This window comes from Halomonas sp. HMF6819 (assembly GCF_044335525.1).
Taxonomy (GTDB): Bacteria; Pseudomonadota; Gammaproteobacteria; order Pseudomonadales; family Halomonadaceae; genus Vreelandella.
This window is the reverse complement of record NZ_JBIQVY010000005.1, coordinates 1-112,517: the sequence shown is the minus strand read 5'-3', so window position 1 is coordinate 112,517 and position 112,517 is coordinate 1. Positions and strand designations below refer to the sequence as shown.

Here is a 112,517-nt window from a genome sequence, read left to right as displayed (position 1 = left end):
CGTTTTTCTGTGCACGGGTGAAAACGCCTCCATTCCCGGTGGCGATATCGACGGTGTTAAGACCGAAAGCTTCAAGGGTCCGCACCCGGCGGGGCTGGTCGGCACGCACATTCACTACCTGTCGCCGGTCGCGCTGCATAAGAGCGTGTGGCACATCGGCTATCAGGACGTGATCGCTTTCGGCAAGCTGTTTTCTGAAGGCAAGCTCGATGTTAGCCGGATCGTCGCCGTAGGCGGCCCGCGCTCTGAAAAGCCGCGTCTGGTTCGTACGCGCATCGGCGCGAACCTTGACGAGCTTTTCGAAGGCGAGGTAATCGAGCCGCACGGCACGCGGATCATTTCCGGCTCCGTCTTCTCGGGCTTTGCCGCCGAAGGCAAGCTGACCTATCTCGGCCGCTTTCACAATCAGGTGAGTCTACTCGAAGAGGGTAACAAGCGTACCTTCATGGGATGGCTTTCGCCCGGCACGAACCGCCACTCGGTCATGGGCATTTATCTGTCCAAGTTCAAGGGGCTCAACAACTTCGCGCCGACCACCTCCACCAATGGCTCCGAGCGGGCGATGGTGCCGGTGGGCAACTACGAGCGGGTTATGCCGTTGGACGTGATGCCGACCCAGCTTCTGCGGTCGCTGATCGTGGGTGACATCGAATCTGCCATGGACCTTGGGTGCCTGGAGCTCGACGAGGAAGACCTCGCGCTTTGCACTTACGCGTGTCCCGGCAAGTACGAGTATGGCCCTATCCTGCGTGACAACCTCACCATGATCGAGAAAGAGGCCTGATATGGGTATTCGACAGACACTCGACACGCTCGAGCCGCACTTCCACAAGGGCGGCAAATACGAGAAGTTCTACCCGCTTTATGAAGCGGTCGACACCATTTTCTATTCGCCGCCGAGCGTGGCCAAGACCACCGCTCATATCCGCGACGGTATCGATCTCAAGCGAATCATGATCACCGTTTGGATGTGTACGTTCCCGGCCATGTTCTTTGGCATGTGGAACGCCGGCTGGCAGGCCAACGTGGCCATCGATGCAGGCTACGCTTCCATGGGCGGCTGGCGCGAAGCGATCATGATGGCGGTGGCCGGCGGCCACGATCCGGGCAGTTTCTGGGCGAACTTCGTCCTCGGCGCGACCTACTTCCTGCCGATTTATCTGGTGACCTTCGCCGTAGGCGGGTTCTGGGAAGTGCTGTTCGCGATCAAGCGCGGCCACGAGGTGAACGAAGGCTTCTTCGTGACCTCAGTGCTCTACGCCTTGATTTTGCCGGCCACCATCCCGCTTTGGCAGGTGGCGCTGGGTATCACCTTCGGCGTCGTCATCGGTAAGGAGATCTTCGGCGGTACGGGCAAGAACTTCCTCAACCCGGCGCTAACAGGACGGGCGTTTTTGTACTTCGCCTACCCGGCGCAGATCTCTGGCGACAGCGTTTGGGTCGCCGCCGACGGCTATACCGGTGCGACCGCGCTCTCCATGGCGTATCAGGACGGCATGGATACGCTGGCCAACACCTTCAGCTGGACGGACGCCTTCCTTGGCTTCATTCCGGGGTCGGTGGGTGAGGTATCGACGCTGGCGATCCTGATCGGTGCAGCGGTGCTGCTCTGGACCAAGATCGCGAACTGGCGAATCATGCTCGGGGTGTTCCTCGGTATGGTGATCACCAGCACGCTGTTCAACCTGATCGGCTCCGACTCCAACCCGATGTTCGCGATGCCCTGGTACTGGCATCTGGTCATCGGCGGCTTCGCTTTCGGCATGGTGTTCATGGCGACCGATCCGGTATCGGCTTCGATGACCAACCAGGGCCGCCTGGTCTTTGGTGCATTGATTGGTGTGATGACGGTATTGATCCGCGTGGTGAACCCGGCCTTTCCGGAAGGCATCATGCTGGCGATCCTGTTTTCTAACCTGTTCGCACCCTTGATCGATTACTTCTTCGTCCAGGCCAATGTCAAACGGCGCAAGAAGCGCGTCGGTGCACCGGCCGAGGAGACTGCCTAATGGCACAAGGTAATAACTCCATCAAGAAAATTCTGATCGTAGCGTTTTCGCTATGTATCGTCTGTTCGGTGATCGTGTCGACGGCCGCGGTGGCGCTTCGCCCCACCCAGCAGCTCAACCAGGAGCTCGACCGTAAAACCAACATCCTCAACGTGGCCAAGCTTTACGAGCCGGGGATGGATGTCGAAGAGGCGTTCAACGAGCAGATCACCGGGCGCGTCGTCGAGCTCGAAACCGGTGAGTACACCGATAAGTATGACGCCGACGAGTACGACGGTTTCGAAGCCTCGCGCGATCCGGCCACTGGCCGCACGCTCTCTGGTGATCGTGACATCGCCGGTCTTTCGCGGGTCGAAAACTATTCGACCGTCTATCTTGTAGGTGATCCCGACAGCCCTGAGCAGATCGTGCTGCCGATTCGCGGCCAGGGCCTGTGGGGCCGTATGCGCGGCTTTTTGTCCGTGGAAGGCGACGGCAACACCATCGTGAGTATCACCTACTACGAGCACAGCGAAACGCCCGGGCTCGGCGCGGAAGTGAACAACCCGCGCTGGCAGGCCCAGTGGGAAGGTAAAAAGATCTATAACGACGAGGGTGACCTGTCGCCGGAGATCCACCTGACCAAGGGCGGCGCCAGCAGCGAGTACGAAGTGGATGCGCTGTCCGGCGCCACGCTGACCAGTAACGGCGTGACGAACATGCTGCAATTCTGGCTCAGCGAAGAGGGCTTTGGCCCGTATCTGGCGCGTTTTCGTGAAAACGCCGAGCCGGATGACGCCGAAGACACCGACACCAACTTCAACGACGTTGAGGGGGCTTGATCATGGCGGATGTAAATGCAAAGGGCGTGTTGACCGCGCCCATATTCCAGAACAACCCCATCGCACTGCAAATTCTGGGGATCTGCTCGGCGCTGGCGGTCACCACCAGCATGAGCGTATCGCTGGTCATGGCGTTGGCGGTTATCTTCGTTACCTCGCTTTCGAATCTGTTCGTCTCGCTGATTCGTAATCACATCCCCTCCGCGATCCGGATCATCGTGCAGATGACGATCATCGCCTCGCTGGTCATCGTGGTCGATCAGATCCTCAAAGCCTACGCCTACGAGATGTCCAAGCAGCTCTCGGTGTTCGTTGGTCTGATCATCACCAACTGCATCGTGATGGGCCGCGCCGAAGGCTTCGCCATGTCCAACACGCCGGGCATGTCGTTTCTCGACGGTATTGGTAACGGCTTGGGTTACGGCTTCGTACTGATGGTCGTGGGTTTCTTCCGCGAGCTTCTGGGTGCAGGCAGCGTATTCGGTTTCACGGTTTTGCCGACCGTGCAAGATGGGGGCTGGTATATCGGTAACGGCCTGCTGCTACTGCCGCCGTCCGCGTTCTTCATCATCGGACTTTTGATCTGGGTACTGCGCTCGATCAACCCGGAGCAGGTCGAGGAGAACGAATTCAAGATGAAGGAAAACACCAAGCCGAAGGAGGCCGTGTAACATGGAACACTATCTAAGCCTTTTCGTCGCTTCGGTGTTCGTCGAAAACATGGCACTCGCTTTCTTTTTGGGCATGTGTACGTTTTTGGCGGTTTCGAAGAAGGTCTCCTCGGCCATTGGTCTGGGTATTGCGGTCATCGTCGTACTGACCGTCACCGTGCCGGTGAACAATCTGGTCTACACGTACCTGCTTCAGGAAGGCGCGCTGACCTGGACCGGTATTAGCGGTGCCGAGAACATCGACCTGTCGTTTTTGGGTCTGCTCTCTTATATCGGCGTCATCGCCGCACTGGTTCAGATCATGGAGATGTTTCTGGACAAGTACGTGCCGTCGCTCTACAACGCGCTGGGCGTTTTCCTGCCGCTGATTACCGTAAACTGCGCCATCCTCGGTGGCGTACTGTTCATGGTCGAGCGTAATTACAACTTCGGTGAGGCCGTGGTGTATGGCTTCGGCGCCGGTACCGGCTGGGCGTTGGCGATCGCCGCGCTGGCGGGTATCCGCGAAAAGCTGAAGTACAGCGACGTTCCTGGTGGCCTGCAGGGTCTGGGTATTACGTTCATCACCGTTGGCTTGATGTCCTTGGGCTTCATGTCCTTCTCGGGCATTCAGCTTTAATCGGCCGGTGACCTCGGCGGCGCCTCGTCGCCGAGGTCACCCTCAGCAATAGGAAACCGACATGGTTGATACATCCATCATCTTGCTCGGTGTTGTCATGTTCACGGTCATCGTCATCAGCTTGACGGCGATCATTCTGGCAGCGCGCAGCAAGCTCGTGAGTAGCGGGGACGTGACGATTGAAGTCAACGACGACCCCGAGAACACCCTGAAGACCCAGGCCGGCGGCAAGCTTTTGAACACCCTGGCGGCCAACGGTATTTTCCTCTCCTCCGCCTGTGGCGGCGGCGGCTCCTGCGCGCAGTGTAAATGCCGCGTGGAAGAGGGCGGTGGCTCGATTCTGCCGACCGAAGAGTCGCACTTCACCATGCGTGAGAAGAAGGAAGGCTGGCGTTTGTCCTGCCAGGTACCGGTCAAGCAGGACATGAAGATCGAAGTACCCGAGGAAGTGTTCGGCGTCAAGAAGTGGGAGTGCGAAGTAACCGCGAACCCCAACGTTGCGACCTTCATCAAGGAGCTGAACCTGAAGCTTCCCGAAGGCGAAGAAGTGGCCTTCCGCGCCGGTGGCTACGTGCAGCTGGTGGCCCCTCCTTACGATATCAAGTTCTCGGATTTCGATATCGAAGAGGAGTATCGCGGCGACTGGGAGCAGTTCAACCTGTTCGACGTTCGTCACAAAAACAACGAAGAGGTCATCCGAGCCTACTCGATGGCGAACTACCCCGAAGAGAAAGGGCTTCTCAAGTTCAACATCCGTATCGCGACGCCGCCGCCCAAATCGGACCACCCGCCGGGCTTGATGTCGACCTACGTCTTCAGCTTGAAAGAGGGCGACAAGGTGGAAGTCATGGGGCCGTTTGGTGAGTTCTTTGCCAAGGATACCGACGCCGAGATGATTTTCATCGGCGGCGGTGCCGGCATGGCGCCGATGCGCAGCCATATCTTCGATCAGCTGAAGCGTTTGAAGACCGATCGTAAAATCTCGTTCTGGTACGGCGCGCGCTCCTGGCGCGAAACGTTCTACAACGAGGAGTACGATCAGCTGGCCGAGGAGTTCCCGAACTTCGAATGGCACCTGGCGCTTTCCGACCCGCTGCCTGAAGATAACTGGGAAGGGGCGACGGGCTTCATTCATAACGTGCTCTACGAAGAGTACCTGAAGGATCACCCGGCGCCGGAGGACTGCGAGTACTACATGTGCGGTCCGCCCATGATGAACGCCTCCGTTATCAAGCTTTTGCTCGATATGGGCGTTGAGCCAGAAAACATCATGTTGGACGACTTCGGCGGTTAAAAAAGTCTAGGTACGCAGAGCGGGGCTGGCCATGGGCCGGCCCCGCTCTTTTTATAGCGCCTGCCTGCCCGTTTCGATGAGCCTGGTTCAAAGCAGGTGTCAGGTAAAAGGCCTACCGCCTGATCATACCCCGCATTTACGGTATAATGAGGCCGTACACCTTGAGTAACGACGAACTAAAGCCCTCGAGGCACTTTTGCTTATCGCAACTGTCTCGAGAGCAGGTAACGTCCCAGGAGGTTTCAATGGCTATTTGGCTACTGGTATTTGGTTTCATGGCGTTGATCATGACCGCGATGGCGGTTGGCGTGTTGGTTGGGCGCAAGCCCATTGCAGGCTCCTGCGGTGGCTTGAATCAGATCGGCATGAAGGACGGCTGCGATATTTGCGGCGGAAAGGACAAGGTTTGCGAGGAAGAGAACCGCAAGCGCGGTAGCTTACGTCGTGCAAGCGACGAGAGCCGTGGCGCGGATCTTGGCTACGACGCTACGCGGCGCTAAGCGATACGCAAGAGATATGATCGCACACGTGTTAGCGTGCGCGACAATGGGATCCAGGAGACGCAGACGGTATGGCGGTTCACAATTACGATGTCGTGGTGATCGGGACGGGCCCCGCAGGCGAGAGCGCGGCCATCAACGCGGCAAAGAACGATCAGCGCGTGGCCATTATCGAGAAGCAGCCCCAGGTTGGCGGAAACTGCACCCACTGGGGGACCATCCCCTCCAAGGCGCTGCGCCACCAGGTCAAGCAGATCATGGCGTTCAATACCAACCGCATGTTTCGCGACATCGGCGAGCCGCGCATGTTCTCCTACCCGCGCGTCATGGAGCGCTCCCGCGATACCATCGATAAACAGGTCGAAATGCGTACCACCTTTTACGCGCGCAACCGCATCGACCTGATTCACGGCACCGCGCGCTTCAAGGATGAGCACACGCTCATCGTGCGCGACCGACAGGAAGGCGTCGAGGAGCTGGTGGCGAAGAAGTTCGTGATCGCGACCGGCTCGCGCCCGTATCGGCCGGGTGACATCGATTTCAGCCATCCGCGCATCTACTGCTCCGACACTATTCTTGCCATGGCGCACACGCCGCGCACCATGGTGATTTTCGGCGCCGGCGTCATTGGCTGCGAGTACGCGTCGATCTTCTCCGGGCTCGGTATCAAGGTCGACCTGATCAACAGTCGCGATAGTTTGCTGTCGTTTTTGGACGACGAGATCAGCGATGCGCTGTCGTACCATCTGCGAAAGCACGGCGTGCTGATTCGTCATAACGAGGAGTACGACCGGGTTGAGCCCGATGAGTCCGGCGTCGTAGTGTACCTGAAATCCGGCAAGAAGATTCGCGCCGACGCGTTCTTGTGGGCCAACGGGCGCACCGGTAACACCGACTCGCTGGGCCTCGAGAATATCGGGCTACAACCCAACGGCCGCGGCCAGCTCAGTGTGGACGACCACTACCGCACCGAGCTTCCGCATATTCACGCCGCCGGGGATGTAATCGGCTGGCCGAGTCTGGCCAGTGCCGCCTACGATCAGGGCCTGAACTCGAGTAACGAGCTGCTCGACAAGGATTACCGCTTCGTCACCGATATACCGACAGGAATTTATACCATCCCTGAAATCAGCTCCTTTGGCCCCAACGAACGTGAGCTGACCGAGGCGAAGGTGCCCTACGAAGTGGGCAAGGCGTTTTTCAAGGACACCGCCCGGGCGCAGATTACCGGCGATACCGTCGGCATGCTCAAGATTTTGTTCCATCAGGATACGCTGGAGATTCTTGGCATTCACTGCTTCGGTGACCAGGCCTCGGAAATTCTTCATATCGGTCAGGCGATCATGCAACAGGACGGCGATGCGAATACGCTGCGCTACTTCGTCAGTACGACCTTTAACTACCCGACCATGGCTGAAGCCTACCGGGTGGCGGCGCAAAACGGATTGAATCGGGTGTTTTGATTAAACGCCTGTCATCGAAAAAGGGCCCGCTGGGCCCTTTTTCGTTTTGGTGAGTGGCGACGTCAGTCGTTCAACAGCTCGCTGGCCCGCGCCTGCCAAGGGCCCTCCAGCCGCGCGGCGCGGCGCAGCGCCGCTTGTGAGGCCTGGTTTTGGTTATCGAGCGCCATCAGTAGACCGAGATTTAGCCACGCCGCGCCCAGTTCCGGGTCGGCGCGAGTTGCGGCATCGAAAGCGTGGCGGGCGCTGCCCGATTCGCCTTCGGCGTAAAAGGCGTTGCCCAGCGCGAACCAAGCCAAACCACTTTCAGGATGGCGCTCGACCAACGCCTGCCAGCTGGGAAGCGCCGCACCCGCGCCATTGAGCGCCTCGAACGCGCTGATGGCGTCCAGCGCGCCGCGCGCCGAGACATCGACGGGCAGCTCTCCCGGCGCCTTGACCACGAATCCCCAGCGCTCGCTGCGCGCCCAGGTCGCGTCGAAACGGCTGAAAGCGAGCGAATGACGCTCGAGTTCACCGCTTCGCAGAAGCATCCGCTCATTGGACAGGTCATAGCCGATCGCGACCGCGTAGTGCCACAGCGGGTAAACAGGAAGCGCCAGGTTCTGCATCACCACTACCGGCTCATCCGCGTCCAGGTGGCGCAGTAGCGCATCCAGGGTCGGGCGTATCACATAGGGGATCAAGTCGTGACGGCGAACGCTGGCGAGCATTTCCGGCTGCAGGCTGCCTTCGCGGCCAGGCAAATACACCTCGCGAATCAGTGTCTCCATGCGTATGTCAACGCCTTGGTGGTTGAGCACCATGGCCAGACTCGCCGGGCCGCACTGGTATTCGCTCTGGGCGAAGAAGGGCACATCGACAAGCTCGATGCGGGGCGTGATGTTTTGATACGTACTTTCGAGCAGCACCGGGCTTCTCGCGCAGCCGGCAAGCCAGAGGGCGAGTACAAAAACGCCCGCAGTGCGGGCGTAGAAAGCAAGACGTTGCATTGGAGGCCTAGCGCGTGAACGGATAGACGTCGGTGAGGCCGAGAATATCGGTGATCAACAGGATGATGAACACGGCAAACAGCGCGCCGACCACGCCGCTGGCGCCGGCAGGCAGCTCGTCCAGACGCTGAGCCATCTCTTTGGCTTCGCTGTCGCTGAGCGCGGCCACGCGGGCCTGAACCTCGACCGGGTCGACGCCCTGGCTTACAAGAGCCTGCTGGACATCGGCGCGGGCGAGCACGTCGCTAATACGCTGACGCTCGGCGCCGGCCTGGTCGCTGGCGAGCACCGACTGCGTGGAGATCAGGGCGCGGTCTGAGGCGTCGACAGAGGCCATGACCGGAAGGCTGGTGACAACCAGCGCCAGAATCAGCAGGGCAGACAGCGTAGCACGCAGGGTTTTCATGGTCTTCGATCCTTTAACAGTAGCGTTGAGCGCTTTTTTTAATGATGTTCGGTGAGAAAGCGTCACGCGCAGGCGGCGGACTAAACCCCAATGCGGTAGGTCCACGGGGTTTCGGCGAGTATACCTTTCGCGCCGCCCATCGTCATCGCCAAATCGTGAAGGCCTGGCCAAAGCGGCACGCCACTGGCACCCTTGACTGCAAGATCCAGCCGTTGGGCCATCAGCAGAAGCTTGTGCAGACGTTTCATCGGCAGGCGGCCGATCGCCTTTTGATAGGCTGGGCGGCGCTTGTCGAAAATCATCGGCTTTTGCGTTTTGCAGGCGTGCTCGAAACTTTGTCCCTGATCCAAGTGCTGGTGCAGTGATAAAAGCGTTCGAAGCTCACGGGTCAGTGCCCAAAGCACGATCGGCGCTTCTACGCCTTCACTTTTGAGCCCGGTAACGATACGGGAGACGCGCTGAGGCTCGCCCTTGAGGCAGGCGTCGGCCAGGTTGAAGACATCGAAGCGGGCGCTATCCTCGACGCCCACGGCGATGCTATCTACATTGAGCCGCGTATTCGGCGGATGAATCAGCGCGAGCTTTTGAAGCTCCTGGTCGGCGGCGAGCAGGTTACCCTCGGTGCGCTCGCCAAGAAGGCGCGCAGCGTCCAAATCGATCTGCACGCCGTGAAGCCCGGCGCGGTCACGCAGCCAATAGCCAAGCCGGGAGGCGTCCACCGGCCACACCGGCACGAACAGGCCATGCTTGTCGAGCGCCTTGAACCAGGCACTTTTTTGCTGTTTGGCGTCGAGCTTGCCCATGCTGATCAACAGGATATCGTCGCTTTGCTCCATCAGCTCGGCGTACTGGGCGAGCGCCTTCGCGCCCTCCTGGCCGAGCTTCTGGTGGCCAAGGCGCAGCTCCAAAAGCTTGCTGGTGGCGAACAGCGACAGGTTGCTGGCGGTTTCGAGAAGCCGCCCCCAGGCAAAGTTGGGCTCGACATCGAGCACTTCGCGCTCTTCGATACCGGCGGCGCGCGCGGCTTGGCGCACCGCGTCGCAAGCGTCACGGTGCTGAAGCGGCTCGTCGCCGGCGACGATCACCGCCCGAGGCAATTTTTTGGCGAGCTGGCCGCCAAGCTGGTCGGCAAAGACCTTCAAGGCGTCGCCTCGAGCGTCGCCAGGCGCTCGACGATGCGCTGGGCAAGCTGACGCGATAGCGTTTGTTTCGCCTCGTCCAGCAGCAATTCGCGGTTCAAAAGATCGTCCTCGTTGATGCGAAGGCGCGTGGCCGTCGAAACGCTATCGTTGTTGAGCGCGTAGGCGCCGTTTTCACGCCGCTGCACCGAAAGCGTCACGCGCATGGTCAGCTCGTGGTCGCGGTTGGCGCGGCCTTCGCTTCCCAGCGCCCGGTTCTCGACCACCGGCGTGCCCAGGGTGACCCGCCAGGGGGCGTCGCGGGCCACGTCGGTACCCTGACGAATGAGCAGGGTTTCGAGATTGCGGGCAAGCGACGTGGACGTATCGCCTTCGAGGCTTAGCGGCGGCAGGCTGGTCAATGTGCCTTCACGGCGTAACCGAAAGCCGCAGCCTGCCAGTAGCGCCGCCGACGCGGCGACGCCCCCCAAAGCGAGTAAACGTCGGCGCGTATAAAGTGTGCTCATCCGCCCACCACGATGTTGACCAGCTTACCCGGAACCACGATGACTTTGCGCACCGTTTGGCCCTCGAGGTGGCGCTGTACGTTGTCATTCTCCATCGCCAGACGCTCGATGGAGGCTTTATCCGCATCCGCCGGTACCTCGAGGCGGGCGCGCAATTTGCCGTTGACCTGCACCACGAGCTCGAGACTGTCGCGGGTCAACGCCGCTTCGTCCACCGCGGGCCAGGTCGCCTCGATCGCCGGCTCCTGGTGGCCCAGCGCCTGCCAGAGCGTATGGCACAGGTGCGGGGTGATCGGTGCGAGAATCAGCACGCAGGCCTCAAGCGCTTCGCGCGTCACGGCTAAGCCTTGGCCTGCGGTTGCATCGAACTTGCCGACGGCGTTGGAAAGCTCCATCACCGCGGCGATGGCGGTGTTGAAGGTGGTGCGCCGGCCGATGTCGTCGCTCGCCTTTTTGATCGTCTCGTGGGTCTTGCGTCGCAGGGCTTTCTCGTCGTCATTGAGCGCGCCCTTATCGAGCGGCTGGGGCTCGCCGGCCTCCAGGTGCTCGCTGACCTGGCGCCAGATGCGCTTCAAAAAGCGGTGCGCGCCTTCGACGCCGGAGTCGGACCACTCGAGTGACTGCTCTGGCGGGGCGGCGAACATCATGAACAGACGCACCGTGTCGGCGCCGAAGCGGTCGATCATCGACTGCGGGTCGACGCCGTTGTTTTTCGACTTGGACATCTTCTCGATGCCGCCCATCTCGACCGGCTCGCCGTCGCTCATCAGCACCGCGCTGATCGGGCGGCCCTTGTCGTCGCGCGTCACCTCGACGTCCGCCGGGTTGAACCACTGTTTGCCGCCGTTATCGAGCGTGCGGTAGTAGGTCTCGGCGATCACCATGCCTTGGGTCAGAAGCTGCTGGAACGGCTCGTCGGAGTTGACCAAACCGAAATCGCGCATCAGTTTGTGGAAGAAACGCGCGTAAAGCAGGTGCAAAATCGCGTGTTCGATGCCGCCAATGTAGAGATCCACCGGCAGCCAGTAGTTGGCGCGCTCGTCGAGCATCGCCTCGTGGTTATCGGCACAGGCGAAGCGGGCGAAGTACCAGGAGGACTCCATGAAGGTGTCGAAGGTGTCGGTTTCCCGCGTCCAGCCGTCGCCCAGGTCATAAAATTCCGGCATTTTCTTGAGCGGCGAGCCCGAGGCGTCGACGGTGACCTCCATGGGAAGCTCGACGGGTAGCTCATCGTCGGTAAGCGCCACGGTCTGGCCTTCGGGGCCGTACTTGACCGGAATCGGCGCGCCCCAGTAGCGCTGGCGGGCCACACCCCAGTCGCGAATACGAAAGTTGGTTTTGGTCTCGCCGCGGCCAAGTTCAGCAAGCTTGCCGGCGATGGCGTCAAAAGCGGCCTCGAATTCGAGGCCGTCGAACTCGCCGGAGTTGATCAGCGTACCGTGCTCGACAAAGGCTTGCTGGCTCAGATCCGGGGTTTTGCCGTTCTCATCGGCAATGACCGGCTTGATCTCGACTCCGTATTTGGTGGCGAACTCCCAGTCGCGCTGGTCGTGGGCGGGTACGGCCATGACCGCGCCGGTACCGAACTCCATGAGCACGAAGTTGGCAACGAAAACTGGTACGCGCTCGCCGGTGATCGGGTGTACGGCCTGGTGGCCGGTGGCCATGCCGAGCTTCTCTTTGGTCGCCATTTCGGCTTCCGAGGTGCCGCCTTTGGCGCACTCCTCGCAAAACGCCGCAAGCTCCGCGTTGTTTGCGGCGGCCGTTTTGGCAAGCGAGTGGCCGGCGGCAACTGCCACGTAGGTCACGCCCATCAGCGTGTCCGGGCGGGTGGTGTAAACCGACAGCGGCTCACACGCCTCGCCGCCCTGGGCTTCGATATCGAAGCTAAGCTCGACGCCCCTGGACTTGCCGATCCAGTTGCGCTGCATGGTCTTGACCTGCTCGGGCCATTCGACCTTGTCCAGATCTGCCAGCAGTTCGTCGGCGTAGTCGGTGATCTTCAAAAACCACAGCGGAATTTCCTTACGCTCGACGAGCGCCCCGGAGCGCCAGCCGCGGCCTTCGATCACCTGCTCATTGGCCAGCACCGTTTGATCCACCGGGTCCCAGTTGACCGTGGACATCTTCTTGTAGACCAAGCCCTTTTCGATCAGCTTGCCAAAGAACCACTGCTCCCAGCGGTAGTAGCTCGAGTCGCAGGTGGCGAATTCGCGGCTCCAGTCGTAGGCAAACCCAAGCGCCTTGAGCTGGGTGCGCATATAATCGATATTCTGGTAGGTCCATTCACCCGGCGGTACCTGGTTTTGAATGGCGGCGTTTTCTGCCGGCATGCCGAAGGCGTCCCAGCCCATGGGCTGCATGACGTTTTTGCCCTGCATCCGATGAAAGCGCGAGACCACATCGCCAATGGTGTAGTTGCGCACATGGCCCATGTGGAGCTTACCGCTAGGGTAGGGGAACATGGAAAGGCAGTAGAACTTTTCGCGATTGGCGTCTTCTACCGCCTTGAAGCACTGGTTCTTGTCCCAGTACTGCTGGGCGTCACGTTCGATCTCGCGAGGGCTATAATGTGCATCCATCGGTTTTTTCAATGCCTTGGCGTAGTTCGCCCGACTCGGGCGCGGTATGAATGAGAATGACGGCTGTCAGATCAGTAGTGCCGATTGTATCCTATGCTGGTGTAACCTTGAACGGTTAGCCGGCGATAGCGGCCAGGCAGTCGAGCGCGGTATTTAAAGCGGTACCAAGAAAGGAGAACATCCATGGAACGAGATAACGACCACCGTTTACGCGAAGGCTATGAGCGTCTTTTAGAGCGCATGAAAAATGGCGCGGGCGAATTAACCTGGACGAACCTGCAAAAAGATCTGGACGACGCCGTCGCTTTCGAAGCCGAGTTTGAGGAGTACACCAAGGACGAGTTGGCGCTGTTGCGCGCTTGGGTCGAGCGCGACTTGAAAGACATGCGCAACTACATGGCGGACTCCGGCAAGCAGGTGGCTCAGTGGCTGGGGATCGACGTCGATACCCTATCGCGGCGAGTGGTGGAGTCGCTTCTATCCATCGCCGATCGCAGCGTGGTCGAGCGCGAGCGCTTCGAGGATGACCTGGAAGCCGCCCGGGCGGACTACTGCGAAGGCGAAATGGCCGCGCCCGGGCTCATGGCCTGCGTGCACTGTGACACCCAAGTGATGCTCGAGCGCGTCTCGCGTATCGAACCTTGCCACCAGTGCGGCCACCGCTACTTCTACCGTTTCCCCACGAAAATCGTCGAAACCTGATACTCGGCTCGAAAAGCCTGGTTCAGTGTCCTGACGCTCCAATGCCTGCGATCGCCGCAAGCGAAAGCAGGCTCATGACCGCCGCGTACGTCAGGTTATCGCGCATCATCTGATAGCCGCTGACCCCGTAACGCCCCTGAAGTGACAGATTGATGCCGGAAAGCGGCCCGACACTGGTGCCTACCGCCCAGCCGCTGAGCGCCACGAAGGCGAACAGCGTCTGCTCGTTGGCGTCGAGATTCAATACCGAGGCCAGTATCGAGACGCCGATGATCGGGTGAAGCCCGATCAGTGCGCTTATCGTAATGGCAGCGAAACTGACCATCGCCTGAACGATCCCGAAGTGCTGGAAAAGCGTCCAGTCCTCACCCGCCGCTGCGCTGACCAGCGTCGAAAGCCCAATGGTCAAAAGCCCCGCCGCCAGAAATAGTGAAAGCTCGCCGCGCATCGCGGGCAAGCGATTGAAAGCGTGCTGGCGAATCCGCTTGGCCGTGAATACCGGCCCTTCGCGTAGATTCGCCACCACCGCCACGGCGGGAATCAGAAAGGTAATAATGCTGACGATCGAAAGCGCCGGCGTTAGCACGAAGTGAAACAGCATGACGCCCAAGGCCATGCCCAGCGGCATGAACAGGCTTTTCGGCGACAGCGAGAACCCATCGACCTCGCGCAAATCGAAGCGCCGATTAAGCTCGATGGTAGTGATTGCCCCGGAGAGCATCGCAATCGGAAAGCCCACCAGCGCGATCTGGCTATACTCGACCCCCGGTGCCAAGGCGATCACCACGCCCATCGAGGCGAAAAACGGCGACCAGAGTGCAGCGCTCGATAGACCGCGGTTCAGCGCCAGAAACTGAGGCGCGGTGAGCGGCGCACGCCGCGCGATCCGGTCGCCCACCATGAAAATCGTTGAGAGATTCAAAATCGTACCGAGAAAATGCACCCCAAGCCAGGTGCGCAGTACGCCGCCGCTGCCGGTGAGCCGCTTGCCCGCCGCGGGCCGGTTGCCCTGGCGCCCCACCAGCGAAATAAAGCTCACGCCGATCAGCATCGCGACCACGAATACGTTGCCTTCGAGCACGTGCGGCCAATCAATGGGCGCGTCGTACACCAGGTGGGCGACCAAAAGCATCGAAGCGCCCGCCGCGATCAGCACGCCCGCCTGAATCCGCGAGCGGCGTGGAATATCGTTCCATAGCAGCACCACCGCCGCCCACAGCAGGTAGCTCACCAGCGGATGGGTATCGATCCAGGGCGTGAAGCCGGCGATTTGCGCCGCCAAACCCGAAAGCGCCAGCGTTCCTGCCAAGCGCCGCCGCGCGGTGGTTCTGTCCATGAAGACTCCTTTAAAACGTGACTCGCAGGCTAATCAAATCGGTCTGTAAAGACCAGCGCGGTCTGCCGCTTGGCAAAAAGGTGGCGCCCGCGTTTAACGGCTATCCTTTGATTATCGTTAAGAAACTTGCGTACCATCGAGTGTCGGTAACGGCTGGCTGTTTTAACAGCAATTTTTCAATAACAACGAAGGGAGAGTCTCATGGAAACATTGTCAGAGCATCAGGGCCGCTGCGTTTGCGGCGCCGTTAGCATCACCGCCTGTCCGGAAAGCCTGAACGTCGACGTATGCCACTGCGCTACGTGCCGTCAGTGGAGCGGGGGGCCGCTGATGGTGGCAAGCTGCGGTACCCACGTCGATTTCAAAGGGGAAGAGCGGATCTCGACGTTCGCTTCTTCCGAGTGGGCGCAGCGCGGCTTCTGCAACGGCTGCGGTACGCACCTGTTCTTTCGCCTCAATGAGTCCGGCGAGTATCTGGTTCCGGTTGGGCTTTTACAGGAGGGCGCCGCATGGCGGCTCAAAAGCCAGGTCTTCATCGACCAGAAGCCGGCGTTCTACTCGTTTTGTGAACGAACTCACGACCTGACCGGCGAGGAGCTTTTTGCCAAACACGCCTGAGGCAGGCGTAAAGATGCAAGATCTGGCCTCGTTTCAGGATGGTTTTTCTCGGGGCCGGGAAGCTCCATTAATGAGGACGTTCTTGTGAACACGTCTCGCCCGCACCGTTTGAGCTCAGCTCAACGAATAGCCGGCGCGATCATTGCGCTGGTGGGGCTGATCACGCTTTTACTGGGTCTGCTGATGGGCTATGCGCTTATCGGTGAGCTGGGCAAGCCGCTTTCGGACGGGGCGCTGAACCTTGCCATCTTCTTCGCCCTGTTAACCGGGCTGGGCACGATCGCGCTGGCCGCCGGCTGGGGGCTGGCGCGAGGAAAGCGCCAGAGGCCTCGCGAGGTGTGGGTGCCCTGGCAGGCGCTGATACTTGCCGGGGTGCTGATCACGGCCGCGATGCTCGCCTTTATGGGCCACGCCCTTTGGCACGGCAGCCCAATGGGGGGAGCCGCGGCCAAAGGGGTTAGCATGCTGACGGGGCTGGGGCTTGCGTTTTTGGCGTCCGGTTATTATCGGCGCAAAAAGCGCGGACGTAACCTGTTTCGTTAACTCACTGTCTGGAGGGGGCGCCTGGGTAAAGCGCTTGAAAGCGGTACGTTCTCCGGATCAACGGAGCGTTGGCACTGGCCTTAAAGAAAAACGCTCGAGCGATGCAAGTCGACCCGGGCGTTTTACGTAGTACTTTTTTGAAAACGATTAGCGAACCGCTTCCTTCTCCGGCTGAAAGATCGTGCCCAGGTCGGTCGAGAAGGGCGCTGCGTACTCATTCTCGATTAACTGGGTAGCGGCGGCGCGTTCGGCGCGGCGCAGAAGGTTTTTGTAGAGGTAGCGGTTGTACATCGCCCAGAAGTGAAAGGTCAAAAACGTGACGATGAAGCCCACCGCCAGCAGCTTAAGCATCGTCGAGCTGTAGAGCTGTTCGATGATGGCGTCCTCGACGGTGTAGAACGTATGCAGCCTTGAAAGCACCACCAGCCACAAGCCGAGCGTTGCCAGCGCCATCACGGTATCGCGCGTGCGATACTGCCAGCATTTTTGGCAAGGGTTATCGATGATCACGGGCATCAGCTTGTTGCTCATTGAAGGGCTCTCCTCTGTCGGGGCTTTGCCAGGTGGCTAGCCGTCCTTTTTGGCGCGTCATCGCTTTGGGGAAGGCGATGATCACGGTGACCAGGTTGAGGATCCAGTACGCGAAGGGGTACCAGATGCTCCAGTAAACGCATTTGAGAATGTCGCGGTCGTAGCGGCTATCGATGTAAAAACTCACCGAAAACTGAATGAAGCTGATGAAGATCAGGATGCTGCTGAAGTAGGAGAGCACGCTGCCGGTTACCGGCCATTCACCCGGCGTCAGCGCCTTGCTGACCAGCCACGCCACGATCAGCGCAAGCACCGAGTAGCACCACACGACGCTGACGATGTACTCGAGCATCAAAATCCAGAAGCGGCGGTTCTTCCAGCGCATGGTCTGGGTGAAGTAGCGCAGAAACACTTCGCCACCGCCCTGGGCCCAGCGCAGGCGCTGCTTGAAAAGCCCGCGCAGGGTTTCCGGCATCAGCACCCAGCACATCGCACGTGGCTCGTAGCGTACCTGGCCGCCGTCGAGCTGAAGGCGCCAGCTCACGTCGATGTCTTCGGTGATCATATCGGTGCTCCAGCCGCCGATCTTCTCGATCGCCTGGCGGCGAAACGCGCAGATAACGCCAGAGATGGTGAACACCATGCCGTAGATGCGCTGGGCGCGCTTGATCAAGCCGATGATCGCCGAGAACTCGCCGGTTTGAATCTTGCCGATTGCCGTCGAGCGGGTTCTCACCCGGGGGTTGCCGGTGACGCCGCTCACCCGAGGGCTTGCGACGAAGTGGCTGACCATGAAGCCAACGGCGTCGTAATCGAGAATCGCGTCGCCATCGATACCCACGATGATGTCGCCGCTGGCGTGAGCCAGTCCGTTGTTCATGGCGCTGGCCTTGCCCTGGTTGGGCTGATCCAGCACCGTCAGTTTGGGGTAGCGCGCGGCGAGCGCCTGCAGGCGAGCCAGCGTATCGTCGCGGCTACCGTCGTTGATCGCCACGACGTCCATGTTCGGGTAGTTCTGCTTGAACAGGTGCTGCACCGTCTCGTCGACGTTCAAGCCCTCGTTATAGCAGGGCAGCAGTACCGTCACCGCCGGCGCTGTTGGGTCGAACTGAAATGGGGTTGTCTTTGGCTGCTTGCGCTCCCAGTGCAGGTAGAAATAAACGCCGCCGCATATCCAGATGGTGGCCATGACGCTTGGATAGCCAAGCGTAAACGTCGCTAAAAGGTCGAGTAGGTTCATGGCAGTTTTCTAAAGCGTTGGCCCTGGGAAAAGTACGGTCTAATCACGTCGATGTTGGGATGGTTCTCATGGAAATCGTCGGGGTAGTAGCCGATGTGCTGGATACCTTCCTCTCGTAGAATGCGGATCCACTCGGCGATCTCTTCACTCGGGATCGGTGTCTGGGTACGCCAATCCTGGGTTTGAAGCTCGAACACCAGCTGCTGGGCGCTAACGCTTGCAAGCGATCGCCGTGCAAGCTCTCTTAGCCAGCCGTCAGGGTCGTCGTCCGCCTCTTCCATGTAGGGCATCGCCATGACCGCCACGTAGTCGTAGGCGCGAGCGAAGCCCTCGGGGCTTTGCGAAAACCACTGCTGGCTTTCCGGGTTCATGATCGTGGTCGCGTAAATGTTGCGCGAGCTGGTGAACGCCTTGTTGTCCGACTGGCGGTAGTAGTTGGCCGAGTTAAAAAGCTCTTGGGTGAAGTCCGCCAGGTACTGCTCCTTGAAGTCGGTCCAGCGGGTTATCAAAGCGTCCTGCTGGAGCGCGTCGATATCACCGGGCAAGCCGGCGTTTTGATAGGCGCTAAGCGCTGCCGGGCTTGCGTCTTCGTGGTCGGTCAGGAAAGCGTCGTCATGGAAGAGCACGCCATCGAACTTGGTCATGCGCCCCAAGTCCTGGTAGATCTCGTTGATGATGCGACGGTTGTCGGCATCGAAAGGGGTAAGCCTGCGGTAGTGCTCCGGCGCCTCGCCCCCGGTACGGTCGTTGAGAACGTAGCGATGGTCGTCACCGAGATCGAAGGAGAGTACCGGCATCCAGGCGTACACTTTCACACCGGCGCGTTTTTTAAGCTGCCAGGCCACGCGGTTGAACAGATCTGCACGTACCGGCAGGTGACGGTTGGGAAAGTAAAGCTCGTTGGCGACGCCGTCACCGTCCGGGTCGGCGAACGCCTGGAGGTAAACCGTGGTGATACCGTAGCTGTAGATACGCTGAATCAAGCGATCCAGGTTTTGCTCCTGCTGAACCGGGTCCGGATCAAAAACATAGTCGAGATCCACGTGAACGATGCGCAGGGACTCTTTCTCCCACACGTTGTTGGCGAGAATCTCACCCAGGGTTTCCAGGCTGGTCTCCTGATCGATCAGGTAGCGGTGAATGCTTGCAAGCGACTCGCCGGAGCGGTTGGGCGAGCTCAAAAGGCTGAAGGTGTAGCGCATGCCCACCTCGGCGGCCAGATCGAGAGCCGCCTGGCTGTAGGCGCCGTAGGGCCAGACCATCATGCGCGGCTCGCGCCCCAAGTGCTCTTCGAACTGCTCGCGGGTGCGGGCCATGTCGTTGCGAATGCGCGCGGTATAGGCGGCTTCGCTTTCGTATCCGGTCTGACGGTTCCAGATCGTGGTGACCGCCGCACCCTGTTCGTTCCCCTGGGGGTTACCGATCACGCCCTGGTGAAGATCGAAAGTGTGCGAGGCGATCTCGACCAGCGGCGACTCGTCGAGCTCGCGCACCTGGTCCCAACTCAAAAAGCGGCTGCGGGGCAGGGTGATACTGCCGTAGGGCACCTGGCCGCCGGCGGGCACGTCGAGCCAGCTGCCCACCACGGCCTGCACGGCGGGGAAGTCGTAGAGTTTCAACAGCGGAAAGACGATGTCGTAAAAGCTTGAGTAACCGTCATCGAAAGTGAGCAACACCGCCTTATCTGGCAGCGGTGCGCCGCCGTTACGGGCGTCGAGGATCTGCTGAAAGCTGACCGGCTGATAGCCTTCGGCATCGATCAAGTTGAAGTGCTCGACCAGCCGGGCGCGGGTGATGGTCTGGGGGTAGATCGGCAGATTCGGCGTGACCTGACGGTCGACCACGTCGTGATAGCTGATGACGACGAAGTCGTCAGGGGTGCGTTCGGCGTGAGCCTGAACGCTCAACAAGAGCAACACCAGTCCGGTAATGAGCGTGCGCCAGTGCATTACAAGAATCTCCAGATAAAGCCAGCGGTGAAGGTGTTGTCGTATTCCGGAATGCCGTCATACACCGCGCGCTCGCGGGTGATGCCGTATTCAAGACTGAAGCTCGGTGCGAGCTCGAAACGATGGCCGTAGCCAATCGACCAGGTGTTCTCGTCGTCGAACGCTTTTTGCCAGTAGCGTCCGGCGCCGAGCGATAGCGTTTGAATGAAGCTTTGGCGGTAGTCCAGCGGGATTTCATAGTTAACCGACAAGACGCCGGCCAGATTCGCGTCACGCTCAGGGTTGAAGTAGCTCGCCTCGACCTCGTCGTTGGCCGACGCCGCGATTTGGGCCTCGCCGTTCACCTGCCAGCGGTCCAGGTGATAAAGCGTCTCGCGCCAGTAGCCGTAGGCCGAGCGGCGCAGGTTGCCGTCATCGAAATCCACCGCCGAGACGCCAAGCGCTCCAGCGCCACGCTCGTCACGGTAAAGCGCGATTTCGCCGCGGTAGCGGTCGGCGCTAACGCCGTCGTTGAGGGCACGAAGCGGGGTATCGATGGTGTTGTGCTCCGCCGCGACGGTGGCCGTCACGTGATCGCTAACGGCGTATCTGAGCTCGGCCTGGGCCAGGAAGTCATTGCCCAGCTGAGCGCCGTGGCCTGCCGACAGCACGACCGTTGCCGGGTGCAAATTGAGCTCGTAGCCTCCAACGGTGGTGGCCGCACGCAGATCCTGGTCGTCGAACTCGCCGTACTGATTGGTTTGAGTGATGAACGGGCGCGACCCTTGAGCATTGCGCGGGCCGTCCAGGCGCACTTCAGAGCGCCACTCTTTGGAGGCCTGGGTGCTCACGCCTTCGCCGCTACTACGAGTAAACGTGGCGCTTAGCTGCGGGGCACGGGCTTCGCGCCACTCGCGGGCCAGCTCATCGCGGGACGGGCTGGGGCGGGCCTGGGCCACCTCACGGGCGATTGCATCTGTCGTGCCGGCCCACTGGCCGCGCTGAAGCCGTGCCAGCAGCACGCCGTGCTCGGCCTGATAGCGCTGATCCGGCGCAAGCATGGGCTCGGCACTTTGGTAAGTGGCCTCGGCCTGGCGCGGCAAGCCTCGAATACGCTCGAGATCGCCTTGGGTGATCGTCAGGTAGGGGTCGCCAGGCGCCTGGTCCTGATAGGCCGCCAGCCGCTCGCTTGCCTCCCCCATCTGACCGCGCCAGGCGGTCAACAGCACGTCAAGCAGCAGCACCTTCTGGTAGTTGGCATTGGGAAGTTGTGTCGTGCGGGTAAAGTCCCAGCGATACTCCGGCTCTTGAGTCAGCCAGCTTTGTAACAGCCGGTCGGCTTCCTTGAAGCGCTGCGCATCGGTGTAGCTAAAGAAAAGGCCTTCGTTGAGCGGGTCGTCCGGGTTGATCGCCATTGCCGGCGAGCGCGCGATAAGCCCACGATAAAGCGCGGTGGCCTCATCGGGACGTCCCAGACCGCCTAGCGCCTGCGCGCGGGCGCGCAGCACATAGTCGGGCAGGGTGCCGTTTTGGAGCTCAAGGCGTTTGGATAGCGCTTCGGCTTCACTAAAATGTCGAAGCTCGGCAAGCGCTACTACCTTGTCGTACTCGGCCAGCGTCTTGAGCTGATCGGGAAGCTCGGCGTTAGCAAGCACGGTTTCGAGCTGCGTGAGTCCGCTTGCGGTACGTGACGGCGTGTCGGTATGAATCCCCAAGCGAATGTCGGTGACCGCTTCGTAGTAGGCCAGCCAAAGCCGGTCGCTGGCACTGAAGACGTCCGGATTCTGACTCATCAGATCGCGGGCCGCGCTACTCGCTCCCAAACCTACCGCCAATCGGTAAATCGCCTGCAGCTCGCTTGTATTGTTCGGGTCGCGCTCGATCAGCGACTGGCGAGCGGCGAGCTCCTGGGTGGCGTTTTGCGTGCGCGAGGCAAGATAGCCGCGCGCCTCCAGCCCTTGTGCCGTCGTACCCGCGACCTGCTCGTAGTTCTCGAGGTTGATTTGGGCTTGGGTGTAGCGCTCCAGGTCGGTATTGACCAGCGCTTGGCCCAGATACCCTTGCCCGTTTTGCGGGTCGCGCCGCGCCAGCGTCTGATAGAATGCCAGCGCCTGCTCATAGGCCTGCACACGCCGCGCCGCGCCGCCAAGGTTTTCGAGTTCATTGGGTCGGTACTGCTCCAAAGAGCAGCCGGCGCAAACGGCCAGCGCCTCGTCGAAGCGTTCGGCGCGCAGTAGAAGCGCGATCAAATCGGCGCGCACCCACTCATCGCCGGTCTGTCGATAGAGGGTTTCGAGGCCGCTGATCGAGGAGGTTAGATTGCCCTCCCGTGCGTCAAGAACCAGTGCTTCACGGGTGAGATCCGTGGTGCTTTGGGCATGAGCCGCTCCCGCCATCAGGCTTGCGAGCAGGCCAATGGGCCAAAAGCGGCGAAGAGGGCTTTGCATGGGGGTATCCTGCACAGGCTAAAGTGATCACATTTGTGTAAGCAAATGTAACTTTTAGTGTATAGGAGTTTACAAACAGTGAAATAAGAAAAAAAGATGAACGGCGTGATGGGTGGTGTCGTACTTATCTAAGTTTAATCTAATGCTTTTGCAAGAATGCATTGTGTTTATAGAGTACGAAGGTTTTTCATTTCTTTTTTCGATAGTTTGTTATCAGGGCTTCGATCATTTGTCTCGCCGCATTGGAGAGCGTTCGGTCGGTATGGACCAAATAGCCCAGAGGACGCTCGATAAGCGGCGTTTGGACGTTTAGTTCTACGAGACTGTCGTCGAGCATTTTTTCTGGCAGTACGCTCCATCCAAGACCGACACTGCACATCATTTTGAGCGTCTCTAGATAGTTAGTCGCCATTCCAACGGACAGCGTAAGACCCGCGCCGATAAAGCGCGTTTCGATCAGCGTATGGGTGAAGGTTTTGAGCCCGGGCATGACGCAGGTAAAGGTGCTGAGCGTGTCGAGGGTGAGCGGTGTTTTCTGGCGCGCAAGCGGATGATCCGGCGCGCAGACGAAGCAAAGTCTGTCACGCCAGAGTTCGACGGTTTCGAGACGTTCAATCGGTGTCGGTGCCAGAGTGACCACGGCGATTTCGAGCGTGCCATCGATGACGCCCTGGTAGGCGAGCTCCGAGTCCTGAAAGCGAAGGTCCAGCGCCACGTCCGGGTGGCACTCGGTGTAGTGCTTCAAAATCGGCGGCAGACGATGAAGCCCGATGTGGTGGCTCGTGCCGAGCGTCAGCGTCCCGCCGACCTGCCCGGAAAGATTGGCCAGCGCCCGGCGACTATCCTCGACCGATTGCATGATATGCAGCGCGCGAGGGCGCAGCAGACGGCCCGCCTCGGTCAGCGAGATGCGCCGGCCGATGCGATCGAAAAGCCGCGCGCCCACTTGAGTCTCGAGCGTGGCGATGCGCTTGCTAATGGCCGGCTGGGTCAGATGCAGCTGCTCGGCGGCCCGCGAAAAGCTCTGTGTATCGGCCACTGCGATAAAGGCCTGCAGACTTTGAGTATCCATGGCGTTCTCACTCGCTGAGCTACTATTCCGATATGGAATCCATCGCATAAATAACATGAATTGCTTTTATGCGCGAGGCGTATGACACTGGCGCTATTCATAACGATCAATGCCATAACGGCCTAAGCCATAACGCCCGAAGAGGCGGCTTGAAAGAGCACCGGACCGAACCAGCAGGGCACCGCCCGGGAGAGCAACATGTCAGATCAACACGCCACGTCAGGTCAAACCCTTTACGACAAACTCTGGAACCAGCATCTGGTCAAGCAGCGCGATGACGGTACCGCGCTCATTTACATCGACCGCCAGCTACTCCATGAAGTGACCTCGCCCCAGGCCTTCGAAGGCCTGCGCTTGGCCAAGCGCCGTCCCTGGCGATTGGACGCCAACTTGGCAACGCCGGATCACAACGTGCCGACCACGCTCAAGGAGCGCGCCGCCGGCAACAGCGGCATCGAGGACCCGGTGTCGCTGATCCAGGTACAGACACTCGACGACAACTGCGGCGAGTACGGCATCGAAGAGTTCAAGATCAACGATCCGCGCCAGGGCATCGTCCACGTGGTGGGCCCGGAGCAGGGCGCCACGCTTCCCGGCATGACCGTGGTATGCGGCGACTCCCATACCGCGACCCACGGCGCTTTCGCCGCGCTCGCCCACGGCATCGGCACCTCGGAAGTCGAGCACGTGCTGGCGACCCAGTGTCTGCTGGCGCAAAAAATGAAGAACATGCAGGTGCGCGTGGAAGGCGAGCTTGGCCTTGGCGTGACCGCCAAGGACGTGGTGCTGGCGATCATCGGTGAGATCGGCACCGCCGGCGGCACCGGCTACGCCATCGAGTTCGCCGGCAGCGCCATTGGTTCGCTGTCGATGGAAGGGCGCATGACGGTTTGCAACATGGCGATCGAAGCCGGCGCCCGGGTGGGCCTTATCGGCGTCGACGACACCACCATCGATTATCTGGCCAAGCGCCCCTTCGCCCCGACAGAAGCGCAGTGGGAAGCCGCGGTCGCCGACTGGCGCGCGCTGGTTTCCGACGCCGATGCCGAATTCGACAAGGTCGTCACCCTCAAGGCCGAAGAGATCGAGCCTCAGGTGAGCTGGGGTACGAGCCCTGAAATGGTGACCGGGATTTCAGGCCAGGTGCCGGACCCGCTGGCCGCCGGCGATGAGACGCTCAAACGCAGCCACACCCGGGCGCTTGAGTACATGGGCCTGCAGGCCAACCAGAAGATCACCGATATCAAGCTCGACAAGGTGTTCATTGGCTCCTGCACCAACTCGCGCATCGAGGATCTGCGTGAAGCCGCGAAGGTCGCCAAAGGCAAAAAAGTGGCGGACTCGATCAAGCTCGCCATGGTGGTACCGGGCTCGGGGCTCGTTAAACGCCAGGCGGAAGCCGAAGGCCTCGACAGGATCTTTATCGACGCGGGCTTCGAGTGGCGCGAACCCGGCTGCTCGATGTGTCTGGCAATGAACGCCGATAAGCTCGGCGCCGGCGAGCACTGCGCCTCGACCTCCAACCGTAACTTCGAGGGTCGCCAGGGCTACGGCGGGCGCACGCATCTGGTGAGCCCGGCCATGGCCGCCGCCGCTGCGATCGCCGGCCACTTCGTCGACGTGCGCACGCTTCCCGCCAACGACGCCAACCACGCCCAGGAGGCCTAAGCCATGAAAAAGTTCGAACGCATCGAGGGCCTGGTCGCGCCGCTGGATCGCGCCAACGTCGACACCGACCTGATCATTCCCAAGCAGTTTCTCAAATCCATCAAGCGCACCGGCTTTGGCGTGAATCTGTTCGACGAGCTGCGCTACCTCGATGAGGGCCAGCCCGGCCAGGACTGCTCGCAGCGCCCGCTCAATGAAGGCTTCGTGCTCAATCAGCCGCGCTACCAGGGCGCCCAAGTGCTGCTCGCCCGGCGCAACTTCGGCTGCGGCAGCTCCCGCGAGCACGCGCCCTGGGCGCTGGAGGACTTCGGCTTTCGCGTGGTCATCGCACCGAGCTTCGCCGATATCTTCTACAACAACGCGTTCAAGAACGGCATTTTGCTGATCACTCTGCCGGAAGAGCAGGTCGAGCAGCTGTTCCAGGAAGTAGAAGCGCAGGAAGGCTATCGCCTCGACGTGGACCTGGAAAATCAGCGCGTGACCACGCCCGGCGGCGATACGTTCACCTTCGACGTCGATGCTTTTCGCAAGCACTGCCTGTTAAACGGCCTGGACGATATCGGCATCACGCTCCAGGACGAAGACGCCATTCGCGCCTTCGAGCAAAAGCACAAGGCTGCTCGCCCCTGGCTTTTCCGTCAGTCCGCCTAAGCGCGATTAGTCTCCGTCAGGCGTCGCAAGATGTTCACTAGCGCGTTGCAATTGGGTTGCAGCGCGCTGGCAGGCTTAACGCCAAAGAATATGCAAAGGATTTAAAATGACTCAGAAAGTGCTTCTGTTGCCCGGCGACGGTATCGGCCCGGAAATTGCTGCCCAGGCGGCGCGCTTGTTAAAAGCCTGTCAGGACGCAGGGCTCGATATCGAGGTCGAAGAGGCGTTGGTAGGTGGCTCGGCGTTCGATGTTCACGGCGAGCCGCTGCCCGCCGAGACTCTCGAGAAAGCCAAAGCGGCCAGCGCCATTCTGCTCGGCGCCGTTGGCGGGCCGAAGTGGGACAAGATCGAGGATCTCTCCAAGCGTCCGGAAAAGGGCCTTTTAGGGCTTCGCAAGAACCTCGGGCTTTTTGGCAACCTGCGCCCGGCGCTTTTGTACCCGCAGCTGGCTAGCGCCTCGAGTTTGAAGGCCGAGCTGGTGGCCGGGCTCGATATCATGATCGTGCGCGAGCTGACCGGCGGTATCTACTTCGGCCAGCCCCGCGGCATCGAAGAGCGGAACGGCGAGCGCGTGGGCTTCAACACCTACGTCTATTCGGAAAGCGAAATCGAGCGTATCGGTCGCGTGGCCTTCGAGATGGCGCAAAAGCGCGGCAAGAAACTCTGCTCGGTGGACAAGGCCAACGTGCTGGAAGTCACCATCCTGTGGCGTGAAGTGATGGAGCGCCTGGCGCCGGAGTATCCGGACGTCGAGCTCTCGCACATGTACGTCGACAATGCTGCCATGCAGCTCGTTCGCGCGCCCAAGCAGTTCGACGTGGTGGTCACCGGCAACATGTTTGGCGATATTTTGTCCGACGCCGCGGCCATGCTCACCGGCTCCATCGGCATGCTGCCCTCGGCCTCGCTCAACGAAACCGGCCAAGGCATGTACGAACCCTGTCACGGCAGCGCCCCTGACATCGCCGGACAGAACATTGCCAACCCGTTGGCGATGATGCTGTCGGTGGCCATGATGCTGCGCTATTCGCTCAACGAAGCCGGTCTTGCCGAGCGCATCGAGACCGCGGTGGGCAACGTGCTCGACCAGGGCCTTCGCACCGCGGATATCGTGCAGGAAGGCGAGGTCAGCGTTTCCACCGTCGAGATGGGTGACGCGGTGATCGAGGCGTTCAACGCGTTGGCCTGAGTGTCGCTGCGTTTTCCCTCGCCGTCGGCCGCTGTACGCAGCGGCCGACGTCTTTTGTTATAGTGGGTGTTACAAGATTCTACTCTACGGGAGATCAAAGCATGTTGAAGGTCGGTTTTGTCGGTTGGCGGGGCATGGTGGGCTCGGTACTCATGAACCGCATGCAGGAAGACGGTGACTTCAACGGCATCGAGCCGGTGTTCTTCACCACGTCTCAAGTCGGCCAGTCAGGCCCCGACATCGGCGTCGACGTGCCCGCGCTTAAGGACGCTTTCGATAATGAGGCGCTCAAGGCGCTGGACGTGATCATTACCTGCCAAGGCGGCGACTACACCAAAAAGGTGTACGGCGACCTGCGCAAAAGTGGCTGGAACGGCTACTGGATCGACGCCGCCAGCACTTTGCGCATGGAAGACGAAGCGACCATCGTGCTTGACCCGGTCAACCGTCGCGTCATCGACGAGCAGCTGGCCAAGGGCGCCAAAACCTTCGTGGGCGGCAACTGCACCGTCAGCCTGATGTTGATGGGCCTCGGCGGGCTTTTCGAGGCTAACATGATCGAGTGGATGACCTCGATGACCTACCAGGCCGCCTCCGGCTCCGGCGCCAAGCACATGCGCGAGCTTCTGAACCAGATGGGCGATCTGCGCGAAAGCGTGGCGTCTGATCTTTCCGACCCGGCCAGCGCCATTCTGGAGATCGACCGCCAGGTGACCGCCAAAATGCGCGGTAGCGATTTCCCCACAGAGAACTTCACCGCGCCGCTCGCCGGCAGCCTGATTCCCTGGATCGACAGCAAGCTCGACAGCGGCCAGAGCCGGGAAGAGTGGAAGGGCTTCGTCGAGACCAACAAGATTCTGGGCCTTGGCGACAACCCGATTCCGATCGACGGTCTTTGCGTGCGAATTGGCGCCATGCGCTCGCACAGTCAGGCCTTCACTATCAAGCTCAAGCAGGACGTGCCGCTCGACGAGATCGAGGACCGCATCGCCAAGCACAACGACTGGGTCAAGCTGATTCCTAACGACAAGGAAGCGACCATCGCCGGGTTGACCCCGACTGCGGTAACCGGGACGCTGGACGTACCGGTTGGGCGTCTACGCAAGCTCAACATGGGCGGCGAATACCTCTCCGCCTTTAGCGTGGGCGACCAGCTTCTGTGGGGCGCGGCGGAGCCGCTCAAGCGCATGCTGAAGATTTTGCGTGAGAACTGATCGCTCGCGCATTCATCGTTCGAAAAAGGGAGGCCCAGGCGGCCTCCCTTTTTATTTGCCCCGCACAAAAACCGCTACACTCGCGTAGGAAGGTCGTACCAACTGAGGTATGGTCATAAAGCATGAAGTGGCGCCCGCGCGGTGGGCGCTGACTAATCAACCTCGAGGGGCCTGGATGAAAAAAACGCTCGCCGGGGGCGTCTGGTGCGCTCTTGCAACGCTCAGCCCAGCCGCGCTTGCCGTAGAGTTCGGGCCGGCCACTACGCTTTCGCCACTACAGGCACCGCTCGATGCCAGGGTCAGCCTTCTGGCTGCGGATAACGTTCGCGTCGAGGATATCAGCGCGGCCGTGGCCGAGCCCGCCGCGTTTAGCGCCCTGGGCCTTGCCTGGTCGCCGCTGCTCTCCGGCGTTGACATCGTGCCAGTGCGACAGAACGGACGCACGTTCTTGCGCCTGAGCGGCGCCCGCGCCGTCGATACGCCCTGGCTCGATGTGCTGATTACGCTGACCACCCCGAGCGGTCGCCAGACGCAGATGGTCACGCTGCTGTTCGACCCGGTGGATTATCTGCCCGGCACGACGGACACTCGGCTTGCCGCCACGCCCGCGCCGGTTTCCTCACCTTCGCAACCGGCGCTGGCATCTGCCTTATCATCCAGCGCGCCGCGGCCAGCGCCTACGGCGTCTCAGCCAAACACGCTTTCAACAGCCGGCTCCTATGCCACGGTCGCCCGCGGCGATACGCTGTGGGACATCGCGCTTCGCACCCGTCCGCCCGGCGTCGACGTGCAGCAGATGATCATCGCACTGGCCGACGCCAACCCGGCGGCATTCGAAGATGGCGGCATCGACCGTCTCAGCGTGGGCCAGCGCCTCAAGGTGCCCGGGCGTGAGCAGGCGCTACGCCTGAGCCCGCAGCAGGCGGCGTTGGCCGTCACTGCGCGAAGCGCGGCAACGCCGGCCACCAATATCGAGGCCGACCCGACGGCATCCCGCCCGCAGCTGGCGCAAAACGCCTCGTCTGATGAACCCGCGAACCCCGCCGAGCCCTCACCGGCAGCCGACGCACCGCTGCTGGCAGAAAGCGCCGGAGAGGGCGGCGATGTCGCAGATGAATTGAGCGATGGCGGGGTGGTCGAGGCGCTAGCGCTGATGAACGATCTGGCCATTGAGGCGCCTGAACAAAGCGTCGAGATCACGCCACAAAGTATCGAAGCGGCGCTTGCGATCAGCGGCGAGCCGATTCCCGACGGCCGGGCCTGGGCCAACAGCCCGCTTTCCACCGACGTGCTGGGTCAGGTACTGGCGTCGCTTTCGCCCTTCGCTACGGTCGAGGCCGCCCCGACGGAGAGCGAGTATCGTGCGATGCTCGACGAGCAGGCGCGCCAGGCCGCCGAGATCGAGTCGCTCACGCTTGAAGTGGCCGAGTTACGTCAGGCACTCGACGAGGTACGCGCGCTGGCCGCGACCCCAGCCCAAGCGCCAACGACCCAAACGCTTCCCGTTACGGCGGCGCCCGAGGCGACGGCGCCCAGCACAGCTGGGCCGGGAAGTAGCGCACAAGAAGCCTCTCCCGGGCCGCTGGCGCTGTTGCGCGAGCACTGGGTATGGCCGGTGGGGCTTGGGTTGGCGCTGTTGCTGGCCGCAATGGTGATCAGCCGTAAACGCCGCGAGCGCCAGTGGGAGCCCGCCCCGGCCGCCACGCCGCCGCCCGCAAGCTCCAGCACGCCCACGCCGCCCGCTCGAGCCCGCACCAAAGCCGAACCTAGCGCCACGCCTGTCGCACCGGCCAGTGCTAAACCCGTAGAGACGCCCAAAGCACCTGCACCCGAAAGCGAGACCGCTCACACGCCCGAACCGCCCGCCGCGGTGCCGACCGCCCCGGTCGAGGAACCTGCGCCGACAAAAACACCGCTCGAGGAGCAAGAGCGCGCCCCACAGGCAGAAGAAACCCCGACGTTTCACGCCGTAACCGAGGCGCCCGCGCCGCAGACCCTGACGCTCGAGCGCCGCGCCCTGAGCGGCCAGACTCGCGTTCGCCCAGCGGCTGACGAGTGGGAAGAGCGCGAGCCCTTGATGGCGTCGAGCGTTGAGGAGCCTGCCCCCGCCCCGGCAGAGGAAGAGGAAGAACAAGCGCTGTCGCTGGCGTCCCAGAAGCCGGCCCGGCCGTCCAATTACACCATCGACTACCGGCCTGAAAGTCTAGCGGGTAACGCTGCGGCACCGTCCATCTCGAGTGACTACTCGCCGCCCGTGATTGATATGCCGGCGTCGAGCCCGGAGTGGGAAATCGAGGAGGTAGCATTTAAACCGCGACGTCGGGATAATGGCTGACCCTTTTCTCTGATTTTCAATACGGCGTGGCTGATGACGCTTTTTTACCATTTCGATGAAACCACGCCGCTCGACGGGCGGCTGGCGCTCGGTATCGAATACGACGGCACGCGCTTTTGCGGCTTTCAACGCTTGAAGCACGCCGCCTCCGTTCAGGCGGCGGTGGAGGAGGCGCTGGCTAAAGTGGCCGGCGCGCCGGTGCAGATTCACGCCAGCGGTCGCACCGACTCCGGCGTCCATGCGACCCGACAGATCGTTCACTTCGACCCGCCAGCGGCGCGCAGTGAAAAGGCCTGGATCTTTGGCGCCAATACCAATTTGCCCAAGGATGTCGCCATTCGCTGGGTCAAACCGGTCGGCGACGATTTCCATTCTCGCTTGGGCGCGCTGGCACGGCGCTACCGCTATGTTTTTTTGAACCAGCCCAGCCGCCCGGTGCTCGAGCGCCATCAGGTCACCTGGTGTCGCGACCCGCTGGATGCGCCCGCCATGCACCGCGCCGCCCAAGCGTTGGTGGGCGAGCACGACTTCTCGAGCTTTCGTGCGGCAGGGTGCCAGTCCAAAACGCCCTGGCGGCAGATGCACTTTTGCGAAGTGAGCCGCCACGGGCAGCTGGTGGTGATCGACATTCAGGGCAACGCCTTTTTGCACCACATGATCCGTAACATCGCCGGCGCTCTGGCAAGCGTGGGGCGCGGCGCGCAGGACGAAAGCTACATCGCGGCGCTGCTGGCCAAGAAAAGCCGCCGGGACGGAGACGTTACCGCGCCGGCCTGCGGGCTTCACTTCGTCGACTCGGTCTTTGACGAGCGCTTCGCGCTTCCCCGGGAGCCGCTAGGCCCCCATCTTCTGGCGTTCACCGGCGAGTGGACCGGTGATCGAACGCTTCCGGACAATCCGCGCATCGCCGCTCGCCGCAAGCTCTCTTTTGCCAAAAAAACACCTTCGCCTGTCGTTAAGAATCCAGTCGGCTAGAACCCTGCAGGCTGAGCCTTGCCGGCCAACGGCTTTGCAAGGCCGTCAAGCCTCACTACCCGGAGACGCGCCATGCGCACGCGCATCAAGTTTTGTGGAATGACCCGAGAAGCGGATATCGACGCTGCTGTGGGCCTTGGCGTTGACGCGCTGGGGTTTGTCATGTGGCCGGGCAGCAAGCGCGCCGTCTCCCTGGAGAGTCTCGAAACGTTGAGCGCCCGAGTGCCGGCCTTCGTGACCCGGATCGGGCTCTTCGTCGACCAGCCGGCCGAGGTCATCGAGCGGTGTCTGCCGTATCTCGATCTTTTGCAGTTTCACGGCAGCGAACCGGCGGCGTTTTGCGAGCATTTTGGGCGGTCCTGGATCAAGGCGCTGCGCATGCGTGACGACGTGGACCTTCACCGCGCCGCACGAGAGTATTCAGGTGCCCGGGCGCTGCTGCTGGACGCCTACCGCCCCGGCGTTCCCGGCGGAACCGGGGAAACTTTCGACTGGTCCAGAATTCCCGCAGATCTCGAAAAACCTGTTATCCTCGCCGGTGGACTGACCCCGGCTAACGCCTGCGATGCGGTGGCGCGCGTAGCGCCCTTTGCGTTGGATGTTTCCGGCGGAATCGAGGCGACGCCGGGCGTCAAGGACTCGGCCGCAATGAGTGATTTCGTGCGCCAAGTGGCACTCGGCGACTCGAAGAGTTTTCACTGAGTCGAGGCCGTCAGGTTTTATTTACTCAATATTACGTTCATTTACCGTTTGCCTGCTCGGGCGATCTTGTGAGGTACCTCTGTGACTGTTTCAGCGACTGGTGATACCGAAACTGTGAAGACCCGGTTCAGCGATCTGACCAAAATGCCGGACGCGCGCGGCCACTATGGCCCTTACGGCGGTCGCTTCGTGTCTGAAACCCTGAGCTTCGCTCTGGAAGACCTGGAGAAGATCTACACCAGCCTGCGCGACGACCCGGACTTTCAGGCCGAATTCGATCATGACCTGGCCCACTACGTTGGCCGGCCGTCGCCGCTTTATCATGCCAAGCGCTGGTCCGACTCTCTTGGTGGGGCGCAGATTTGGCTCAAGCGCGAGGATTTGAACCACACCGGCGCGCACAAGGTGAACAACACCATCGGTCAGGCGCTGCTGGCGAAAAAGACCGGCAAACCCCGTGTGATCGCCGAAACCGGCGCCGGCCAGCACGGCGTGGCCACCGCCACGGTCGCGGCGCGGCTGGGGCTTGAGTGCGACGTCTACATGGGTGCGACGGATGTCGAGCGCCAAAAGCTCAACGTTTACCGCATGCACCTGCTCGGCGCGCGGGTCATTCCGGTCGAATCCGGCACCCGCACTCTGAAGGACGCCATGAACGAGGCGCTCAGGGATTGGGTCACCAACGTCGACAATACCTTCTACATCATCGGCACCGTGGCCGGGCCACACCCGTATCCGCAGCTGGTGCGCGATTTCAACGCCGTCACCGGGCGCGAGGCACGCAGACAGTCGCTCGAGCAGATCGGCCGACTACCGGATGCGCTGGTTGCCTGCGTCGGCGGCGGCTCCAACGCCATCGGGCTGTTTTACCCGTTCTTGGAAGATGACGACGTCGCCATGTACGGTGTCGAAGCCGGCGGCGACGGCGTCGAAACCGGCCGCCACGCAGCCCCCTTGGCCTCCAATGCCCCACGAGGCGTGCTGCACGGCAACCGCACCTATTTGATGTCGGACGAAGCGGGACAGGTGTCGGACACCCACTCGATTTCCGCCGGACTCGACTACCCGGGCGTGGGCCCGGAGCACTCGCTCTGGAAGGACGCGGGGCGCGTTAACTACGTTGCCGCCAACGATAAAGAGGTGCTCGAGGCGTTTCGCGAGCTGACCCGCATGGAAGGCATCATGCCAGCGCTGGAGTCCGCCCACGCGCTGGCGCACGCCAAGGTGTTGGCGCCGACCATGCGTGCTGACCAGCACATCGTGGTGAACCTTTCGGGTCGTGGCGACAAGGACATCATGACCGTTGCCGACATTGATGGTCTCAAGTTTTAAGGGTAAGCATGAACCGTATCGATCAACGCTTCGACGAACTTAAACGCCAGGGCCGCAAGGCCTTGATCCCCTACATCACCGCCGGCGACCCGGGCCCCGAGCACACCGTGGGCTTCATGCACGCCCTCGTGGAGGCCGGCGCCGATGTGATCGAACTGGGCGTGCCGTTTTCCGACCCCATGGCCGACGGCCCGGTGATTCAAAAGGCCTGCGAGCGCGCGCTCTCCAAAGGCACCCGGTTGGTGGACCTTTTGGACATGGTCGCCGAGTTTCGCCAAACCGACAGCGAAACGCCGGTGGTGCTGATGGGCTACCTGAACCCGATCGAGCGCATTGGTTACGCAAATTTCGCCGACCGGGCGTCAAGCGTGGGCGTTGACGGCGTACTCGTCGTCGACATGCCGCCGGAAGAGGCCGAGGAGTTTGGGCCGCTGTTGAAAGCGCGTGATTTGGCGGCAATTTTCCTGGTTGCACCTACCACTTCCCGTACCCGAGCCGCTACAATATGCGCCCACGGTGAAGGGTACCTTTATTACGTGTCGCTCAAGGGCGTTACCGGCGCCGCCACGCTCAATGCCCAGGACGTGGCCGAGCATCTTGCGCCGCTGCGTGAAATGACAACGCTTCCGCTCTGTGTGGGCTTTGGCATTCGCGACGGCGTTACCGCCGCCGAGGTCTCGAAGGTCGCCGATGGCGTCATCGTCGGCAGCGCGCTTGTGAACCGCATTGCCGAGAACGTCGAGTCGCCGGAAGTGATCGCCGGCGAGCTTAGAAGCGTGCTTGGAGAAATGCGCGCCGCGATGGACGCCTGAATCCCTTCATCGTCTAAACTGTTTTAATGATGCACTTTGATCGACGACACTCACAGCCTGGCGAAGCCGGGCGTTGACGACTACGGAAGCCTTTTTGATATGAGCTGGTTAGACAAAATCGTACCCTCCATGGGCCGTATCCAGCGTAAGGACCGTCGTGCCAGCGTGCCCGACGGTCTTTGGCGTAAATGCCCCAAGTGTGAAGCGGTTCTCTACCTGCCGGAGCTGGAAAAACACCAAAACGTTTGCCCCAAGTGCGACCACCACTTGAGGCTGACCGCGCGCAAACGCCTTGACTGGTTTTTGGACAAGCAAGGGCGCGAGGAGATCGCCGCCGATCTCGAACCCGTCGACCGGCTCAAGTTCAAGGACTCCAAAAAGTACAAGGATCGCTTAAGCGCCGCTCAAAAGGAGACCGGCGAGAAGGATGCGCTGATCGTCATGCGCGGTGAGCTCGACGGTCTGCCGATCGTCGCCGTTTCGTTTGAGTTCACCTTCATGGGTGGCTCGATGGGTGCGATCGTGGGTGAGAAATTCGTCCGCGCGGCGACCGTCGCCCTCGACGAGGGGATTCCGCTGGTCTGCTTTGGTGCCTCCGGCGGGGCGCGCATGCAGGAGGCGCTGTTCTCGCTCATGCAGATGGCGAAAACCTCCGCGGCGCTTGAAAAGCTCAAGCAGGCCGGCGTGCCCTATGTCTCCGTGCTGACCGACCCGGTCTTCGGCGGCGTGTCGGCGTCGCTCGCGATGCTTGGGGATCTCAATATCGCCGAGCCCAACGCGCTCATCGGCTTTGCCGGCCCGCGGGTCATCGAGCAGACGGTGCGCGAAACGCTGCCGGAAGGGTTCCAGCGCAGCGAGTTCTTGCTCGAGCATGGCACCGTCGACATGATCGTTCATCGCCACGAAATGCGCGACCGGGTCGGCGGCGTACTACGCAAGCTCACTCACCAGAGCGCGCGCCCTGTAGTACAGGAAAGCGTCGAGATGGCTGAGGTCAAAGAGCCGGTGGTTGACGAAGAGGCGCTGGCAAACGAGGCCGAAGCCAAAACGACCTCGACCGACTCCTCAAGCGATGAAGACAACCGCAATGCCTGACACGTTAGCCGGCTGGCTCGAACACCTTGAAACCCTGCACCCGGTGGGTATCGACTTGGGGCTCGAGCGCGTCTCGAACGTGGCCGAGCGAATGGGTCTGTTGGAGCGCCCGGTCGCCACTCGTGTAGTCATGGTGGCAGGCACCAACGGCAAGGGCTCGACGCTTGCCATGATGGAAGCGGTAGCCCGTGCTCATGGCTACCGCACCGGCACCTATACCTCGCCGCATCTGGTGCGCTACAACGAGCGCGTGACGGTCAACGGTCAGCTTGCAGGTGACGCCGAGCTGATCGAAGGCTTCGAGCGAGTCGAAAAGGCGCGCACCCAGGAGCCGGCAATCAGCCTGACCTATTTCGAGGCGGGAACGCTCTGTGCACTGTGGTGTCTTTCTCAGCAGGCACTAGACTTGGCGTTTCTGGAAGTGGGATTGGGCGGGCGGCTGGATGCGGTCAATATTTTCGAGCCGGACGTGAGCGTCGTCACGACTGTCGCCCTTGATCACGCCGACTACCTGGGCACCGACATCGAACAGATCGGCCGCGAAAAAGCGGGTATTTTCCGGCCGCTGAAGCCCGCCGTATTAGGCAGCCGGTCGCTGCCGGTAAGCGTTGCGGAGACCGCCATCGAAATGGCCTCGACGCTTCACGCGCTGGGTGTGGCCTTCAAGCATAGCGCCGACGCGAAGGCGAGTAATGACCTGATCACCCGCTGGTGCTGGCACGGTTTGACCGATGAAGGCGATACCGTTTCCCTTGACGCGCTCATCGACCCGGGCCTTCCCATCGACAACGCCGCCACGGCGCTGCAGGCGCTGGCACTGGTCGGCGTGAGCTTCGATACCGCGCTGGTCAATCAGGCGTTTCGCTCGCTGATCGTAGCGGGGCGGATGCAGTGGATCGGGCAGTGGTGTCTGGACGTAGGCCATAACCCCCACGCCGCGCGCTACGTCGCGAGCCGTTTGCCAACGCTTGAAGAGGGCGCTCGCCAGTGGGGGCTGATCGGCATGCTCAAGGATAAGGACGCCGATGGCGTACTGGAGGCCTTGATGCCGTGTATCAGTGACTGGGTATGCGTAAGCCTTGATGGCGAGCGCGGGCGGCCCGCTGCGGATCTTGCAGAGCGCATTAAAGCGAAGGGCGGGGTGGTTCGCGCCCTGGCCGATTCTCCCGAGCAGGGCGTTGATATCATTGGTGCCGAGTTCGACAGCCGTGATCGCGTCCTCGCCATGGGGTCGTTCAAAACCGTTGCCGCGCTTTTGGAATACCCGCTGCCGCAGGCCTGATACAGCCAACGCGATACGCCTGGCGCTCGAGCCGGCCTCACGCTGTAAGGAGAGGGATATGAAATACGGTAAAGCGGAACGCATTAGCGGAATCGTGATACTCCTGGCGCTGCTGGCGATGTTCGTGCCGTGGCTGATGGGCGACCCGGCCCCTCGCGAGGAGCGCCCTCAGCCGACGTTCGTCATCGAACAGCCCGATAGCGTGGCGCGGCGTGACGTCCCCGAGCCCCAGGCACCGGCAAGCGTCGAGGCACTGACCAACGGTGAGTCGGCCCAGGGCGCCGGCGGCCAGGAGGGCGTCGACGCCGTGCCGGCCGAGCCTCGTGCACCGCTTACCGATCGCGTCGCCGCCGCCCAGAGCGGCTCCAACGCCTCAAATGCGCCGGAAGAGGCGCCGGCCCAGGCGGACCCGATCGCCGAGATCGTGGCGGCCAACACGGCAACATCGAACACGTCATCGAGCGCGAACCAAACATCTTCGGCCCCCGCGACCGCTGCGCAAGGCGAATGGGCGGTTCAGGTGGGCAGTTTCGGCGATATTTCCAACGCCGAGCGCCTTTCCGAGCAGCTTTCGAATCAGGGCTTCAGCGCATTTCGTCGCGCGCGAGACAACAACCTCACTTCGGTCTATGTCGGCCCTTACGCCACCTCGGAAGAGGGCGAGTCGGCGATGGCGCTGATCAAACAGCGTGCCAACGTTCAGGGGCTGCTGGTGCGGGTTAGAGATTGACGATGGCGCTAACGTGGCTCGACGCGCTGTTCTTGGCCGTGATGGCGCTGTCCATGATGATGGGGTTTTTGCGTGGCTTCGTCCGTGAAGCGCTGGGGCTGAGTGCCTGGATCGTCGCGCTCATGGTGGCCCGGGTGCTCGCCGACCCGGTCGCCGAGCTCTTGAGCGGCATGATCGACAGCTACGATGCGCGCCTGGTGGTGGCTTTTGCGCTGGTGATCTTTGCGGTAATTCTTCTTTGCGGCATCGTGATTCGACTGGTGCACGCCGCGGTCGTCTGGGTCGGCATGGGGCTTTTGAACCGCTTCGCCGGCGCCGCCTTTGGCTTGGCTCGCGGCGTGGTGGTGCTTCTTATCGCAACGGTGGTGATCACGCTGACGCCGCTTTCGGATCTCAATGCTTGGCAGCAGGCGAGCCTTCGCCCCACCTTTATCGAACTACGAGACTGGGCCGTTAGCCAGCTTAATCAATGGGAGCGCGAGCTCCCCCGAGCGCCCGAATCGCTTCGCGATATCAGCCTGCCCGAGCTTCGCTCGATCCGGCCGTCGGACGACTCCTCGAGTGCGCCTTTGCCCTCCTCGAACGCGCGTTGACGCGGCGGGGGAAAAGGGATGGCGGACAAGTAATATTCAGGTTTGAACACGCTCGAGCTTGCCTTCGGGTAAGCCGCAGCACAAAGAGAGGTAACGGGAATGTGCGGTATTGTGGGCCTTCTGGCCGGGCAAGCGGTGAATCAGGGCATTTACGATGCGCTGACCGTACTTCAGCACCGAGGGCAGGACGCCGCGGGCATGATGACGTGGAGCGAGGGACGCTTTCTACTGCGCAAAAGCAACGGCCTGGTGCGCGATGTCTTCCACACCCGCCACATGGCGCGCTTGAAAGGCCATCTGGGTATCGGTCACGTGCGCTACCCCACGGCGGGCTCCTCGAGCGAAGCCGAATCCCAGCCGTTTTACGTCAACTCGCCCTACGGCATTGCGCTGGCGCACAACGGTAACCTGACCAACTCCGAGCAGTTGAAGCAGGAGCTTTTTTCGACCGACCTTCGCCACATCAATACGAGTTCCGACTCGGAAGTGCTGCTCAACGTGTTTGCCCATGAGCTCGGCAAGCAGGGCCTGCATTTGACCGCCGAGGATATCTTCGATGCGGTGCGCCGGGTGCATCGTCGCTGCAAGGGCGGCTACGCGGCGGTGGCGATCATCAACGGCTTTGGCATGGTCGCGTTTCGCGACCCGCACGGCATTCGCCCGGTGGTGTTCGGCACCCGCAAGGAGGGCGGCACTCAAGAGGTCATGATCGCTTCTGAGTCTGTGGCGCTGGACGTCGGCGGCTTCGAGCTCGAGCGCGACCTGGGCCCGGGTGAGGCGATCTTCGTCGACATGCAGGGCAACTACCACACCCAGGTATGCGCGGACCGCCCCGAGCTTTACTCCTGCATTTTCGAGCACGTTTACCTTGCACGCCCGGACTCGCTGCTCGACGGCGCCTACGTTTACGGCACACGCATGCAGATGGGCCGCAAGCTGGGTGATCGCATTCTCAACGAGTGGCCGGATCACGATATCGACGTGGTCATCCCGATTCCGGATACCTCGCGCACCTCGGCGCTGGAGATGGCGCAGCACTTGGGCGTGACCTACCGCGAAGGGTTCATGAAGAACCGCTACATCGGGCGGACCTTCATCATGCCGGGCCAGACCCAGCGCAAAAAATCCGTGCGGCAAAAGCTCAACGCGATCGACGTCGAGTTTCGCGGCAAGAACGTGCTGCTGGTGGACGACTCCATCGTGCGCGGTACGACCTGTAAGCAGATCATCCAGATGGCTCGCGACGCTGGCGCGCGCAACGTTTATTTCGCCTCCGCCGCGCCGCCGGTTCGCTACCCGAACGTCTACGGCATCGACATGCCGGTCGCCTCGGAGCTGATCGCTCACGGGCGAACGGAAGCGGAAGTGGGCGAGCTGATCGGCGCCGATCGCATTTTCTACCAGGATCTGGACGACCTGAAAGAGGCGTGCCGCGAAGTGAACCCCGATATGAAAGAGTTCGACTGCTCGGTCTTCGACGGACAGTACGTGACTGGCGATATCGATGAGGCGTACCTGGCCGTACTTGAAGCCAACCGCAACGACGCCGCCAAGGATCAAAGCGCCGGCGATCACGCGCTGGTCGACATGCACAACCAGGACGACGATCTGGACGACTAACACGCCCACGGAGTGCAAAGGTAGCCTTATGCAGGACGATTTCGATCATTCAAACGATGTGCCAGAGTACGCGCTGGACACGCTGGCCATTCGCGCCGGCCACCACCGCACCTTCGAGCAGGAGCACTCCGAGCCGATCTTTCCGACCTCGAGCTTCGTCTACGAAAGCGCCGCCGAGGCGGCGCGCAAGTTCGGCGGCAAGGAAGCCGGCAACGTCTATTCCCGCTTTACCAACCCGACGGTGCATACCTTCGAGCGTCGCCTGGCCGCACTCGAAGGCGCCGAGCGCTGTGTAGCGACCAGCTCCGGCATGGCGGCAATTCTCTCGACGGCGCTGGCGCTGCTCTCCCAAGGCGATGAAATCGTCGCCTCGCGCTCGCTGTTTGGCTCCACGGTCAGCCTGTTCGACAAGTATCTGGGCAAGTTCGGTATTACCACGCGCTACGTCGAGCTTTCCGATCTCGACGCCTGGGAACGTGCGATTACCCCGGCCACCAAGCTGCTGTTTGCCGAAACGCCCTCGAACCCGCTGTCCGAGGTGGCGGATATCGCGGCACTTTCGAAGCTCGCTAAAGAGCACGGTGCTCTGCTTGCCATCGATAACTGCTTTTTGACCCCGGCGCTTCAGCAGCCCATCGCTTTGGGGGCGGATCTTGTGATCCACTCGGCGACCAAATACCTGGACGGGCAGGGGCGCGCGATTGGCGGCGCCGTGGTCGGGCGCTCCGAGCTGCTCGAAGAGGTATTCGGCGTGGTGCGCACCTGCGGGCCTTGCCTGAGCCCGTTCAATGCCTGGATTTTCACCAAGGGGCTCGAAACGCTGTCGCTGCGTATGAAGGCTCACAGTGAAAATGCCTTGGCGCTGGCCCGGTGGCTCGCCGAGCACCCGGCGGTCGAGCGCGTGCACTACAGCGGCCTTGAGCACCACGCCCAGCACGCGCTTGCTAAAAAGCAGCAGCGCGGCTTTGGCGCCGTGCTGGGGGTCGAGGTCATCAACGGTCAGCAGGGCGCTTGGCAGGTGATCGACGCCACTCGGCTTTTGTCAATTACCGGCAACCTGGGCGATGTCAAAACCACCATCACCCACCCGGGTACGACCACCCACGGCCGGCTGTCTGATGCCCAGCGCGAGGCGGCGGGGATTGCACCGGGGCTCATCCGCATCGCGGTGGGGCTAGAGGACCAGCAGGACATCCGCACTGACCTTGCCCGTGGGCTCGATGCGCTGGCAGGATAAAGCCCACTGGCTTCTAGCTTATTCAAACCCCGCTCCGGCGGGGTTTTTTTATGCTTGAGCCGGATCGGATAAAAGTCGGCGTTCGAAATTATTGGCGCCAATCGAATTGTTAGCGTGGTAATGAACGGTTTTTACGAACGAACTGTCTCGCTTTTTTCAGCGGTGCTCCAACCGGTAAACCGTTATGCTCTGCACACTTTCCAAATCAAAACCTTATCTACCGCTTAGGCGATAAAAGACGGTAGCTCTTCATCGGGGATTAGGGCATGTGGCGCAATACGCGAAGCGGTTGGGGGCTTGTCAGCATTTCGTTTCATTGGCTCAGCGCCTTGGCCGTGATCGGTCTTTTTATACTAGGCTGGTGGATGACCGGCCTTGGCTACTACGACCCCTGGTACAACCAAGGGCCTTGGGTACACCGCTCGATCGGTATCCTGCTGTTAATGGTCACCACCGCGCGTATTGTCTGGCGGCTTGTGCAACCTACTCCAAAGGGTGAGGGCAGCCGATTCGAGCGTCTTGCCGCCCATGTAGGGCATATCGGTCTGTACGTACTGCTGCTTCTGGTCATGTTGAGCGGCTATCTGATTTCGACGGCGAACGGGCGAGGCGTAAGCGTCTTCGACTGGTTCGAGATGCCGGCGGTGCTTTCGAATCTTCCCAATCAGGCGTCCATTGCTGGCGACATTCACTGGTACAGCGCGGTGACGCTCATCGTCATTGCCGCAGGCCACGCGCTGGCCGCGCTCAAACATCACTTCGTCAGCCGTCACGCGACGCTTTCGCGGATGCTTAGCCCGGCTTATAGCCGCCGCCGCGCTTAACGATTTCACCCGGGTCGCCCCAGCGCCCCGACTCTACCAAGGAAAGAAAGGAGACGTTTCGATGTTGAAAAAGAGCCTTGTTGCAACTGCGGTTGCCGCCGCTGCGCTGGTGCCGCTAAGCCAGGCCCAGGCCGCCGACTACGTGGTGGATACCGAAGGCCAGCACGCCTTCGTACAGTTCAAGATCAGCCACCTGGGCATGTCCTACATTCTGGGCAGCTTCGAGGAATTCTCCGGCGAATTCACCTATGACGAAGACGATCTGGACGCGTCTTCCATCGAGATGGAAGTGCAGGTCGATAGCCTGAACTCCAACCACGCCGAGCGCGACCGTCATATCCTGAGCGAAGACTTCCTCAACGCCAGCGAATTCCCGACGGCCACGTTCACTTCGACCGGTTTCGAATCCGATGGCGACAATGAAGGCACGCTAACCGGCGAGCTGACGCTGCACGGCGAAACCCAGCAGCTTGAAATGCCGGTAACCCTGATCGGTGAAGGCGACGACCCTTGGGGCAACTACCGCGCCGGTTTCGAAGGCAGCACCATGATCACGCTGAGCGATTACGGTATCGACATGAGCGACTTCCCGGAAGCCATGCACGAGCTCGAGCTCTACGTGGTGTTCGAAGGTATCCGCCAGTAAGTCCGGCGTGTTAAAAAAGCGCCATCGCCCCGGCCGGGGCGGTGGCGCTTTTGCGTTTTGAGTAGCAAAAAATTTTCGATAGGAGTTTCGACTTGGCCACTTCGCGTCAGCATACTCTGGGCGTCACGCTGTGGCGACAAACCTGGCCGATGGCCATCGGCGTTCTCGCGCTGCTGGGCTTTCAACTGGTCGATAGCGCCTTCATTGCGCGCTTGGGCACGGCGCCGCTGGCGGCGCAGTCGTTCACCTTTCCGCTCTCGTTTTTGATCATCGGCGTGCAGGTCGGCATGGGAATTGCCATCGCCGCGCTGGTCTCGCGGGCGCTGGGGGCGGGCGAAGAAGAGCGTGCACGGCGCTTGGGAAGTCTCGTACTGCTCGCCGGTGGCGGCGTCATCGGCGCGCTGTGCATTCTGCTTTGGCTCCTGCAGGCACCTATTTTTACGCTTCTGGGCGCCGATGATACTGCCCTTGGTTACATTCGAACCTACTGGGGCCCGCAGCTTTTCTCCGCCTGGTTGGCCGCGCTTTTATACTTCGTCTATAGCCTTTTTCGCGCCCACGGCGATACTTATCTGCCCGGCAAGATGATGGTGCTGAGCAGCGCGGTGAATTTGGCGCTCGACCCGCTGCTGATCTTTGGCGCGGGCGACTGGTCCGGGCTCGGGCTTCCCGGGGCGGCCTGGGCGAGCGTCGTCGCTTTTGGCGTTGGGCTTGCGGTAATTAGCCGCAAACTGGCACGCCATCGGTGGCTGGCGTTCGACGGCATTTATCCTGAAGCGCGAGACTCGTGGCGACGTTTTATCGGAATCGCCGGGCCAGCGATGATCAGCCAACTGATGCCGCCGCTGGCCGCGATGCTCGCGATCACCGCGGTCGCCGGGCTTGGCGACGTTCAGGTGGCGGCCTGGGGGTTGGCGAATCGGCTGGAAACCATGTCGCTGATGGTGATTCTCGCCATGACCATGTCGCTGCCGCCCTGGCTTGGCCGCTGCTATGGCGCGGGCGACTGGGGGCAGATCCATCGGCTGATGCGCCTGGCGCTTAAGGTGGCGCTGGTGTGGCAGCTCGCTCTCGGCATCGTGCTGGCGCTCGTTGCGCCTTGGGTGGCAGCGGCGCTGGCGGGTAACCCGGAGGTGCGCGAGGCGCTGACGCTGTTGATCCGCTTCATGCTGCCAAGCTATGCGCTGCTCGGTGTATGCATGCTGGTCGTGTCGGCAGGCAACGCGCTGGGCTGGCCGCTTCGCGCGATGCTCTTGTCCAGCGCTCGGCTGTTCGTGTTCTACCTGCCGTCTTTATGGCTCGGGGCATTGCTCTTTGGCTGGGTGGGTCTGGCCGCCGGCGCTGCGATCGGCAACGTGATGGCCGGGCTTGCCGCCTGGGTCGTGCTGCGGCGCATACTGTCGCGCCCGCACCGCCAGGCGGCTCCCGATGATGCTAGGGACGACGCACTTTCTGAAACGCGAAGTAGCTGAACAGTAGCGCCATGGCAAGATAGCCCATGACGAAGTCCGGCGCGGCGTTGAGCGCAAGTTTCGGTGCGTGCATCAAGCCCACAAACGAGAAGCCCGCCGCGACTAGCGCGAAGACCGCCGCCTTGCGAAAACGGTGGTCGATGGCGCACACCGTCATCGCGCCGAGCAAAATGGCCATGAACATGGCGCCCTGACCCATCACCACGATGGCCGAGGAGATCCCGCTGACGACCTCTTCGGCGCCGCGGTTGAAGCGGGTCGACACGTAGTTGGCGAAATAAGGCAGCATGGCCAGCGCCACCGCCGGGTAATAGCGGGTATCGTTGGCCTGGAACGCGGTGGCGATCATCGAAATGCCCACAAAGACCAGTATGGGGGCGACCACGGAAACGGGAATGATCGCCGCGAGCGCTGCAATCAGCCCGAGCATGGTCGCCAGGCCATACACCGCGCCGTTAGCAATGCTGTAGCCGCGCCCGGCGCCCATCCACTTGGCGCCGACCGTGGCGATGTACACCGTGGTGGGAAACACGCCGCCGAACAGCGCGCCGATCATGGTGCCCACACCGTCCACCGCCTGACACTCGCGCACATCGTATTTATCGCCGGCGGCCTCCATCGCCTCGACGTTGTTCATCGTCTCGATGGCGTTGTAGAGCGTGATCGGCAGCACCACGGTCAGCACCGCCAGCATACCGCCGAACAATAAGCCAAGCCCTTCCCACCAGGCCAGGTTCGGCAGCAGCGGATAAAAGCCGAGATGCGTGAAGGCGTCGCTAAAGCGCTCGCCGCCGGCATCGCCGATCAGGTACGCCATCACCGTCCCCAGCACGATGGCAAATAGTGACGTGGGAAGCTTGAATGGCATACTCACCCGGGCGATCAGCCCAACGATGGTAATGCCCAGCACAAGAAGCCCGATGACTGGCATCTCCAACGTCTTGAATAGCATTTCGCCGGCGATGAACGTGAGCGCCACGCCCGCCACCGCGCCGAGCATGGCCGCCCGTGGCAAGTGGTGCTGCACGAAGCGCCCGACCAGGCTCACCAGCGCCTCTATGGCGCCGCTGATGAAGCAGGCCGCCACTGCCACCTTCCAGGCAAGCGTTGCGTCGCCAGTCAGCTGTTTGGCCGGCAGCAGCACGCCGAACAGAAAGACGAACATGACCGGCGTCGAGATGCCGTAGGAGAGCGCGGTCACGTCGCTTCGCTGCTCCCGATGGGCCAGGCGCGTCGCACTCCAGGCGTAGTAGAAATTGCCCGCCATGACCGCTACCGCAGCCCCAGGCAGCACCTGCCCGAAGACGATCTCCGCGGGAAAGTCCATACCCAGCATGGTGATCGCGATGATCACGAAGTTGGCGATATTGTTTTGAAACAGCGCGAAAAACGCGTCGGTGTCTTCTTTTTTGTACCAGGGGTAGTGAAAGCCTTGGGCCGCCATGAAAGCCTCAAAATGTGACTGATCGATCAGTTTTGGTGGGCGAAAACAAAAGCGCCCAGACGATTGTCTGGGCGCTTTTAAAGGGTCATGTTACTCGTTGACGGCGGCGATCGCCTTGGCCAGATACGGCAGGCTCTCCTGGGAGAAACCGGCCACGTTGGCCCGGCCCGAGCGCACCATGTATATGCCGAACTCGTCGCGCAGACGGTCGACCTGCTCCGGCGTCAGGCCGGTGTAGGAGAACATGCCGCGCTGCTCGGCAACGCAGGCGTACTTGTCAGAGAGGCCATAAGGCTTGAGCGCTTCGACGAAGTCGCGGCGCAGCGTATTGATGCGATCGCGCATTTCGGTCAGCTCTTCACGCCACATCGCCTTGAGTTCCGGGTCGTGGAGAATTTCGCTGACGATGGCGCCGCCGTGGGCCGGCGGATTGGAGTAGTTTTCCCGCGCAACGATGGCAACCTGGGAGCGCACGTTCTCCATCTGCTCTTCGTCCTTCGCCACCAGAATCAGGGCGCCGGTGCGCTCACAGTAGATGCCGAAGTTTTTCGAGCAGGAGCTGGTGATGATGACTTCGTCCAGGTTCTCGGCGAGAAGGCGTACGCCGTAAGCGTCTTCTTCCAGCCCTTCACCGAAGCCCTGGTAGGCGAAATCGACCAGTGGCAGAAGCTTGCGCTCTTTCAAAATCTCGAGCACTTCCTGCCACTGCGCTTGGGAGAGATCGAAGCCGGTCGGGTTGTGGCAGCAGGCGTGTAGCACGACCACATCACCTTCGGGAATTTTCTTGAGCGCGCTGACCATGCCCTCGAAGTCCAGACGGTTGTCCGGATCGACGTAGGGATATTTATGAAGTTCGATACCTGCCGAGGTGAAGATACCGTGGTGGTTCGGCCAGGTCGGGTCGCTGACCCAGATGCCCTTGCCCGGCATCTGGCCGGCGATGAAGTCCGCCGCCAAGCGCAGCGCGCCGGTACCGCCGGGAGACTGGGTAGCGCTGGCACGTTTCTGGCTCAGTACGCTCGAGTTTTCACCCAGTACGATGGGCAGCACGGCCTCGCCGTAGGCGGGCGCGCCGTGAGAGCCAATATAGGTTTTGGTCGTTTCGTTATTGAGCAGACGAGCCTCTGCTTCCTTGACGGCGCGCATGATCGGCGTATTGCCGTTGGCATCGCGATAAACGCCGACGCCCAAATCCACTTTCTGTGGGTTGGTGTCTTTTTTGAAAGCGTCGATCAGTCCAAGAATGGCATCACCCGGGACCCGCTCAATATGCTCGAACATTGAAATGACTACCTCGTTAAGCGATGAATAATATGCAGCGCTTTATGATGCCATCGCGTTCAGGGAACTGCCACACCGCTGGCCGGGTAATCGCTAAAAGAGTCGCCGTCTTGAGGGTCTTGGCTTCACTGGATGGCGTAAACGCAGTCGCGCCCGGTATCCTTGGCGCGATAAAGCGCCTTGTCCGCGCGCTTTAAAAGCGTGGCGAGTATCTCCTGCGGTCGGTGCTCGGCGATTCCGATGCTGATGGTGACCTCCCCGGTGCCGGCGCCCAGGTCGAGCTTCGCGACACTGTCGCGCACGCGCTCGGCGACGCTGTAACAGTGGCCAAGCGTGGTGCGTGGCGCTACCGCCACGAACTCTTCACCACCGAGCCTTGCCAGCATGTCGCTGTCGCGAAGAAGTGCTCTGATGCGCTCGGCTAGCGCACGCAGAATCTCATCGCCGTAGGCGTGGCCAAAATGGTCGTTGAAGCGTTTGAAGTGGTCGACATCGATCATCATGATCGAAAAGGGGGTTAAGTCGTGCTGGCTCACCATGCTCAAGCGGTTGAGCTCCAGCATCAGCTTGCGACGGTTGGGAAGCCCCGTCAGCACATCGGTATGGCAGCGTTTCTCGAGACGCTGTTCATTCACCACCTGGCCTGTGATGTTCATCATCATGCCGTTGAAGCGAACGCCGTCGCCACAGCGCACTGGTGACGCGCTGACGCCGATCCAGTAAGCCTTGTGCGAGGGGTGGCAAAGCCGAAAACGGGTGGCCAACGGGACGAGCCAGCGTGCAGAGCGCTCGATGGCGGCGCTCACCATCGGCCAGTGTTCGCCGGTGAGCTGTGCGATGCCCTTATTGGCGCTGTCGGCCAGCGCCGCGCGGTCAAGGTGATCGAGGATGTCGCGATCGCCTTCCAGATAGGTAAACCTTAGGGTGCCATTTGGCGAGCGGTCGAGCTGAAATATGACGCCCGGAAGATTGGGAAGAAGCGCCTCGGTGGTGGGCGCCGTCAAGGATGGATTGATCACGTGCATGCGGTGTACCACATGGTAAACGTTGAAAAAATGGAAAACGATCCGACAGGGTAGCGTGTTAACGACCGGGTTTCTGTAAGCCTTTACTGACAGCGATCGTGGATCTTTATATTTTATCTTCATAACCATGGCTGTTTTTAGTCACATGGTTGTTTAAAGGCTGGATAACGTTGACTGCGTTGAAACGATGTTCCGGGAGAATAACTGGCGGGTGTCGGGCAAGTTAACTACTGTTTTTAAATACCAACTTTGACTATCAACAGATTCTTCAGGGACGCACCATGGCAGATGACAACAAGCTGGACCAACAACCCACCGGTCAGCCTCACGGCCGTAAGCTCAGCACCAGCGAGCTGTTCAAACACAACCGCGTTCGGGCCATTGCCGGCATCGCCGCCGTGGCCGTCGTGTGGGCCATCATGGCGCAGTCCAACGCCAATACCCATCGCGATCGTATCGACGTGCTGGAAAACGATTTGGCGACGTCCGAGCAGCAAAATCAGCGCCTGAGCCAGCGCGTTAGCGAAATCGAGCAGGCGGAAACCGATCTTGGCGCGATGCGCGAAGAGATCGCTTCGCTAGAGCAGCGCCAGGCAGATGCACAGCAAAGCGTGCAGCAGGCCGAGGAAGAGGCCCAGACGATTCAGTCACGTCTGGAAGAACTTCAAAACCAGCGCGATTCGCTGCAGCAGGAAGTCGAGGGCCTCGAGCAGGAGCTTCAAAACGCCCAGGACAACATGCAGTCGCTGCGCGACGAGCGTGACGAGATCACCTCGACGCGGGACGAAGCGCAGTCGAATCTGGATCAGATCGAGCAGGCGCGTGAAAGCGCCGAAGAGGCCCGCCAGGAAGCAGAAACCGCTCGCCAGCAGGCCGAAGAGCAGCGCCAGGAGGTGCTCGACGCGCAAAACGAAGCCCAGCAGCAGCTCGAGGAATTCGAAAGCCAGGTCAGCGACGCCGAAGAGCGCCTTGCATCGCTACAAGAAGAGATCGATAGCGCCCAGCAGGAGGTCGACCAGCTTGAAAGCGAGCGTGAAAGCGCCAGCAGCGAGCGAGATGATCTTCAGTCGGAAATCGATTCGCTCACTGAGCAGCGCGACGAGCAGGCGCAGAGCCTAACCCAAGTCCGCTCGGAAATGGACGATCTCATGGTGGCCCTCGATATGGGCCGCGAAGAACTCTCAAACGTCGAAAGCGATATTGAAACGCGTGAGCAGCAGCTTGAGCGGCTGGAAAGCCAGCTCAGCGACTGGCGCGAAGAGCTATCCGCGCTCGACGCTCGCTTGGAAGTCGATGACGCTAGTGAAGACGAGGTGCCCAACCTGGCTCCTAACGGCCAGCAGTCGAACCAGGGTGGCCAAGGCGAACAGAGCCAATCGTCTCAAGGGCAGTCCGGTCAAGGTCAGAACAATCAGAGTCAGAGTTCAAGCCAGTCCGGCGAATCCAACGGGGCATCCTCGCAAGATGAAGACGAGAAGGAGGTTGAGGAGCAGAGTAGCGCTCAGTAAAGCGTTTTCTCTTGAAAGGGCATTGCTGAGGATTCGTTACGCGGGTACGGCAAACGCCGTACCCGCTTTTTATCGTTTCGAGTTTATGAACCGGGCGTCAGCGCGTATGATTTAGCCACTTAAACGCTGTGCTAAGGAGCGTACAATGGATGGGATCAAGCACATCATTGCGGTGGCGTCCGGTAAGGGGGGCGTGGGTAAATCCACCGTCACCGTGAATTTGGCGCTGGCGCTGGCCGCCCAAGGGTATCGCGTCGGGGTGCTCGACGCCGATATCTATGGCCCAAGCCAGGCTCAAATGCTCGGTGTCGAAGAGGGTACGCGCCCCCAGCCCGCCGGCGAAAACGCATTTATGCCGCTTCAGGCCCACGGGCTCAAGGCGATGTCGATGGCGTTTCTGGTCAACTCGCGCGATGCGATGGTGTGGCGCGGGCCGATGGTCGTCGGCGCTTTTCAGCAGATGCTCAATCAAACCCAGTGGGGCGAGCTCGACTTTCTGCTGATCGATATGCCGCCAGGCACCGGCGACATCCAGTTGACACTTGCCCAGAAAGTGCCCGTATCCGGCGCGGTGATCGTCACGACTCCCCAGGACATCGCGCTACTGGATGCGCGCAAGGGCATCGAGATGTTTCGCAAGGTCAACGTGCCGGTGGTTGGCGTGGTCGAGAACATGAGTCTTTACAAGTGCGAAAGCTGTGGCCACGAGGCGGCCATTTTCGGCACCGGCGGCGGCGAGCGCATCGCCCAGGAGTACGCCACGAAAGTGTTGGGGCGCCTACCGCTGGCGATGTCCATTCGCGAGCTGGCGGACTCCGGCAAGCCCACGGTAGTCTCAAACCCCGAAAGCGACGAGAGCCAAACCTTTGCCGAAATCGCCCGCCAGGTGGCGGATTCGGTGATGGGAACGCAACAAAGCGGCCCCACGATTTCCTTTAGCGAGTGATGAGCAGCAATGAGTATTCAGTCTGACAAGTGGATTCGCCGGATGGCGCAAAGTGACGCCATGATCGAGCCCTTCGAGCCCGGTCAGGTGCGCCACGTCAACGACCAGCGGGTCATCTCCTACGGCACCTCGAGCTACGGCTACGACGTGCGCTGCTCCGACGAGTTCAAGGTGTTTACTAACATCCACTCGGCGATCGTCGACCCCAAGGCTTTTGATGACAAGAGCTTCGTCGACGTGAAGGGCGATGTCTGCATCATTCCGCCCAACTCCTTTGCGCTGGCGCGCACCGTGGAGTACTTTCGTATTCCGCGTAACGTGCTCACCATTTGCCTGGGCAAATCGACCTACGCGCGCTGCGGTATCATCGTCAATGTCACGCCGCTGGAGCCGGAGTGGGAGGGCCACGTGACGCTGGAATTCTCCAACACCACGAATCTTCCGGCGAAGATTTACGCCCACGAAGGCGTGGCGCAGATGCTCTTTCTCGCCGCCGACGAGGAGTGTGAAACCTCCTACAAGGATCGGGGTGGTAAGTACATGGGCCAGCGCGGCGTGACGCTGCCACGTACCTGACCCTTTTGGTCATTGCATCGAAAGCCGTATAAAAAAAGCGCGCCTGCAAAGGCGCGCTTTTTGCTCACAAGGGAGCCGTCAAACGTCTTCGTCGAGCTCTTCGGCGGCGTCGTCGTGAGACAGCCGCATCCCCTGGGGCGGTAACGGCTGGCCGTCGATGGTGACCTTGTCGCTCGAGTAGTTGAGCCGGCCCTGCAAAAACCACTGCACGGCGATGGGCAGGATCAAGTGCTCGCGGGCGTGCACCTTCTCCTTCAGGCTCTGCTCGTCGTCGCCTTCGTCGATGCGACACTCGGCCTGGATCACGACCGGGCCGCCGTCGAGCTCTTCGGTGACGAAGTGCACGCTACAGCCGTGCAGATTGCGACCATCGGCGAGCGCCCGGGCGTGGGTGTTGAGCCCCTGATAGTCCGGCAGCAGCGACGGGTGGATATTGAGCATCTTGCCCAGAAAGCGCTGCACGAAGCGCGGCGTCAAAATGCGCATGAAGCCTGCCAGCACGATCAGGTCCGGCTCATGGCGCTCGATCACCTTGATCAGCGCGCCGTCGTAGGCCTCACGGCTTTCGTACTCGCGGTGGGGCAGGGCAACTGCTTCGATGCCGGCTTCGTGAGCGCGCTTGAGCCCGAACGCGGCGGGCTCGTTGGAGATCACCGCGACGATGTCGCCGCCCAGCCGGTCGTGGCTCTGGGCTTCGATCAGCGCGGCCAGGTTGCTGCCGCTGCCGGAAATCAGTACCACGATGCGGCGCTGATCGACCGGCTCCGGCGTCATGTCGTTGAGCGTGTCGCTGCCGTACTCGTTATCGCTCACTGCTGGGCCTCTCCCGCGGCGAGGTTCTCGAGTACCACCGCTTGCTCTTCACGCGTGACGATCTCGCCGATGCGATAGACGGTTTCGCCCTGATCCTTTAGATAGCTCATGGCCTCGTCGGCTTGCGCCTGGGGTACGACGACCACCATGCCAATGCCGCAGTTGAGCACTCGGTGCATCTCCACTTCGCTGACATTGCCCTTGGCCTGCAGCCAGTTGAAGACTTCCGGGCGCTGCCAGCTGCTGACGTCGACGCGCGCGGCCAGGTGCTCCGGCAGCACGCGGGGAATGTTTTCCAGCAGGCCGCCGCCGGTGATGTGCGACAGCGCGTGAATCGAAAGCTCGCTTTCGCGCAGCATGGAAAGAAGCGGCTTGACGTAGATGCGCGTCGGCGCCATCAGCGCATCGCCCAACGGCTGACCGTCCAGGGGCTCGTCCAGTGAGGCGCTGCTGACGTCCAGAATCTTGCGGATCAGCGAGTAGCCGTTAGAGTGGGGCCCGGACGAGGCCATACCCAGCAGCACGTCGCCTTCACCGACCTTGCTTCCATCGAGAATCTCGGATTTTTCGACCACGCCGACGCAGAAGCCGGCCAGGTCGTAGTCGTTGCCTTCGTACATGCCCGGCATTTCCGCGGTTTCACCGCCGACCAGTGCGCAGCCCGCCTGCTCGCAGCCGGCGCCGATACCGGTCACCACGTCGGCGGCGATGTCGACATCGAGCTTGCCAGTGGCGTAGTAGTCGAGAAACAGAAACGGCTCGGCGCCGGCGACGACTAGGTCGTTGACGCACATGGCGACCAGATCGATGCCAATGGTGTCGTGCTTGCCAAGATCCATCGCCAGGCGCAGCTTGGTGCCCACGCCGTCGGTGCCGGTGACCAGCACCGGCTGACGGTAGCCCTCGGGCAGCTCGCAAAGCGCGCCGAAGCCCCCCAGACCGCCCATGACCTCGGGGCGCGTCGTGCGCTTGGCCACGTGCTTGATGCGCTCTACCAGGGCGTTACCGGCATCGATATCGACTCCGGCATCCTTGTAGCTAAGTGACGGGGAAGCCTGAGGAGGGGTTGTCTGGGTCATGACAGGTCCTTTGGAGCCTATAGCAGTACGGGATAGGAAGGGTCGCGGCCGCAGGCGGCCGATAATTCGGCGGATTGTACCATTTGGCATCGATTGCCGCATTGTCCTGTCGAGTTATCGTGCAAGACACGTTATCTTACAACGATAACATGACGTTATGTCGCGACTGGCGACCCTCCAAGGAGCGATTCGAGTATGCGCCACTCTACCTGGGCCGCGGTGTTTATCCTGCTGCTGGTGGGTCTTGTCTACCTGCTGGATTCGGTGCTCATGCCGTTCGTGGCAGGGATGATCCTCGCTTATCTGGTCGACCCCATCGCCAACAAGCTACAGCAGTGGGGCATGAAGCGCCCGCTGGCGGTGGCCAGCGTCTTCGTCGTGCTCTTTTTACTGCTGGCTGCGGCGCTGTTGATCCTGATTCCGCTGATCGTCTCGCAGATCAAGCAGCTTGGCGAGGTGCTGCCCGACATCTTCACCTGGGTCGAAAATCGCCTGGCGCCCCAGGTGCTTGAGTGGACCGGCTACGACGTGCGCGCCGAACTTGGCAACGTGAAAACCGCGCTGTTGGAGAACTGGCGCGACGCCGGCGGCTATCTGGCTCAGGCACTGACGAGCATCGGCCGTTCCAGCGCGGCGTTCGTCACCTGGATCACCTACGTCGCTCTGATTCCCGTGGTCACCTTCTATCTGCTGCTCGACTGGGACCACCTGCTGGCCAATCTGGCGGATCTGGTGCCGCGCCACTACGCCCGCGATACGGCCAGACTCGCCAAGCGCTGCGATGCTGTGCTGGCCGCGTTCTTGAGAGGCCAGCTTCTGGTCATGCTAAGTCTTGGCGTGATTTACGCCCTGGGGCTGACGCTGATCGGGCTCAATTTTGGGCTTTTGATCGGCGTGGTGTCGGGGCTTGTCAGCATCGTGCCTTTTTTGGGTTTCATCGTCGGGCTGGGGGTGGCGCTGGTGGTCGCGTTTTTCCAGTTCGAAAGCTGGTGGGGGCTGGTTGGGGTGCTGGGCGTGTTCAGCGTGGGGCAGGTGATGGAGAGCGTGGTGCTTCAGCCAAAGCTTCTGGGCGACAAGATTGGCCTGCACCCGGTGGCGGTGATTTTCGCCGTGCTGGCCGGGGGCAGTCTTTTTGGGTTGACTGGCGTACTATTGGCGCTACCCGCCGCCGCGGTCATCATGGTGCTTTTGCGCGAGGTGATCGAGCGGTATAAAAATAGCGAGCTGTACGGCGAAGCGAAGCTTACCAACGCCGAGTCGCCTAACCGGCTCGATCACGACAGGGACAGGGAGATTCCATGAGCAGAGTGCCGGCTCAGCTGCCGCTGGGCGTCGGGCTTCGCGACGACGCCACCTTCGATAACTACTTCGCCTCCAGTGCCAACGCCTCGCTTTTGACCTCGCTTGGCCGCCAGCTCGAGCCGGACGCGGAGCCCTTCGTTTATCTATGGGGCTCGCCGGGCAGCGGGCGAAGCCACCTGTTGCAGGCCGCTTGCCATGCCGCTTCGGATCGTGACAAGCGCGCGCTCTATCTGCCGCTGGAGGATTTGGGCCACTTCCCGCCGCTGATGCTCGAGGATATCGAACGCCTCGACCTGGTGGCGATCGATGATCTTGAGTGCGTGATCGGTCGCAAACGCTGGGAAGAGGCGCTTTTTCACGCCTTCAACCGGCTGCGTGACGCCAATAAAGGGCTGATCATCGCCGCCAGCGCACCGCCGCGCCAGCTCAACGTGGCGCTGTCGGATTTAGCCTCGCGGCTAAGCTTCGGGGTGACTTATCACCTGCATTCGCTGGACGACGCGGACCGTTTGCAGGCGTTGAAGCTGCGCGCCGGGGCAAGGGGAATGGAGCTTCCCGACGATGTGGCCCGCTATATTCTGCACCGCGGCCCGCGGGAGCTTGGTGAACTTTGCATGGCGATCGAAACTCTCGATCAGGCATCGCTATCGGCCAAGCGCAAACTGACCATTCCTTTCGTTAAATCGGCGCTTGGCTGGTAGCCGCCCGCGGGCGGCCGGGCGGTTTCCCGTTAGGCGGTTTGGCGCATTTTGCTGGCCAGCTGCTGCGCCTTTTGCACATTCTCTTCGGTCAGTTTTTGGCTTTGTCGAAAGAAGTCGCGCTGAATCGATGTCATCTGATCGGCATTGCCCTTGAGGCGCTCGGCCAGCGTTTTAGCCACGCGCTGCTGGCCTTCCATGTAATCGCGAAGCTCGGCGGTGTCCTTCACCCGCATTAACTGGCGCGCCTGCTCCAGTCCCAGGTCGACGTAGGCCTTATGCGCACTGAGCTGGGCATTGACCAGTTTTTCAGACGTCTCCACGCCGAGCGACAAGAATGCCTGCAGGGGGCCGAGAAAAAGCGAATGGAACTGCTCGTTGGTTGGCGAGTGTTTGAATGTTGCCATGGTGTTTCTCCTTGAAGTCGAGTGACGAGAGCAAGCCCCGTCCTTGAGGCCGTGTCCTCGCTCGTATCGCATCAGGTTTTATCCCGCTGCCTGCCTTTTTGCTGCTATGCAGCATAGCAATCGTTTTTGTGCGCTGCAATATAGTGGCGTAGTGGGCAGCATGTGTGCGGTCCATTTGAATGCTCGATTGGCGCTAAGGGGCGGCTCGACGTTGTCGATAGCCGATCCAGTGGCTAGGGTAAAGTGGGTAGTTTGCTAAACGCGTCAACGGCGGCCGAACGAGCGGCTCGCTTTAAAGGAGAAAACGTATGGAAACACGTATCGAGCGCGACAGCATGGGGGAGCTCGAGGTACCGGCTAGCGCGCTGTATGGCGCTCAGACCCAGCGGGCGATCAATAACTTTCCGGTATCGAACACGCCGATGCCCACCGCTTTCGTGCATGCGGTGGCCCGCATCAAGCTTGCCGCGGCGCGCAGTAACCTGGCTCTAGGGCACCTCGACGAGCCGCGCGCCCGCGCCATCGAAAAAGCCGCCCAGGCGGTGATCGACGGCGAGCACGACGACCAGTTCCCGATCGATGTCTACCAGACCGGCTCCGGTACCTCGACCAACATGAACGTCAACGAGGTGCTCGCAACGCTTGCCTCGCGGGAAGGCGTCGAGGTCACTCCCAACGATCACGTCAACATGGGCCAGTCGAGCAACGACGTCATCCCCAGCGCCATCCACGTCGCCGCCGCGATCGCCGTCAAGGAGTCGCTTCGCCCGGCGCTTTTGACCCTGCGCGATGCGATCGACCAGCGCGCCGAGGAGCTCAAGGATGTCGTCAAGACCGGGCGCACCCATCTGATGGACGCGATGCCGCTGCGTATGGATCAAGAGCTTGGCGCGTGGTCGAGCCAGGTGGGTCAGGCCATCGAGCGTTTCGACAGCGCCATGACGCGCCTGCAGCGTCTGGCTCAGGGCGGTACCGCGGTAGGCACCGGAATCAACGCACCTGAAGGGTTTGCCGAGAAGATGGCCGAAGAGCTCAGCCGCCAGACCGGGCTTTCATTCACGCCCAACGACAGCTTTTTTGCCAGCCTTTCGAGCCAGGATGCTGCCGTCGAGCTCTCCGGCCAGCTCAAGGGGTTTGCCTGCGTGGTGATGAAGATCGCCAATGACCTTCGCTGGATGAACTCCGGGCCGCTCGCCGGGCTTGGCGAGATCGAGCTCGAGGCGCTGCAGCCGGGCAGCTCTATCATGCCGGGTAAGGTGAATCCGGTGATTCCCGAATCCGCCGCTCAGGCCGCCGCTCAGGTGATCGGCCTCGATAGCGCCATCACGGTGGCCGGGCAAAGCGGTAACTTCCAGCTCAACGTCATGCTGCCGCTGGTCGCCTCGAACCTTTTAAGCGCCATCACGCTGATGAGCAACACCGCAAGCCTTTTGGCCACCCGCGCTATCGCCACCTTCAAGGTGCGCGAGGATCATCTCCAGGAGCCGCTGGCGCGAAATCCTATCCTCGTAACCGCGCTCAATAGCACCATCGGTTACAACGCCGCCGCCGCGGTCGCCAAGAAGGCGTACCAGGCGGGGCGGCCGATCATCGATGTGGCCGAAGAAGAAACCGATCTGGATCGCGAAACGCTCGAGCGCCTTCTTGATCCTGCCGTGCTGACCAAAGGCGGCGTTCCGGAGTAAGCGAGCGGGCAGGGCGGGTTACTTCTCCTGTTTCTCCGTCTTGCCCTCCTGGATCGTCTCGTTCGCCTCTTCACGCTCCTCTTCGGTTGCATCCGGCGTTGGCTGCTCGTCCTGACGCGAGGGGCGGTAGCAGAAGGTGGCGAGAATCGGGAAGTGATCCGAGCCAAACCCTCTTAGGCGATGCATGTCGACCAAGGTGAAGTGCTCGGTGACGAAAATATGATCCAGCGGCCAGCGCATGAACGGATAGTTGGCGTGGAAGGTGCTGAACATGCCGCGCCCGCGGCGTGGGTCGAGCATGCCGCCCACGCGGCAGAAGCGCCGCGTGGTACGCGACCAAGCCACGTCGTTGAGATCCCCCGCAACCAGAGAGGGTTTCGGGTCTTCGTGGATGTGTTTGCCAACCCATAAAAGCTCGGCATCGCGCCATAGCGACTTGTCACTTTCGCTGGGGGCCGGCGGGCGCGGGTGAACCGCGTAGAGACGTACTCGCGCGCCGCTGTCGAGCGTCACATAGGTGTGTACCGACGGGATATCGTCCTGTATGAGCCATTTGACTTCGGTGTCGGTCAATTCCAGGCGCGAATAAAGGTGCATGCCGTAAAGATTGTCCAGCGGTATGCGAACGCTGTGCGGCCACCTGTCGTTGAGTGCGGCGTCGAGCTGGTCGCCCCACCATTGATCCGACTCCAGCGTCAAAACGATGTCCGGCTGGTTCGCTTCGATCAGCTCGATCAACCCCTTGGCATTACGGTTGGGCGTTAGCACGTTGGAGACCAAAAGCTTGAGGGTTTGATCTTCGGGCGGGTTTTGAGCGTTTTGAACCTCGATGGGCCAGAGCTTCGTCCAGGGCAGTATGTAGCCAACCTGCACAAACAGGGTAATCAGCGAAACGATGCCAGCAACGGACCGCCAGTGGCCGGGGTCGAGCAGGAAATAAACGGCCAGGGCGTTCAGTAGGGCAACGATAGCGATTTGAACACGGGGGAATTCGAAGCTGCGAACGAGCCACCAGCGAAGACGAATGTGCGGAACCGCCGTGACCAGCAGCAAGAGCAGCGAAATGCCGCCCAACAAGAGCTCAGGCAAATCAGTCTCCTTAACATGGGATAAACAATACACGAGTAAGCTTAGCTGCCTCGCGAAAGACGTGTCGATGTAAAAGAGAACTTTCTTTTCAACACTCTATAAAAAAGCGTTCGACAAAAAAACGGTTGCAATTACGCCATGAAAAGATAGAATACGCACCGCACTGAAGGACCATAGCTCAGTTGGTTAGAGCGCCACGTTGACATCGTGGAGGTCGGCGGTTCAAATCCGCCTGGTCCTACCATTTGCTCTTAAGCAGTGGATCAGTGGCTATTGAAGGACCATAGCTCAGTTGGTTAGAGCGCCACGTTGACATCGTGGAGGTCGGCGGTTCAAATCCGCCTGGTCCTACCAGAATTCAAAAACGCCCCGGCCTTTAGGTCGGGGCGTTTTGCGTTGCGAGAAATAAATCCGTCAAGCCACGCCGCTGGGAAGGTGTAGGTCGGTGCGGGCAATGAACGTCGCGACCAGCGCCTCTATGCCAGCCTGATCCTCCTGGCTAAAGCGCGCGGGCTCAGGGCTGTCGATATCGAGTACGCCCCACACTTTGCCATCGACCACGATAGGGACGACCAGCTCCGCGTTCGAGTCGGCGTCGCAGGCGATGTGATCCGCCACGGCGTGCACGTCGTCGACCCGTTGAGTGGATTGAGTGCGCGCCGCCGCACCGCATACGCCTTTATCAAAAGGAATCGGGTGGCAGGCGGGTTTGCCCTGGAAGGCGCCCAAGTGCAGTACCTGTGGTGAGCGCTGCTGGTAAAAGCCCACCCAGTTGAGCGAGGCGAGCGACTGCATGAGAAACGCGCTGGTCTGGGCGCTGTTGGTCAACCAGTCGCGAGTATCGAGCAGAGCCTCGAGCTGGCGATTCAAAAGGGCGTAGTCGACGTTTGGCGGGGATTCAGCGTTTGGCATGGTCACCTCGTGAGAACCAGAAAGAGACAGGCCGGCCATCATGGGGCCGGCCTGTCATACCCGGCGATGTCGCCGGGCACCTTGAGACGAGTATTACTCGGTCCAGCCGGGTACCGCGCCGCCCTGGAAGAGCTCCTCGGCTTTTTCGATTACTTCGTCGCGCTGGTAGGCATCGACGAGCTGCTGGATCTCCTCACGCTCTTCGTCGCCGCTGCGTACCGCAATCAGGTTGACGTAGGGCGACTCGGCGCCTTCACGCACCAGCGCGTCGTCCAGATTAAGGCCAGCCGGCTGGGCAAACGTGTTGTTGATGAAGGCCATGTCGACGTCCGGCAGAATGCGCGGCAGCTGGGCGGCTTCGATCTCGCGGAAACGGAAATCGCGCGGGTTCTCGGCGATGTCGATCGGCGTTGCTTCCAGGTTTTCCGGATCGTTGAGCGTGATCAGGCCTTCGTTGTGCATCAAAATCAGCGAGCGACCTTCGTTGGTCGGGTCGTTGGGTAGCGCGATCTGCGCGCCGTCCGGCAGTTCCTCGAGACTGTCGTACTTCTCAGAGTAGGCGCCGATCGGGTAGACGAAGGTGTAGCCGGCGGCAACCAAGTCATAGCCGCGGTCGCTGTTCATCGTTTCCAGGTAGGGCGCGTGCTGGTAGGCGTTGGCATCGAGGCTGCCGTCGGCCAGCGCCGCGTTGGGCGTAACGTAATCGGTGAACTCGATGATTTCGACGTCCAGGTTGTACTCTTCCTTGGCGATGCGCGCGGCGACCTGCATCACTTCGGTTTCCGGGCCGGCCACGGTACCCATTTTGATGCTTTTGGCTTCTTCTGCATGGGCAACGTTGATTGCCAGGGCCAGCGCGGTCAAACCGCCGAGTAGCTGCTTTTGCATGATTTCTCTCCTGTGAATGGGCCTATCGGTGTTAACGTAATCGGTATTATAGCAATAAAAATCCGACCCATAATGCTTTCCAGTTATATATGTGACGCGTCGGCCGATTTCAAGGAGCTATTTACGTTCACTCTTGTGAACCAGGGCGTTATTTACGGTCGCTCTTGCGCACCAGATAGTCGCCCAGACTCTGAAAACCCTGCACCATGACCACCAGCACCACTACCGTGATCAGCATGATGGTGGGGTTGAAGCGATTGTAGCCGTAGCGAATGCCCAAATCTCCCAGCCCGCCGCCGCCGACCGCGCCAGCCATGGCGGAGTAGCTCACCAGCGTCACCACGGTAATGGTGAGGCCAGTGATGATGCCGCCGCGCGCCTCGGGGATCAGCACCTTGCAGATGATCTGCCAGGGTGTGGCGCCCATCGCCTGGGCAGATTCGACCAGCCCGGGTGAGATTTCGTTGAGTGCGCCTTCGATCAGGCGTGCCACGAACGGGATCGCCGCGATGGTCAGCGGCACCGAGGCGGCGTTGATGCCGATCGAAGTGCCCACCAGCATCCGCGTGAAAGGAATGATGGCGACCATCAAAATGATGAAAGGAATCGAGCGGCCGATGTTGGTGACAAGGCTCAACACTTGGTTGAGTACCGGCATTGCCAGTATCTGGCGCGGGCGGGTCACGTAGAGCAGCACGCCCAGCGGCAGGCCTAAAAGCGTGGCGATGACCCCGGAGACCGCGACCATATAGAGCGTATCGAGGGTGGCCTGCAGAACAAGATCAAACATCGCGCTGGACATAGCCTAGTACCTCTACCTGTAGTTGATGCGCCTGAAGATACGCCATGGCTTGCTGGGTCTGCTCGGGGCTTCCTAAAAGCTCGGCGATCATCAGCCCTAGCGTGCGCTCCTGAATGGATTCGACCTTGGCCTGCAGAATACTGACGTCGACGCTGCACTCGCGGGCGAGGCGTGAAATGAGCGGCGTGGAAACCGCATCACCCGAGAATGTCAGGCGCACGACCGGATGGCTCTGAGGCCCCTGGGTGTCGGAGAGCCTGGCGATCAGCTCCTTGGGTGGGCTGAGTTGCAAGAAGTCGTTGAGAAACTCGCGCCCGAGCTGGGTAGTTGGGGCGGTGAAGAAGTCGCCGACGTCGGCGTCCTCGACGAGCTCGCCGCCGGAAATCAGGCTGACCCGGTGGCAGATCGACTTCACCACCTCCATCTCGTGGGTGATCAGCAAAATCGTGATGCCAAGCGTTTGGTTGATGTCGCGCAGAAGCTCGAGAATCGAGCTGGTGGTTTGCGGGTCGAGCGCCGAGGTCGCCTCGTCGCACAAAAGTACCTGGGGGTTGCTCGCAAGCGCTCGGGCGATCGCCACGCGCTGCTTCTGGCCGCCGGAGAGTTGGGCGGGGTACATGCGAGCCTTATCGGCCAGACCCACCATGTCCAAAAGCGGCGTCACGCGGGCTTTGATATCGGCGCGCTTTTGGCCCATCAGCTCCAGCGGCAGGGCCACGTTGTCGAAGACCGTGCGCGTGGTCAGCAGGTTGAAGTGCTGAAAAATCATGCCGATGCGGTGGCGGGTCCGGTTGAGCTCGCGCCGATTGAGCGTGGTAATCTCGCGGCCATCGAGCGAAACGCGGCCTTCGCTGGGGCGCTCGAGCAGGTTGACGCAGCGAATCAGCGTCGATTTGCCGGCGCCGGAAAGCCCGATCACGCCGTGAATGGCGCCCTTGGGAACGGTGAGATTGACGTTTTTGAGGGCGTGGACCGCGCGGGGTCCGCTGCCAAAGGTTTTACTGACGTTACTAAGTTCGATCATGGCGTCTGCCTTTACGTGAGGCCGAAGACGGGAAGGGGCGGGGCTAAAACAAAAAAGCCACCCCGGACGGGTGGCCATCAACGCTGGACACTCCCTTTTAGCTGCACTTCACCGCCGTTGGCTGGTGGACGCCCGCAATCCGGGTATAAATCGGCGTCTATCGTCGTTGCGGCGAAAGTCTAAATAGGCCCCGACAGGTTGTCAATGTAGACCGGGTGCCGGGCGATGACCGACAAAATCGGTTGCGATCGACGCACAGACAAGCGTTTTGAGTGCCTTTATCGCGCATTATGGAGAAAGGACGCTATCGCCAACAATCGATGCAATCGCACTTTGGCCTTGCCGGCTTAAAAAGCGATAATGACGCTTTGATCCCGACCCTTGATGGTCGGGCGCCAATCAGGGGGGAGTGATGTTTACAGGTATCGTGCAGGGAGTCGCTCGCGTGGTCGAAGTGCGCGAGCTCGAGGAGTTTCGAACCCACGTGGTAACGCTCGAGGCGCCACTCAATGAAGGGCTCGAACTCGGGGCATCGGTATCCCACAACGGCGTGTGTTTGACCGTGACCGCGATCGACGGCGAGCGGGTCAGCTTCGATCTGATGCGCGAGACGCTCAGGCTGACCAATCTTGGTGCGCTGGAGGTGGGCGACTGCGTTAATATAGAGCGCGCCGCGCGCTTTGGTGATGAGATTGGCGGTCATTCGATGTCTGGCCACATCATTAGCATGGCGGGCGTCGTGGCAATTGACGAGGCGCCCAATAACCGCCGACTCTGGTTTTCGCTGCCAGCAGCGCTTGGCCGTTTCGTCTTCGAGAAGGGCTATATCGGCGTCGATGGTATCAGTCTCACCGTGGGCGACGTGCGTCCGGCCGGCGATCGGGTGGAGTTCAGCGTCAACCTGATTCCCGAAACCCTTGAGCGCACGGTATTGGGTGAGCGCCTGCCGGGGTCTTGGGTGAACATCGAAATCGACCCGCAAACCCAAGTGATCGTCGAAACCGTCGAGCGGGTGCTGGCAGCGCGGACGTAATGCCGTAGTGGCTCAGGGCGCGCAATAGAGTGGTCGTATCGAAGGCCGGGTTTGACCGAACGGTTAATGGATGGCCTGAAGCTTGCTAGACAGTGAGTGACAACATAATGGCGGGCTTGCCCGCACTCATGAGCGGCGCACTACCGGCTCGCATCGGTTTGGGGCTTTCGGTAGACTGTGCGGCTTTTCTTGGCAAAGGGCGCAGGGAACATAACGATATGAAGGGTCTGGATAACTATTTCAAGCTCACTGAGCAAAACACCAGTGTCAAAACCGAGGTGATTGCGGGCGTCACCACGTTTTTGACCATGGCCTACATCATCTTCGTCAACCCGAGCATTCTGTCGGAAGCGGGGATGGACTACGGCGCGGTGTTCGTGGCGACCTGTATTGCCGCTGCCATCGGCTGTTTCGTGATGGGGCTCTGGGCCAATTACCCCATTGCGCAAGCGCCGGGCATGGGCCTTAACGCCTTCTTTACCTACGGCGTGGTGCTGGGAATGGGCTACACTTGGGAGGCGGCGCTCGGCGCGGTGTTCCTGTCGGGCTTGACCTTCTTTTTGCTGAGTATTTTCAAAATTCGCGAGTGGATCATCAACTCCATTCCCATGTCGTTGCGCCTGGGCATCGCGGCGGGGATCGGGCTGTTTTTGGCCATGATCGCGCTGAAAAACGCCGGTATCGTCGTGGAGAACCCGGCAACGCTGGTGTCGCTTGGCGATTTGACCCAGCCGTCGGCCATCTACGCGATGGTGGGCTTTTTTGTCATCACCGCACTTGCGTACCGAAACGTCACCGGCGCGGTGATGATCGGTATTCTCGGCGTGACCGTGGTGTCGATGCTGCTGGGCCATAACCAGTACGGTGGGCTGATGTCAATGCCGCCGTCCATCGCGCCAACCTTTATGGCGATGGATCTTGCGGGCGCGCTGGACGTGGCGATGCTCAGCGTCATCTTCGCCTTTTTGTTCGTGGATTTGTTCGACACCTCCGGCACCCTGGTCGGCGTTGCCCACCGCGGCAAGCTGTTGGACAAGGACGGCAAGCTTCCGCGCATTGGACGCGCGATGATGGCGGACAGCACCGCCTCCATGTCCGGCGCTGTGCTCGGCACCTCGACCACCACGAGCTACATCGAATCCACCGCGGGCATCGCCTCCGGCGGGCGCACGGGCCTCACCGCCGTGGTGGTCGGCGTGCTGTTTTTGATCAGCCTGTTCTTCGCCCCGCTTGCTGGCTCCATTCCGGCCTATGCTACCGCTGGCGCGCTTTTGTACGTAGCGGTGCTGATGGCGGGAAGCCTGGCCCACGCCAACTGGGAAGACGCCACCGACGCCGCCCCAGTGCTGATCGCCGCGCTCGCCATGCCGCTGACGTTCTCCATCGCCGACGGGATCGCCCTTGGGTTCATCAGCTTCGTTGGCATCAAAACGCTCTCCGGGCGCTTTGCGGATCTCAATCCGGCGGTGGTCGTGCTGGGGCTTCTGTTCGCAGTTAAATTCTTCTTTTTCGGCTAGGCTCGCGCCTGGCCTTTTACCAACCCATGAGAGACGCGATGAGCATCTACGGCGACTACATCAAGTCCGTTATTCGCACGGTTCCCGACTGGCCTGAACAGGGCGTCAATTTTCGCGACATTACCCCTTTGCTGCAAAACAGCTCGGCCTTTCGTAAACTGATCGATAGCTTCGTACACCGCTATCAGGACATGGATCTGGATGCCATCGCGGCGATCGATGCGCGCGGCTTCATCATCGGCGCGCCGCTGGCCTACGAGCTTGGCTGCAGCTTCGTACCGGTGCGCAAGAAGGGCAAACTGCCGTTCAAGACCATTAGTGAAACCTACACGCTGGAGTACGGTCACTCCGAAGTAGAGCTTCACGCCGATGCTTTTGAGCAGCAGGATCGCATTTTGCTGATGGACGATCTGATCGCCACCGGTGGCACCATGCTTGCCGCCGCCAATTTGATCCAAAGAAGCGGCGGTCAGGTCGTTGAAACCTCGACCATCATCGATCTGCCGGAGCTTGGCGGCTCGCAAAAGATTCGCGACGCGGGCTTTAGCGTGTTCGCAGTATGTTCCTTCAACGAAGACGAGTGACGCCCCCATGAGCAGCGAACGCTACCATCAGCATTTTACGGTGTCCTGGGACCAGCTTCACCGCGACGTGCGCGCCCTTTGCCACCAGCTCATCGAGCGCGACTTCAAGGGCATCGTTGCGATTACTCGGGGCGGGTTGATTCCGGCCGCGCTGATCGCCCGCGAGCTCAACATCCGACTGATCGATACGGTCTGCATCAAAAGCTATGACCACATGGATCAGGGCGGACTTGGCGTATTGAAAGGCGTCGATCATGACGGCGACGGCTGGCTTCTGGTCGACGACCTGGTCGATACCGGCAAGACCGCTCGCGCGGTGCGCGAAATGCTCCCCAAGGCGCACTTCGTCACCATTTACGCCAAGCCTGACGGACGCCCGCTGGTCGATCAATACCTGACCGAAGTCGGCCAAAACTGCTGGATCCAGTTTCCCTGGGACATGGGCGTTGCCTATGTCGAGCCGCTCGCCGACCAAATCAAAAAGTGAGATGAGATGACCGACCCTTTACCGAAAGAGTGGAGTCAGTGGCTGGGCCAGGAGTTCCAGGCCGATTACATGGCCTCGCTCAAGGCGTTTCTGGCCGAAGAGAAAGCGGCGAAAAAGGTGATCTACCCGCACTCGTCGAACTGGTTTCGCGCCTTCGAGCTTACGCCGCTTTCTCAGGTAAAGGTCGTCATTTTGGGTCAGGACCCGTATCACGGGCCCAACCAGGCCCACGGGCTCTGCTTTTCGGTCATGCCCGGGGTGCCGGCGCCGCCATCGCTGGTCAATATCTATAAAGAGCTTGAAAGCGATGTCGGCTTCACCCCGGTCAATCACGGGTTTCTCGAGGCCTGGGCCAAACAGGGCGTGCTGCTTTTGAACACTGCGCTGACCGTCGAGCGCGGAAACGCCGCCTCGCACCGCGGTAAGGGGTGGGAAGGCTTTACTGACGCGGCGATCAAAACGGTGAGTGAACACGCCGAGCCTTGCGTTTTCCTGCTGTGGGGTAGCCACGCGCGGCAGAAGAAAGCGCTGATCGATCAGTCGCGGCATTTGATTCTGGAATCGCCGCACCCGTCGCCGCTGTCGGCCCATCGTGGCTTTCTGGGTAATCGGCACTTTTCCCAAGCCAACCGTTTTCTGGAAGAGCAGGGGCGCGCGCCGATCACCTGGCAATTGCCCGCGACCCCTTAACCTTGTTCCCGGTTGCGGGTAGAATAGCGCGCAATTTTGCGCCGGCCGGGCGCTTTTAAACCCTGCAGTGAGGTAGTTCCATGAGTGTTTACGCCATTAATCATCCGCTCGTCCAGCACAAGTTGGGCCTCATGCGGGAAGGGGGTCTGAGCACCAAGAGCTTTCGCGAACTGGCAGGGGAAGTAGCCAAACTGCTGACCTATGAAGCGACCAAGGATCTCGAAATCGAGGATCATGAGATCGAGGGCTGGAACGGCGAGCGCATCAAGACCCAGCGCTTGAAGGGCAAGAAGGTCACCGTGGTGCCGATCCTGCGCGCCGGCCTGGGCATGCTCGAAGGCGTCACCGACCTGATCCCCAGCGCCCGGGTCAGCGTGGTTGGGCTTTATCGCGATGAAGAGACGCTCCAGCCGGTCCCCTATTTTTCCAAGTTCGCCAACGATATCGAAGAGCGCATGGCGATCGTCATCGACCCGATGCTCGCCACCGGCGGCTCGATGATTGCCACGCTCGACATGCTGCGCGAGCGCGGCTGCGAAAGCATGAAAGTGATCGTGCTGGTCGCGGCGCCGGAAGGGATCGAGCGCGTGCGCGAAGCGCACCCGGATATCGATATCTACACCGCCTCCGTCGATGAGCGCCTGGACGAGAACGGCTATATCGTGCCTGGGCTGGGCGACGCCGGCGACAAGATCTTCGGAACGCGCTGATCGCGTTTCATACCATGCCCCTTGCGCTTTGCGCCGGGGGCTTTTTTTTGGGTGGCGACTGCAAGCCGCTCTATACCGCACACGACAACGCCGGTGCCCGTCGGGTGCCATGAGTACGTTAAGGAACGTAATATGAGTACCGTTTCATCCCGTGAGTCCTGGCCCAGAACGCTTCTGACCGGCGCGCAGATGCTCTTCGTGGCCTTTGGCGCGCTGGTGCTGGTGCCGCTTTTGACCGGCCTGGATCCGAGCGTGGCGCTGTTTACCGCTGGCGTCGGCACGCTGGTTTTTCACGGCGTGACCCGTCAAAGCGTGCCGGTGTTTCTGGCGTCATCCTTTGCCTTTATCGCGCCGATTCAGGGCTCGATTGCCCACTTTGGCGTATCGGCGACGATGGGCGGGCTGATTGCTGCGGGCCTAGTTTATACCGTTATCTCTCAAATCGTTCGATTAAAAGGGGTGGGGTGGCTGAATCGACTGTTACCGCCGGTCGTGGTGGGGCCGGTGATCATGGTGATCGGCCTTGCTCTGGCGCCAACGGCGGTCAGTATGGCAGTGGGGGATACCAGCGATAACATTGACTACGGTCAGGCGATCTTTCTCTCCATGGCGAGCCTTTTCGTCACCCTGATGCTGGCGGTGTTCGGCCGCGGGCTTTTGCGCCTGGTGCCGATCATGGGCGGGGTCGTCACCGGCTATACGCTGGCGCTGATCATGGGTGTGGTCGATTTCACGCCCATCCTCGAGGCGGCCTGGCTGTCGGTGCCGGCCTTCACCGCGCCGAGCTTTCACTGGGCAGCGATTCTGTTCATGATTCCTGTCGCGATCGCCCCGGCGGTCGAGCATATCGGCGACATGGTGGCGATCGGCTCGGTCACGCGGCAAAACTATCTGGAAAAGCCCGGCCTGCACCGCACGCTATTGGGTGACGGCCTGGCCACCATGGTAGCAGCGCTGTTTGGTGGCCCGCCCAACACGACCTACTCGGAAGTCACCGGCGCCGTGACGCTCACCCGCGCGTTCAACCCGATCTACATGATCGTCGCCGCGGTGTTGGCGATTGTGCTGGCTTTCATCAGCAAGCTCGGCGCGCTGTTGCTGACCATTCCCGGCCCGGTCATGGGCGGTATCATGACGCTGCTGTTCGGCTCGATCGCGGTGGTGGGCATGAACACCCTGGTGCGCGCCGGGCAGTCGCTGACCGAGCCGCGCAATCTGGTCGTTGTGTCGTTGATCCTGGTCTTCGGCATCGGCGGTATGCAGTTTGGTGGCGGGCAGTTCACCCTTCAGGGCGTTAGCCTGGCCGCGCTGGTCGGCATCGTGCTCAACGCCATTCTTCCCCCGGAAAAAGAGCTCGCCTAGGCGGGCATGGAGAGGCTCTTGCAACCCAACGATGCGCCGTTTCCGGTGTTGGGCGTGGCGGCCTGGAGCGGAACGGGCAAGACGACGCTTCTGACCGAGCTCTTGCCGCGGCTCAAACAGGCCGGTTTGAGCGTGGGCGTGATCAAGCACGCCCATCACGCCTTCGATATCGACAAGCCCGGCAAGGATAGCTACCGGCTTCGCGAAGCCGGCGCCGCGCCGATGCTGGTGGCATCAAACCAGCGCTACGCGCTGATGCAGGAGACGCCGGCGCAGGCGCCAGAAGGGCCGGATCTTGCGCACCTACTGTCACTGATGGCCGCGCACGCCCCCGATTTGGTGATCGTCGAAGGCTTCAAGGCCTGGCCGCTTTCAAAGCTCGTGCTCTACCGCGATGGCATTGGAGAGACATCGATTCTGCAAAGCGATCATGTGGCTGCAGTGGCGCTCAAGGGCGAGGCCGGTGAGGGCCTTGACGCTTCTATCCCGCGGCTAAACCTTGATAATATCGACGAGATCGCGCGCTGGGTGATCGAATGGACCCGCGCGCACCGTGACGAGGGCACCGCAATGACCAAGGGTAACGACATGCAGCTGACGCATCTGAACGCCCAAGGCGAAGCCAATATGGTGGATATCGCCGATAAAGAGGAGTCCCGCCGGCAAGCGGTGGCGTCGGGGCGCATTGTCATGGCGCCGGCTACGCTCAAGCTCTTGAGCGACGGCGAGCTTCCCAAGGGAGATGTGCTGGCCACGGCGCGCATCGCCGGTATTCAGGCGGCCAAGCGCACCGCTGAGCTGATTCCGCTGTGTCACTCGCTTTCGCTTAGCAAGGTGAGCGTCGACTTTTCGCTCGATTTCGAAAACGGCGCGGTCAACGTCGAGGCGCTTTGCCGGCTCAGCGGGCGCACCGGTGTCGAAATGGAGGCGCTGACCGCCGTGTCGGTGGCGTGTCTGACGCTTTACGACATGTGCAAAGCGGTCGACAAGGAGATGCGCATCGAGGCAATCCAGCTCGAGAGCAAGCAGGGTGGGGTGCGCGGCGACTACCGGCGCCAGCAGGGGCCGATCGTCACCGGCGAGGGCAACCCGGGCGAGGTGAGCGTAGGCGAGCGCTGCGCCGTATCGCCCTGCGTGCGGGTCAAGTTTCTGGCCGAGCTGCGCGAGCAGGTCGGCGAGAGCGATTTGTCACTTTCGCTGGCCGAGCTTGATAGCCGCGACGTGGCCGGGCTCAAGGCGTACCTGAAGGCTCGCGATGCGCGCTTTTCCGCACTGGCGGACAAGCGCACGCTCTGCGCTGTCAATCAGGTGATGGCCAACGATAGCGCGCCGATCACCGATAAGGATGAGATCGCCTTTTTCCCGCCGGTCACCGGAGGCTGAATGCAGACGCCATCACGGGATCAAGCGCTAGCGCCAAGCCCAGAGTCACCGCCTGTTCATATTAGTGTACAGCACGAGGCCTTCGCCCTCGATGAGGGTTACGAGGCGCTCATCGAACATCGACAGGATGTGGGGGCGCTGGTGAGCTTCACCGGGCTCGTGCGCGACTTCAACGAAACGCCGGACGTCACGGGGCTGACCCTTGAGCACTATCCGGGCATGACCGAACAAGCGCTTACCGATATCGCGGTGGAGGCCGCTTCGCGCTGGGCGCTCCAGGGCTTGGTAATCGTGCACCGGGTCGGGCACCTGCGCCCGGGGGATCCGATCGTACGGGTGGTGGTCGCAAGTGCCCATCGGCGCGACGCCTTCAGCGCCTGCGACTTCATTATGGATATTCTCAAGACGCGCGCGCCTTTCTGGAAAAAGGAGCATTCGCGCCAGGGCGATTACTGGGTGAAGGAGCGCACAAGCGACGTTGACGACGCCGCGCGCTGGTAGAAGGTGGAAGATGGGCTACCCGGCTCAGGCGCCGGGCGGCTCGGTCGCCATGATCTGAAGGTGCACCTCCGGCAGGTGCTGGCAGTGGTTGCCCAGCCAGTGAACCAGCCCCGGCGTCAGCGCCTCTCTGAGCTCGGAGAGGGTGTCGACTTCGATCTCGTCGAGCCGCTCGTCGAGCCAGTCGCTAAAGCTCTCTTCGTCGATGGGGCTGGCGCCGCTGGCGTCGAGCATCAAACGGCCGATGCGCTGCCAGCCGGTGTCGGTGGCGCACACCGGCAGCGCCAGAAACAGCGTGCCGCGCCGCGCGCCGCTCGAGTGGCCATCTGCAAGGCCTGGGTGGGGCGTGACGCTGTTTTGATCCACCACCTGGGGCAGCTGCGGATGGCGCGCCTCGACGCGTAACCCTTCGTTGTCCAGGCACAGCATATCGCCGTTGACCGGTGCCAGCGGCGCCTTGATACCGAGCTCTTCCGCCAGCGCCTGGTGCGCCTGCTGGTGCACCGTTTCGCCGTGAACTGGCAAGAGTGCGGCGGGCCGGACCCAACGATAAAGCGTTTTGAGCTCCTCCTGGGCGGGGTGGCCGGTGGCGTGAAGCTCCGGGTGGTTGTTCTCGTCGAAAAGCTTCACGCCGAGCTGGGTGAAGCGCTTTTTGAGCGCCGCGATCGGGCGCTCGTTGCCGGGAATCGCCTTGGCGGAGAAAATCACGTTATCTCCGGCTTCCAGGTCCATGAACGGGTGGCGCCCCTGGGCCAGGCGCTGCAGCGCGGCGCGCGGCTCGCCCTGGCTACCGGTGGCGATCACCACGACTTCGTACGGCGGCAGATAGCCCAGATCCTGAGGCGGCACCAGCGGCGGGAAGTCGTCGAGATAGCCAAGGCCGCGGGCCACGCCCACCATGCGCTCCATCGAACGTCCCATCAGGCTCACCCGGCGCCCGCTTTGGGCCGCCGCCTGGCCGATCGCCCACACCCTGGCCAGGTTGCTGGCAAAGCAGGAGACCACCACACGCCCGCGGCACGCCTTGAGCGTTTGCGTCAGCGCGTTGGCCACCGCGCCTTCGCTGCCGGCACTTCCCGGAAGCGGCGCGTTGGTCGAATCACCCACCACCAGATCCAGCGGCGCCAGCGCCTGAAAGTGCGCCGGGTTGACGCTCGGGCCGATCAGCGGCGTCGGGTCGAGCTTCCAGTCGCCGGTGTGCAATACCCGGTAGCCGCCGGCGAGCATCATGATCGCGCAGCTCTCGGGAATCGAGTGGGTCATCAGCAGATAGCGTAGCGTGAACGGGCCTTCTTCTAGGGCATCGTTGGGCTCGATCACGCGAATCGTGGCGCTGGAAAGATTGTGTTCGGCAAACTTGTGGCGCAGTAATCCGGCGGCCAGGGGGGTGGCGTAGATTGGGCACTGCCATTTGGGCCAAAGCCAGGCGACCGCACCGATATGATCCTCGTGGCCGTGCGTGATATAGAGCGCTTTAGGGGTAATCTCGAGTTCGGCCAACGTAGCGGTGCTGGGTACCTGCAGCGGGGCGCTGGGAAGGTCTTGGCGAATCATCATGCCGCAATCAATGGCGATCCAGTGACCATCGAAACCATAAAGCGTCAGGTTCATTCCTATTTCACCGCAGCCGCCAAGCGGCAAGATGCGCAGGGGCGGGCGGCGGCGGGGTCGAAGTTGAACGCGAGATGGATCCATTGATTTTGAACAGCCTGAAAAGTAAGACTTTAACTATACGGTAAGGCGGGGGCGGCTAACAATCCTGACAGTGTTCCCGATCGTCGCTTGCGCTACACTAACGCCCCCAAGGCCTAAACGGCCCTTGACGACCCCGTCGGGTCGCGTCTTCAAAACGCGTATCAAGAGTGTATTCATGTCGCATTATTACCGTTTAGTAGTTTCCTGCCCCGATCAGGTGGGCATCGTGGCGCGCGTATCGAGCTTCATCGCTCAGCACGGCGGCTCCATCACCGAGGCGAGCCAGCACTCGGATCTGCAAACGGGCCGGTTTTTCATGCGCTACGAAATTCTCGCCGATTCCATCGGTATGAGCGCGGTTGAGCTCGAACAGGCGTTTGCGCCCATCGCCAACGCGTTTTCGATGCAGTGGGCACTGGTCGATACCCAAAAGCGACGCCGGGTGGTGATCATGGTATCGAAAGAGTCTCACTGCCTGGTCGATCTGCTTTACCGCTGGCAGGCCGGCGAGCTCGACTGCGACATCGTGGGAATCATCTCCAACCATCCGGACATGCGCGCGCTGAGCGAGTGGTACGGCATCGATTACCATCACATTGCGGTCGACCCCAGCGACAAGCAGCCGGCGTTCGATGCGGTGCAGCGCCAGGTCGAGACGCTGGAAGCGGACTGCATCGTACTGGCGCGCTACATGCAGATTCTGCCGCCGGCGCTATGTAGCCACTACGCTGGGCAGATCATCAACATCCACCACAGCTTTCTACCGTCGTTCGCGGGTGCCAAGCCTTACCATCAGGCGTTCGAGCGCGGCGTGAAGCTGATCGGCGCGACCTGCCACTACGTGACCGAAGAGCTCGACGCCGGCCCGATCATCGAGCAGGATATCCATCGCGTGAGTCACTGCCACACGCCGACGGATCTGGTGCGCTTTGGTCGCGACGTGGAGAAGTCCGTACTTGCCCGCGGGCTCAGGTGGCACCTGGAAGATCGCGTGCTGATCGATGGCAACAAGACGGTCGTCTTCAACTGATACCGAAAAAGAAACGACGAAGGGGTACGCAAAGTGCCCCTTTTTAATACGCGTTTTAGACGGAGGATTCTGGCTGCGTAGCGACGGCTAACACGGTGCTGTGCCGGGCAGCCCTGCGCGAGGGCGCTGTGAATACTTCCCTGTACGCTACTTACGCCATCCTTGGCGTAAGACCCTCGCTCCGGGCTGCCCGGCACGTTAGAGAGGGCAGTCTCTCGCCGTATAATTCAGCTTAACCCAGCGCCTGGCCGCTGCCGCCACGAATCACGCCGACGCCGACGCCTTCGATATCGAGCTGCTGAGTGCGAAGGTCGATTTCGATCGGCGCGAAATCGCTGTTCTCGGCGTGCAGCGTGACCTGGTGGCCGTCGCGGCGAAAGCGCTTGACGGTGACTTCGTCTTCCAAACGCGCTACGACGATCTGGCCGTCGCGCACCCGCTCGGTGCGGTGTACCGCTAGCAGATCGCCTTCGAGAATGCCGATATCCTTCATCGATAGCCCGCGAACCCGCAGCAGGTAATCCGCCTTGGGCGTGAAGTACTCCGCCGGCAGCGGGCAGTAGCGGTCGATATGCTCGGCGGCCAGAATCGGGCTGCCCGCGGCGACTTCACCGATGATCGGAAGGCCCATGGTCGAGGATTCGATGCTTTCGCTGGCATCAGCGGTGGATTCCGGCGCCTCGACGCCTTCCTGATTGGGCAGGCGGATGCCGCGCGAGGTGTGGCGAATGATGCGGATGGCGCCCTTGCGCTCCAGCGCGCGCAGGTGCTCTTCGGCGGCGTTGGGCGAGCGAAAACCCAGCGCCTTGGCGATTTCAGCGCGGGTGGGTGGGTAGCCGTACTCGTTCATGGTCTTCACGATAAAATCGAATACGTGCTGCTGACGTACGGTAAGAGGACGAGGCATGGCTGACTCCGGGGTAAAAGGTAACTATGAAAAATGACTAAAATATATGTGTTTAAGTATACAGTATGTTCCTCTGTCCAGTATATGACTCAAGCCACGGATTATAAAGCCGTTCGCCTTTAAAAGAGGGCATATCAGGGGTTTGGGCGATTGAGCCCGGGGTTTTAATGGCCTACTATTTCGCGATGTTTTAAACACTCGTTTTTCTGGAGGGCGCCATGGCGCAGTCTGATACCGTCACGCGTATTCTGGATACGGCGGAGGTGCTGTTCGCTGAGCGCGGCTTTGCGGAAACCTCTCTACGTAATATCACCAGCAAAGCGCGGGTGAACCTCGCCGCGGTGAACTACCACTTCGGCTCGAAAAAAGCGCTGATCCAAGCGGTATTCGCGCGCTATCTCGACCCCTTCAGCCAACGCTTTCACGAAGCGCTGGACGAGCTACACGCCCGCTACGGCGATGACGAGATTCCCCTCGAAGTGCTGCTCGAAACCATGGCTACAACGGTGTTGACCGTGCCGGCCGAGCGTAATAGCTTGAAAGTGTTCATGCGCTTGTTGGGGCTCGCTTACAGCCAGGCCCAGGGCCATCTTCGCCGCTATATCCAGGAGCAGTACGGCGACGTTTTCACTCGCTTTGTCGAGCTCGTTCGCCGCGCAACGCCAGGTTTGCCCGATGCTGAGCGCTTTTGGCGGCTGCACTTCATGCTCGGCACGGTGATCTTTACGCTCTCCGGGCTCGATGCGCTGCGCGACATCGCCGCCAAGGAGTACAACGAGCAGGTGTCGGTGCGCGATCTGGTGCGCCGGCTGCGCCCGGTGGTCGTTTCCGCCATGAACGCGCCGTTGCCCCCGGCGCTCGAGGAGGCCCATCATGATCACGCCCATTCTGGCTGAGCTGCCGCCCGCAGAGGCGCCATGGCTTGAAATCGACCTCACCGAGCAGTGCCTTCGCGCCTGGCAGGGCACGTGCGTGGTGCACGAGTGCGCGGTGTCGACTGGCGAAAACGGCGTGGGGCAAAACGAGGGCAGCGGCCAAACGCCAAGCGGCTGGCACTACGTGCGCGCCTCGATTGGAGCGGGGCTTGCCGAGAACGCGGTGTTTCGCGGGCGCCGCTTTACCGGTGAAGTCTTCACGCCCGCTTTGGGCGAACAACACCCGGAGCGCGACTGGATTTTGACGCGTATTCTTTGGCTCTGTGGGCTCGAGCGCGGAGTCAACCGTGGCGGATCAGTCGACTCTCAGCGCCGCTATATCTACCTCCACGGCACGCCGCCGGATGAGCCAATGGGCGTTGCGGCGTCCCACGGCTGCGTTCGCCTGAGAAATCGGGACCTGCTTTGGGTGTTTGACGTTGCCGTGCCGGGTACACCGGTTTGGCTCCATAGCTGAGACGCGAGCCGCCAGTTTTGTTTGAGCGCGGCGATCGACTAGAATGACCGCCCGTTTTGCTGGATAGATGCCGATGACGCAACCGCTTGGCCCGGTCATGCTCGACCTCGAAGGGCCCTTTATCACGCGCGCCGAAAAAGCGCTTCTGGCCGATACCGCCGTTGGCGGGGTGATCCTGTTTGCACGCAACGTCGAAAGCGCCGAGCAGGTCCGCGCGTTGTGCCAAGACATCCGCCGCATTCGACCCGACCTGCTGCTGGGTATCGACCAGGAGGGCGGGCGCGTCCAGCGCATCAAAACCGGCGTGACGCGCTTGCCCGCCATGGCGCGCATCGGCGAGCTTTACGCCGAAGACCCGGAGCAGGGTGGGCAGCTGGCAAGCGACACCGGCTGGCTGTTGGGCATGGAGATGGCGGCCTGCGGGCTCGACGTGAGCTTCGCGCCGGTGCTCGATGTCGAAAGCGGAGTGTCGAGCGTGATCGGCGATCGCAGCTTCAGCACTGATCCCGAACACGTCGCCGCGCTTGGCGCCCGCTTCATCCAGGGGCTACACGAGGCGGGTATGGCTGCCATCGGCAAGCACTTTCCAGGCCACGGCGGTATCGAAGCCGACACCCACCTGACGCTTGCCGAAGATGCCCGCCCGCTTGCCGACCTCAAGGCCCGCGATCTGGTGCCGTTTATCCGTCTGGCGTCCCAACTTGATGGCGTCATGCCTGCCCACGTGGTCTATTCGGCGTTCGATTCGCGCCCGGCCGGGTTCTCTCCCGCCTGGCTTGGGATGCTCAGAGAATCGCTCGGTTTCAAGGGCGCAATTTTTTCTGATGATCTCACCATGGCCGGGGCCCACGTAGCGGGCGGCCCCGTTGATCGCGCCCAGGCGGCGCTGGCGGCGGGCTGCGACATGCTGCTCGTATGTAATGATCGCGACGCTGCGCTCAAGGTGGTGGGCCACTGCCAGGCGCTCGAAAACAAGCGCATTGGTAAGCTGCGCTACGCGCGTGCAAGACCGGATCTTCAGGCGCTCTCTGCGCTCAAGCGCTGGCGCCGCACCAATGCAAGGCTTGGCGAGCTCGTCGATTAACGCACTTCGCTCCAGATTCAACTTTTCCATTTAACTCTTGAAGCGCGGATGGCTGATCGCGCTTCGTTTTTTTGATACCAACCGCCGGAGCCCCACGATGGCCAAACTCGATAAAGAAGCCCTCGAATCGCTGGATTCGATGCGCGAACTGATGGATAACGCCGACTGCCTGATCACCCAGGCGCAGGTCGAAGAAGCGCTGGACCGCATGGCAGAGGCCATCACTGCGGATCTGGGCGACAAGCTGCCGGTGTTTTACTGCGTGATGAACGGCGGACTGATCACCACCGGGCATCTGCTGACGCGCCTGGGCTTTCCGCTGGAAGTGGATTACCTGCACGCCACGCGCTATCGCAACGAGCTGCGCGGCGGCGAGCTTTTCTGGCGCGTCTCGCCGGAGGTGCCCATGGCCGGGCGCCACGTGGTGATCATCGACGACATTCTCGATGAAGGCGCCACGCTCGCCGCGATTTTGAAGTATTGCGAAGAGGCCCAGGCGGCCAGCGTCACGACCGCGGTGCTGGTCGACAAGCAGCACGACCGCAAGGCCGCGCCCGGCCTCAAGGCCGACTACTGCGGCCTCGAAGTGGCGGATCGCTACGTGTTCGGCTTCGGCATGGACTACAAGGGCTACTGGCGCAATGCCCCGGGAATCTTTGCGCCCAAGGGGCTGTAGGGCGTTTTCGATCGCGCTGTTTAACGCGGTGAGAAGCGCCGCGCCAGCCCCGTTTCGGCGATCATGCGCGTCGAGATCTCCTCGATCGAGAAGCGCGTGGTGTCGATGAACGGAATGCTCATCGCCCGGTAGAGCGAGGCCGCCTGTTCGACTTCCTGCACACACTGATCGATCGAGCTATAGCGGCTGTTGGGGCGGCGCTCGTTACGAATCGCCGAGAGCCGTCGCGGGTCGATGGTCAGCCCGAACAGCTTGTGGCGGTGCGCGGCGAGTACCTTGGGTAGCTTGAGGCTTCCGTCCTCGTCCAGGTCGTCTTCGGTCAGCGGGTAGTTAGCCGCACGGATGCCGAACTGCAGCGCCAAATAGAGCGACGTGGGGGTCTTGCCGCAGCGCGACACGCCCACAAGAATGACGTCCGCCTGATCATACTGGTGGGTGCGCGCGCCGTCGTCGTTATCGAGGGCAAAGTGCACCGAATGGATGCGATCCATGTAGACGTCGTCGCTGCCGATGGCGTGGGTGCGGCCCACGCTGTAGGAGGAGTGGGTCGCAAGCTCCTGTTCCAGCGGCTCGAGAAAGGTCGAAAAGACATCGACCTTGAAGCCTTCGGCGCGGCGGATCACATCGCGAATGTCCTGGTCGACGATGGTGTCGATGATGATCGGGCGCTGGCCGTCGCGGTTGGCGGTGGCATCGATGATGTCCGCCAGCGCCTGGGCCTTCTCGATCGTATCGATATAGGGCTTGGTCAGCATCGTGATTTCGACGCCGCTGAACTGCGCCAGAAGGCTTCGCCCCAGACTCTCGGCGGTGATGCCCGTCCCGTCGGAAATGAAAAACGCCGTGCGTTTCATGTCGTTCCCCTGCCTATGAAGTTAAACGCTATTCTTACCGCTTCACCGCGCCAGCACAACGTGTCGCAAACGCGAAGCCAAAGGCCGCTCGCAGGCGCTCGACTACAGAAAAGCCCTTTAACGCCGGTATGTTGTAAAAAACCTTCAGTGACTTGTTACTTAGACTAATGGCGAATACGAGGGGCGAGTGATAGGGTGACACGCTCGATGACAGTGACCGACATGGCGGGGTTGCCCCGTCACCTGGTTCAAGGCGCGGTGGACGTTAGCCGTTGACGAAAAAAGGGGTGTTGCGTGCAAGAGTACATTGTGTGGTTCGAGCAGTTGGGCATGAACGACGTCGAGCGCGTAGGCGGCAAGAACGCCTCGCTCGGCGAGATGATCTCCAACCTGGCGGAAGCCGGTGTCACCGTCCCCGGCGGCTTTGCCACCACCGCTCACGCCTATCGCGAATTTCTCGCCCATGAAGGCTTGAACGACCGTATCAACGCGCTGCTGGCGCGTCTGGACGTCGACGACGTCAAGGCGCTTGCCGAGGCGGGTAGCACCATCCGCCAGTGGATCATCGATACACCGTTGCCGCCGAGCTTCGAGGCCGCGCTGCGCGATGCCTACTCGGCACTTCAGGAGCGTCACCCGAATCTCAAGGCCGCGGTGCGAAGCTCTGCCACCGCGGAAGACCTGCCGGACGCCTCTTTCGCTGGCCAGCAGGAGACCTTCCTCAACATCGAAGGGTTTGAGAACGTCAAACGCGCCGTGCACGAAGTGTTCGCCTCATTATTCAACGACCGCGCGATCTCCTACCGCGTACACCGCGGCTACGCCCACGAAAACGTCGCGCTTTCCGCCGGCGTGCAGAAAATGGTGCGCTCGGAAACCGGCGCCTCCGGCGTCATGTTCACCCTCGATACCGAGTCTGGCTACCGCGACGCGGTGTTCGTCACCGCCTCTTGGGGGCTGGGTGAAACCGTGGTGCAGGGCGCGGTCAACCCGGACGAATTCTACGTTCACAAGCCGACGCTCGCGGCCGGCCGCCCGGCGGTACTGCGTCGCACGCTCGGCTCCAAGCTGATCAAGATGGTGTACGGCGAAAGCGCCAGCGCCGGCAAGTCCGTGGCCACCGTCGACGTGCCGCTTGCCGATCGCGGGCGCTTTTGTATCAACGACGAGCAGGTCATGGATCTTGCCCGCCAGGCGATGATCATCGAGAAGCACTACCAGCGGCCGATGGATATCGAGTGGGCGCTGGACGGCGACGACGGCAAGCTCTACATCGTGCAGGCGCGTCCGGAAACCGTGGTTTCCCAGCAGGAAGGCGGCAAGCTCGAGCGCTTCCACCTCAAGGAGAAAGGCCGCAAGTTGATTACTGGGCGCGCTATCGGCCAGCGGATCGGCAGCGGTACGGTCAAGATCGTGATGACGCCGGACGAAATGGACAAGATCCAGGACGGCGACATCCTGGTGACCGATATGACCGACCCGGACTGGGAGCCGATCATGAAGCGCGCCTCGGCGATCGTCACCAATCGCGGCGGGCGCACCTGCCACGCGGCGATCATCGCCCGCGAGCTCGGCATTCCAGCGGTCGTCGGCTGTGGCGATGCCACGACGGCGCTGCGCGAGGGCGTGGATGTCACGGTATCGTGCTCTGAAGGCGATACCGGCAACGTCTACGAAGGGCTGCTGGATTACGAGTGCAAGGTGTCGAGCGTCGACGCCATGCCGGAAATTCCGTTCAAGATCATGATGAACGTCGGTAACCCGGACCGCGCTTTTGGCTTTGCCGGGCTACCGAGCGCCGGTGTGGGCCTTGCGCGTCTCGAGTTCATCATCAATCGCATGATCGGTGTTCACCCCAAGGCACTCTTGGAGTACGACCGTCAGACGCCGGATCTCAAACAGGTGATCGATGCGCGCACCGCCGGCTACGATGACCCGGTCAGCTTCTACGTCGATAAGCTCGTTGAAGGCATTTCGACGCTGGCGGCGGCGTTCTACCCGCAGCGCGTGATCGTGCGCCTGTCGGACTTCAAGTCCAACGAGTACGAGAACCTGATCGGCGGAAAGCTCTATGAGCCTGGCGAAGAGAACCCGATGCTTGGCTTCCGCGGCGCCTCGCGCTACGTGTCCGAGTCGTTTCGGCCCTGCTTCGAGCTCGAGTGCAAAGCGCTCAAGCGGGTGCGCGACGAAATGGGGTTTTCCAACGTCGAAATCATGGTGCCCTTCGTGCGCACACCCGGCGAGGCGAAACAGGTCGTCGATCTGCTCGCTGCTAACGGCCTCGAGCGCAGCGCCGGCGCGGACGGCCTGAAAGTGATCATGATGTGCGAGCTGCCCGCCAACGCGCTGCTGGCTGACGAGTTTCTGGAGTACTTCGACGGCTTCTCGATCGGCTCTAACGATTTGACCCAGCTCACCCTGGGGCTCGATCGCGACTCCGGTATCGTCGCGCACCTGTTCGACGAGCGTAACGAGGCAGTCAAAAAGCTGCTCTCCATGGCGATCCAGGCGTGCAAGGCGAAAGGCAAGTACGTCGGCATCTGCGGCCAGGGGCCCTCGGATCACCCGGAGCTTGCCAAGTGGCTGATGGAGCAGGGCATCGACTCGGTTTCGCTCAACCCGGACGCGGTGCTGGAAACCTGGTTCATGCTGGCCGGTGAAACCATCGCCTAAATCAATACGTTTTTTTAGAGCCTCGATCCGCCCGGCCGTTGTGCCGGGCGGATGCGTTTTATAGGCTATCTTGTTGAGTGAGTGTCGAACCCCGTTTTTTCCGTTCAGATGTGCCGGCGTTTACGCGTTGAGACGTCAAAGGAGTGATCATGCAGTTACTACGGGCAACGCTGCCCCTGACCGGCCTGCTGCTGGTACCGCTTTACAGCTTTGGCTTCACCTACGAAACGCCATCGGTGACGCCAGAGGTAGGGTCGGGCTATGAAGAAAAGCCCGGCTGGGCAAATGAGAAATTTGCCGTGGCCGCCGCCAACCCGCTGGCGACCGACGCGGGCTACCAAATCCTCAAGGCCGGCGGTAACGCCCTGGATGCCGCCATCGCGGTGCAGATGGTGCTAACCCTGGTCGAGCCGCAGTCCAGCGGCATCGGCGGCGGCGCCTTTTTGATGTATTACGACGGCGAAAACGTTAGCGCCTTCGACGGCCGCGAAACCGCACCCCAGGCGGTGGATGAAAACCTCTTCATGGAAGAGGGCGAGCCGATGGCCTTCATGGACGCGGTGGCAAGCGGACGCTCGGTGGGCGTACCCGGCACTCTGCGGATGCTGGAAACCGCCCACGCCGCTCATGGCCAGCTCGACTGGGCCTCGCTGTTCGTGCCGGCGATCACACTGGCCGAAGAGGGCTTCGAAGTCAGCCAGCGCCTGCACACGAGCCTGGCCGATGACCCGGCGCTGCGCGATGATCCGCTGGCGGCGCGCTTTTACTATGACGAGGCGGGCGAGGCGCTCGCGGTCGGCGAGACGCTGACCAACCCGGCGCTCGCCGCAGTGCTGCGCCGTATTGCCGATGAAGGCAGCCGCGCGTTTTACGAAGGCGAGGTCGCCGAGGATCTGGTAACGCGCGTGCAAAACCACCCAGAGCGCCCCGGCGCGATCACGCTCGAGGATCTAAGCGGCTACGAAAGCGTCAACCGGGAGGCGATCTGTACGCCCTGGCAGCAGTGGCGTGTGTGCGGCTTCCCGCCGCCGTCCTCGGGGCATTTAACGGTGATGCAGATTCTCGGCATGCTCGAAAGCCAGCCGATGGTCGAAGCGCCGCTGGACAACGGGGCGGCCAGCAGCGGCTGGCTCCACCAGTTTCTCGAAGCGTCCAGGCTCGCCTTTGCCGACCGTAATCGCTATATCGGCGACCCGGACTTCGTCGAGGCGCCGGGCGGCGACTGGACGTTGATGCTGGCGCCGGCCTATCTGGAAAGCCGCAGCCAGTTGATCGAAGAGTCGAGCATGGGTGAGAACGCCGAGCCCGGGAACCCCGGCGAGTTCGAGGTGAGCTACGCAAGCCAGCCGACCCAGCCTGAGTACGGCACTAGCCACATCAGCATCGTCGATGAAGAGGGTAACGCCCTGGCCATGACCACCACCATCGAGCAGGCGTTTGGCTCGCGCATCATGGCCGACGGCGGCACCGAGCTTGCCGGCGGTTATATGCTCAACAACGAATTGACCGATTTTTCGTTCACGCCCGAGGTCGACGGTGAGCCGGTGGCCAACCGGGTCGAGCCCGGCAAGCGCCCGCGCTCGAGCATGAGCCCGACGCTGGTGTTCGACCAGGAGAGCGGCGATTTCGTGGCGAGCCTGGGCTCCCCCGGCGGCGCCGCGATCATCTCCTACACCGCGCGTACGCTTTTGGCCATGCGCGATTGGGGTCTGAGCGCTCAGGAGGCGCTGAACCTGCCCCACGCGGTGACGCTCGGCGGCGACGTCTGGCTCGAAGAGGGGCGCTTTCCCGAGGCCACCATCGGCTCGCTCATGGAGCGCGGGCACAACGTTAGCGAGCGCGAGCTTACCAGCGGCCTTCAGGCGATTCGCCGGCTGGAAGACGGCACGCTCTTCGGCGGCGCCGATCCCCGTCGTGAAGGCGTCGTGATGGGCGAATAGCCTTTTACAGCTGGCTACTCGCGTAGCCAGTTGCGCAGCTTCACCAGCATCAGACCGCCATCGCTCAAGCGTTGGCGGTCTTTTTTGAGCGCGTTGAGCCGCTCCGGGTAGTCGGTGATGATCGCATCGACCCCCAGGTCGATCAGCGTCGACATCCGAGCGCGGTCGTTCACCGTCCAGGCATGAATTTCGTAGCCGTAGCGCGCGGCGAGCTCGATCTCCTGGTGGGTGATGCGGTTGTGTCGAAGCCCCAGGGCGTCGAACTGGCGCCGGTCAAGGGTGCCCGGCAGGATGAGCTGGGCCAGCAGCGTCACTCTGAGTGACGGCGCCTGCTCCTTGATGAAGCGTGCAATCGCGGGGGTCATGGTCGCCACGCGCATCTCCAAAAGCGCGTTGGGAAAGCCGCATTCACTCATGGCGTTCAGCGCGCTTGGCTGGCTCGCCCAGCAGCGATAGCGAATATCCGACTCCCGATCCAGCGCCGCCAGCACCGCCTCGGCCAGGCGCTGCTGGTTTTCCGGGGCGGCTTTCATATCGATCATCAGCCCCGCCCGCCCGCGCACCGTTTCCAGCGTCTCGTCGAGCCCGGCAATGGTCTCGCCCGCGAAGGCGTCGCCGAACCAGCTGCCCACATCGAAGCCGGAGAGCTCCTCGCGGGTCAGCTCATCGAAGTCTCTCGGGTCGCCGGTCAGGCGCGTAAGGCTTCGGTCGTGGTACACAAGCACCGCGTCGTCGGCGGTGAGGCGCACGTCGAGCTCCACGTAGTCGGCGCGATCCTCCAGCGCCTGGCGCACCGCGGAGAGCGTATTCTCCGGCGCCACCATGGAGCTTCCGCGGTGGGCGATCACCTTGACGTTGTCGCCAAGCTCGAAGCTGTTGAGAATCCACCAGGCCTGCAGTCCGGCAAGTGACAGCACCGCAAGCTCCAGCGCCCAAGTGAAGCGCCCAGAACTCGCGCTGGGCGCAGGCGCCGGTTCGCCCCTGCCAAGCTGCTGGTAAAGGCAGGCCGAGAGCAGCGCATTCAGCGCAATGCCGAGAAACGTGATGGTCAGCGTGATCAGCACAAAGCCGGTGAGGTAGGCGAGCATCGCCGGAATCAGCACCACGCTCCGCTCCGGCAGCCACCAAAGAAGCGGGGTGACGACCAGGTCAAAAAGCCAAGTGACGAGCACCGGCAGCGCCACGATCAGCGCCAGCAGCGTCAGTACCACCATGCCGATCGAGCGGCGCCAGCCTCGCGTGAGCGGTACGCTCTGTTTGAGCGCCGACAAAGGCGAGCAGCGGGTGAGGGCGACCAAAGGGAGCGCCAGCATCCAGCGCAGATAAAGCCAGGCGGCCAGGCTCATCCAGGCAAGTACCAGCGGCAGCGCACAGGCCAGAAAGTACCAGAGCACCGGTGGGCGAATGCGCTGAAGATAGTAAAGGTCGATGCCGCCGAGCAGCGCGTCAAAAAGCCAGGCGAGCGCGACCATGAACGGCGCCAGCAGCAACAGGTGCGACCCCACCTGAATGACGACCAGCCCGGCCAGTGAAGGCAGGCGCCGGGTGCTTTGCCACAGCGCCTCGAAGGCCAGTTGGTAGTGGTTGTTGCGCGCCCGGGTCGCCACGACCAGCATGCCGGCCTGCTGCCAGTAGATCAGCAGAAAGGCGAACCAGAGCCCCACCGACAGCGTCAAAAGCCCGAGCGGGCTAAAAAGCAGCGCGGTCAGCGCCTCGGTGGTGATGACGGTGCGGTTGAGCGTGGCCAAAAGCCTCTGCGACAGCCAGCCGATGGCCGGTAGTAAAAGCGCCGAGGCCAGCAGCGTGTAGAGCAGATGAAAAGCGATCAGCGGTCTCAAGTGATCCTTGAGCGTTCGGTAAAGGGCACGGCCCAGCGGTTTCAGCGGCTGCATGGCAAACACGTTCGAAGTGATGGAGCGCGCGGCGGAGCCGCGCTCGGTCGTCGATCAGTACACCCTCTAATCGAGGGCAAGTTCGGTGTCGGAAACGAGGATGCCGTTGTTATCGGCGTAGAGCCACTGGCCGGATTTGAGAGTCACGCCACCAAAAGAAACAGGAATGTCGCGCTGACCTTCGCCGTTTTTCTCGCTCCTACGCGGATGGCTGCCCAGTGCCATCACCCCGAGCGGCAGCGTGGCCAGAATATCTACGTCGCGCACGCAGCCAAACATGACCACCCCCGCCCAGCCGTTTTCCGCCGCCTTGAGCGCCAGCATGTCGCCAAGCATCGCGCAGCGGTAGGAGCCGCCGGCATCGACCACCAGCACCGCGCCGTTGCCGGGCTCCGCCACCGCTTCCTTGACCCGCGAGTTGTCCTCGAAGCACTTGATCGTGCGCACGGGGCCGAAAAAGGCGTCGATGCCGCCCATATTCACGAACAGCGGGTCGAGCACGGCTACTTCCGGATGCGCATCGCATAAATCCGGGGTTACAAGGCCTGAGGGAGAGGCGGGCAGGGTGGTCATGGGTCAGCACTCCTTGGCAAAAAACGAAACGGGTGAAAGCGGGCGATAAAAAACGCCCCGCCCTCAAAAGAGGAGCGGGGCGTTCGGTCATCGACTCAGAGAGGAAAACGGATAACCCCTCTGCGATGGTGCGAGCATCGGCGATGGGTCGGTTACCAAAAAGCGGTTAAGCTTCCTGAGCAACCGGAATCACGTTCGAGGCGATCTTCTGATACTCCTCGATTTCGTGGAAGTTCATGTAACGATAGATCTCGCCGGCCATGGCGTCAAATTCACCCATGTAGCGCTGATACTCTTCAACGCTTGGCAGGCGGCCTTCGACGGCGGCAACCGCCGCCAGCTCCGCCGAGGCGAGGTACACGTTGGCACCATCACCCAAGCGGTTCGGGAAGTTACGTGTAGACGTAGACACCACGGTGCTTTTCGCTTCGACGCGGGCCTGGTTACCCATACACAGTGAACATCCCGGCATCTCCATCCGCGCACCGGCGCGGCCGTAGATGCCGTAGTACCCTTCTTCGGTCAGCTGATGCTGATCCATCTTGGTCGGCGGGGCCAGCCATAACCGCGTTTTCAGGCTGCCCGCCGGCTGTTTCTCGAGCAGTTTACCCGCCGCACGGAAGTGCCCGATGTTGGTCATGCACGAGCCGATGAAGACTTCATCGATCTTCTCACCGGCAACGTCAGACAGAAGCCGCGCATCGTCCGGGTCGTTCGGTGCACACAGCACCGGCTCCTTGATCTCTTCGAGATCGATTTCAATGATCTCGGCGTACTCCGCGTCCTTGTCCGCGCGCATCAGGCTCGGGTTGGCAAGCCATGCTTCCATCCCTTCGATGCGGCGGCTAATGGTGCGCTCGTCACCGTAGCCGTTGGCGATCATCCACTTCAACAGCGTGATGTTCGACTTCAGGTATTCACTCACGCTCTCGTCGGACAGCGTGATGGTGCAGCCCGCCGCACTACGCTCGGCAGAGGCGTCGGAAAGCTCGAAGGCCTGCTCGACGGTCAAATCCTCGAGACCTTCGATTTCGAGAATACGGCCGGAGAAAGCGTTCTTCTTGCCGGATTTGGCAACGGTCAGAAGGCCCTGCTTGATGCCGTAAAGCGGAATCGCGTGGACCAGATCGCGCAGCGTAACGCCGGGTTGGCGCTTGCCCTTGAAGCGCACCAGCACCGATTCCGGCATGTCCAGCGGCATGACGCCGGTGGCGGCGGCAAACGCGACCAGACCAGAGCCCGCCGGGAAGGAGATGCCCATCGGGAAGCGGGTGTGCGAGTCACCGCCGGTGCCGACGGTATCCGGCAGCAGCATGCGGTTGAGCCAGCTGTGAATGATGCCGTCACCCGGGCGAAGCGAGACGCCACCGCGGTTCATGATGAAGTCGGGCAGAGTGTGGTGCGTGTCCACGTCCACCGGCTTGGGGTAGGCCGCGGTGTGGCAGAACGACTGCATCACCAGATCCGCCTGGAAGCCCAGGCACGCCAGGTCCTTGAGCTCGTCGCGCGTCATCGGGCCGGTGGTGTCTTGAGAGCCGACGGTGGTCATCTTCGGCTCGCAGTACATGCCCGGGCGCACGCCGGGAAGATCGCAGGCCTTGCCGACCATCTTCTGGGCCAGGGTAAAGCCCTTGCCGGTATCTTTAGGCTGCTCGGAGAGACGGAACACGTCGGAGGCTTCAAGGCCGAGGGACTCGCGCGCCTTGCCGGTCAAACCGCGGCCGATGATCAGCGGAATACGGCCACCGGCGCGTACTTCGTCCAGAATCAGCTGGGTCTTTAGCTCAAAAGTGGTAAGGACGTCGTCGGTGCCGTGCTTACACACCTTGCCTTCATACGGGTAGATGTCGATGACGTCGCCCATTTCGAGCTTCTCGACATCCATTTCGACGGGCAGGGCGCCTGAGTCTTCCATGGTGTTAAAGAAGATCGGCGCGATCTTGCCGCCAAAGCAGAAGCCGCCGGCGCGCTTGTTGGGAACGAAGGGAATGTCGTCACCGAAGAACCACAGCACCGAGTTGGTGGCGGACTTGCGCGAGGAGCCGGTACCCACGACGTCGCCCACGTAGGCGACCGGGAAGCCTTTGTCCTTGATCTCGTTGATCTGATCGAGCGGGCCGCGGGTGCCGGGCGCTTCGGGCTTGATGCCTTCGCGCTCGTTTTTGAGCATGGCGTTGGCGTGCAGCGGGATGTCCGGGCGCGACCAGGCGTCAGGGGCCGGGGAGAGGTCATCGGTGTTGGTTTCGCCGGGGACCTTGAACACGGTCAGGGTGATTTTTTCCTCGAGCGCGGGCTTGGAGAGGAACCACTCCGCCTCGGCCCAGGAGGCGATGACGTCTTTTGCCACGGCGTTGCCGTTTTTGGCGCGCTCTTCCACGTCGTGGAAGGCATCGAACATCAGGATGGTGTGCTTGAGCTGCTCACCGGCTTCCTTGGCAAGCTCGTCGCTGTCGAGAAGCTCTACCAGTGAAACGATGTTGTAGCCGCCCTGCATGGTGCCCAGAAGCTTGACCGCATGCGTTTTGTCGACCAGCGGTGACTCGGTTTCGCCCTTGGCAACGGCGGTCAGAAAGCCGGCCTTGACGTAGGCGGCTTCGTCGACGCCCGGCGGGATGCGGTTGGTGAGCAGCTCTAGAACGAACTCCTCTTCTCCGGCCGGCGGATTTTTCAAAAGCTCGATCAAGGCCGCGGTCTGTTCGGCGTTCAGGGGCTTGGGTGGTACGCCCTCGGCGGCGCGTTCCTCGACATGTTGGCGATAAGCTTCAAGCACGTTGGGGCCCTCTCGTTTTCTTGATGGTACCCGGCCCGCCCGCACGGTTTCGGGCATGCCTGGGCACGTGATAGTCGCTTGATAGGCAGCGTCTAATGGATGGCGGCGATTCTACGTGAAACTGTCGACAATGTTAAGCGAGCAACCGTCACTGACCATTTAGCGGGCTATCCAGTGTGCCAAACGCTCGTTTAAGCTGGCTTTTCTCGATACGTGGAGACCTCAACGCTGACGCGCACTCTCGTATCACGTTAAAAGCCGTTTGCAATCACACCGCTATAGACCATTTAATAATGTGAGCGTTAAAGGCGCGGGCCGCTGTCAACGCTTGAGACCTCAGGGCGGCTTTAAACCTTGCGCGAAGCTGAGCCAAAGTTGAGTTAAACACGTGTTATGGTATTGGCGTTAAAGAGCGTATTGCCGTTAAAGGTTGCAAAAGGGCGATGGCCCAAGGACACGGACGCCGCGCCAGGGCGTTGTACCGTATTTCATTAGTAAGGGCGCTTGGTAACCGTATATGTCGATAGAGTTAGCCGAACTGAAGTCGCAGGATCACGCGCTTGGCGCCGAGGACCTGCTGCCGGAAAGCCTTAGCGCCTTTTTGGCATGCCCAACGCCGGATGCGTGGCTGGGCTGGGCGCTGGCCAACCCCGAAACGCTGCTGATCGATCACGCTCAGTGCGAGAAAAAAGCCGCCTCAACGGCGATGCATCTTCTGTATCGCCACGTCGATCAGCCGCTGCTGCTTGCCAAAATGTCGCAGCTCGCCCGCGAGGAGCTTCTCCATTTCGAGCAGGTGGTCGGGTTGATGGAGCGTCGCGGCGTCACCTATACCCACCTGAGCGCGTCGCGCTACGCCGAAGGACTCAGACAGCACCTGCGGCCCAACGAACCCGAGCGGCTGATCGATATCTTGATCATTGGCGCGTTGATCGAGGCGCGCAGCTGCGAGCGTTTCGCGCGGCTGATCCCCTACCTCGATGAAGAGCTTGCCCGGTTTTATCGCACGCTGGTCAAGTCGGAAGGGCGCCACTTCGAGGATTACTTGCTGCTGGCGCGGCAGCAAACGGCGGAGCCGATCGATGATCGCATCGCCTTTTTTGTAGCGCGTGAAGCCGAGCTGATTACTTCGCCCGATACAGCATTTCGTTTTCATAGCGGTGTGCCGGCCTAAGTCGAGCCCCGTCCAGCCAGGATGAGTCTCATGCGCGATGCCAAGCAGATCGACAAGCTGACCCTTTTTGGACACTTCTCTCTAACGCTTGGAGAGGACGTACTGACCCATTTCAGCTACGACAAAGTCAAGGCGCTGCTGATTTATTTGTGTCTGCATCGCCAGCCCGTCAATCGCGCCGCGCTCGCCGAGCTGCTTTGGCCGGATCAGGGACTCTCCTCCGGGCGCACCAACCTGCGCCACGCGCTTCACTGTCTGCGCCAGTCGCTTGGCGACAACGCCGACACGGTGCTCAACGTCTCGCGTCAGACCATCGCCTTCAACCTGCCGGCCCACTGGCAGGTCGATCTACACGAGCTGCAAACGCTTCTCGAAGGCCCGGCGGATCTCGACACGCTCGAGGCGGTGATGGCCTGCTATCAGGGCGATCTGGTCGAGGAACTACAGCTTGCCAACTGCAGCGAGTTCCAGCGCTGGCTGGTGCAGGCGCGCAACGAGTGGCGCCAGCGGGTGATCCGCTTTGCCGAACAGGTGCTCGAGACGCAAAGTGACGTGCCGGACGCGGTGATCGAGGAGCTGGTCAGCTGCTTCTCTGGTTACGGCCCGTTTCACGAGCGGCTGGTGCGCCAGTTGGCTGAAAACAACCACATGGCCGCGGCCCACGAGCAGTACCAAAGCTACCTCCAGCTGCTGGCGCTCTCGGGTCAGCAGCCCGAGCCCGGCTTTCTACAGCTGGCAAGCTACTGGTCCGACGGCCAGGTCGACCCGCAGATCGTTAGCCCCCAGGGCGCCTACTCGCGGGCGCTGGCCGCCGACAGCAAACCGCTACGCGAGGATGAAATCGAGCTGCGCCAGCTCTCGGTCATGGCCATTCGCCTGACGCTCCAGGGCGACTGGCAGGAGCGCGGCGCCATGCGCCACTGCCTGACGCTCCAGCTCGAGCTCTTGCGCTGGCTCGAGCAGCAGTGCCATCACCTGGGCGGCTTTTGGCTGCCTGGCGCGACCGGCGGGGTGGGGCTTGCCTGCTTCGGCACCCACGGACCGGCCCATCAGCTCGCCGAGCTGGTGGCGCTGTTCGAACACTGCCGCCAGGCGCTGCCTCAGGAGATCACGCGGCGCTGGAGTATCGATCAGCAGGCGCCGAGTTTCGAGCTCGCCGCCGGACTCAACAGCGGCCGGGTCGTCTATCTGCCGGAGCGCCAGCTCGCCGATCCGCTGGGCCAAGTGGCTCAGCTGTCGCTATCGCTGATGAGCGCCGCCGAAGGCAGCGAGCTGGTGATCTCGCAAGAGGCGAGCCAGCACATGCCGCCGGCGCTCGATCTGCAGCCCAGGCTTTCGTCGCGGCTGGTAGCAAGCGATGGCCGCGTGCGCCTGCGCGCGCTGGTGCTGGGGCAGAACGAGGGCGGGCGCGATGCCACCCCGCCAAGTCTCATCGGCCGTGAAACCGCGTTGAGAGCGCTGCGCGACGGCCAGGCCCGGGCGAGCATCGGGCTACGCCAGAGCATTCTGGTGCGCGGCGGCACGGGCATGGGTAAGTCCGCGCTGATGGTCGGCTTTCGCCAGCTCGAGCTCAGCCGCGACGCGGCGGTGTGCTGGCTGCCCACCACGCGCCTTTCGGTGCTGGAGCCCTACGGCGTCGCCCGCCAGCTGCTTGCCTGGCACTGCCAAAAATCAGTTGATCTGGAGGCGCTTCACGCGCTGCAGCAAACCCTCGAGATCACGTCTCTTGATGACGGGCGCCAGGAGCTTTTGGAGCAGGCGCTGGGCGCGAGGGAGGTCGAGGATAGCGCCCAGCTCACCCAAAACGGCGACGCCGTAGAGCTGGTCGCGCGGCTTCTACACCGGCTGATCGAGCGCGAGGCGCAAAGCCGCACGCTGCTGCTGATGATCGATGACCTGCAGTGGCTCGATGAACCCTCTTTCAAGGTGCTGACCGGGCTGCAGGCCAGGCTCCCCATCAACACCGCTTTCATGCTGGTGGCCAGCCACCACGGCCGCGAATCGCTTCCGGTCAAGCTGCACTGGGACCAGCAGATATCGCTTGGCAAACTCGACGCTGGCCAGTCAGGGCGGCTTTTGACCCAGCTCGCCAAACGCTACCAGGTCCACCTGAGCCCCAGACTCAAAAATCAGATCGTCGAGCGTTGCGACGGCGTGCCGCTCTACCTGCAAGAGATTTGCCGACGGCTGGATTTGGATCGCCGCGAGGGGCGCAGCGTTCAGTTCAACGAGCTGCCCAAGGGGCTTTTAGGCCTTTTGACTAGCCGAGTCGACCAGCTCGAGCGCGACCGCGACATCGCTCACGTGGCGGCGGTGCTCGGCCGACGTTTTCGCTTGGATATGCTGCTCGCCGCCACTCAGACCGACAAGGGCAGGCTCTTGAAGGCGCTGGAGCACATGCGCCAGCTCGAAATCATCGATGCCTTCGAGCAGCCCGGCATCGAGAGCGAATATCAGTTCAGCCATCAACTGCTGCACGAAGCGGCGTACCTCTCTTGCCCGAAGGACGTGCGCACTGCGCTTCACCAACAGGTCGTCACGCTGATCGAAGAGCGCTTTCCCATGTGGATCAGCCGCCACCCCGGCGACTTTGCCAACCACTTGCGCCGCAGCGGTCACCAAACCCGCGCTGCACGCTACTTCGAGCTCGCCGCCCGCGAGGCGCTCAAGGTCAGCGCTAACCGCACGGCGCTCAAGATGGCGGATTTCGGCTTGGGCTGCCTGGGGGAGGCGGTGGATCACCTCGAGCGCGAAGTGAGTCTTCTCACCGTCAAGGGGCAGGCCGCCTTCGCCCTCGAAGGCCACGGCTCGCCGACCGCCCAAGAGTGTTTCGTCAGCGCCCGGGAGCTTTTGCGCAACGCCGGGGGCGACCCGCTCGAGGACCCGGAGGATCTCGAGCAGATCTTTCTGGTTAAGTGGGGGCTTTGGCTCAGCCGCAGCCAGCGCTACGCCCACGCCGACGCCTTTGCGCTGGCCGCCACGCTTTCCAACATCGCCAAGCGGTTGGACGACCCGCGCTATGGTCGGCTCGCCGACTACGCCGGCGCCCAGTGCGAGTACTGGGCCGGGCGTATCGCCCAGGCGTTCGACCACTTCAATGAGATCGACCCGCTCAACGCGCCGATGATGATCGAGTGGCTGCCGTTCTCGGAGCACCCCCAGGTGAGCGCGGCCTGCTTTCAGGGCTGGACGCTGTGTCTTCGCGGCGATTACCAGCGCGCCGAGCGCCATATCGCCGCGGCGATTCGTCTGGCCGAAAAAATTGGCCACCCGGGGACGCTGGCCATCGCCCTGATGTTCGCCACCGCGCTCTATCGTCAGCTCGGTCACGTTCATTTGGCCGCGCGCCACGCCGAACGCGCCGCGGCGATGACCGCCACGCCGGACCTGCAGCTATGGCAGATCTCCGCCCAAGGCGTGCTTGGCTGGCAGCAGGCGCTCAGCGGTGATCCGGCGGGGCTTTCAAGGCTCAAGGAGAGCCTCGATCAAATGGCGGAGCTTAATGGCCGCGACCGCTTTCAGCGCCCGGTACTTTGGTACGCCGACGCCTGTATCGAGCTTGGGGAGCTCTCTTCCGCCGAGGAGTATCTGGATCAGTGCTTGACCATTGCCCGTGAGCGCAGCAGCCTGTTTTTACCGGAGATCGCCACCCAGCTTGCCAAAGTGCGCCACCTGCTGGGCTATTCGAAAAACGAGGTGACCGCACTGGCTGAACTTGCCATCGACCACGCTCGCGAGCAGGGCAATCGCCACCACGAGCTCGCCGCGCTCGAGTTCTGGCTGACCCATATTGCCCCGGATGATAGAAAGACGCGCGAGCTCTTCCGCGAAAAGCTGGCAAGCGTTAGCCACAGCGATGCGCCGGTGCTGGTGCGCTGGATCAACCTGCTCGAGCGGCGCCTGCCGCAGCCTGCCGGGGTTGAAAGCTAGAAGGAGGGTGAGAGGCGAGTCAGGTGCTCGCCTCGAGCCAGGCCAGGGTGGCCAGCGCCTGGTCGCGGCGCTCGCCACACACGTCGTGATCGAACACGAACCGCGCGCAGACCGCGGGCCGGCGCGGATCACCGAAAAGCCGGCACAGGTTGTCGTCATCGAGCTGCACACAGCGAACGCCGGCGGGCTTGCCGCCGGGCATCCCCGGAATGGCGGAGCTGATCGACGGCGCAATACAGCACGCCCCGCAGCCGGCCCGGCAGCCAGGCTCGATACTCTCTTGCTTGGCAATCAGCGCCGCCATGTTCACACTCCCTCGCTTTCGCCGGTCGCGCCCTTGTTGAAGCCCTCGAAGGCGTGCACCCGTGTCGGCATACCCGTCTCGCGTGCGATCTCTTGGGCGAGCCAGCGGGCGATGTTCTCGACCGTGGTTGGGTAGGGCAGCACCGCGCAGCGCTCCAGCGGCAGGGTGAGCGCGAACTCTCCTTCGCCGGCCACGTAGCGACACGTTAGCTGCGCCTCGCCTTGCGTCTCGATATCGGCGCGCTCGAGCAGGTAACGCTGGTCGAGCCAGCTTGCCCAGCGACGCTCGATCGCCGGCTGGCGCTCGCCGTGCTGATAAATCTCGAGGCGTGAGCGGTGGCCGTGGGCGATACGCTGGCAGTTACCGTCGTGGCGCTTGAGCCCGTGGCTGTAGCCGTAGGCCGCGCCATCGATCGCCTCGTCCAAAAACGCAAGCGTTACCCGCTCGACGTTCTCCGGGCAGGTCCGGGTCAGCGTTTGGCTGATCGAGTCGGCGAGTGCGGCGCGCTCGACGGTGGCCGCCTCGATCAGCGTAAAGGCTTGTTTTGGGCCGCGCACTTCAAACGCGTAGGGCGTGGTGGCGCGCACGCAAAGGCCCTCATCGCAGGGCTCGACGCTCACGCCCGGCGCCTGCATCGGTACCAGCAGGGTGTGGTCGACTCCGGCGTCGAGTGTTTTCTTGATGAAGGGTTTGACGCGGCCGAAATCGAACAGCATGCCGTCCTCGCCCAGCTCGCCTTCAAGCGTGGCGTCTACCCGCCAGCTCACGCCGGTCAGGCCGTTTTGCGGGCACCAGACCGAGACGTCGATATGACTGAGTTCTTTAACGAAAAGGGCCATTAAGCGAATCCTGCGATCTTGTGCGTCTGAAGCGACAGCCGCCAGCGTGGGTGGGCCATACAATACGCGGTGGTGGCCGAGACGCGGGCCTGGTTGTCCGCGGGCGTTCCCTGGTCCATCGGCTGAAGAAAGAAGTGGGTGAAGTCGAGCGCCTCGAAGCGCTCCGGGGCGGCCTCACGCTGCGGGTAGACGAGCTTCAACTCATCGCCTGCCAGCGCCTTGAGCGTAGTAGCCCCCTTGGGGCTGACGCAAAGCCAGTCGATGCCTGCGGGCACGCTGACGGTACCGTTGGTTTCCACTCCGATCTCGAAGCCTTGCGCCTTGATGGCCTCGATCAGCGCGGTATCGAGCTGTAAAAGCGGTTCGCCGCCGGTAAACACCACGTAGGGCACGGCGCCGCTGGCCGCGTCAGGCCACAGCGCCTTGAGATGCTCGGCAAGTGCTGCGGCATCGGTAAAGCGCCCGCCGCCTTCACCGTCCACACCGATAAAGTCGGTATCGCAGAAGGTGCATGCGGCAGTGGCACGGTCTACTTCGCGGCCGGACCACAGATTGCAGCCGGTAAAGCGGCAAAAAACGCTGGCTCGGCCCGCCTGAGCACCTTCGCCCTGCAGGGTGTAGAACGCTTCCTTAACGTGATACATCGCTCGCCTCCGACTCATTGGCGGAGGCGTACTCGAGCGGGTCGGTCACACCGTTTTCGGCAAAGGCGGCCAGGCGCTCACGGCAGCTGCCGCAGCGTCCGCAGGCGAGTTCGCGGCCTTCGTAGCAGGTCCAGGTATCGCGATAGTCGAGCCCCATGACCAGGCCTTCGCGCAAAATCTGCGCCTTGGTGGCGTCGAGATACGGCGCGTGCACGTCGACGGGCTCGAAGTTGGCGATAGCGGCGGCGTGGCGCATCGCGTCGACGAACGCCGGGCGGCAATCCGGGTAGAGCACGTGGTCGCCGCCGTGAGCGCCGTAGTCGACGCGCCCGGCGCCGATGTTCACCGCCTTGGCGATGGCCAGCGACAAAAGGATCATGTTGCGATTGGGCACCACCGTCGCCTGAAGATTCTCTTCGGCGTAGTCGGCATCGGGCATGGTCGCGGCGGCGTCGGTCAGCGCGGAGCTGTCGATCAGCCCGTGGATGGCGCGAATGTCCACCACCTGGTGGGGAATCTCGAGCTTTTCACATACCAGGCGGGCGGTGTCGAGCTCGCGGCGGTGGCGCTGGCCGTAGTCGAAGGAGAGCGCGTGTACGCTAAGCCCTTCTTTTAACGCGCGGTGTAGAACGGTAAAGGAGTCCATGCCGCCGGAGTAGATCACTACAGTGGCGGGGGAGTGTGTACAGGAAGGGGATGACATGCTAATACTCGCTGGCCGGAGAATTTATTGAGCCTTGACGGCAAGAGTCCGGGGTCCGGTCCGGAACGCAGCGCAGTTTACGCACTCAGGGCGCGCTTGGCTAGCGCTTACCCCGCGCCAGCGCTTGGGTACGCTTGCGCCAAGCGGCGCGGGCACCCCCGCACGTTCATTCAGCTTTTCGAGACGCACTCATGGCGACCATAGAACACAGCGAAATCGTCCACGCTCCGCCGGAGCAGGTATTTGAACTGCTTCGGCGCGTCGAGGATTTCGCCGACTACTCCGATATGATCCACTCGATCGACACGCTCGGGGATAACCGTTACCGCTGGCACGTCCGCGCCGTCGGCATGGACTGGGCCTTCGATGTAGAGGTCACCGAGATAGAGCCCCCGCATACGCTTGCCTGGGAGTCGCTTGACGGGGTAAAAAACCAGGGGCGCTACCGGCTCGAGCCGGTCGAGCAGGGCACTCGCGTTTCGCTCACCCTGACCTACGACATTCGCAACCGCTTGATGGAAAAAGCTGTCAACAAGGCCGCCAAACCCATGGTCGGCAAGGTGAGTCGGCAGATCCTCGAGCGGGTCGAAGCCCGACTCAATGGCTAGGCACGGGCACGCCTGCTGGCGCTGGGTGGCACTGTTTGCCCTGCTGGCAATGCTTGGCTACGTCTGGCTCTGGTACTCGCCGAACTTATCGGCCCTCAAGCGCTGGGCTGCCGACACGTCCCATCACCCGGCCATCATCGCAAGCGTCATGCTGATCATGGCGGCCACGCTTGCCGTCGGGCTTCCCGGCAGTATCGGCCTTTGGCTGATCGCGCCGTTCTATCCGCCGCTCGCCGCGACCCTGATGCTCACTTTGAGTAGCGTCGCCGGTGCCTGGGCCGCTTACCTGCTGGCCGCGCGGTTTCGCACTCGAATCAACCCCGGCGGGCTCACCGCGCGCGTAATGCAAACGCTCGAGCGGCGAAGCGATCTGCTGACCCAGTGCGCGCTCAGGATTTTGCCGGGGTTTCCCCATTCGGTGATCAACTACGCCGCCGGGCTTGGCGGTCTTGCGATTAAACCCTACCTCGCCGCGGCGGCGCTGGGTCTTTCGATCAAGTGGGGCGTTTACAGTAGCGCCATTTATAAAACGCTCGAAGCGATCGAGCAGGAGAACGCGCTGCAGTTCGATGTATTGCTGCCGCTTCTGGCGTTAACGCTTCTGCTGCTGGCTGGGGCGTGGTATCGGCGCCGCGGGGACGCGGCGCGCGAGGGTCGTTAAAAACGGGGGTGTTAGTGCGGCTGGTGCATGGCGGCGTCGAGATGGCCTACGACCTCGGCCCAGTCCGCATCATCGGCAATCGCTTCGCGCAGGAACGCGGCCTGAGCATCGTTCCAGCAGCTCGCCTCGGCAATCGGCGTGGACGCCGGAAGCGGCCCGTGCTCTTCGATGAACGCCTCGATTGAGGCCTTGTCCGAGGCAAGCCCCAGCTGTTCGAAAAGATCGCTGAATTCGTGTACGGGTTGATCCATCATTTTCATCCTTTCCTTGGGTTGTCATCGACAAGGCTGAGCCTTGCCTTAAAAAATAGTCTGAATATCGCACGGCGCCAGCCTAGCCCTGGCGCTCGCCAACCAGCGGCGTCAAAAAGCGCCGGCGGCGGTCCGCCTCAGCGATCGGCTGAGCCAACAGGTGGACGAGTTTGGTGAGCGCCGCCTCCGGCGTCATGTCCGCCCCTGAAAGCACGCCGGCATCGAAAAGCCCCGCGCCCGCAGCGTAGGTGCTGAAACGAACGCTTCCCTGGGGGCAGGTGCTCACCGCAGCTAGCAGCTTGCCCTCGCCGCAGGCCTTGGCCAGCACGGCTAAAAGCGCCGGGTCATCGGGCAGGTTGCCCGCTCCCCAAAGCTGGAGCAGCGCGCCTTTCACTCGCGCATCTCCCAGCAGCGCTTCCAACTGCCAGGCGCTGATGCCAGGCCACAGCGCGATGCGCGCCACTTCGCCTTGGGCGAGCGTCGCGTAGCTTGCAAGCTCGAAACGGGGCGCGCCGCGCTGGCTTCTACCGAGCCCGCGGCTTGGGTACTCGATGAAATCCTCGTCGACGCGCTCGCCTAGAAGCGGGTAGTTGGGACTGTCGAACGCTTTGGGGGCTTCGCTGTGCTGTTTGACGCTTCGCACGCCGCGCAGAAGCGTTCCCGCGAAGTAGACCGCCACCTCCTTGAGGGTCGCGCTTGCGGCGTAGCGAAGCGCGCCATAGGCGTTGGCGAGTGCGTCGCTGTTGGGTGCTTCCAGCGGCTGCATGGCGCCGGTCACGACCACGGGCCGGTCGAGCCCCTGTAGCTGGTAGGCAAGGCTCGAGGCGGTGAAGCTCAGCGTATCGGTGCCGTGAAGTACCACGAAACCCCGGTAATCGGCAAACCGCTCGGCGATTAGCGCGCCGATGCGCTGCCAAGTGAGCGGGGTGGCCGCGCTGGAGTCGATCAGCGGCTCGAGGCTTTCGACCTCGAAGGCCGGAAGCTGGCTTTGCTGATTGATCGAGAGCGTTTCAAGCGCCCGTGCCAGACGCGTTTCGAACCCACTGCCGGGCGCCAGGCCAGCGGCACTGGCGTGCATGCCGATCGTGCCGCCGGTGTAGATCACGAGTACGCGCTCGCCGCGGTGGGCGTCGTCACGAAGCCTGGGAGCCCTGTTCATGCCATGTCCTGTCGAGTAACGTAAAGCCTTCCGCCGGCGTCGTCGAGCTGGCGGTTGCGCCCGGCCAAATGGGCGAAAACGAAGCAGACTCCGATCAGCGCCAACAAGAGCCAGGCAATGTGCTCGATACGCGCGCACACCTGAAGCAGCAGGCCCACGCCAAAAGGCCCGGCGGCGGCGATGGTATAGCCGCCGCCCTGAACCAGCCCGGAGAGCTTTCCGGCAAGTCCCGCGTTAGCGGTTCGCAGCACCAAAAGCCCGAGCGCCAGGCTGAAACAGCCGCCCTGGCCCACGCCGAGAGAAAGCGCCCCTAGCCAGCGCCAACCGAGCGGGGCGATCATCAAAAGGAAAAGCCCCAGGGCGGTCGCGGCGAGCATGATGAAAAGCGCCGGGCGCTGGTCACGACCCAGACGCGCAAGCCAGGGCGCGCAGAGCGCCGAGCCAAGCTGACACACGATCGAAATCGCCATGATGAAGCCTGCCTCGCTCTCACCGTAGCCCCGGTAAATCAAAAGCGTCGGCAGCCAGCCAAAAACGATATAGGCCATGGAGGACTGAAGCCCCATGTAGAGCATGATCTGCCAGGTCAACGGCTGGCGCAAAAGCGCGGACAGCGATGCGGTGGCGGTAGCGCTCTGAACGCTCGCGGTCGGTTTGGGCGCAAAGGAGACCCACAGCGTCAGCGAGACAAACGCAAGCAGTCCCCAGCTTGCCAGGCTCAAGGGCCAGCCGCCAAACGCGTTGGCCAGCGGAACGGAGAGCCCGGCCCCCAGCGCGCCGCCAAGGCAGAGCGCCATGGTGTAAAGCCCGGTCAAAAGATCCGCGCTTTGAGGCAATTCGCGTTTGACCAGCCCCGGCAGCAATGTGCCGGCGATGCCGATGGAGGCACCCGCCAGGGCGGTGGCGACGAACAGCACCCCTACAAGTGGCACGGGGCGAAGCAGCAGCGCCGCGGTCAAAAGCGCCAGTGCTGCGCTCAGCGCCCGCTCGGCGCCCAGCCGGCGCGAGAGCAGTGGCGCCAGAGGCGCGGCGAGGCCTAGTGAGAGTACCGGCAGGGTGGTCAGCAGGCCCGCCGCCGCCGGGCTAAGCCCGGCGTTTTCCTGCAGGCGGTTGAGAAGCGGCGCCACCGATGAAAGCGCAGGACGCAGATTCAGTCCCACCACGAACATCAAGACGATAAACGATAGCGTTCGCTTCGAAGCCATGGCTATTTGAGATGTGGTCGCAGGTCGCCCCGAGCGACGTCCATCAGGGTGATGAAGTGATAATCTTCCGGCGTTTCCAGGCAGTCGACGCGAACGTCGGTACGCATACCCTTATTTATGTCGAGCTTCTCGAAAATCTCGAGCGTGACCTTGCGCGCAGGCTTGTCGCCGGGCGAAAGAATTCCATCGTCGAGGGTGAAGGTTTCCAGCAGCGTGGCGCGCACGCGGGTGGTGTTGCCTTCACTGAGTACGCGGCGAATGAACAGCCACCCTTCACACACCAGCGCCGAGGTTTCATCGCTTTCACGCATAAACAGCGTGCGGTAGCAGGCGCCTTCGGTGGCCGCCTTGTCCGCCATGCTGCGGTAGGCCTGAATAACCTGACTGGGCGTTACCTTCGCATCCTCGAGACGCTGAGCAATGCCCTGATGTTCGCGGCTTAGCTGCTCCTGGCGTTGAAAGACCAGCCACTGCCGATAATCATTGATACGTTGAGACGCCATAATCACTCCCTGAACAGGTTCTGCTGGGCGCGAAAGGCGCGCGCCCGAAAACGCACGACTTTCGCATATTCACCGATGCCGCGCTAGCGACGGGCGCGCCGACGCGGCGCCTTGTCCGATTTCTCGCCCTGGCGCTGGTTTTGGCCCGAGCGCTGGCCCTGGCTGCGCCCGCCGCCGCCGGGTTGACGCTGGCCGCGACGGCCGTTTTCGATCGGCTGGGGCTTGGCGTTGGGGTCGGGCTCGAAGCCGGGCTCGATCTTTTTCGGCAGAGTTTGTTTGATCAACTTCTCGATGCCGGCCAGCAGCGCGTGCTCATCGACGCACACCAGCGACACCGCCTCGCCGTTGCTACCGGCGCGGCCGGTACGCCCGATGCGGTGGACGTAATCCTCGGCGACGTTGGGCAAATCGAAATTGACCACGAAGGGCAGCTCGTCGATATCGAGCCCGCGGGCGGCGATATCGGTGGCCACCAGCACCTGCAAATCGCCGCTTTTGAACGCGCCCAGCGCCCGCGTACGCGCGCCCTGGCTCTTGTTGCCGTGGATCGCCATGGCCGGAATTTCCTGCTTGGATAGCTGCTCGGCCAGGCGGTTGGCGCCGTGCTTGGTACGGGTGAAAACCAGTACCTGGAACCAGCCGTGCTGGCTGATCAGGTGCGCCAAAAGCTCACGCTTTTTCTCGCGATCGACGCGATACACGCTCTGCTCGATCTTTTCGGCGGTGGTGTTACGCGGAGCGACTTCGACCAGCGCCGGGTTATCCAGCAGTTGGGTGGCCAGCGTCTGGATCTCGTTGGAGAAGGTAGCGGAGAAGAGCAGGTTTTGCCGCTTGTTCGGCAAAAGCTTCAAAATACGCTTGATGTCGTGAATGAAGCCCATATCGAGCATGCGGTCGGCTTCGTCGAGCACCAGAATTTCGACCTGGGAGAGGTCGACGTGGCCCTGCTGCTGCAGATCCATCAGCCGCCCCGGGGTGGCGATCAGAACGTCGAGGCCGTTCTTGAGCGCCTGGACCTGCGGGTTCTGGCCTACGCCGCCGAAAATGATGTGCGACTTGAGCGACAGATACTTGCCGTAATCGGTCACGCTTTCACCGACCTGAGCGGCCAGCTCGCGCGTTGGCGTCAGCACCAGCGCGCGCACTTGGCGCTTGCCCGGGCGTTTGCCGTTGTTTAAAAGCTGTAGAAGCGGAAGCGTAAACCCGGCGGTCTTGCCCGTGCCGGTCTGGGCGCTGGCCAGCAAATCGCGCCCGGCCAATACCAGCGGAATGGCTTTTTGCTGGATGGGCGTTGGCTGGGTATAGCCCTGGGTGCTAATGGCGCGTAGTAAGTCGTCCTGCAGACCAAGTTCGGTAAAGCTCATGCGTTCTCCGCCATCGCACAGCGAAGGCGCTCGTGCGCGCTTGCTGGGCCAGGTTCGTAATGAATAAAAACGCGCGGGTAGCCCCGCGCGGCAGCGAAGTTTGCCAGATAGCGCGCCTGGCTGCGAGGGGCATTTGAGATCGACGCTTTTTTAGCGCCGCGCAAAGCCCCCGCGCGCGGCGCAAAACACCGAGCGCGAGAGGGGTGTTGTGAGAAGGGTATTAGAAGTAGCCGCCGGTGCGAATTTCCAAAGCGATATCGCTTGCGACCTGATCCAGGCTCTGACCCAGGGCGCGCACCAGCGCCGGGTAGCCGTCCTCTCGAAGCTCGGTTTCGGCGTGGAAGCTCTCGAAAGCCAAAAGTTCGTTGCCCGCGCCTCGAAGCTGCCACTGGCCGCTGGCAACGGCGTTGCCATCGTAGCGTCCCTGGAACTGATCCACTTCGAGGGAGAGCGTCAGCGCCTCGTTTTGGCGGCCCTGGGCACCCACTACCTGCACCAGCGGAAGCTGTTGGGAGAGCCGCGCGCGTAAGCCGCGCTCGAGTTGGCGGCCAAGCTCTTCCGCCCACTGGTGCTCGCGCGCCGCATTGAGCGTAATGTCGTCGAGCTGCATGACGATACCGTCGACGTCCAGGTAGTGCGAAAGCCTGGGCGCGCCCACCTGCAGCGTATGCGCCGTTGCGGTGGCGGGCGTGGCGATCGGCGTGGCGGGCAGCATATAGCGCGCCGGCGGCGTCACGCTCGAGGCGCAGCCGCCGAGAAAAAGGCCAAGCCCCATGATGGCGGCGAATGTCAGCGTTGGGTTGCGCATGGCGTCATCCTTTTATCGCGGGGCGCGCGGAATCGGGTCTTCCGCATCCAGATTATCGAAAAGCAGCGCTCGCGGATTCTCGTTGAGGGTGCGCGTCAGCGGCTGCAGATCGCGCATCAACCGGTCTAGGCGCTCGATGGCCGACGTCAGATCCTGATAGGCCGGCGACGAGGGTGAAAGCCCTTCGATCGTCGTGCGAAGCTCTTCGAGCGTGGCGTTGACGTTGCCGCCAAGTGACCGGGTGTCCGGGGCGCTTAGAATTGCGTTGAGCGACGAGCTCACTTCGCGCACCTCGTCGAGCACGCTTTCCGAGGCCTGCAGGTTGCGATCGAGCCCGGCCAGTAGCGGCTCCACCTCGAGCGCGTTGAGCTTGTCCAGAAGGCTCGTTACCTGGGCCTGAATCTGGGCGAAGCCGCCGGCGACGGTGGGGAAGATGGTGCGCTCGGAGAAGGTCTCGTTAACGTACTCACCGGCCAGGTCGCGCTGGAAATTGAGGTCGACGAACAGCGCCCCGGTCAACAGGCTGCCGTTTTTGAGCGAGGCGCGAAGCCCAAGATCGAACATGCGATTAAAGCGTGCCTCCCATTCGTCGAGGTCGATATCCTCGCTTTCGATGCCCAAACGTTGGGGTTCGATGCGGATCAGCACCGGAATAGCGAACTGTGCCCGGGAGTTGGGTTGCGGTGCGGTGAAGTTCCAGGGCACCGCGGCCACGGTGCCCATGCGCACGCCGCGAAACTCCACCGGCGCGCCGCGGGAAAGCCCGCGCACGGTGTCGTCCACCAGCAGCACGTACTCCAGATAGCGGTTGAAGGTACCTTCCCGGGCGTCGTCCTCGTCGGCGTAGAGCGTAAAGCGGGCGTTGTTGCCCACCGGCCTTCCCATCGGCAGCTCCTCCGGCACGCCGAAGGTGACGCCGCCGCCCAAAAGCGCTTCGAGGGATTCAACGTTCACCCGCACGCCGTCGGCGTCGAGGCGAAAATCGATGCCGCTGGCGCTCCAAAAGCGCGTGCTGTCGGTGACGAGCTGCGCGTAGGGCTCCTCGATAAAGATCTGGTGCTGCATGGTGCGCGACTCCGCATCGAAGCGGTTGTCCTCGACCCGGCCTACGGTATACCCCTGGTAGGATACCGGGTCGCCTACACGTAGGGAGTTGCCGAGCTGGCTGACCAGGCTAATTTGTAGCCCCGCCTGGCCGGCCACCGCCACTGGCGGTACGTCGCTTAGCTCGAATTCGCGGCGCGGCTCTTCGGAGCGGCCGGGCTGAAGCTGGATGTAGGCGCCGGAAAGCACCGTGCCGAGCCCGCTGATGCCTTCACGGCCGATACGCGGCTTGACCACCCAAAAGCGGCTGTCCTCGCGCAGCATCGCCTCGGCTTCGGGCTGGATGCGCGCGCTCATCACCGCGTGGGATAGGTCGTCGGAGAGCCGCACGCTCTGCACGATCCCGATCTCCACGTTGCGGCTTCGAATCAGAGTGCTGCCGGCCTCGATGCCTTCGGCATTGTTGGTGGTCAGGGTAATTAGCGTCCCGCGGCTGGTGTAGTTGTCGTAAACCAGCCAAAGCCCGATCACCAGCGCGACGATCGGCACGATCCAAATGGGCGACAGGCGTGTCTGACGAGATGATTTGGCCCGATGCTGCTCATTCTCTTCGGGTGGGGGTGTATCGAGTTGCGGTGAATCCTCAGCCATCCACTGATTCCTTGGTCGCTAGTTTAAACCGGGTGTTGAGCCTGTGCCTGATAGGGCGCGGGGGTGGGGTGTCCCACAGAAGGCGCGGGTCGAAGGCCATCGCGGCGAGCATGGTTAGCACGACCACCGAGCCAAAGGCAAGCGCGGCGGGGCCTGGGGTGATCGACATCAGCGAGCCCGCGCGAATTAGCGCCACCAAAATGGCGACGACGAAGACGTCGACCATCGACCAGCGGCCGATGAACTCGGTCAGCCGGTAGAGCCGGGTACGGCTTTGCGCCTTGAGCTCGTCACTTCGCTTGGCGATCAGGCAAAGCCAGGCCAGGGCAAACAACTTGCCCACCGGAACGATGACACTGGCAATGAAAATCACCGCCGCCACCGGCCAAGAGCCCATCTGAATGAGCTGCACCACGCCGCCGATAATGGTCGATGGCGAGCTCGAGCCGAGGCTGGTAGTAGTCATGATAGGGTAAAGGTTGGCCGGAATATACATGACCGTGGCGGCGAACAGCAGCGCCCAGGTGCGCTGCAAACTGTGCGGCACGCGCTGGTGAAGCGTCTCGTGACAGCGCTGGCAGCGCACCTTGCCTGTTGCGGGCAGGCGATTGATCAGCCCGCAGGTCGGGCAGCCCGTCACGCCCTGGACGGCGGCGGTCGTGCCGGTCAGCGTGCCTTCCGGGGCCAGCGGCTCGCCTTCCAGTGAAAACCACATCCAGTCGGCATCCAGCGACTGGCTGGTTTTAAGCAAAAGGATGGCGAAGATGCAAAAGGCCCAGAAGGAGATGCCCAAATGAATCTGGGCGAGCCCGGCGACCTTGATCAGGCTCACCAGCGCGCCGATGATGAAGACATCGGCCATCATCCAGGGAAGAAAGTGGGCGAGCGAGCGGGCGATATCGCGGCTATAAGGCATGTGGCGGCCGCGCAGAAGCCCGTACTGCAGCCACATGACGCCAAACAGGTAGAGCGCCGGCAGTACGGCGATGGTCATGATCACCGCGATGGCCACTAATGGCTGGTGAAAGTTGATCAGCGTGGTGGCGGTCTGGGTCAGCTCGATGCGGTTACTCACGCCGCTGACGTTGAAGCTAACGAAGGGAAACGACACCGCCACCAGTAGCGCCACGAACGCCGCGATCGCCAGCGCCATGCTGCGCTGGGCAGGGTAGCGGTGGCGTTTGACTAAAGTGTGCGAGCAGCGCGGGCAGGAGGCTTTTTCACCGGAGCCCAGCGGCGGTAGGGCGCTGACCCAGTCGCATTCGTGGCAGGCGCGCAGGCGCCGGCGCGTCAGCCGCGTCTCCGGCGGCAGCGTATCGACTAGCGGCGGTGAAAGCGCCACGGTAGGCCGTTTCTTGAACTGGTAGTAGCGCAATTCGATTGTCTCGACAATGCTTTGGGTTCGATTAATACGTTGAGCGCTCAGGGCTGTCAAACGCCGCTGAGCGCTTCCCAAACAAAATAGCTCAAACGGTCGATGTGCACTTGACCCGCGGCACTGGCTGAATAACGATGCGGGCGCTTTTGCCTCTTTTATACTCCTGACGAAGGACTTCGTATGCTGCTCGCTGCTTTGGCGGTCGTGATTGGTTTGGTGCTGCTCATTTGGAGCGCGGAAAAATTCATCGAGGGGGCCGCGGCGACCTCGCGCTGGCTCGGGCTTTCGCCGCTGTTGATCGGGATGCTGGTCATCGGCTTCGGCACCTCAGCCCCGGAAATGATGGTGTCGGTGCTGGCGGCGCTTCAGGGCAACCCGGGCCTTGCCGTCGGTAACGCCTACGGCTCCAATATCGCCAACATCGGCCTGGTGCTGGGGTTCATTGCGCTGCTGGCGCCGTTGGCCGTGCATTCGAGCGTGATTCGCAAGGAGATGCCGCTGCTTGTCATCGTCATGGCGCTGACCGGCTACATGCTGTTCGACGGCTGGGTATCGCGGCTCGAGGCGGTGGTGCTGCTCGTGGCTCTGGTACTGTTCATCGGCTACAGCATCTGGCATTCACGCACTCAGCAGCAGGACCCGCTGGTAGAGGAGGTGACCCAAAACCTCGATGCCCAGCCCATGTCCAAAGGCAAGTCGGTGGCCTGGACGCTGATCGGGCTGGTGCTTTTGATCGTGAGCTCGCGGATGCTGGTGTGGGGTGCGGTCGAAATCGCCCAGGCCTTCGGTGTCAGCGATTTGATCATTGGCCTGACCGTGGTAGCGGTGGGCACTTCACTTCCCGAACTCGCCTCGTCGATCAGCGCGCTGCGCCGGCGCGAACACGACATGGTGCTGGGCAACGTCGTGGGCTCGAACCTTTTCAATAGCCTGGCGGTGGTGGGGCTTGCCGGCGTGATCACCCCGATCGAGGCCGGGCGCGAGGTGCTGGTGCGCGACTGGAGTGTGATGACCTGCATGACGCTTTTGATGGTGCTGTTCGCGTTTTCCTGGCGCGGACGCCCGCGGCGAATCAACCGGTTGGAAGGCGGCGCGCTGTTCGCGGCCTTTGTCGGCTACACCGCGTACATGGTCAGCGTAGTGGTCATGAGCTGAGCAATATCACGATAAATTGATGTGCGTCATTGCGACACATCATTGGCACCGAGCAGCCCGTGTAACCCGGGCGTTGACGCAGTAAGATGACAGCGTGAGTAAAAATTAGCCTGGCCAAGGCAACGGTCAACACCTTCCTGACACGACCAGGCTTTTGTTACCCATGGGCGCGCCTTACTTTTCCCCGGTTTCAGGAGAGTGTCATGGAACTCGACCCCTTGATGTTGTCGCGAATACAGTTCGCCTTCGTCGTCTGTTTTCACACGATCTTCCCCGTCTTCACCATAGGGCTTGCGTCCTACATTGCGCTGCTCCACGGACTCTTTTTCAAGACGCAGAATCCGGCCTGGGATCGGCTGGCGCTGTTCTGGACAAGAGTCTTTGCCGTGGTGTTCGCCATGGGTGTGGTGTCGGGCATTGTCATGTCCTTTCAGTTTGGCACCAACTGGAGCAACTTCTCGCTGGCGGCGTCCAACTTCATCGGCCCGGTGCTGAGCTACGAAGTCGTGACCGCCTTCTTTCTCGAAGCGGCTTTTCTCGGCATTTTGCTCTTTGGGCGAGGCAAGGTACCGGAGGGAGTTCACCTATTTGCGGCCACGATGGTCGCGGTGGGCACCTTCATTTCCGCGTTCTGGATTCTCGCCGCCAATAGCTGGATGCACACGCCGGCCGGCGTGGAGTTGATCGATAATCGCTTCCACGTTACCTCCTGGAGCGCAGCGATCTTTAACCCCTCCTTCCCGTACCGCTTCGCCCATATGGCGGTGGCCTCGTTCATTACCGGTGGGTTCGTGGTGGCCGGCGTGAGCGCCTGGTTTCTGCTGCGCGGCCGCGACGTGGCGGCGAACCGCCGGGCGCTTTCCATGTGTTTGTGGCTTTTGATGGTGCTAACGCCGGCTCAGGCGGTAATCGGTGATTACCACGGCCTCAATACCCTCGAGCACCAGCCGACCAAAGTGGCGGCGATGGAAGGGCACTGGGAAACCAGCGGCAACGTACCGCTGTTGCTGTTCGCGATTCCGGATCAGCAGGCCCAGGAAAACCACTTCGAAGTGGGTATTCCCAACCTTGCCAGCATCATCCTGACCCACACCCTGGACGGCGAAATTCCTGGCATCAGCGAAGTGTCGCCGGAGGAGCAGCCGCCGGTGGCGCTGGTGTTCTGGTCGTTTCGCGTGATGGTGGGCATCGGTCTTGTCATGATCGCCGTTGCCTTCGCCGGGCTGCTGCTGCGCCGTCGGGCCCGGGTCTATGAGAGCACGCTTTATTTGAAAGTGCTGGTCGGCATGATCGCCACGCCGTTTCTCGCGGTGCTGGCCGGCTGGATCGTCACTGAATCCGGCCGCGCCCCCTGGCTTGTGTACGGCATGATGACCCACGCCGAGGGCCTGACGCCCTCGCTGACCGGCGGCATGGCGCTGTTCTCGCTCACCGGGTACGTGCTGGTCTACGCCGTGGTGTTCTACGCCGGCATTTATTATCTCACCCGCGTGGTGCGCAATGGCATGCTGCCCCATGAGGCCCGTGCAGAGGTCGACCCGGACGCCGACCGTCCCAAACGCCCGCTTTCTGCCGCGCATACCCCCTTTGACGACGACGTTGAGCCGGTCAGGAGCTAACCATGGAAATGTTCGATTTATCTATCATATGGGCTGTGATCATCGGGTTTGGCGTCATCATGTACGTGCTGATGGACGGCTTCGATCTGGGGATAGGCATTCTCTTTCCCTTCGCCCCGGACGAGGATGCCCGGGACGTCATGATGAACTCCGTCGCCCCGGTGTGGGATGGCAACGAAACCTGGCTGGTGCTGGGCGGGGCGGGGCTTTTAGGCGCCTTTCCGCTGGTCTACTCGGTCTTTTTGCCCGCGCTCTATATCGGCGTGTTCCTGCTGCTGGCGGGGCTGATCTTCCGCGGTATCGCCTTTGAGTTTCGTTTCAAGTCACGGCGCAACCGCCGCTGGTGGAACCGTGCGTTCTGCTGGGGCTCGGCGGTGGCGGCGTTCGCCCAGGGCGCGGTGGTCGGCGCCTATATTCAGGGCTTCTCAGTCGAGAATTTCGTCTACACCGGTGGTGCACTCGACTGGCTGACGCCGTTCTCCGTTCTCACCGGGCTTGGGCTGATGGCAGGCTATGCACTGTTGGGCGCGACCTGGCTGATCATGAAATCCGAAGGTTATATTCAAGAGTGGGCCTACAAGATCACGCCGATGCTGCTGGCGGCGGTTCTGATCGTATTCGCGATCATCAGCCTCTGGACACCGTTCATCGACGAACTCGTGTGGGAGCGCTGGTTCGGCCAACTGCGCTTTATCTGGATCTTCCCGGCGCTGGCGCTGCTGTGCGCGTTCATCGTTTTTCGAAGTGTTCAGCACAAGCGCGAAGGCGTTCCGTTCGTGGCCACCGTAGGAATCTATGTGTTTACCTATCTTGGCCTGATTTTCAGCAAGTGGCCGGTGATCGTGCCGCCGAACTACACGCTGTGGGACGCCGCCTCGGCGCCGGAGTCGCAGCTTTTCTTGCTGATTGGCGTGCTCTTCGTCATTCCTGTCGTGCTGACCTACACCGCCTGGACCTACTGGGTGTTCCGCGGCAAGGTTCGCGTTGGCGAGGGGTATCACTAAACCCATGAGACCGGCACCCCATCCCCCTGCGACCCTGACGCCGCGCCAGTGGCTCAAGCAACTGGCACAGGTAGAGAAAAAAAGGCTTTTGGGCGCTGCGGTGTGCGGGGTGCTGGCCGGGGCCAGCACCACCGGCCTGCTGGTGGGGCTGGCTTGGCTCGTCGATCAGATCCTCGTACACGCCCGGCCGCTCTCAGAGCTTTCGGGCGTGTTTTTAATACTCTTAGCGTTGGTGGGCCTGCGCGCCGCACTCCAGTGGGGCCAGGAAGTACTGGCGTTCGAGGCGAGCCTTCGCATTCGCCAGCGAGTGAGAGTATCGCTTCTGGACAAGCTCGCCACGCTCGGCCCGCAGTGGTTGACACATCATCAAAGCGGGGCGCTGGCTACCCAGCTCGTCGAGCATGTCGACGCGCTGGAAGGCTATTTCGCGCGTTTTCACCCCCAACTTCGTATCGTACTGATACTGCCATTATTGATCGCGGCGGTCGTCGGCACGCTCGATTACGTCGTCGTCATCTTTTTGCTCTTGTCGGCGCCGCTGATTCCGCTGTTTATGGCGCTGGTAGGCATGGGCGCCGAACGGATGAATCGCGAGCAGTTTAGCGCCGTCTCCCGTCTCTCCGCCCACTTCGTCGACCGGGTGCGCGGCATGAGTACGCTGCAGCTGTTCGGGCGCACGGCGAAAGCGCGCCGGGATGTCTGGTACGCCACCGACGAATATCGGCGGCTTTCGATGAAGACCCTGCGCTTGGCATTTCTCTCCTCGGCGGTGCTCGAGTTCTTTGCTTCTGTTGCCATCGCGGTGGTGGCGATGTACGTGGGCTTTGGGCTGCTGGGCTATCTCGATTTCGGCCCAGCGTCGTCGCTTTCGCTCTTTTCCGGGCTTGCCGTACTGCTGCTGGCGCCAGAGTTTTTCCAGCCGCTGCGCACGCTTTCTCAGCACTATCACGACCGGGCAACGGCGCTGGGCGCGGCGGAAAGCCTGGTGTTCATTCTCAACGAGCCTGATTGGATCGCTCACAAGCATTCCTCGCCCGCGCACGACCAGACGCTTTGCGAGTTGAAGGGCGTGTCGATTGGCTACCCCCAGCGCGGAGCTATTCTATCCCACGTCGATCTAACGATTGCGCGAGGCGATATCCTGGCGCTTACCGGCGCCTCCGGCAGCGGCAAGTCATCGCTTTTAGCGCTACTGGCGGGCTTCATGGAACCGCAAAAGGGCGCGCTCTCGCGTCGCTCGGGGCAGATTGCCTGGCTCGATCAAAGCCCTTGCCTGATTCAAGGAAGCCTTGCTGAGAATTTAAGGCTCGCCAACCCCGAGGCGAGTGATGGGATGCTCCATCAAGCGCTCGCTCGGGCAGGCCTTGGTGAACTCCTGACCTCGCTGCCTTACGGGTTAGATACGCCACTTGGCGAGCGCGGCGTGGGGCTTTCCGGCGGGCAGGCGCAGCGGCTGGCGCTGGCACGGGTGTATCTAAGCGATGCGCCGCTGGTGCTGCTCGATGAGCCGACCTCGAATCTCGACGCCGCCACCGAGGCGCTGGTGATCGAGGCGCTCAACGCTTGGGCCAGGGATGGGCGCACGCTGGTAATTGCGACCCACCACCCGCAGGTGCTGACGATCGCCACCCGCCACCTTCACTGTGAAGGCGGCCGCGTTCTGGAGGTCACGCCATGAAAGAGCTCGTTTGTGCTTTCCGCCCCTGGATTTTTCTGCTGACAAGACGTCGGCGCGTGTTTTTGATCGGCGCGGCGCTGGCACTAACCACGATAGTAGCAGGGCTTGCGCTGCTGGGGCTCTCGGGCTGGTTCATCACCGCCTGCGCCTTCGCCGGTATTGCGCTGGCGGCGGGGCTGCCTTCGACGCTGGATATCTACGTGCCCGGTGGCGGCATCCGTTTTTTTGCACTGCTTCGCACCGTTGCGCGCTACGTCGAGCGTCTTTATAACCACAACGCGGTGCTGACGCTGCTGGCGGATCTGCGCTTTAAGGTGTTCGGCTATCTCACCCACCTCGACCCGGCCACCTTGAGCCGGCGCCGGGCAGGCGACTGGCTGACTCGGCTGACCGCCGATATCGACACCCTCGATAACTTCTACCTGCGCCTGCTCATGCCGCCGCTAGTGGCACTATTGGCGATCGGTTTGCTGTCGCTTTTCATCGCGCTTTGGCTGCCGGGGCTTGCGGTGATCGTGGGGATGAGTCTTGGCGCGCTGTGGGCGGTGTTAACGCTTGGCTTCGCCTGGCTTGGATTTCGCCAGAGCTATCAACAGGTGCGCGATCAGAGCGCGCTGCGTAACCGGGTGCTCGACCAGATCCAGGCCAGCGCCGAGCTTGAAAGCTACCAAACCAGGCGTTGGCACCAGGCGCATATCGAGACGCTGGAGGCCCGTGCTGGCGCCAACCAGCGTCGGCTGGCGGCGAAGTCGGCGCTGGGTAACGCGCTGATCCTGCTCGTTACCGGCGTGCTTTTAGTCGGGGTGCTCTGGCTTGTAAGTCAGGCCGCGCTCGTCGGTGACATTACATCGCCGGTGGCAATCATGCTGCTACTGGTCGTGCTCGGCGCCGGTGAGCTTTTCACGGCGCTGCCGTCCGCGTTCATTAAACTCGGGGCGAGCTATGCAAGCGTTCAGCGCCTCAATCAGCTAACGCCGAAGGCCGTTTCTGACGAGCAGCTTTGCGCGGTATTTCCAGAAGGCGCTCCTGGTGTCAGCGTGACGCTGAATGACGCCGGCTATACCTATCCGGCCATGCTGGCGCCGACGCTATCAGGAATTTCACTGGAAGTACCTGCCGGCGCGCGCGTGGCGATTACCGGCGTATCCGGGGCGGGCAAGTCGACGCTCGCTCATCTGATTCTCGGGCGACTGGCGCCGAGTAGCGGGAGTTTGATGGTGGGGGTGCAAGCGCCTTACGCGCTTTCAAACGATGAGCGCGCCAACGGCTTCGCTTTTCTTTCCCAGCAGGTCGATCTTTTTGATGCCACTCTTGCCGATAATCTTCGTCTGGCCAATGAGTCCGCCGACGACGAAGCGCTTTGGCAGGCGCTCGAGCGCGTGGCGTTGGCCGACTGGGTGCGCCGCGAGCCCCAAGGGCTTCAAACGCCGGTAGGGGAGAAGGGGCGTAAGCTCTCCGGTGGGCAGGCCCGGCGCGTTGCGTTGGCACGCCTTTTTCTGCGCAACCCAAGCGTTGTCCTGCTGGATGAGCCTTTTGCCGGCGTGGATAGTGACACCGCGCGCCACCTGGCGGCGTCGCTCGATCAGTGGCTCGTGGGCCGAACGGCGATCTACTTCGTCCACCAGATCGACGATGTATCACTGCTTCCCGGGCTCACGTATAGTCACTCCCTGCGCCACGGCCAACTGGATTTGTCCAGCGTTTGATGCCGTATCTGTTAAAGGGAGAAACCATGCACGACTACCTGCGCCAACTGCCCAAAACCGAGCTTCACCTGCATATCGAGGGGTCGCTCGAGCCGGAGCTGATGTTTCGCCTCGCCCAACGCAACGGTATCGCGCTCGATTACGCGAGCGTCGAGGACGTCAAGGCGGCATACCGGTTCGATAACCTGCAGGGGTTTCTGGATCTCTACTACGAGGGTATGAACGTGCTGCGCACAAGCGAGGATTTTTACGATCTCGCGATCGACTATTTCAAGCGCGCAAGCGACGAAGGCGTGGTACACATCGACATGCACTTTGACCCCCAGGCGCACCTGGTTCGCGGCGTGGCGCTTTCCGAGGTAATGGAGGGACTTTTTCGGGCGAAAGAGGAGGCCGAGACGTCGCTGGATCTTTCAGTCGGCATGATCATGGCGTTTCTGCGCGACCGCTCCGAAGAGGAGGCGCTCGAGGTATTCGAGCAGGCCGCTCCCTACTGGACGCGGCTTGACGCCATTGGCCTCGATAGCGCCGAGCGGAACAACCCGCCGGTCAAGTTCAAGGCGCTGTTCGAGCGTGCCGCTAAAGAAGGGTTGGCGCTGGTCGCCCACGCCGGCGAAGAGGGGCCAGCAGACTACATCCGCCAGGCGCTCGACGAGCTTAAGATAACGCGAGTGGATCATGGTGTGCGCTGCCTGGAAGATAGCGAGCTGGTCGAGCGTCTGCGAAACGATCAAATCGTGCTGACCGTTTGCCCACTTTCGAACGTTTGCCTGAAAGTGATCGACGAGCTTGGGGAGCATCCGCTTCCCGCGCTCATCGAAAAGGGGCTGAAAGTCACCATCAGCTCGGATGACCCGGCCTATTTCGGCGGCGGTTTGCTGGCCAATCACATCGCCTGTCGCGATGCCTTTGGGTGGGATGAAAACGTGTTTACAGTGCTCAACAGTAACGCGTTGGAAGAAGCCTTCATTGCCGAGCCGCGCCGTAAAGAGCTGCTCCAGCGCCTCGATTCAATGGGGAAGTGATAAAAGTTGCGCTATAGGGTTGACGTATAACCATAAGTGGGTAAAATACGCACCACATCGAACGGGCAGCGCCCTTCGGTAA

Annotated in this window: 100 protein-coding genes, 2 tRNA genes and 2 pseudogenes (1 of these 104 running past the window's edge); 64 read left to right on the top strand and 40 right to left on the bottom strand. The window is 61.8% G+C overall.

All coding sequences use genetic code 11. From position 1 onward, the window contains the following. The 8 genes from ACGLWX_RS14765 to sthA all read left to right on the top strand — a co-directional run. Positions 1–784 carry the 3' portion of a Na(+)-translocating NADH-quinone reductase subunit A gene (locus tag ACGLWX_RS14765; protein WP_396240793.1) on the top strand. The gene continues 566 nt to the left of window position 1, outside the view, so 784 of the gene's 1,350 nt are visible here — the last part of the coding sequence; its start codon lies off the left edge, out of view; the stop codon is at positions 782–784. Position 785: 1 nt separating this feature from the next. Next, the gene (locus tag ACGLWX_RS14760) at positions 786–2,009 is read left to right on the top strand and encodes an NADH:ubiquinone reductase (Na(+)-transporting) subunit B (protein ID WP_396240791.1); all 1,224 of its coding nucleotides are present in this window, start codon (positions 786–788) and stop codon (positions 2,007–2,009) included. Further along, positions 2,009–2,830, top strand: a complete 822-nt coding sequence (locus ACGLWX_RS14755; RefSeq protein ID WP_396240789.1) for a Na(+)-translocating NADH-quinone reductase subunit C — start codon at positions 2,009–2,011, stop codon at positions 2,828–2,830. The genes ACGLWX_RS14760 and ACGLWX_RS14755 overlap by 1 nt, the downstream gene beginning before the upstream one ends. A gap of 2 nt (positions 2,831–2,832) precedes the next feature. Then, complete coding sequence (locus ACGLWX_RS14750) at positions 2,833–3,501, top strand: NADH:ubiquinone reductase (Na(+)-transporting) subunit D (protein ID WP_252109279.1); 669 nt, start codon at positions 2,833–2,835, stop codon at positions 3,499–3,501. Between the two features lies 1 nt (position 3,502). Next, entirely contained in the window at positions 3,503–4,120 is a 618-nt protein-coding gene (gene nqrE, locus ACGLWX_RS14745) for an NADH:ubiquinone reductase (Na(+)-transporting) subunit E (RefSeq protein WP_252109278.1), read from the top strand. 61 nt (positions 4,121–4,181) lie between these two features. Then, positions 4,182–5,414, top strand: coding sequence for an NADH:ubiquinone reductase (Na(+)-transporting) subunit F (nqrF, locus tag ACGLWX_RS14740; RefSeq protein WP_252109277.1), 1,233 nt, complete (start codon positions 4,182–4,184; stop codon positions 5,412–5,414). A gap of 245 nt (positions 5,415–5,659) precedes the next feature. Further along, positions 5,660–5,914 carry a (Na+)-NQR maturation NqrM gene (nqrM, locus tag ACGLWX_RS14735; RefSeq protein WP_252109276.1) on the top strand — a complete coding sequence of 85 codons (255 nt, stop codon included), beginning with the start codon at positions 5,660–5,662 and terminating at the stop codon, positions 5,912–5,914. A gap of 71 nt (positions 5,915–5,985) precedes the next feature. Beyond that, positions 5,986–7,377: a Si-specific NAD(P)(+) transhydrogenase gene (gene sthA, locus ACGLWX_RS14730; RefSeq protein WP_396240787.1), complete on the top strand. Its 1,392-nt coding sequence runs from the start codon at positions 5,986–5,988 to the stop codon at positions 7,375–7,377. A gap of 62 nt (positions 7,378–7,439) precedes the next feature. Here the strand turns inward: sthA and ACGLWX_RS14725 are convergent, their stop codons facing one another. The 5 genes from ACGLWX_RS14725 to leuS form a co-directional block, all read right to left on the bottom strand. Continuing rightward, a complete protein-coding gene (locus ACGLWX_RS14725) occupies positions 7,440–8,366 on the bottom strand; it encodes a PA2778 family cysteine peptidase (protein ID WP_396240785.1) in 927 nt (308 codons plus the stop codon). A 7-nt stretch (positions 8,367–8,373) separates the two neighbouring features. Beyond that, positions 8,374–8,772 carry a PA2779 family protein gene (locus tag ACGLWX_RS14720; RefSeq protein ID WP_396240783.1) on the bottom strand — a complete coding sequence of 133 codons (399 nt, stop codon included), beginning with the start codon at positions 8,770–8,772 and terminating at the stop codon, positions 8,374–8,376. 80 nt (positions 8,773–8,852) lie between these two features. Beyond that, positions 8,853–9,914 carry a DNA polymerase III subunit delta gene (gene holA, locus ACGLWX_RS14715; RefSeq protein ID WP_396240781.1) on the bottom strand — a complete coding sequence of 354 codons (1,062 nt, stop codon included), beginning with the start codon at positions 9,912–9,914 and terminating at the stop codon, positions 8,853–8,855. Beyond that, a complete protein-coding gene (locus ACGLWX_RS14710) occupies positions 9,911–10,417 on the bottom strand; it encodes a hypothetical protein (protein WP_396240779.1) in 507 nt (168 codons plus the stop codon). Before ACGLWX_RS14710 ends, holA begins: the two co-directional genes overlap by 4 nt. Beyond that, positions 10,414–12,999 (bottom strand): leucine--tRNA ligase, encoded by a 2,586-nt coding sequence (gene leuS / locus ACGLWX_RS14705; RefSeq protein WP_396240777.1) that lies wholly within the window; start codon positions 12,997–12,999, stop codon positions 10,414–10,416. The genes ACGLWX_RS14710 and leuS overlap by 4 nt, the downstream gene beginning before the upstream one ends. A 183-nt stretch (positions 13,000–13,182) precedes the next feature. On the opposite strand from leuS, the gene ACGLWX_RS14700 reads away from it, so the two are divergent. After that, on the top strand, positions 13,183–13,701 hold the full coding sequence (locus tag ACGLWX_RS14700) for a zinc ribbon-containing protein (RefSeq protein ID WP_252109269.1): 519 nt from the start codon (positions 13,183–13,185) through the stop codon (positions 13,699–13,701). A gap of 22 nt (positions 13,702–13,723) precedes the next feature. Here the strand turns inward: ACGLWX_RS14700 and ACGLWX_RS14695 are convergent, their stop codons facing one another. Continuing rightward, positions 13,724–15,037, bottom strand: coding sequence for a hypothetical protein (locus tag ACGLWX_RS14695; protein ID WP_396240775.1), 1,314 nt, complete (start codon positions 15,035–15,037; stop codon positions 13,724–13,726). A 201-nt stretch (positions 15,038–15,238) separates the two neighbouring features. On the opposite strand from ACGLWX_RS14695, the gene ACGLWX_RS14690 reads away from it, so the two are divergent. Further along, a complete protein-coding gene (locus tag ACGLWX_RS14690) occupies positions 15,239–15,655 on the top strand; it encodes a GFA family protein (RefSeq protein ID WP_396240773.1) in 417 nt (138 codons plus the stop codon). 84 nt (positions 15,656–15,739) lie between these two features. Beyond that, positions 15,740–16,198, top strand: coding sequence for a hypothetical protein (locus tag ACGLWX_RS14685; RefSeq protein WP_396240771.1), 459 nt, complete (start codon positions 15,740–15,742; stop codon positions 16,196–16,198). Between the two features lie 147 nt (positions 16,199–16,345). Here the strand turns inward: ACGLWX_RS14685 and ACGLWX_RS14680 are convergent, their stop codons facing one another. From ACGLWX_RS14680 to ACGLWX_RS14660, 5 genes are all read right to left on the bottom strand, one after another. Further along, positions 16,346–16,729, bottom strand: coding sequence for a hypothetical protein (locus ACGLWX_RS14680; RefSeq protein ID WP_396240769.1), 384 nt, complete (start codon positions 16,727–16,729; stop codon positions 16,346–16,348). Continuing rightward, complete coding sequence (gene pgaC / locus ACGLWX_RS14675) at positions 16,695–17,969, bottom strand: poly-beta-1,6-N-acetyl-D-glucosamine synthase (RefSeq protein WP_396240767.1); 1,275 nt, start codon at positions 17,967–17,969, stop codon at positions 16,695–16,697. The genes ACGLWX_RS14680 and pgaC overlap by 35 nt, the downstream gene beginning before the upstream one ends. Then, positions 17,966–19,918 carry a poly-beta-1,6-N-acetyl-D-glucosamine N-deacetylase PgaB gene (gene pgaB, locus ACGLWX_RS14670; protein ID WP_396240765.1) on the bottom strand — a complete coding sequence of 651 codons (1,953 nt, stop codon included), beginning with the start codon at positions 19,916–19,918 and terminating at the stop codon, positions 17,966–17,968. Before pgaB ends, pgaC begins: the two co-directional genes overlap by 4 nt. Beyond that, a complete protein-coding gene (gene pgaA, locus ACGLWX_RS14665; protein WP_396240763.1) occupies positions 19,918–22,344 on the bottom strand; it encodes a poly-beta-1,6 N-acetyl-D-glucosamine export porin PgaA in 2,427 nt (808 codons plus the stop codon). Before pgaA ends, pgaB begins: the two co-directional genes overlap by 1 nt. A gap of 187 nt (positions 22,345–22,531) precedes the next feature. Then, on the bottom strand, positions 22,532–23,416 hold the full coding sequence (locus tag ACGLWX_RS14660) for a LysR family transcriptional regulator (RefSeq protein WP_252109261.1): 885 nt from the start codon (positions 23,414–23,416) through the stop codon (positions 22,532–22,534). 198 nt (positions 23,417–23,614) lie between these two features. On the opposite strand from ACGLWX_RS14660, the gene leuC reads away from it, so the two are divergent. The 18 genes from leuC (at position 23,615) to ACGLWX_RS14570 (ending at position 43,793) form a co-directional block, all read left to right on the top strand. Further along, complete coding sequence (gene leuC, locus ACGLWX_RS14655; RefSeq protein ID WP_396240761.1) at positions 23,615–25,084, top strand: 3-isopropylmalate dehydratase large subunit; 1,470 nt, start codon at positions 23,615–23,617, stop codon at positions 25,082–25,084. A gap of 3 nt (positions 25,085–25,087) precedes the next feature. After that, positions 25,088–25,735: a 3-isopropylmalate dehydratase small subunit gene (gene leuD, locus ACGLWX_RS14650; protein ID WP_396240759.1), complete on the top strand. Its 648-nt coding sequence runs from the start codon at positions 25,088–25,090 to the stop codon at positions 25,733–25,735. 106 nt (positions 25,736–25,841) lie between these two features. Then, positions 25,842–26,924 (top strand): 3-isopropylmalate dehydrogenase, encoded by a 1,083-nt coding sequence (gene leuB, locus ACGLWX_RS14645; RefSeq protein WP_396240757.1) that lies wholly within the window; start codon positions 25,842–25,844, stop codon positions 26,922–26,924. 101 nt (positions 26,925–27,025) lie between these two features. Then, on the top strand, positions 27,026–28,138 hold the full coding sequence (asd, locus tag ACGLWX_RS14640; RefSeq protein ID WP_396240755.1) for an aspartate-semialdehyde dehydrogenase: 1,113 nt from the start codon (positions 27,026–27,028) through the stop codon (positions 28,136–28,138). A 175-nt stretch (positions 28,139–28,313) separates the two neighbouring features. Continuing rightward, positions 28,314–30,473, top strand: a complete 2,160-nt coding sequence (locus ACGLWX_RS14635) for a FimV/HubP family polar landmark protein (RefSeq protein ID WP_396240753.1) — start codon at positions 28,314–28,316, stop codon at positions 30,471–30,473. 33 nt (positions 30,474–30,506) lie between these two features. Continuing rightward, positions 30,507–31,448: a tRNA pseudouridine(38-40) synthase TruA gene (gene truA, locus ACGLWX_RS14630; RefSeq protein ID WP_396240751.1), complete on the top strand. Its 942-nt coding sequence runs from the start codon at positions 30,507–30,509 to the stop codon at positions 31,446–31,448. Positions 31,449–31,520: 72 nt separating this feature from the next. Next, entirely contained in the window at positions 31,521–32,150 is a 630-nt protein-coding gene (locus ACGLWX_RS14625; protein ID WP_396240749.1) for a phosphoribosylanthranilate isomerase, read from the top strand. 144 nt (positions 32,151–32,294) lie between these two features. Next, the gene (trpB, locus tag ACGLWX_RS14620; RefSeq protein ID WP_396241043.1) at positions 32,295–33,482 is read left to right on the top strand and encodes a tryptophan synthase subunit beta; all 1,188 of its coding nucleotides are present in this window, start codon (positions 32,295–32,297) and stop codon (positions 33,480–33,482) included. Between the two features lie 8 nt (positions 33,483–33,490). Further along, on the top strand, positions 33,491–34,294 hold the full coding sequence (gene trpA, locus ACGLWX_RS14615; RefSeq protein WP_252109253.1) for a tryptophan synthase subunit alpha: 804 nt from the start codon (positions 33,491–33,493) through the stop codon (positions 34,292–34,294). 99 nt (positions 34,295–34,393) lie between these two features. Continuing rightward, the gene (accD, locus tag ACGLWX_RS14610; RefSeq protein ID WP_396240747.1) at positions 34,394–35,389 is read left to right on the top strand and encodes an acetyl-CoA carboxylase, carboxyltransferase subunit beta; all 996 of its coding nucleotides are present in this window, start codon (positions 34,394–34,396) and stop codon (positions 35,387–35,389) included. Beyond that, positions 35,382–36,671 (top strand): bifunctional tetrahydrofolate synthase/dihydrofolate synthase, encoded by a 1,290-nt coding sequence (gene folC / locus ACGLWX_RS14605; protein WP_396240745.1) that lies wholly within the window; start codon positions 35,382–35,384, stop codon positions 36,669–36,671. Before accD ends, folC begins: the two co-directional genes overlap by 8 nt. Before the next feature lie 58 nt (positions 36,672–36,729). Further along, entirely contained in the window at positions 36,730–37,401 is a 672-nt protein-coding gene (locus ACGLWX_RS14600) for an SPOR domain-containing protein (RefSeq protein WP_396240743.1), read from the top strand. 2 nt (positions 37,402–37,403) lie between these two features. Beyond that, positions 37,404–37,994: a CvpA family protein gene (locus tag ACGLWX_RS14595; protein WP_252109249.1), complete on the top strand. Its 591-nt coding sequence runs from the start codon at positions 37,404–37,406 to the stop codon at positions 37,992–37,994. Between the two features lie 99 nt (positions 37,995–38,093). Then, complete coding sequence (gene purF, locus ACGLWX_RS14590; RefSeq protein ID WP_396240741.1) at positions 38,094–39,614, top strand: amidophosphoribosyltransferase; 1,521 nt, start codon at positions 38,094–38,096, stop codon at positions 39,612–39,614. 28 nt (positions 39,615–39,642) lie between these two features. Then, complete coding sequence (locus tag ACGLWX_RS14585) at positions 39,643–40,851, top strand: O-succinylhomoserine sulfhydrylase (protein WP_396240739.1); 1,209 nt, start codon at positions 39,643–39,645, stop codon at positions 40,849–40,851. Between the two features lie 266 nt (positions 40,852–41,117). Next, entirely contained in the window at positions 41,118–41,675 is a 558-nt protein-coding gene (locus tag ACGLWX_RS14580; protein WP_396240737.1) for a cytochrome b, read from the top strand. A 61-nt stretch (positions 41,676–41,736) separates the two neighbouring features. Next, positions 41,737–42,321 carry a YceI family protein gene (locus ACGLWX_RS14575; RefSeq protein WP_252109245.1) on the top strand — a complete coding sequence of 195 codons (585 nt, stop codon included), beginning with the start codon at positions 41,737–41,739 and terminating at the stop codon, positions 42,319–42,321. 149 nt (positions 42,322–42,470) lie between these two features. Then, a complete protein-coding gene (locus ACGLWX_RS14570) occupies positions 42,471–43,793 on the top strand; it encodes an MATE family efflux transporter (protein WP_396241041.1) in 1,323 nt (440 codons plus the stop codon). Here the strand turns inward: ACGLWX_RS14570 and ACGLWX_RS14565 are convergent. The 3 genes from ACGLWX_RS14565 to ACGLWX_RS14555 all read right to left on the bottom strand — a co-directional run bounded on the left by ACGLWX_RS14565 (position 43,756) and on the right by ACGLWX_RS14555 (position 47,543). After that, the gene (locus tag ACGLWX_RS14565) at positions 43,756–45,237 is read right to left on the bottom strand and encodes an NCS2 family permease (RefSeq protein WP_396240735.1); all 1,482 of its coding nucleotides are present in this window, start codon (positions 45,235–45,237) and stop codon (positions 43,756–43,758) included. The two genes, ACGLWX_RS14570 and ACGLWX_RS14565, sit on opposite strands and share 38 nt — an antisense overlap. 90 nt (positions 45,238–45,327) lie before the next feature. After that, on the bottom strand, positions 45,328–46,518 hold the full coding sequence (locus ACGLWX_RS14560) for an aromatic amino acid transaminase (RefSeq protein ID WP_396240733.1): 1,191 nt from the start codon (positions 46,516–46,518) through the stop codon (positions 45,328–45,330). 125 nt (positions 46,519–46,643) lie between these two features. Beyond that, a complete protein-coding gene (locus tag ACGLWX_RS14555) occupies positions 46,644–47,543 on the bottom strand; it encodes a GGDEF domain-containing protein (RefSeq protein ID WP_396240731.1) in 900 nt (299 codons plus the stop codon). A gap of 281 nt (positions 47,544–47,824) precedes the next feature. Here ACGLWX_RS14555 and ACGLWX_RS14550 point away from each other — a divergent pair, with 281 nt between their 5' ends. From ACGLWX_RS14550 to dcd, 3 genes and pseudogenes are all read left to right on the top strand, one after another. After that, positions 47,825–49,051, top strand: coding sequence for a kinesin (locus ACGLWX_RS14550; RefSeq protein WP_396240729.1), 1,227 nt, complete (start codon positions 47,825–47,827; stop codon positions 49,049–49,051). A gap of 130 nt (positions 49,052–49,181) precedes the next feature. Beyond that, a pseudogene (gene apbC / locus ACGLWX_RS14545) lies at positions 49,182–49,997 on the top strand (iron-sulfur cluster carrier protein ApbC); the annotation flags it as partial. Between the two features lie 9 nt (positions 49,998–50,006). Continuing rightward, entirely contained in the window at positions 50,007–50,573 is a 567-nt protein-coding gene (dcd, locus tag ACGLWX_RS14540; protein WP_252109239.1) for a dCTP deaminase, read from the top strand. Between the two features lie 78 nt (positions 50,574–50,651). Here dcd and purN read toward each other — a convergent pair whose 3' ends face one another. Next, on the bottom strand, positions 50,652–51,386 hold the full coding sequence (gene purN / locus ACGLWX_RS14535) for a phosphoribosylglycinamide formyltransferase (protein WP_396240727.1): 735 nt from the start codon (positions 51,384–51,386) through the stop codon (positions 50,652–50,654). After that, positions 51,383–52,465: a phosphoribosylformylglycinamidine cyclo-ligase gene (gene purM, locus ACGLWX_RS14530; protein ID WP_396240725.1), complete on the bottom strand. Its 1,083-nt coding sequence runs from the start codon at positions 52,463–52,465 to the stop codon at positions 51,383–51,385. The genes purN and purM overlap by 4 nt, the downstream gene beginning before the upstream one ends. Before the next feature lie 195 nt (positions 52,466–52,660). Between purM and ACGLWX_RS14525 the strand changes: the two genes are divergently transcribed. Next, positions 52,661–53,767 carry an AI-2E family transporter gene (locus ACGLWX_RS14525; protein ID WP_396240723.1) on the top strand — a complete coding sequence of 369 codons (1,107 nt, stop codon included), beginning with the start codon at positions 52,661–52,663 and terminating at the stop codon, positions 53,765–53,767. Continuing rightward, the gene (gene hda, locus ACGLWX_RS14520; RefSeq protein WP_252109235.1) at positions 53,764–54,468 is read left to right on the top strand and encodes a DnaA regulatory inactivator Hda; all 705 of its coding nucleotides are present in this window, start codon (positions 53,764–53,766) and stop codon (positions 54,466–54,468) included. The genes ACGLWX_RS14525 and hda overlap by 4 nt, the downstream gene beginning before the upstream one ends. Before the next feature lie 29 nt (positions 54,469–54,497). Here the strand turns inward: hda and ACGLWX_RS14515 are convergent, their stop codons facing one another. Then, a complete protein-coding gene (locus ACGLWX_RS14515) occupies positions 54,498–54,872 on the bottom strand; it encodes a phasin family protein (RefSeq protein ID WP_396240721.1) in 375 nt (124 codons plus the stop codon). Between the two features lie 308 nt (positions 54,873–55,180). On the opposite strand from ACGLWX_RS14515, the gene ACGLWX_RS14510 reads away from it, so the two are divergent. Further along, a complete protein-coding gene (locus ACGLWX_RS14510; protein ID WP_252109233.1) occupies positions 55,181–56,557 on the top strand; it encodes a lyase family protein in 1,377 nt (458 codons plus the stop codon). 18 nt (positions 56,558–56,575) lie between these two features. Here the strand turns inward: ACGLWX_RS14510 and ACGLWX_RS14505 are convergent, their stop codons facing one another. Continuing rightward, positions 56,576–57,646, bottom strand: coding sequence for an endonuclease/exonuclease/phosphatase family protein (locus ACGLWX_RS14505; protein WP_396240719.1), 1,071 nt, complete (start codon positions 57,644–57,646; stop codon positions 56,576–56,578). Between the two features lie 167 nt (positions 57,647–57,813). On the opposite strand from ACGLWX_RS14505, the gene ACGLWX_RS14500 reads away from it, so the two are divergent. Both ACGLWX_RS14500 and ACGLWX_RS14495 read left to right on the top strand, forming a co-directional pair. Then, positions 57,814–57,890 (top strand) — tRNA-Val (locus ACGLWX_RS14500). Positions 57,891–57,923: 33 nt separating this feature from the next. Next, positions 57,924–58,000 (top strand) — tRNA-Val (locus ACGLWX_RS14495). 60 nt (positions 58,001–58,060) lie between these two features. On the opposite strand, the gene ACGLWX_RS14490 is transcribed toward ACGLWX_RS14495, so the two are convergent. From ACGLWX_RS14490 to ACGLWX_RS14475, 4 genes are all read right to left on the bottom strand, one after another. Beyond that, positions 58,061–58,558: a GAF domain-containing protein gene (locus ACGLWX_RS14490; protein ID WP_396240717.1), complete on the bottom strand. Its 498-nt coding sequence runs from the start codon at positions 58,556–58,558 to the stop codon at positions 58,061–58,063. 93 nt (positions 58,559–58,651) lie between these two features. After that, positions 58,652–59,446 carry a MetQ/NlpA family ABC transporter substrate-binding protein gene (locus ACGLWX_RS14485; RefSeq protein WP_396240715.1) on the bottom strand — a complete coding sequence of 265 codons (795 nt, stop codon included), beginning with the start codon at positions 59,444–59,446 and terminating at the stop codon, positions 58,652–58,654. A 148-nt stretch (positions 59,447–59,594) separates the two neighbouring features. Beyond that, a complete protein-coding gene (locus ACGLWX_RS14480) occupies positions 59,595–60,248 on the bottom strand; it encodes a methionine ABC transporter permease (protein WP_252109230.1) in 654 nt (217 codons plus the stop codon). Continuing rightward, complete coding sequence (locus ACGLWX_RS14475) at positions 60,229–61,272, bottom strand: methionine ABC transporter ATP-binding protein (RefSeq protein ID WP_252109229.1); 1,044 nt, start codon at positions 61,270–61,272, stop codon at positions 60,229–60,231. Before ACGLWX_RS14475 ends, ACGLWX_RS14480 begins: the two co-directional genes overlap by 20 nt. 412 nt (positions 61,273–61,684) lie before the next feature. Here ACGLWX_RS14475 and ACGLWX_RS14470 point away from each other — a divergent pair, with 412 nt between their 5' ends. The 10 genes and pseudogenes from ACGLWX_RS14470 (at position 61,685) to moaE (ending at position 69,539) form a co-directional block, all read left to right on the top strand. Continuing rightward, on the top strand, positions 61,685–62,305 hold the full coding sequence (locus tag ACGLWX_RS14470; RefSeq protein WP_396240713.1) for a riboflavin synthase subunit alpha: 621 nt from the start codon (positions 61,685–61,687) through the stop codon (positions 62,303–62,305). Between the two features lie 218 nt (positions 62,306–62,523). Continuing rightward, positions 62,524–63,822 (top strand): NCS2 family permease, encoded by a 1,299-nt coding sequence (locus tag ACGLWX_RS14465; protein WP_396240711.1) that lies wholly within the window; start codon positions 62,524–62,526, stop codon positions 63,820–63,822. Between the two features lie 38 nt (positions 63,823–63,860). Then, on the top strand, positions 63,861–64,406 hold the full coding sequence (locus ACGLWX_RS14460) for an adenine phosphoribosyltransferase (protein WP_252109226.1): 546 nt from the start codon (positions 63,861–63,863) through the stop codon (positions 64,404–64,406). Positions 64,407–64,413: 7 nt separating this feature from the next. Beyond that, the gene (gene gpt, locus ACGLWX_RS14455) at positions 64,414–64,893 is read left to right on the top strand and encodes a xanthine phosphoribosyltransferase (protein WP_252109225.1); all 480 of its coding nucleotides are present in this window, start codon (positions 64,414–64,416) and stop codon (positions 64,891–64,893) included. A 6-nt stretch (positions 64,894–64,899) separates the two neighbouring features. Continuing rightward, positions 64,900–65,583, top strand: a complete 684-nt coding sequence (gene ung / locus ACGLWX_RS14450) for a uracil-DNA glycosylase (protein WP_252109224.1) — start codon at positions 64,900–64,902, stop codon at positions 65,581–65,583. A gap of 80 nt (positions 65,584–65,663) precedes the next feature. Then, positions 65,664–66,293 carry a uracil phosphoribosyltransferase gene (gene upp, locus ACGLWX_RS14445; RefSeq protein ID WP_252109223.1) on the top strand — a complete coding sequence of 210 codons (630 nt, stop codon included), beginning with the start codon at positions 65,664–65,666 and terminating at the stop codon, positions 66,291–66,293. A 132-nt stretch (positions 66,294–66,425) separates the two neighbouring features. Then, entirely contained in the window at positions 66,426–67,655 is a 1,230-nt protein-coding gene (locus ACGLWX_RS14440) for a uracil-xanthine permease family protein (RefSeq protein ID WP_396240709.1), read from the top strand. Between the two features lie 6 nt (positions 67,656–67,661). Then, positions 67,662–68,183: pseudogene (gene mobB, locus ACGLWX_RS14435) on the top strand (molybdopterin-guanine dinucleotide biosynthesis protein B); the annotation flags it as partial. A 60-nt stretch (positions 68,184–68,243) separates the two neighbouring features. Then, positions 68,244–69,038, top strand: coding sequence for a cyclic pyranopterin monophosphate synthase MoaC (moaC, locus tag ACGLWX_RS14430; RefSeq protein ID WP_396241039.1), 795 nt, complete (start codon positions 68,244–68,246; stop codon positions 69,036–69,038). After that, positions 69,039–69,539, top strand: coding sequence for a molybdopterin synthase catalytic subunit MoaE (moaE, locus tag ACGLWX_RS14425; RefSeq protein ID WP_396240707.1), 501 nt, complete (start codon positions 69,039–69,041; stop codon positions 69,537–69,539). 24 nt (positions 69,540–69,563) lie between these two features. Here moaE and ACGLWX_RS14420 read toward each other — a convergent pair whose 3' ends face one another. Continuing rightward, positions 69,564–71,147 (bottom strand): ribonuclease J, encoded by a 1,584-nt coding sequence (locus ACGLWX_RS14420; RefSeq protein ID WP_396241037.1) that lies wholly within the window; start codon positions 71,145–71,147, stop codon positions 69,564–69,566. A 259-nt stretch (positions 71,148–71,406) separates the two neighbouring features. Here ACGLWX_RS14420 and purU point away from each other — a divergent pair, with 259 nt between their 5' ends. Continuing rightward, positions 71,407–72,261: a formyltetrahydrofolate deformylase gene (gene purU / locus ACGLWX_RS14415; protein ID WP_396240705.1), complete on the top strand. Its 855-nt coding sequence runs from the start codon at positions 71,407–71,409 to the stop codon at positions 72,259–72,261. Positions 72,262–72,493: 232 nt separating this feature from the next. Here the strand turns inward: purU and lexA are convergent, their stop codons facing one another. After that, complete coding sequence (gene lexA / locus ACGLWX_RS14410) at positions 72,494–73,168, bottom strand: transcriptional repressor LexA (RefSeq protein ID WP_396240703.1); 675 nt, start codon at positions 73,166–73,168, stop codon at positions 72,494–72,496. A gap of 218 nt (positions 73,169–73,386) precedes the next feature. Between lexA and ACGLWX_RS14405 the strand changes: the two genes are divergently transcribed. From ACGLWX_RS14405 to ACGLWX_RS14390, 4 genes are all read left to right on the top strand, one after another. Further along, positions 73,387–74,064, top strand: coding sequence for a TetR/AcrR family transcriptional regulator (locus ACGLWX_RS14405; RefSeq protein ID WP_396240701.1), 678 nt, complete (start codon positions 73,387–73,389; stop codon positions 74,062–74,064). Next, a complete protein-coding gene (locus ACGLWX_RS14400) occupies positions 74,042–74,560 on the top strand; it encodes a L,D-transpeptidase family protein (RefSeq protein WP_396240699.1) in 519 nt (172 codons plus the stop codon). The genes ACGLWX_RS14405 and ACGLWX_RS14400 overlap by 23 nt, the downstream gene beginning before the upstream one ends. Before the next feature lie 73 nt (positions 74,561–74,633). Then, positions 74,634–75,644, top strand: a complete 1,011-nt coding sequence (nagZ, locus tag ACGLWX_RS14395; RefSeq protein ID WP_396240697.1) for a beta-N-acetylhexosaminidase — start codon at positions 74,634–74,636, stop codon at positions 75,642–75,644. 97 nt (positions 75,645–75,741) lie between these two features. Next, a complete protein-coding gene (locus ACGLWX_RS14390) occupies positions 75,742–76,320 on the top strand; it encodes a hypoxanthine-guanine phosphoribosyltransferase (RefSeq protein WP_252109215.1) in 579 nt (192 codons plus the stop codon). Between the two features lie 20 nt (positions 76,321–76,340). On the opposite strand, the gene ACGLWX_RS14385 is transcribed toward ACGLWX_RS14390, so the two are convergent. Further along, positions 76,341–77,174, bottom strand: a complete 834-nt coding sequence (locus tag ACGLWX_RS14385) for a pyruvate, water dikinase regulatory protein (protein WP_396240695.1) — start codon at positions 77,172–77,174, stop codon at positions 76,341–76,343. Positions 77,175–77,468: 294 nt separating this feature from the next. On the opposite strand from ACGLWX_RS14385, the gene ppsA reads away from it, so the two are divergent. Next, on the top strand, positions 77,469–79,847 hold the full coding sequence (gene ppsA, locus ACGLWX_RS14380) for a phosphoenolpyruvate synthase (RefSeq protein WP_396240693.1): 2,379 nt from the start codon (positions 77,469–77,471) through the stop codon (positions 79,845–79,847). Positions 79,848–79,996: 149 nt separating this feature from the next. Continuing rightward, positions 79,997–81,787: a gamma-glutamyltransferase gene (gene ggt / locus ACGLWX_RS14375; RefSeq protein WP_396240691.1), complete on the top strand. Its 1,791-nt coding sequence runs from the start codon at positions 79,997–79,999 to the stop codon at positions 81,785–81,787. 14 nt (positions 81,788–81,801) lie between these two features. On the opposite strand, the gene ACGLWX_RS14370 is transcribed toward ggt, so the two are convergent. From ACGLWX_RS14370 to acnB, 3 genes are all read right to left on the bottom strand, one after another. Continuing rightward, a complete protein-coding gene (locus ACGLWX_RS14370; RefSeq protein ID WP_396240689.1) occupies positions 81,802–83,679 on the bottom strand; it encodes a glycerophosphodiester phosphodiesterase family protein in 1,878 nt (625 codons plus the stop codon). A gap of 66 nt (positions 83,680–83,745) precedes the next feature. Further along, positions 83,746–84,252, bottom strand: a complete 507-nt coding sequence (rraA, locus tag ACGLWX_RS14365; RefSeq protein WP_396240687.1) for a ribonuclease E activity regulator RraA — start codon at positions 84,250–84,252, stop codon at positions 83,746–83,748. Positions 84,253–84,418: 166 nt separating this feature from the next. After that, the gene (acnB, locus tag ACGLWX_RS14360; protein WP_396240685.1) at positions 84,419–87,022 is read right to left on the bottom strand and encodes a bifunctional aconitate hydratase 2/2-methylisocitrate dehydratase; all 2,604 of its coding nucleotides are present in this window, start codon (positions 87,020–87,022) and stop codon (positions 84,419–84,421) included. A 517-nt stretch (positions 87,023–87,539) separates the two neighbouring features. Here acnB and ACGLWX_RS14355 point away from each other — a divergent pair. After that, a complete protein-coding gene (locus ACGLWX_RS14355) occupies positions 87,540–88,196 on the top strand; it encodes a tRNA-(ms[2]io[6]A)-hydroxylase (protein ID WP_396240683.1) in 657 nt (218 codons plus the stop codon). A gap of 30 nt (positions 88,197–88,226) precedes the next feature. Then, complete coding sequence (locus tag ACGLWX_RS14350) at positions 88,227–92,126, top strand: AAA family ATPase (protein WP_396240681.1); 3,900 nt, start codon at positions 88,227–88,229, stop codon at positions 92,124–92,126. A gap of 19 nt (positions 92,127–92,145) precedes the next feature. On the opposite strand, the gene ACGLWX_RS14345 is transcribed toward ACGLWX_RS14350, so the two are convergent. Genes ACGLWX_RS14345 through queC form a run of 4 tightly spaced genes read right to left on the bottom strand, consistent with a single transcriptional unit; the run spans position 92,146 to position 94,616 of the window. After that, positions 92,146–92,430, bottom strand: a complete 285-nt coding sequence (locus ACGLWX_RS14345) for a YkgJ family cysteine cluster protein (protein ID WP_396240679.1) — start codon at positions 92,428–92,430, stop codon at positions 92,146–92,148. Between the two features lie 2 nt (positions 92,431–92,432). Beyond that, the gene (locus tag ACGLWX_RS14340) at positions 92,433–93,269 is read right to left on the bottom strand and encodes a 6-pyruvoyl trahydropterin synthase family protein (RefSeq protein WP_396240677.1); all 837 of its coding nucleotides are present in this window, start codon (positions 93,267–93,269) and stop codon (positions 92,433–92,435) included. Then, complete coding sequence (gene queE, locus ACGLWX_RS14335) at positions 93,269–93,913, bottom strand: 7-carboxy-7-deazaguanine synthase (RefSeq protein WP_396240675.1); 645 nt, start codon at positions 93,911–93,913, stop codon at positions 93,269–93,271. The genes ACGLWX_RS14340 and queE overlap by 1 nt, the downstream gene beginning before the upstream one ends. Continuing rightward, entirely contained in the window at positions 93,900–94,616 is a 717-nt protein-coding gene (queC, locus tag ACGLWX_RS14330) for a 7-cyano-7-deazaguanine synthase QueC (RefSeq protein ID WP_396240673.1), read from the bottom strand. Before queC ends, queE begins: the two co-directional genes overlap by 14 nt. Before the next feature lie 191 nt (positions 94,617–94,807). Here queC and ACGLWX_RS14325 point away from each other — a divergent pair, with 191 nt between their 5' ends. Continuing rightward, positions 94,808–95,224: an SRPBCC family protein gene (locus tag ACGLWX_RS14325; RefSeq protein ID WP_252109202.1), complete on the top strand. Its 417-nt coding sequence runs from the start codon at positions 94,808–94,810 to the stop codon at positions 95,222–95,224. Next, the gene (locus ACGLWX_RS14320) at positions 95,217–95,885 is read left to right on the top strand and encodes a TVP38/TMEM64 family protein (RefSeq protein WP_396240671.1); all 669 of its coding nucleotides are present in this window, start codon (positions 95,217–95,219) and stop codon (positions 95,883–95,885) included. Before ACGLWX_RS14325 ends, ACGLWX_RS14320 begins: the two co-directional genes overlap by 8 nt. 11 nt (positions 95,886–95,896) lie before the next feature. Here the strand turns inward: ACGLWX_RS14320 and ACGLWX_RS14315 are convergent, their stop codons facing one another. From ACGLWX_RS14315 to ACGLWX_RS14280, 8 genes are all read right to left on the bottom strand, one after another. Beyond that, positions 95,897–96,136 (bottom strand): DUF2789 domain-containing protein, encoded by a 240-nt coding sequence (locus tag ACGLWX_RS14315; RefSeq protein ID WP_396241035.1) that lies wholly within the window; start codon positions 96,134–96,136, stop codon positions 95,897–95,899. Between the two features lie 82 nt (positions 96,137–96,218). Beyond that, positions 96,219–97,295 (bottom strand): asparaginase, encoded by a 1,077-nt coding sequence (locus ACGLWX_RS14310; protein ID WP_396240669.1) that lies wholly within the window; start codon positions 97,293–97,295, stop codon positions 96,219–96,221. Then, positions 97,292–98,500 (bottom strand): MFS transporter, encoded by a 1,209-nt coding sequence (locus tag ACGLWX_RS14305; protein WP_396240667.1) that lies wholly within the window; start codon positions 98,498–98,500, stop codon positions 97,292–97,294. The genes ACGLWX_RS14310 and ACGLWX_RS14305 overlap by 4 nt, the downstream gene beginning before the upstream one ends. Before the next feature lie 2 nt (positions 98,501–98,502). Beyond that, a complete protein-coding gene (locus ACGLWX_RS14300) occupies positions 98,503–99,006 on the bottom strand; it encodes a hypothetical protein (protein ID WP_396241033.1) in 504 nt (167 codons plus the stop codon). Between the two features lie 80 nt (positions 99,007–99,086). Next, positions 99,087–100,367 carry a DEAD/DEAH box helicase gene (locus tag ACGLWX_RS14295; RefSeq protein ID WP_396240665.1) on the bottom strand — a complete coding sequence of 427 codons (1,281 nt, stop codon included), beginning with the start codon at positions 100,365–100,367 and terminating at the stop codon, positions 99,087–99,089. A 220-nt stretch (positions 100,368–100,587) separates the two neighbouring features. Further along, positions 100,588–101,175, bottom strand: coding sequence for a membrane integrity-associated transporter subunit PqiC (locus ACGLWX_RS14290; protein WP_396240663.1), 588 nt, complete (start codon positions 101,173–101,175; stop codon positions 100,588–100,590). Positions 101,176–101,187: 12 nt separating this feature from the next. After that, entirely contained in the window at positions 101,188–102,870 is a 1,683-nt protein-coding gene (gene pqiB, locus ACGLWX_RS14285; RefSeq protein WP_396240661.1) for an intermembrane transport protein PqiB, read from the bottom strand. Further along, positions 102,863–104,245, bottom strand: a complete 1,383-nt coding sequence (locus ACGLWX_RS14280) for a PqiA/YebS family transporter subunit (protein WP_396240659.1) — start codon at positions 104,243–104,245, stop codon at positions 102,863–102,865. The genes pqiB and ACGLWX_RS14280 overlap by 8 nt, the downstream gene beginning before the upstream one ends. Positions 104,246–104,428: 183 nt before the next feature. Here ACGLWX_RS14280 and ACGLWX_RS14275 point away from each other — a divergent pair, with 183 nt between their 5' ends. From ACGLWX_RS14275 to ACGLWX_RS14250, 6 genes are all read left to right on the top strand, one after another. Further along, positions 104,429–105,403 carry a calcium/sodium antiporter gene (locus ACGLWX_RS14275; RefSeq protein ID WP_396240657.1) on the top strand — a complete coding sequence of 325 codons (975 nt, stop codon included), beginning with the start codon at positions 104,429–104,431 and terminating at the stop codon, positions 105,401–105,403. 203 nt (positions 105,404–105,606) lie between these two features. Then, complete coding sequence (locus ACGLWX_RS14270) at positions 105,607–107,022, top strand: cytochrome ubiquinol oxidase subunit I (RefSeq protein WP_396240655.1); 1,416 nt, start codon at positions 105,607–105,609, stop codon at positions 107,020–107,022. Positions 107,023–107,024: 2 nt separating this feature from the next. Further along, positions 107,025–108,026, top strand: a complete 1,002-nt coding sequence (gene cydB / locus ACGLWX_RS14265) for a cytochrome d ubiquinol oxidase subunit II (RefSeq protein WP_252109192.1) — start codon at positions 107,025–107,027, stop codon at positions 108,024–108,026. A 4-nt stretch (positions 108,027–108,030) separates the two neighbouring features. Next, a complete protein-coding gene (cydD, locus tag ACGLWX_RS14260; RefSeq protein WP_396240653.1) occupies positions 108,031–109,704 on the top strand; it encodes a thiol reductant ABC exporter subunit CydD in 1,674 nt (557 codons plus the stop codon). Then, on the top strand, positions 109,701–111,410 hold the full coding sequence (gene cydC / locus ACGLWX_RS14255; protein ID WP_396240651.1) for a thiol reductant ABC exporter subunit CydC: 1,710 nt from the start codon (positions 109,701–109,703) through the stop codon (positions 111,408–111,410). The genes cydD and cydC overlap by 4 nt, the downstream gene beginning before the upstream one ends. A 26-nt stretch (positions 111,411–111,436) precedes the next feature. Further along, the gene (locus tag ACGLWX_RS14250; protein WP_396240649.1) at positions 111,437–112,435 is read left to right on the top strand and encodes an adenosine deaminase; all 999 of its coding nucleotides are present in this window, start codon (positions 111,437–111,439) and stop codon (positions 112,433–112,435) included. The last annotated feature ends 82 nt before the right edge of the window (positions 112,436–112,517 follow it).

What these genes read in the sequence shown, in the direction of transcription:
- folC (WP_396240745.1), top strand. Translation starts at nt 35,382, where the DNA reads ATGCCTGACACGTTAGCCGGCTGGCTCGAACACCTTGAAACCCTGCAC.
- ACGLWX_RS14690 (WP_396240773.1), top strand. Translation starts at nt 15,239, where the DNA reads ATGGAAACATTGTCAGAGCATCAGGGCCGCTGCGTTTGCGGCGCCGTT.
- ACGLWX_RS14510 (WP_252109233.1), top strand. Translation starts at nt 55,181, where the DNA reads ATGGAAACACGTATCGAGCGCGACAGCATGGGGGAGCTCGAGGTACCG.
- pqiB (WP_396240661.1), bottom strand. Translation starts at nt 102,870, where the DNA reads ATGGCTGAGGATTCACCGCAACTCGATACACCCCCACCCGAAGAGAAT.
- accD (WP_396240747.1), top strand. Translation starts at nt 34,394, where the DNA reads ATGAGCTGGTTAGACAAAATCGTACCCTCCATGGGCCGTATCCAGCGT.
- nqrM (WP_252109276.1), top strand. Translation starts at nt 5,660, where the DNA reads ATGGCTATTTGGCTACTGGTATTTGGTTTCATGGCGTTGATCATGACC.
- ACGLWX_RS14385 (WP_396240695.1), bottom strand. Translation starts at nt 77,174, where the DNA reads ATGAAACGCACGGCGTTTTTCATTTCCGACGGGACGGGCATCACCGCC.
- purU (WP_396240705.1), top strand. Translation starts at nt 71,407, where the DNA reads ATGTCGCATTATTACCGTTTAGTAGTTTCCTGCCCCGATCAGGTGGGC.
- ACGLWX_RS14480 (WP_252109230.1), bottom strand. Translation starts at nt 60,248, where the DNA reads ATGTCCAGCGCGATGTTTGATCTTGTTCTGCAGGCCACCCTCGATACG.
- ACGLWX_RS14420 (WP_396241037.1), bottom strand. Translation starts at nt 71,147, where the DNA reads ATGAACCTGACGCTTTATGGTTTCGATGGTCACTGGATCGCCATTGAT.
- ung (WP_252109224.1), top strand. Translation starts at nt 64,900, where the DNA reads ATGACCGACCCTTTACCGAAAGAGTGGAGTCAGTGGCTGGGCCAGGAG.
- ACGLWX_RS14350 (WP_396240681.1), top strand. Translation starts at nt 88,227, where the DNA reads ATGCGCGATGCCAAGCAGATCGACAAGCTGACCCTTTTTGGACACTTC.
- ACGLWX_RS14560 (WP_396240733.1), bottom strand. Translation starts at nt 46,518, where the DNA reads ATGTTCGAGCATATTGAGCGGGTCCCGGGTGATGCCATTCTTGGACTG.
- ACGLWX_RS14305 (WP_396240667.1), bottom strand. Translation starts at nt 98,500, where the DNA reads ATGGCTTCGAAGCGAACGCTATCGTTTATCGTCTTGATGTTCGTGGTG.
- ACGLWX_RS14570 (WP_396241041.1), top strand. Translation starts at nt 42,471, where the DNA reads ATGGCCATCGGCGTTCTCGCGCTGCTGGGCTTTCAACTGGTCGATAGC.
- ACGLWX_RS14320 (WP_396240671.1), top strand. Translation starts at nt 95,217, where the DNA reads ATGGCTAGGCACGGGCACGCCTGCTGGCGCTGGGTGGCACTGTTTGCC.
- gpt (WP_252109225.1), top strand. Translation starts at nt 64,414, where the DNA reads ATGAGCAGCGAACGCTACCATCAGCATTTTACGGTGTCCTGGGACCAG.
- ACGLWX_RS14340 (WP_396240677.1), bottom strand. Translation starts at nt 93,269, where the DNA reads ATGGCCCTTTTCGTTAAAGAACTCAGTCATATCGACGTCTCGGTCTGG.
- ACGLWX_RS14760 (WP_396240791.1), top strand. Translation starts at nt 786, where the DNA reads ATGGGTATTCGACAGACACTCGACACGCTCGAGCCGCACTTCCACAAG.
- ACGLWX_RS14465 (WP_396240711.1), top strand. Translation starts at nt 62,524, where the DNA reads ATGAAGGGTCTGGATAACTATTTCAAGCTCACTGAGCAAAACACCAGT.
- ACGLWX_RS14475 (WP_252109229.1), bottom strand. Translation starts at nt 61,272, where the DNA reads ATGATCGAACTTAGTAACGTCAGTAAAACCTTTGGCAGCGGACCCCGC.
- ACGLWX_RS14680 (WP_396240769.1), bottom strand. Translation starts at nt 16,729, where the DNA reads ATGAGCAACAAGCTGATGCCCGTGATCATCGATAACCCTTGCCAAAAA.
- leuD (WP_396240759.1), top strand. Translation starts at nt 25,088, where the DNA reads ATGAAAAAGTTCGAACGCATCGAGGGCCTGGTCGCGCCGCTGGATCGC.
- ACGLWX_RS14750 (WP_252109279.1), top strand. Translation starts at nt 2,833, where the DNA reads ATGGCGGATGTAAATGCAAAGGGCGTGTTGACCGCGCCCATATTCCAG.
- hda (WP_252109235.1), top strand. Translation starts at nt 53,764, where the DNA reads ATGAGCAGAGTGCCGGCTCAGCTGCCGCTGGGCGTCGGGCTTCGCGAC.
- ACGLWX_RS14355 (WP_396240683.1), top strand. Translation starts at nt 87,540, where the DNA reads ATGTCGATAGAGTTAGCCGAACTGAAGTCGCAGGATCACGCGCTTGGC.
- ACGLWX_RS14585 (WP_396240739.1), top strand. Translation starts at nt 39,643, where the DNA reads ATGCAGGACGATTTCGATCATTCAAACGATGTGCCAGAGTACGCGCTG.
- cydC (WP_396240651.1), top strand. Translation starts at nt 109,701, where the DNA reads ATGAAAGAGCTCGTTTGTGCTTTCCGCCCCTGGATTTTTCTGCTGACA.
- ACGLWX_RS14755 (WP_396240789.1), top strand. Translation starts at nt 2,009, where the DNA reads ATGGCACAAGGTAATAACTCCATCAAGAAAATTCTGATCGTAGCGTTT.
- ACGLWX_RS14720 (WP_396240783.1), bottom strand. Translation starts at nt 8,772, where the DNA reads ATGAAAACCCTGCGTGCTACGCTGTCTGCCCTGCTGATTCTGGCGCTG.
- ACGLWX_RS14710 (WP_396240779.1), bottom strand. Translation starts at nt 10,417, where the DNA reads ATGAGCACACTTTATACGCGCCGACGTTTACTCGCTTTGGGGGGCGTC.
- asd (WP_396240755.1), top strand. Translation starts at nt 27,026, where the DNA reads ATGTTGAAGGTCGGTTTTGTCGGTTGGCGGGGCATGGTGGGCTCGGTA.
- ggt (WP_396240691.1), top strand. Translation starts at nt 79,997, where the DNA reads ATGCAGTTACTACGGGCAACGCTGCCCCTGACCGGCCTGCTGCTGGTA.
- ACGLWX_RS14580 (WP_396240737.1), top strand. Translation starts at nt 41,118, where the DNA reads ATGTGGCGCAATACGCGAAGCGGTTGGGGGCTTGTCAGCATTTCGTTT.
- lexA (WP_396240703.1), bottom strand. Translation starts at nt 73,168, where the DNA reads ATGCCTCGTCCTCTTACCGTACGTCAGCAGCACGTATTCGATTTTATC.
- moaC (WP_396241039.1), top strand. Translation starts at nt 68,244, where the DNA reads ATGCAGCTGACGCATCTGAACGCCCAAGGCGAAGCCAATATGGTGGAT.
- purF (WP_396240741.1), top strand. Translation starts at nt 38,094, where the DNA reads ATGTGCGGTATTGTGGGCCTTCTGGCCGGGCAAGCGGTGAATCAGGGC.
- cydB (WP_252109192.1), top strand. Translation starts at nt 107,025, where the DNA reads ATGGAAATGTTCGATTTATCTATCATATGGGCTGTGATCATCGGGTTT.
- leuS (WP_396240777.1), bottom strand. Translation starts at nt 12,999, where the DNA reads ATGGATGCACATTATAGCCCTCGCGAGATCGAACGTGACGCCCAGCAG.
- queE (WP_396240675.1), bottom strand. Translation starts at nt 93,913, where the DNA reads ATGTATCACGTTAAGGAAGCGTTCTACACCCTGCAGGGCGAAGGTGCT.
- ACGLWX_RS14550 (WP_396240729.1), top strand. Translation starts at nt 47,825, where the DNA reads ATGGCAGATGACAACAAGCTGGACCAACAACCCACCGGTCAGCCTCAC.
- ACGLWX_RS14440 (WP_396240709.1), top strand. Translation starts at nt 66,426, where the DNA reads ATGAGTACCGTTTCATCCCGTGAGTCCTGGCCCAGAACGCTTCTGACC.
- sthA (WP_396240787.1), top strand. Translation starts at nt 5,986, where the DNA reads ATGGCGGTTCACAATTACGATGTCGTGGTGATCGGGACGGGCCCCGCA.
- ACGLWX_RS14700 (WP_252109269.1), top strand. Translation starts at nt 13,183, where the DNA reads ATGGAACGAGATAACGACCACCGTTTACGCGAAGGCTATGAGCGTCTT.
- purM (WP_396240725.1), bottom strand. Translation starts at nt 52,465, where the DNA reads ATGACCCAGACAACCCCTCCTCAGGCTTCCCCGTCACTTAGCTACAAG.
- ACGLWX_RS14345 (WP_396240679.1), bottom strand. Translation starts at nt 92,430, where the DNA reads ATGGCGGCGCTGATTGCCAAGCAAGAGAGTATCGAGCCTGGCTGCCGG.
- ACGLWX_RS14250 (WP_396240649.1), top strand. Translation starts at nt 111,437, where the DNA reads ATGCACGACTACCTGCGCCAACTGCCCAAAACCGAGCTTCACCTGCAT.
- ACGLWX_RS14295 (WP_396240665.1), bottom strand. Translation starts at nt 100,367, where the DNA reads ATGAGCTTTACCGAACTTGGTCTGCAGGACGACTTACTACGCGCCATT.
- ACGLWX_RS14310 (WP_396240669.1), bottom strand. Translation starts at nt 97,295, where the DNA reads ATGAACAGGGCTCCCAGGCTTCGTGACGACGCCCACCGCGGCGAGCGC.
- ACGLWX_RS14660 (WP_252109261.1), bottom strand. Translation starts at nt 23,416, where the DNA reads ATGGATACTCAAAGTCTGCAGGCCTTTATCGCAGTGGCCGATACACAG.
- leuC (WP_396240761.1), top strand. Translation starts at nt 23,615, where the DNA reads ATGTCAGATCAACACGCCACGTCAGGTCAAACCCTTTACGACAAACTC.
- ACGLWX_RS14625 (WP_396240749.1), top strand. Translation starts at nt 31,521, where the DNA reads ATGCGCACGCGCATCAAGTTTTGTGGAATGACCCGAGAAGCGGATATC.
- dcd (WP_252109239.1), top strand. Translation starts at nt 50,007, where the DNA reads ATGAGTATTCAGTCTGACAAGTGGATTCGCCGGATGGCGCAAAGTGAC.
- nqrE (WP_252109278.1), top strand. Translation starts at nt 3,503, where the DNA reads ATGGAACACTATCTAAGCCTTTTCGTCGCTTCGGTGTTCGTCGAAAAC.
- queC (WP_396240673.1), bottom strand. Translation starts at nt 94,616, where the DNA reads ATGTCATCCCCTTCCTGTACACACTCCCCCGCCACTGTAGTGATCTAC.
- nagZ (WP_396240697.1), top strand. Translation starts at nt 74,634, where the DNA reads ATGACGCAACCGCTTGGCCCGGTCATGCTCGACCTCGAAGGGCCCTTT.
- trpB (WP_396241043.1), top strand. Translation starts at nt 32,295, where the DNA reads ATGCCGGACGCGCGCGGCCACTATGGCCCTTACGGCGGTCGCTTCGTG.
- cydD (WP_396240653.1), top strand. Translation starts at nt 108,031, where the DNA reads ATGAGACCGGCACCCCATCCCCCTGCGACCCTGACGCCGCGCCAGTGG.
- rraA (WP_396240687.1), bottom strand. Translation starts at nt 84,252, where the DNA reads ATGACCACCCTGCCCGCCTCTCCCTCAGGCCTTGTAACCCCGGATTTA.
- trpA (WP_252109253.1), top strand. Translation starts at nt 33,491, where the DNA reads ATGAACCGTATCGATCAACGCTTCGACGAACTTAAACGCCAGGGCCGC.
- ACGLWX_RS14290 (WP_396240663.1), bottom strand. Translation starts at nt 101,175, where the DNA reads ATGCGCAACCCAACGCTGACATTCGCCGCCATCATGGGGCTTGGCCTT.
- ACGLWX_RS14600 (WP_396240743.1), top strand. Translation starts at nt 36,730, where the DNA reads ATGAAATACGGTAAAGCGGAACGCATTAGCGGAATCGTGATACTCCTG.
- leuB (WP_396240757.1), top strand. Translation starts at nt 25,842, where the DNA reads ATGACTCAGAAAGTGCTTCTGTTGCCCGGCGACGGTATCGGCCCGGAA.
- ACGLWX_RS14525 (WP_396240723.1), top strand. Translation starts at nt 52,661, where the DNA reads ATGCGCCACTCTACCTGGGCCGCGGTGTTTATCCTGCTGCTGGTGGGT.
- ACGLWX_RS14370 (WP_396240689.1), bottom strand. Translation starts at nt 83,679, where the DNA reads ATGCAGCCGCTGAAACCGCTGGGCCGTGCCCTTTACCGAACGCTCAAG.
- upp (WP_252109223.1), top strand. Translation starts at nt 65,664, where the DNA reads ATGAGTGTTTACGCCATTAATCATCCGCTCGTCCAGCACAAGTTGGGC.
- truA (WP_396240751.1), top strand. Translation starts at nt 30,507, where the DNA reads ATGACGCTTTTTTACCATTTCGATGAAACCACGCCGCTCGACGGGCGG.
- moaE (WP_396240707.1), top strand. Translation starts at nt 69,039, where the DNA reads ATGCAGACGCCATCACGGGATCAAGCGCTAGCGCCAAGCCCAGAGTCA.
- ACGLWX_RS14470 (WP_396240713.1), top strand. Translation starts at nt 61,685, where the DNA reads ATGTTTACAGGTATCGTGCAGGGAGTCGCTCGCGTGGTCGAAGTGCGC.
- ACGLWX_RS14515 (WP_396240721.1), bottom strand. Translation starts at nt 54,872, where the DNA reads ATGGCAACATTCAAACACTCGCCAACCAACGAGCAGTTCCATTCGCTT.
- pgaC (WP_396240767.1), bottom strand. Translation starts at nt 17,969, where the DNA reads ATGAACCTACTCGACCTTTTAGCGACGTTTACGCTTGGCTATCCAAGC.
- ACGLWX_RS14325 (WP_252109202.1), top strand. Translation starts at nt 94,808, where the DNA reads ATGGCGACCATAGAACACAGCGAAATCGTCCACGCTCCGCCGGAGCAG.
- ACGLWX_RS14405 (WP_396240701.1), top strand. Translation starts at nt 73,387, where the DNA reads ATGGCGCAGTCTGATACCGTCACGCGTATTCTGGATACGGCGGAGGTG.
- ACGLWX_RS14315 (WP_396241035.1), bottom strand. Translation starts at nt 96,136, where the DNA reads ATGGATCAACCCGTACACGAATTCAGCGATCTTTTCGAACAGCTGGGG.
- pgaA (WP_396240763.1), bottom strand. Translation starts at nt 22,344, where the DNA reads ATGCAAAGCCCTCTTCGCCGCTTTTGGCCCATTGGCCTGCTCGCAAGC.
- ACGLWX_RS14460 (WP_252109226.1), top strand. Translation starts at nt 63,861, where the DNA reads ATGAGCATCTACGGCGACTACATCAAGTCCGTTATTCGCACGGTTCCC.
- ACGLWX_RS14400 (WP_396240699.1), top strand. Translation starts at nt 74,042, where the DNA reads ATGATCACGCCCATTCTGGCTGAGCTGCCGCCCGCAGAGGCGCCATGG.
- ACGLWX_RS14635 (WP_396240753.1), top strand. Translation starts at nt 28,314, where the DNA reads ATGAAAAAAACGCTCGCCGGGGGCGTCTGGTGCGCTCTTGCAACGCTC.
- ACGLWX_RS14390 (WP_252109215.1), top strand. Translation starts at nt 75,742, where the DNA reads ATGGCCAAACTCGATAAAGAAGCCCTCGAATCGCTGGATTCGATGCGC.
- ACGLWX_RS14555 (WP_396240731.1), bottom strand. Translation starts at nt 47,543, where the DNA reads ATGCACGTGATCAATCCATCCTTGACGGCGCCCACCACCGAGGCGCTT.
- pgaB (WP_396240765.1), bottom strand. Translation starts at nt 19,918, where the DNA reads ATGCACTGGCGCACGCTCATTACCGGACTGGTGTTGCTCTTGTTGAGC.
- ACGLWX_RS14275 (WP_396240657.1), top strand. Translation starts at nt 104,429, where the DNA reads ATGCTGCTCGCTGCTTTGGCGGTCGTGATTGGTTTGGTGCTGCTCATT.
- ACGLWX_RS14565 (WP_396240735.1), bottom strand. Translation starts at nt 45,237, where the DNA reads ATGGCGGCCCAAGGCTTTCACTACCCCTGGTACAAAAAAGAAGACACC.
- ACGLWX_RS14595 (WP_252109249.1), top strand. Translation starts at nt 37,404, where the DNA reads ATGGCGCTAACGTGGCTCGACGCGCTGTTCTTGGCCGTGATGGCGCTG.
- ACGLWX_RS14695 (WP_396240775.1), bottom strand. Translation starts at nt 15,037, where the DNA reads ATGGACAGAACCACCGCGCGGCGGCGCTTGGCAGGAACGCTGGCGCTT.
- ACGLWX_RS14490 (WP_396240717.1), bottom strand. Translation starts at nt 58,558, where the DNA reads ATGCCAAACGCTGAATCCCCGCCAAACGTCGACTACGCCCTTTTGAAT.
- ACGLWX_RS14270 (WP_396240655.1), top strand. Translation starts at nt 105,607, where the DNA reads ATGGAACTCGACCCCTTGATGTTGTCGCGAATACAGTTCGCCTTCGTC.
- nqrF (WP_252109277.1), top strand. Translation starts at nt 4,182, where the DNA reads ATGGTTGATACATCCATCATCTTGCTCGGTGTTGTCATGTTCACGGTC.
- ACGLWX_RS14485 (WP_396240715.1), bottom strand. Translation starts at nt 59,446, where the DNA reads ATGCAAAAGCAGCTACTCGGCGGTTTGACCGCGCTGGCCCTGGCAATC.
- ACGLWX_RS14575 (WP_252109245.1), top strand. Translation starts at nt 41,737, where the DNA reads ATGTTGAAAAAGAGCCTTGTTGCAACTGCGGTTGCCGCCGCTGCGCTG.
- ACGLWX_RS14725 (WP_396240785.1), bottom strand. Translation starts at nt 8,366, where the DNA reads ATGCAACGTCTTGCTTTCTACGCCCGCACTGCGGGCGTTTTTGTACTC.